Raw genomic sequence first — 115,343 nt, forward strand, 5'->3', positions numbered from 1 at the left:
CCGTCTGCTGAACGGCGAACAGACCGTCTTGTTCATCGACGAGGTCCATCGTTTCTCCAAGACCCAGCAGGACGCCTTGCTCGCCGCGGTCGAGAACCGGATCGTGCTCCTGGTCGGCGCGACCACCGAGAACCCGTCCTTCTCGGTCGTCTCCGCGCTGTTGTCGCGCTCGTTGGTCCTGCAACTGCAATCGCTCACCGCTGCGGATGTCCAGGAACTGCTCGAGCGTGCGGTCGCCGACGAGCGCGGGTTCGGGGGAGCGATCGCGATCGACGACGACGCGATGGAACACCTCGTTCGTCTGGCGGCCGGTGACGCACGCCGAGCCCTGACGGCACTCGAGGCCGCTGCCGGAGCTGCACTGGACACGGCCGGTGACTCTTCGGGCCCGGTGGTGCTCGACCTCGCGACCGTCGAGGCCAGTGTCGACAAGGCCGCGGTTCGGTACGACCGTGCCGGAGATCAGCACTACGACGTCATCAGCGCCTTCATCAAGAGCATTCGCGGCTCCGACGTCGATGCCGCCCTGCACTACCTCGCTCGGATGCTGACCGCGGGCGAAGACCCTCGTTTCATCGCGAGGCGTCTGGTGGTTCATGCCAGCGAGGACATCGGCATGGCGGACCCGATGGCGCTGCAGACTGCCACCGCCGCTGCCCAGGCAGTGCAGCTGATCGGTATGCCGGAGGCTCGTCTGGCGCTGGCACAGGCCACCATTCATCTGGCGACGGCTCCCAAATCGGGTGCGGTGATCGCCGCTCTCGGTGCAGCCATGGCCGACGTGGCCGCCGGAAAATCCGGACTGGTACCGCCGCATCTGCGTGACGGGCACTACAAGGGTGCCGAGCAATTGGGCAACGCAGTCGGATACAAGTACCCGCACGACACACGTGATGGTGTTCTGCGGCAACAGTATCCACCGGACGATCTGGTGGGTGTCGACTATTACCAGCCCACCGCACACGGCAACGAGCGAGAGATCGCCGATCGGGTGAGCAAACTCCGCCGAATCGTTCGTGGCTGACGCCTGCCAGGTTCCACCGGTCGACGCGTTAGTCTGGACACCCATAGCTCGACGCTCTTGAAGGTAAGGACCGGTTAGTGCAAACCCACGAGATCCGCAGGCGATTCCTCGACCACTTCGTCAAGGCCGGCCACACCGAGGTGCCCAGCGCCTCGCTGATTCTCGACGACCCGAACCTTCTGTTCGTCAACGCGGGCATGGTTCCGTTCGTGCCGTTCTTCCTCGGGCAGCAGACGCCGTCCTATTCGCGCGCGACGTCTGTGCAGAAGTGTGTCCGCACCCTGGACATCGAAGAGGTCGGCATCACCACCCGCCACAACACCTTCTTCCAGATGGCGGGCAACTTCTCCTTCGGTGACTACTTCAAGAAGGAAGCCATCTCCCACGCCTGGCAGTTGCTGACAGGTTCGGTCGAGGACGGCGGATACGGCATCGATCCCACGCGCTTGTGGGCAACCGTCTATCTCGACGACGACGAAGCGTTCTCGATCTGGCGCGACGAGGTCGGTGTGCCCGAAGAGCGCATCCAGCGCCGCGGCATGAAGGACAACTACTGGTCCATGGGCATTCCCGGACCGTGCGGCCCCTGCTCGGAGATCTTCTACGACCGCGGCGCCGAGTACGGCGTCGAGGGTGGCCCGGAAGCCGACGAGGATCGCTACATCGAGATCTGGAACCTCGTGTTCATGCAGAACGAGCGCGGCGAGGGCACCAACAAGGGCGACTACCCGATCCTCGGACCGCTGCCGAAGAAGAACATCGACACCGGCATGGGCGTCGAGCGCGTTGCGTTCCTCCTGCAGGGCGTCGAAAACGTCTACGAGACAGACCTTCTCCGCCCCGTCATCGACAAGGCCGCCGAACTGACCGGCAGCGTGTACGGGACCGATCACACTTCTGACGTCCGTTTCCGCGTCATCGCCGACCACGCACGCACCGCCGCGATGTTGATCGCCGACGGTGTGAACCCCGGCAACTACGGCCGCGGATACGTCCTGCGCCGGTTGCTGCGTCGTATCGTGCGCTCGGCCAAACTGCTCGGCAGCGAGCAGCCCACCATGCGCGAGTTCATGATCGTCGTCCGCGACACGATGGCGCCGTCGTACCCGGTTCTGGAAACCGACTTCACGCGCATCGAGAACGTTGCCGTCGGTGAGGAGACCGCGTTCCTCAAGACGCTGGCGTCGGGTTCGGCCCTGTTCGAGAATGCTGCCGAGACGGTCAAGTCGTCCGGAAAGTCGGTCATCGCCGGCGATCAGGCGTTTGCACTGCACGACACCTACGGCTTCCCGATCGACCTCACGCTCGAAATGGCGTCCGAGGCCGGTCTCACCGTCGACGAAGACGGTTTCCGCACGCTCATGGCCGAGCAGCGCAAGCGCGCCAAGGACGACGCTCAAGCGCGCAAGCACGCGCATGCGGACCTCACGGTCTACAAGGAACTGCTCGATCGAGGTGCCACCGAGTTCACCGGTTTCGACGAGCTCGTCTCCGAGGCTCACGTCCTCGCACTGATCGTCGACGGCGTCCGTGTCCCGGTAGCGAAGGCCGGTCAGGACGTCGAGGTAATCCTCGACCGCAGCCCGCTCTACGCCGAGTCCGGTGGACAGATCGCCGACATCGGTTCGCTCACCGCGCCGGGCCTCGAAGCCAAGGTCAACGACGTGCAGAAGATCGCCAAGAAGGTCTGGACGCACAAGGTGACGGTGCAGAAGGGCGAGATCACCGAGGGCGACGTCGTGCTCGCGCACGTCGACGCCGAGTGGCGCAAGGGTGCAACCCAGGGGCACTCCGGTACCCACATGGTGCACGCGGCGCTGCGTCAGGTGCTCGGCCCCAACGCGGTGCAGGCGGGCTCGCTCAACAAGCCGGGCTACCTCCGCTTCGACTTCTCCTGGCAGGGTGCGCTGTCCGACTCCCAGAAGCAGGACATCGAGGCACTCACCAACGAAGCCGTGGCGTCCAACTACGCGGTCAACACATTTGTCACGGATCTCGACAAGGCCAAGGCGATGGGTGCGATGGCACTCTTCGGTGAGAACTACGGCGACGAGGTTCGTGTCGTCGAAATCGGCGGTCCCTTCTCGATGGAACTGTGCGGCGGTACTCACGTCGGAAGCTCCGCCCAGATCGGTCAGGTCACGCTGCTCGGTGAGCAGTCGGTCGGCTCCGGAATCCGACGCGTCGAGGCGTACGTCGGTTTGGACTCCTACCGCTACCTCGCCAAGGAACGCGCTCTCCTCGCCGGACTCTCCTCCTCACTGAAGGTTCCTTCGGAAGAGGTACCCGCCCGCGTCGAGGCGCTCGTCGAGCGACTCAAGGTGGCCGAGAAGGAACTCGAGCAGACCAAGGCCAAGGCTGTGCTGGCGTCGGCAGGCGAGTACGTCGCCAAGGCCAAGCGCATCGGTAGCGTCCTGGTCATTGCCGAGCCTGCTCCCGCGGGAGTCGGCGGCAACGATCTGCGCAGCCTCGTCACGGACATCAAGGGCCGACTCGGCTCCGAACCCGCCGTCGTAGCTCTCCTCGGTGACGTCGACGGCAAGGTCCCGTTCGTGGTCGCATCCAGCAAGGCGGCCCAGGGTCTCGGTGTGAAGGCCGGCGAGCTTGTCGCGTCCTTCGGTCCCAAGATCGGTGGCCGCGGCGGCGGAAAGCCCGACATGGCCCAGGGCTCGGGTTCGGACTCTGCCGGAATCCCGGCGGCGCTCGATGCGATCCGGGACAGAGTCGGAGAGCTGGCGGGCGGCAGCTGACGGTGGTGGCTACGCAGCAGGGTCCCGATCGCCCCGGCATCGACGACCCTGGTCGCGGGCGGCGCATCGCCATCGACGTCGGCAGTGTTCGCATCGGCGTCGCGTCAAGCGACCCCGACGGCATCCTCGCGACACCGGTGGAAACGGTTCCACGCTCGAAGGAGCGTGGGCCCGACGCGCCGGATATCCGGCGCATTATCGCCATCGTGTCCGAATACGAGGCCGTTGAGGTTATCGTCGGACTGCCACAGACGCTGCGCGGTGAGCAAGGTAAAGCCGCCGGTATCGCGACTGCATTCGCCAAACGACTGCAGCGGGCCGTCGAACCGATCCCGGTGAGATTGTCCGACGAACGACTGACGACCGTCACGGCTGCGCGCAACCTCCGCGAAAGTGGAGTCAAGGCACGCGGCCAGCGGCCGATGATCGATCAGGCTGCGGCGGTGGAAATCCTGCAAGGCTGGCTGGACGAGCGGAGTAGAGCTGTGAAACCAGGGGAGTCGTCGAAGGACGCTGCACTGGAGGGCGATCTGTGAACGCGCGGTGGGATGAGGGCGGCGGAAGCCGGCCCACCAGTTCGTTCGACTTCGACAACGACGAGACCATGGTCATGCGTGCGTTGCCGCAGAACATCGATCCGCCACACATGTCGCGAGCGGAGGCACGCAAGCAACGCGAAGCGCGCAACAAGCGCGCCAAGCGAGGTAAGAAGGTTGGTGTTCTCGCTCTCCTGGTGTTGGTGATCGCGGTTCTCGGTGTCGGTGCCTACGGTGCCCTCTGGTACATGGATCGCAACAAGGCCGCGGAGGACTTCGCCGGCCCGGGCGGCGCACCCGTGGTCATCCAGATCAACAGTGGAGAAACCGCATCGGAGATCGGTGCGACGCTGGAGGCGAAGAACGTCGTCGCGAGTTCGGCTGCTTTCTACAACGCTGCGATCGCCAATCCGTCGGAGATCCAGAAGGTACAACCCGGCTTCTACCAGGTGCCGGTGCAGAGTAGTGCCGCGAGCGCACTCGACAGTTTGGTTGCCCCGGACTCCCGAGTCGGCAGTGTTGTCATCGCCGAAGGGCGTCAGCTGCACGACAGTTCGGACGCGCAGACGGGCTCGCTCAAGAAGGGCATCTACAACCTCATTTCCGAGGCGAGTTGTGTCGGCCCGGTTTCTGCTCAGAAGTGCGTCTCGACGGACGAATTGAACACTGCGGGAGCGTCTTCCGATCTGGCTTCGCTCGGCGTGCCGGACTGGGCGATGTCGTCGGTCAAGAGCGTGCCGGACAAGGACCGTCAGCTCGAAGGCCTGATCGCCGCCAGCAGTTGGGATTTCGATCCCACTGCGACGCCCACCGAGATCCTGCGGTCGTTGGTCGAGGGTAGCGCCGCCAAGTACGAGGCCACCGGGATTCTGACAGCCGGCAGCGGGGTCGGAATGTCGCCGTACCAGTTGTTGGTGGCAGCGTCGCTGGTCGAGCGTGAGGCATTGCCTGGCGACATGGCCAAGGTCGCGCGGGTGATCGTCAACCGACTCGCAGTCGATCAGCCTTTGCAGTTCGACTCCACGGTCAACTACTCACTCGACACCACCGAGGTCGCCACGACCGATGCCGACCGTGAGCGCGTCACCCCCTGGAACACGTACGCAATGCCCGGTCTGCCTGCGACGCCTATTGCTTCACCGAGCATCGACGCGCTGAAGGCCGTGGAATCTCCGGCGGCCGGTGACTGGTTGTACTTCGTCACGATCAACAAGGAAGGCCAGACGCTCTTCACCAAGAGTTACGAGGAGCATCTGGCCAACATCGAACTGGCACAGCAAAGTGGGATTCTCGACAGTGGACGGTAGTACCGCGACTTCGCTCGCGACGCCGCGTAAGGCGGCAGTTCTCGGAAGCCCGATCGCTCACTCGAAGTCGCCGTTGCTGCACCTTGCTGCGTACGAGGCTTTGGGTCTGAGCGATTGGACCTACGAGCGGATCGAATGCACCGGCGAGCAGTTGCCTGCCCTCGTTGACTCACTCGGCCCCGAATGGGTCGGCCTCTCCGTGACGATGCCGGGCAAGATCGCAGCACTCGACTATGCCACCGAACGCACACCGCGAGCGGTGACCATCGGCTCGGCCAACACCTTGGTTCGCATCGAGGGCGGTTGGCGTGCCGACTGCACGGACGTCGACGGAGTCAGCGGTGCGTTGATCGCCGGCGGCGTCGGCGATCTCAGCGGCACTTCGGCGGTAGTCGTCGGCGCGGGCGGCACCGCGCGGCCGGCATTGGTCGCGTTGGCCGACATGGGAGTTCGGGCAGTCACCGTGGTCGCGCGTGATCCGGGACGTGCGTCCGGGGCCGTCGAATGCGGCGGCGCGGTCGGGTTGGAAATTGATCTGGTCACCTTCGACGACGCACGACTCGGTGGGATCTGTGCCGAATCCTCGGTCTTGGTCAGCACCGTTCCCGCAGAAGCGGCCGCGCCTTTCGCCCAGCAACTGGGGAGGGCACGATTTGTCCTCGACGCGATCTACAACCCCTGGCCGACGCCACTCGCTTCGGTTGTCGAGGCGGCTGGTGGCACGGTGATCGGTGGCCTCGAGATGTTGCTCAATCAGGCCTTCGGGCAGGTAGAGCAGTTCACGGGCAAGCCCGCTCCGCGAGAGGCGATGGCAGCCGCTATCGCTTAGCTCTGTTCACAGTGTCGAGGTAGTCCACAAGGCGATTCGTAGAGTGCCGCTGGTGAACGCCAGACACCAAGCTCGAAACCATGTGGACGTTGGTGGTCTTGGCAGGCGCTGGGGTAGTCGCTGGTGCCGGTGCTCGGGCGATCGTCGACAGTTGGTTGCGACGACACGGTTATCGACCAGTCGTGGCTCTCTGTTGTGTGCCCCAGTGCGGTGTCGCCACAGGTTGGGTTGCCGTCGGCGCACTGAATACCTCGGTGGTGCAACTGATCTCAGGTCTTGCCGTGGTGTGGTGGTGCGTCGCAATCTCGACTGTCGACCTGGCCGTGCGCCGGCTGCCCAACAGTTTCACGCTGCCGGGTTACGTCGTCGTGATGGTCTACGCGGCGGCGTCGGGAACGGTGTGGGTTGCTGCAGTGGGATCGGCACTGCTCGCCGGAATCCACCTCCTGGCGCACGTGATGTCGCCTGGTTCCATGGGTCTCGGCGATGTGAAGCTCTCTCTTCCGCTGGGCGCTCTGACCGGATTGGTGGGCGCTGACGCCTGGCTGTGGTCGTTGGTGTCTGCGTCGGTGCTCACCGCAACCCTGGGTGTCGTGATCGAACTGCGAAAACTGGGCCGGCGACAGTCGGGGCCGGTAGCCCACAATTCGCCCATCGCGCACGGTCCCTCGATGTGCCTGGCAGCCTGCGGTTCGACGGCGTTTGCCTGGTTGACGTGACGAGTGCAACATCCGCGGAAAACCTTGCGTTATTGACTGTTCAACGACGGACCGTGATCTGCAGGAAAGACGTAACCGTCGGTTTCATAAAGGCGGGTATCGCAGGCGCGCAGTCCCAGCATGCGGCGAGTCGGACTTGCCGAATGTCCACTCCCTGACGTTGACTGAGGCTTCGGAAATGGGACAAAACGAATCTCGTTTCGCACTCGATTATCGGGGGAACCTATGCGCACAAGGCTTTTCGTCGCTGCGGCAGCCTGTTTGGCGGCTGTGGCTGCAGGGGCGGGCGTCGCCGGCGCCGCGCCTGCACCTTCGTCGGTGGCACTGGGCGGGGGCTCAGGAATCCTGCTGCCGGACGTGGATCATTCCGATCCGGAGCAAGTTGCGGCGTGCACGTTGACCGCGGTCGGATACGACAACGCCGGCTCGCTCGTGGCACTCACCGCCGGACACTGCGGAGTTGTCGGGGACCGGGTGTTCGCCGAATACCTGCCCGAAGCCGGCCCCATCGGTCGGTTCTCCTACTCGAGTCCGGTCTCGGATATCGCGGTGATCGATCTCGACGACGCGAAGGTAGCCCCGCTACGTACCGTCGGCGGCACGACGATCAACGGAATCGGCGCTCCGCCGGCACCGGGCACGATCGTGTGCAAGGAAGGCCGTTCGACCGGCAACACGTGCGGTATCACCTGGGGCTACGACTCCGTCTACGGTGAAATTGTCGAGCACACGTGCTCGATTCCCGGAGACTCCGGTGGACCACTCGTCGTCGGCGATCGCCTGGTGGGCTTGATCAGCAACGGCTTCGAACCGTACTGCTTCGAGCCGCTCCCGCCGCCGTTCCATGCTCCCGACAACTCGGCAGACATCAACATCGGTTTGGCTGACATCAATGCCAACGGTGGAGGATTCCGCCTGTTCTAGGCCCGCAGGAACCTCTGAGATGGCCCACACGCATCGTGCGTGTGGGCCATCTGCGTTCACCCGGAGGGCCACTGTGACAACTGAGGTCTGCGACGTGGAAAGATGGTCGGCGTGCTGCGTTGGATAACTGCCGGAGAATCCCATGGTCCCGCCCTCGTCGCGATGCTCGAGGGCATGGTCGCGGGGGTCGAAGTGACCTCTGAGGCCATCTCGTCCGAACTTGCCCGTCGTCGACTCGGTTACGGCCGTGGCGCGCGGATGAAGTTCGAGGCCGACAAGGTCACCATCATCGGTGGTGTCCGCCACGGATTTACGCTCGGTGGCCCCGTGGCCATCGAAATCGGCAACACCGAGTGGCCCAAGTGGGAAACCATCATGTCCGCCGACCCGGTCGACCCGGACCTGCTCGCCGATCAGGCTCGCAATGCCCCGCTGACGCGCCCGCGTCCCGGTCACGCCGATTACAGCGGCATGCTCAAGTACGGCTTCAACGACGCGCGTCCCGTCCTCGAGCGCGCCAGCGCTCGCGAGACCGCAGCCCGTGTAGCCGCCGGAACAGTCGCACGGTCGTTCCTGCGTCAGGTATTCGGTGCCGAGGTCGTTTCACACGTTATTTCCATCGGTGCTTCCGAGCCTTACGTCGGGCCCGTGCCGGAGGGCAAGGACCTGGACGCGATCGACGCGAGCCCGGTCCGCGCATTCGACAAGGCTGCAGAAGAGTCGATGATCGCCGAAATCGAATCGGCCAAGAAGGACGGCGACACCCTCGGTGGCGTCGTCGAGGTCGTCATCCACGGCCTGCCGGTCGGACTCGGCACCTTCGTCAGTGGCGCCGAGCGTCTCGATTCACGACTTGCCGCTGCCCTCATGGGAATTCAGGCCATCAAGGGCGTCGAGGTCGGTGACGGCTTCGAGACCGCGCGCCGTCGTGGCAGCGAAGCTCACGACGAAATCCGCCCGGGCCCCGACGGCATCGTGCGCTCCACCAACCGCGCAGGCGGTATCGAAGGTGGCATGACCAATGGTGAGGCCCTTCGAGTTCGCGCCGCGATGAAGCCGATCTCGACGGTTCCGCGCGCTCTGGCGACGGTCGACATGGAGAGCGGCGAGGAAGCGGTTGCCATCCACCAGCGCAGCGATGTGTGCGCGGTTCCGGCCGCCGGCGTCGTCGCCGAATCGATGGTTGCGCTTGTCGTGGCTCAGGCCGCACTCGAAAAGTTCGGTGGTGATTCCATTGCTGAAACCACTGCCAACTACCGTCGTTACGCCGAGGGCATCGCAGCCCGACCGCCTCGATAGGACTCATGTATCGATGAAGCCGAAGGCTGTACTCATCGGTCCGCCCGGTGCCGGCAAATCGACCATCGGTCGACGTCTCGCGCAGGCACTCGAACTCGAATTGGTCGATACCGACGCCGAGATCGAACGGACCACGGGTAGAACGATCCCGGAGATCTTCACCCATGACGGAGAGCCTCGGTTTCGTGAGATCGAGGAATCGGTGGTTCGCGACGCGTTGCAGGCCACCGACGGAATCGTCTCGCTCGGCGGTGGTGCGATCCTGTCCGATCGCACGCGCGAACTGCTCCAGGGTCACACGGTCATCTACCTGGAGATCAGTGTCGCCGAAGGGCTTCGCCGCACGGGGGCGAACAATCATCGTCCGCTGCTGGCCGGCGGAGATCCCAAGGTCAAGTACCAGGAGCTGATGAGGCGTCGTCGTCCGCTGTACCGGCGTTCGGCCACGATTCGGATTCGGACGGACGGCCGAAGCCCGGCGCGTGTCGTCGGGCAATTGGTGTCGAAACTTCAAGACAAATGAACAACCGGAGCGGAGTAGTGGAGCAGTGACCGAACCCGTACGTGTAGAGGTGAAGACCGCAAGTCCCTACCCGGTCGTGATCGGCCGCGGCCTGCTCGGTGACCTTGTTGCCGAGTTCGACGGCGCGCGCACTGTCGCGATCTTCCATCAGCCGCCGCTGGCAGAGACCGCGGAGGCTGTACGGGCTGCGTTGGCAGAGAAGGGAATCGACGCTCACCGCATCGAAATCCCCGACGCCGAGGACGGTAAGGATCTTGCCGTCGCGGGCTTCTGCTGGGACGTGCTCGGCCGGATCGGCCTGACTCGCAGCGACGCGATCATGAGCTTGGGCGGGGGAGCGGCGACCGACCTCACCGGCTTCGTCGCTGCTACGTGGATGCGTGGTGTCAAGGTTGTTCACGTCCCCACCACTTTGCTCGCGATGGTCGACGCAGCAGTGGGCGGCAAGACCGGTATCAACACCGAAGCGGGCAAGAACCTCGTCGGTTCGTTCCACGAGCCGGGAGCGGTGTTCATCGATCTCGCGACGCTCGAGACTGTGCCGCACAACGAGATCGTTGCAGGCATGGCCGAGGTCATCAAGACCGGATTCATCGCCGACCCGGTGATCCTGGACCTCATCGAAGCCGATCCCAAGGCTGCTCTCGATCCGTCGGGAACTGTTCTGCCCGAGCTGATTCGGCGCTCCGTCGAGGTCAAGGCCAAGGTCGTGGCCGCGGATCTGCGCGAGTCGGATCTGCGCGAAATCCTCAACTACGGCCACACCCTCGGCCACGCGATCGAACGTCGTGAGCGCTACAAGTGGCGCCACGGTGCCGCTGTCTCCGTCGGCCTGGTCTTCGCTGCCGAACTCGGACGGCTCGCGGGCCGACTCGACGACGCCACCGCCGATCGTCACAAGTCGATCCTCGATCTCGTCGGGCTGCCGACGTCGTACGACGGTGATGCGTTCGGCGATCTGATGAAGGGAATGCAGACCGACAAGAAGAACCGTGCCGGGTTACTCCGTTTCGTGGTCCTCGACGGCCTCGCCAAGCCGGGCCGCCTCGAAGGGCCGGATCCGAGCCTGCTGGTCGCGGCGTACTCCGCGATCGCCCGTGATCCCAGGCCGGCCGGCGGAACGGTCCTGCTGTGAGGATCAACGTCGTCAACGGACCCAATCTGGGGCGTCTGGGTAAGCGTCAGCCCGAGGTCTACGGCGCGACCACACACGACGATCTGATCGAATTGTGCGTCGCGGCAGGTGAGGACCTCGGCGTCGAGGTGATCGTCCGTCAGAGCGATCACGAAGGCGATCTGCTCGGTTGGATCCACGACGCGGCGGACGCGGGGGAACCGGTGATCCTCAATGCCGGTGGCTTGACGCACACGTCGGTGGTCCTGCGAGATGCATGCGCCGAACTGACCGCAGGTCTCGTCGAGGTGCACATCTCGAACGTTCATGCGCGAGAAGAGTTTCGGCACCATTCCTACCTGAGTCCGATTGCGACCGGCGTGATCGTCGGACTCGGCGTCGCCGCGTATCCGCTGGCGATCAGGTTCCTCGCCGAGCGAGGCTGAACGAGGGAAGTCGAAAAGCCGACCACACGAATGCGGCCCCGAGGAAAATTTCCTCGGGGCCGCATTCGATTGTGTAGACGGCGGGCGTTACTGCTCGCGCTTGCCCAGATCGATCGCTGGGAAGACCGCGGTATCGGCGTCGGATTCCTCGACGGACATGGCGGCTCCGCTGTATGCGTGCTGCTCGGTGGGCGAGTCGTAGCCCTCGCTGACGGGCACCGGTTCGTGGTGACGCTCGTGGGACGGGGTCTGCGGAGCGGTTCCATTCTTGCGCTGCTCACGACTGACGAAGAAACGTCCGACGGTGATGGCGATCATGGCAGGGACGAAGATGAGAAGGATCGTGAACGCCGCACCGGAGGTCACCTCGAAGAACAAGCCCTGCTGAGTGAGTTCGAGGGAGGGGACCAGGCTGAGTGCCCAGCTGGCAGCGCCGGCGACGAATCCGCCGACCAAAGCAGCTTTGAGCCACAGCATGGTCAGATCGGCGCCGTCCTCGGGTTCGGGGAAGTTTCGGCGGTCGCGAATGCCGTCGATACCACCCCAGATCGCGGCGAAGACGATGACGATCAACAGGGACAGCCAGCGCAGGGTGGACCCCTGAAGTGGCCACTGTGCGATTGCTGCACCGAGCAACGCACGAAACACAACATGTATCAGGGCCATGCCGAGGCCACGTACCAACCACGCATTCATGGGTACAGCCTAACTAGAACCCATTACACCTTGTGGCCTAACCCACACTTATTGCTGTAACCGTGAGTTTCGAGTTGATCGGCAGGTCTGCGAGGGCGGTAGGTTCGAGGGATGCCGGTCGACTTCAGAACACGCCGTGAATCCCTCAGACGCCTCCTCTCGGAGCGCGAACTCGACGCGATTCTCGTCACAGATCTCCTCAATATCAGGTACCTCACCGGTTTCACCGGTTCCAATGCTGCGCTCGTCGTCAGTGCGTCCGATTCGGAGTCCGACGAACGCGCGACGGTGATCTGCACCGACGGTCGTTACGTGACGCAGGTGGCGGAGCAGGTTCCGGACCTGCGCGCTGAAATCGCCCGTTCGAGTGCTGCGCACTTGATCGAGAAGTCGACGATGCCCGTTCTCGCGTTCGAGTCACACGTCGCGACGTTCGCCGAACATCGCGCATGGACCGAGGCAGCACCGAAGATCCGGTTCGAACCGGTGAGTGGACTCGTCGAACAGTTGCGCATGGTCAAGGACGAGCACGAGGTGGAGTTGTTGCGCGCCGCATGCACTTCAGCCGATGTCGCGTTGGCGCAGTTGATCGCTCGCGGCGGTCTGCGACCTGGCCGAACCGAACGAGAGGTCGGTCGTGAACTGGAAAACCTGATGCTCGACAACGGCGCAGACGGTATTTCCTTCGAGACGATCGTGGCGGCAGGCGTCAACTCGGCGATTCCGCATCACCGACCGACCGACGCGATCCTGGCGTCGGGCGACTTCGTGAAACTCGACTTCGGCGCACAGGTCGGTGGGTACCACTCGGACATGACCCGGACGTACGTGCTCGAGTCCGTTTCCGATTGGCAACGGGAGATTTACGAACTCGTCGCGCGGTCACAAGCTGCCGGTTGCGATGCCCTCGCTCCGGGTGTCGAATGTGCGGCCGTGGACGCCGCCGCCCGTTCGGTGATCGACGATGCAGGCTACGGCGAGTTGTTCCTGCACGGCCTCGGCCACGGTGTCGGCCTCGAAATCCACGAAGCACCGGGAATCGGCAAGCTCGGCACCGGTACACTTCTTTCCGGCGCGGCGGTGACCGTCGAGCCGGGCGTGTACTTCTCCGGGCGCGGAGGTGTACGGATCGAGGACACGCTCGTTGTTCGTGAGCAGGGGCCAGAGCTGCTCACACTGACCGCAAAAGACCTTACCGTCGTCTGAGACGGTTTCCCGACCCCTAGGAGACGCGAAGCAAGTGGCTTCCACCAGTGATTTCAAGAATGGTCTGGTTCTGCAGATCGAAGGCCAGCTGTGGACGATCATCGAGTTCCAGCATGTCAAGCCCGGCAAGGGCCCTGCCTTCGTGCGCACCAAGCTCAAGAACGTGCTCTCGGGCAAGGTAGTGGACAAGACGTTCAACGCCGGTGTGAAGGTCGAGACCGCCACGGTCGACCGTCGTGACATGACCTACCTGTACCACGACGGCAGCGACTACATCTTCATGGACGGCGACACCTACGACCAGGTGTCGATCAGTGAATCCACCGTCGGCGACCAGTCGCGTTTCCTGCTCGAGAACATGGCCGTCCAGGTCGCGACCCACGAAGACGTTCCCCTCTTCGTCGAGCTTCCGGTCACGGTCGAGCTCGTCGTCAAGCACACCGATCCGGGCCTGCAGGGCGACCGCTCCACCGGCGGCACCAAGCCTGCCACCCTCGAGACCGGTGCCGAGATCAACGTGCCGCTCTTCATCAACACCGGTGACAAGCTCAAGGTCGATTCCCGTGACGGCAACTACCTCGGGCGTGTGAATTCCTGAGTGTCCGGCACACATAAGAAACTCGGTGCACGCCACAAGGCGCGCAAGCGTGCCGTCGACTTCCTCTTCGAAGCCGAGGCACGTGACCTCGATCCGGTCGCGCTCGCATCGGAGCGTTCCGATCTGTCCGTCAAGGACGACGCGGTAGCACCCGTCGCGGCCTACACCGTCACGTTGGTGTCCGGCGTTGCGGAGAACCTGGACCGGATCGATCAGGTCATCTCCTCGCATCTGCAGGATTGGACGCTCGAGCGTCTGCCCGCCGTCGACCGTGCGATTCTGCGTATCGCCGTGTGGGAGCTCTTCCATGCGACGGACGTTCCGCCGGTTGTCGCCGTGGACGAGGCCGTCGAACTCGCGAAGCAGCTCTCGACGGACGACTCTCCGGGATTCGTCAACGGAATCCTCGGTCAGGTCGTTCTCGTTGCGCCGCAGGTTCGATCGGCTGCAGCTGCGACCTCGCAGCGCGCGCAGGAATCGGATTCGGGTACCGAGTAGCAAGTTCTGTTCCACCACCGCCGTGCGAGTGTCACCGTGCGCGTTGTGTGTCTGCACACAACCGGTCGGAGTCGCTGCTCGCACGGCGGGATCAGGTCTGTCGGCTGATAGGGTGGGGACCGTCAGACATCCTTTAACGATCCGTCCAGTGAGGCGGAGAAGGAGGTCGCTGTATGAGCGTGCCCGAAGGGTCTCGCCCATCCGATCTTGCAGGTCCAGGCAGCGCCAAGGCATCCGCTGGTGCCGAGGCAAGTAGTGAGACCCGTGAATTGTTGTCCGCCCAGGATGTGGGCCGGACCATCGCGCGGATCGCTCACGAGATCATCGAGAAAACCGCACTCGACGGACCCGAGGGAACAGCCCCTCGTGTGGTCCTGATCGGCATCCCGACGCGCGGAACCACCCTCGCCACGCGACTGCGCGCCAAGATCGAAGAATTCTCCGGTGTGCGTCTTCCCATCGGATCTCTCGACATCACGCTCTACCGTGATGATCTCCGCACCAAGCCGCATCGCCCGCTCGAGCGCACGTCCGTCCCCGAAGGTGGCGTCGACAATGCTCTGGTCGTCCTGGTGGACGATGTCCTCTTCTCCGGTCGCACCGTGCGCTCCGCCCTCGATGCGTTGCGCGATCTCGGTCGCCCCCGGGCCGTCCAACTCGCAGTGCTGGTCGATCGCGGTCATCGCGAACTGCCGCTGCGCGCCGACTACGTCGGCAAGAACGTCCCGACCGCGAGGTCAGAAGACGTCAAGGTTCTCCTCCAGGAACACGACGGCAGGGAAGCGGTAGTCATCTCCGGAGGTAAGAGCGCGTGAAGCACCTTCTTTCCATCGCGGACCTCGATCGTGAGTCCGCGGTAGAACTTCTCGACGAGGCAGAACGCTTCGAGCAGGCGCTGCTGGGCCGCGAAGTACGCAAACTCCCGACGCTGCGCGGACGCACGGTCATGACGGTGTTCTTCGAGAACTCGACGCGCACCCGGGTGTCCTTCGAGGTGGCCGGTAAGTGGATGAGCGCGGACGTCATCAACGTCAGCGCATCGAGTTCCTCGGTGTCCAAGGGCGAATCCCTGCGCGATACCGCGATGACCCTGCGCGCGGCCGGTGCCGACGCCCTCATCGTGCGGCATCCGGCTTCGGGTGCCGCCCATCAGATCGCCAAGTGGACCGGAGCGGCCGACGACGGTGGCCCGGCAGTCATCAACGCAGGTGACGGCACGCATGAGCATCCCACTCAGGCGCTTCTCGACGCTTTGACCCTTCGCCAGCGTCTCGGCGACATCGAGGGCAAGCGGATCGCGATCGTCGGCGACATTCTGCACAGCCGTGTGGCCCGCTCCAACGCGCTGCTGCTCTCGATGCTCGGCGCGGAGGTCGTCTTGGTGGCGCCTCCGACACTGCTGCCGATCGGTGCGCACACGTGGCCGGTCACGGTCTCGCATTCGCTCGACGCCGAACTGCCCGGACTCGACGCGGTGCTGATGCTGCGGGTTCAGGCCGAACGCATGAACGGCGGCTTCTTCCCTTCGCAGCGCGAGTACTCGATCAACTACGGCCTGTCCGAGAAGCGACTGGCGATGCTGGCCGATCACGCGGTGGTCTTGCACCCCGGTCCGATGTTGCGCGGCATGGAGATCGCATCCGCCGTCGCTGATTCCTCGAAAACTGCTGTACTGCAACAGGTTACCAACGGCGTACACATGCGCATGGCTGTCTTGTTCCGACTGCTGGTCGGGTCGGAGGACGGTGCGCTGTGACCAGAAACGAGAACGGAGAATCACCCGTGAGTGTCCTGCTCCGCGGAGTCCTGATCTACGGAGAAGGTGAGCCCACCGACGTACTCGTCGGCGACGGCACGATCCTCGAGATCGGCGTGGATCTCGATCCGGCCACGGCATCCGAGGTGATCGATGCCGGCGGGCAGATCCTGCTTCCCGGCTTCGTGGACCTGCACACCCATCTACGTGAGCCTGGTCGCGAAGACACCGAGACCATCGAAACCGGAAGCTCCGCGGCCGCTCTGGGTGGATACACCGCGGTCTTCGCGATGGCGAACACGAGCCCCGTCGCCGATTCGGTGGTCATCACCGATCACGTCTGGCGACGCGGACAGGAAGTCGGCCTCGTCGACGTCCACCCCGTCGGCGCAGTCACCGCAGGCCTGGAGGGCAAGCAGCTCGCCGAGATGGCGACCATGGCCGCAGGCGTCGGCAAGGTCAAGATGTTCTCCGACGACGGTCACTGCGTCTACGACCCACTGATCATGCGTCGCGCGCTCGAATACTCCAGCTCGTTGGGCGTCCTGATCGCGCAGCACGCGGAAGAACCGCGTTTGACGGTCGGTGCGGTCGCCCACGAGGGTCCCACGGCCGCGCGTCTCGGACTGGCCGGTTGGCCGCGAGCAGCCGAAGAATCGATCGTGGCCCGTGACGCACTGCTCGCGCGTGACGCCGGCGCCCGCGTTCACATCTGCCACGCATCCACCGCCGGAACCGTCGAACTCGTGAAGTGGGCTCGCAGCCAAGGGATTTCGATCACCGCCGAGGTCACCCCGCATCACCTGCTCCTCGATGATTCACGTCTCGAGACGTACGACGCCATCAACAAGGTCAACCCGCCACTTCGTGAGGCCAGCGATGTTGCTGCCCTGCGCAAGGGTCTGGCCGAGGGCATCATCGACTGCGTGGCCACCGATCACGCTCCGCACGCCGAGCAGGACAAGTGCTGCGAATTCGCGGCCGCCCGCCCCGGAATGCTCGGCCTCGAGACCGCGCTCTCGATCATCGTGCAGACGATGGTCCAGCCCGGCCTGTTGGACTGGCGTGGTGTTGCGCGGGTCATGAGCGAGCGCCCGGCGGCGATCGTCGGACTCGACGATCAAGGCCGTCCCATCGAGGTGGGGGAGCCCGCCAACCTGACATTGGTCGATCCGTCGGCCGAGTGGACGGTCCACGGCCCAGACCTGGCGAGTGTCGCGCATAACACTCCGTACGAGTCGATGACATTGCCCGCACGGGTCACGACCACACTGTTACGTGGCCGCATCACCGCACACGACGGGAATGTGCGGCTGCGGAGTAGCGAGGAGTAGCGCGTCATGGACAGAGCACTGTGGATCATCGGTCTGGCGATCTTCTGGGTCGCGATGATCGGCCTGATGTACGTCGGTTGGCGTGGACGCGCTCGACGCCAGAAAGACAAGATCGGCGAACTGCCGACGGTACCGGCAACCCTGGGTGAACTGCTCGTCCTGCCGACCACCGGCCTGTACGTCGGTAGCACCATCGCACCCAGTTGGCAGGACCGCATCGCCGTCGGCGACCTCGGTTTCCGCGCCACCTGCGAGATCAGCCGCTACAGCGGCGGAATTCTGGTCGAGCGTGACGGTGCGTCGGCCATCTGGATTCCGGAGAAGTCGATCCGCGCGATCCGCACGGAGAACGGTCTTGCCGGCAAGGTCATGAGCAAGGACGGCGTCCTGGTGATTCGCTGGGAATTGCCGAGCGGAACCGAGATCGACACGGGCGTGCGCGGTGACGACAAGACGGTTTATCCGGACTGGGTCAAGCCGGTAACTGCTTCGAACAAGACTGCCTCGAACAAGACGAATGACAACGAAGACGCAAGCTCTGGCGACATCGAGCAGAACGGAAAGAACGCATGAGCGGCTTTGGCAACAGCCCCGCAGTACTGGTCCTCGAAGACGGACGGGTGTTCCGCGGAACCACCTTCGGTGCGGTTGGACAGACCCTGGGCGAAGCGGTGTTCAGCACCGGCATGACCGGCTACCAGGAAACGCTCACCGATCCCAGCTACCACCGCCAGATCGTGGTCTCCACCGCGCCGCAGATCGGCAACACCGGCTGGAACGACGAAGACGACGAGTCAGTCGGACCGACCGGCGAGCGTGCCGGCGCCAAGATCTGGGTTGCCGGGTACGTCGTTCGTGACCCCTCGCGCGTCACCTCGAGCTGGCGTGCAACCGGTTCGCTGCAGGCCAAGCTCGAAGAGCAGGGCATCGTCGGAATCGCCGGGATCGACACTCGTGCCCTGGTTCGCCACCTGCGTACTCGCGGTTCGATGAAGGCAGGCGTCTTCTCCGGTGAAGCCATCGCCGCCGATGACGAACTGGTCCGACGGGTTCAGGATCAGCCGACCATGCTCGGCGCCGATCTTGCCGGTGAAGTCAGCACCACCAGCGGCTACGTCGTCGAGCCGAAGGGCGGGGAGGCGCTGTACACGGTTGCCGCGATCGATCTCGGTATCAAGACAAACACCCCGCGCATGTTCGCCGAGCGCGGTATCCGCGTCCACGTGTTGCCGTCCAATGCGAGTCTCGAACAGATCCTCGACCTCAAGGCCGACGGAGTGTTCCTCTCCAACGGTCCCGGTGACCCGGCCACCGCCGACGGCGCAGTGCACCTGACAAAAGAGGTCATCGGACAGGGCTTGCCGCTGTTCGGTATCTGCTTCGGCAACCAGATCCTGGGCCGCGCCCTGGGCCTGAGCACGTACAAGATGAAGTTCGGCCACCGCGGCATCAACATCCCGGTGATCGAGCATCAGACCGGTCGCATCGCGATCACCGCGCAGAACCACGGCTTCGCGCTCGAAGGCGAAGCCGGCCAGGAATTCGACACCCCGTTCGGTCGCGCGGTGGTCAGCCACACCTGCGCCAACGACGGAGCCGTCGAAGGTGTTCGCCTGCTCGACGATTCGGCCTTCTCGGTGCAGTACCACCCGGAGGCGGCAGCCGGCCCGCACGACGCTGCGTACCTCTTCGACCGCTTCACCAGCCTGCTCTCCGCACGGAAAGAAACCGGAGTCAAGAACTAATGCCACGCCGTACAGATCTCAAGCACATCCTGGTAATCGGCTCCGGTCCGATCGTCATCGGTCAGGCCTGCGAGTTCGACTACTCGGGCACCCAGGCTTGCCGCGTCCTCCAGGAGGAGGGCCTACGCGTCAGCCTGGTCAACTCCAACCCGGCCACCATCATGACGGACCCCGAGTTCGCCGACGCCACGTACGTCGAGCCGATCACGGCCGAGTTCCTCGAGAAGGTCATCGCCAAGGAAGCGTTGCAGGGCAACAAGATCGACGCCGTCCTCGCGACGCTCGGCGGTCAGACCGCTCTCAACGCCGCAGTGGCGCTGCACGAGCAGGGCATCCTCGAGAAGTACGACGTCGAGCTGATCGGCGCCGACTTCGACGCCATCCAGCGCGGCGAGGATCGCCAGAAGTTCAAGGACATCGTCGCCAAGGTCGGTGGCGAATCCGCGAAGTCCGCAGTTTGCTACACGATGGACGAAGTACACGCCACGGTCGCCGAACTCGGTTACCCGGTTGTCGTGCGTCCGTCCTTCACCATGGGCGGCCTCGGTTCCGGCATGGCGTACGACGTCGACGATCTCAACCGCATCGCCGGTGGCGGTCTGGCCGCGTCGCCGACGGCGAACGTCCTGATCGAGGAATCCATCCTCGGCTGGAAGGAATACGAACTCGAGCTGATGCGCGACAGTCGCGACAACGTCGTGATCGTCTGCTCCATCGAGAACGTCGACCCGGTCGGTGTCCACACCGGAGACTCGGTCACCGTCGCTCCGGCGATGACGCTGACCGACCGCGAGTACCAGGCGATGCGCGACCTCTCCATCGACATTCTGCGTGAGGTGGGCGTCGACACCGGCGGCTGCAACATCCAGTTCGCGATGGACCCGGCCGACGGCCGCCTGGTTGTCATCGAGATGAACCCGCGCGTTTCCCGCTCGTCGGCGCTGGCGTCGAAGGCGACCGGTTACCCGATCGCCAAGATGGCCGCCAAGCTTGCCATCGGCTACACGCTCGACGAGATCGTCAACGACATCACCAAGGAAACCCCGGCTTGCTTCGAGCCGACACTCGACTACGTCGTCGTCAAGGCTCCGCGGTTCGCTTTCGAGAAGTTCCCCGGTGCCGACGGAACCCTGACCACCACGATGAAGTCGGTAGGCGAGGCCATGAGCATCGGCCGCAACTTCACCGAGGCTTTCGGCAAGGTCATGCGTTCACTCGAGACCAAGCGTGCGGGTTACTGGACCGGCGCCGACATCGAGACGGAGAGCCTGGACGCCCTGCTCGCCGATCTGAGCGTTCCGCAGGACGGCCGCATGTACGGCATCGAGAAGGCATTCGCCCTCGGCGCAACTGTCGAGCAGCTCTTCGACGCCACCAAGATCGATCCGTGGTTCCTCGACCAGTTCCAGCAGATTCACGAGCTCGGTGAAAAGCTTCGCGCTGCAGAGTCTTTCGACGAGGCTGCCCTGCGTCAGGCCAAGTACCACGGCATCTCGGACCGCCAGATCGCGGCTCTGCGCCCCGAACTCGGTGGTGACACGCACGCAGGTGAGGACGCCGTTCGCGCTCTGCGTGATCAGCTTGGCGTGCGCCCCGTCTACAAGACCGTCGACACCTGCGCCGCAGAGTTCGAGGCCAAGACGCCGTACCACTACTCGACCTACGAGCTTGATCCCGAGGCCGAGTCCGAAGTGGCTCCGCAGACCGAGCGACCCAAGGTTCTGATCCTCGGATCCGGCCCCAACCGCATCGGCCAGGGCATCGAGTTCGACTACTCGTGTGTCCACGCTGCCCAGACGCTGTCCGAGGCCGGGTACGAGACCGTCATGGTCAACTGCAACCCCGAGACCGTCTCCACGGACTACGACACCGCTGATCGCCTGTACTTCGAGCCGCTGACATTCGAGGACGTCTTCGAGGTCTACCGCGCGGAGGCGCAGTCGGGCACCGTTGCCGGCGTCATCGTCCAGCTCGGCGGCCAGACCCCGCTCGGATTGGCGAAGCGCCTCGAAGCTGCCGGCGTTCCCATCGTGGGAACCAGCCCCGCAGCCATCGACCTGGCGGAGGACCGCGGCGAATTCGGTCGCGTGCTCACCGAAGCCGGTCTGCCTGCACCGAAGTTCGGTACCGCCACCACGTTCGACGGCGCCCGCGAGATCGCAGCAGGCATCGGCTACCCGGTGCTGGTGCGTCCGTCGTACGTGCTCGGTGGACGCGGCATGGAGATCGTCTACGACGAGGCTTCACTCGCCGACTACATCTCGCGTGCCACGGAGATCTCCGACGATCGTCCGGTCCTGGTCGACCGCTTCCTCGAAGACGCGGTCGAGATCGACGTCGACGCTCTGTGCGACGGCACCGAGGTGTACCTCGGCGGCGTCATGGAGCACATCGAGGAAGCCGGCATTCACTCCGGTGACTCGGCGTGTGCGCTCCCGCCCATCACTCTGGGCCGTGCGGATCTCGAGAACGTCCGCCGCTCCACCGAGGCTCTCGCAAAGGGCATCGGCGTCAAGGGCCTGCTCAACGTCCAGTACGCCCTCAAGGACGACATCCTCTACGTGCTGGAAGCAAATCCCCGCGCCAGCCGTACGGTTCCGTTCGTCTCCAAGGCGACGGCCGTCCAGCTGGCCAAGGCATGCGCCCGCGTCATGCTCGGCGAATCCATCGCCGACCTGCGCGCAAGCGGCATCCTGCCGGCGACCGGCGACGGTGGAAACACCCCGGCCGGTGCACCGATCGCGGTCAAGGAAGCTGTGTTGCCGTTCAACCGCTTCCGTCGCGCCGACGGTACCGGCGTGGATACCTTGCTCAGCCCGGAAATGAAGTCCACCGGTGAAGTCATGGGTATCGACTTCGACTTCGGTACGGCTTTCGCCAAGTCGCAGACGGCCGCCTACGGGTCGTTGCCCACCACAGGCGCGGTGTTCGTCTCGGTCGCCAACAAGGACAAGCGTTCGCTGATCTTCCCGGTCAAGCGCCTGGCAGATCTCGGATTCACCATCCTTGCCACCGAAGGAACCGCAGATGTGTTGCGGCGCAACGGTATCGAGTGCAAGCAGGTGTACAAGCAGTCGGGTGAGGATGTTCCGGCCGGTGCCGAGACCATCGTCGACCAGATCCGCAGCGGCGAGGTCGCCATGGTCATCAACACCCCGTACGGCAACAACGGTCCGCGTGTCGACGGCTACGAGATCCGAAGCGCAGCAGTCGCGTCGAACATCCCGTGCATCACGACGGTCCAGGGCGCCTCGGCCGCCGTGCAGGGCATCGAAGCGGCGATCCGCGGCGACATCGGAGTTCACTCCCTGCAGGAACTGCACGCAGGTCTTCGTCAGCCGGCACAGCAGTCGTGAGTCACAGTTGGGGGCATCGTCTCCGGTCCGCGATCGCGGACCGGGGGCGGCTGTGCGTCGGTATCGACCCGCATCCCGCGCTTCTCGACGCGTGGGGACTGCCACGTACCGCCGAAGGTCTGGAGACTTTCGCCGAGATCTGCGTCGAGGCCTTCACCGGTGAGGTTGGACTCGTCAAACCTCAGGTTGCGTTCTTCGAGGCGTACGGCAGCGCCGGCTTCGCCGTGTTGGAGCGGACCATCTCGGTTCTTCGCGATGCTGGAACGCTTGTCGTCGCGGACGCCAAGCGCGGTGACATCGGTTCGACGATGGACGCGTACGCGCAAGCCTGGTTGGGTGATTCGCCGTTGGCCTCCGACTCGGTCACCGTTTCGCCGTACCTGGGATTCGGGGCGTTGGCTCCGACACTCGAACTGGCAAGGCAGAACGCACGCGGGATCTTCGTGCTGGCACGAACCTCCAATCCGGAAGGCGGCGTACTTCAACAGTCGTCGGCTGACGGTGTGAGCGTGGCTCAGTCGATCGTCAACGCTGCGGTCGACGCGAACGCCGACGGACGCGACACCGTCGGACTGGTGGTCGGTGCAACTCGGGACCACGGTCTGGACCTGTCGCAGTTCAACGGCCCGATTCTCGCTCCGGGGCTCGGCGCGCAGGGTGCGACGGCAGCGGATCTCGCAGACATCTTCGCGGGATCGACCGAGCTCCTGCTCCCGAACACTTCCCGTGGGGTGCTCAAGCATGGTCCTTCGGTATCGGCACTTCGGGAGGCAGCAATGCGTGACCGAGACGAGATCGAAGCCGCATTGGCGCACTGATCCGTGAGTGACCTCGAGGCTCGTTCGAGCGGTGGAACCCGGTGGTACCGTCCGTCGGTGAATCGTTGGTGGCAGATCGGACTTCTCGTCGCGGCGTGCGCGCTGCTCGCCACCGGGTTCCAATCCGTCACCGGCGTACACGGCGACGATCTCGCCGTGTACCGGACGGCAGGTCAAGCCGTCCTCGACGGCTCGAACCTGTACGACGAGTCGTTCAACGCGAGACTGCCGTTCACTTATCCGCCCTTCGCTGCGCTCGTCGCCGTTCCGGTCGCCTTGGGTTCCTGGGGTGCGGTCCAGTGGGGATGGAGTTTCGTCAGCCTCCTGATGCTGGCCGCGATCATCGTGCTCAGCTATCGCGAGGTCCCGTTCACACGTAGGCGGCCCGTCGTCGTCTACGTGGGTTTCCTGGTCCTGTGGACGGCGGCATCGCCGATCTCCGATCACCTCGGGTACGGGCAGGTCGGGTTGTTCCTGACACTCCTGTGCCTGATCGACGTGCTGGCTCGACCACGGTGGATTCCCGAGGGTGTGCTGGTGGGGATCGCCGGGGCCGTCAAACTGGTGCCTCTCGTCTACATCGGTTACTACGTGATCACCGGGCGTTGGAAAGCGGTTGCGGGCGCCCTCGCCGGCTTCCTCGGCGCCACGGCACTCGGCTTTGCCGTTCTCCCGCGCCAGACGATCGACTACTTCGGTGACATCGCCTCACTCTCGGGGCGCGTCGCGGTCGGTGACCCGTCTGTGTTCGGTAACCAGTCCGTGCGTGGAATGGCCTTACGGCTACTCCCCGAGGGCCTGGTGGGTCCGGCATGGCTCGTCGCCTGTGCAGTGTTGGGTGTCCTCGGAATTGTCGCGACGCGGCGCGCTCAGCGCCTGCGAGGTGATCTTGCCGGTTTCACGGTGGTGGCTCTGCTGGCGGCAATCGTGACTCCCATTGCCTGGACCCACCACTTCGTGTGGTTGGTGCCGGCGGTGGGTGTGCTCCTCGTTCCGATCAAGTCGGGCGTGGGGGAAGACACCCGATCGGTACCCGCGTGGTCCTGGATCGCGATCGGCCTCACCGCTGCGGTCGTGCTGTTTCGGCTTCCTCGGGTCGGCGCGGACATGGATATCCCGGTCGTCGGCTTCGTCCTGGAGAATTCATTGCTCTGGGCGAGCCTCGCGGTAGTGCTCGCTCTTGCCGCCCCCGGCGTGAGCCGCACCGAACCGGACACGGTCGATGCCGACGATCCGAAATCGTCGATGCCGACCTGAAAACAGGCCGCGACACGCGCATGGGCGTCGAAAATGCTCGAAATTTTTGGATGTGTCGGCGACCACGTTCATTCCCGCAGGTAACGATTTCGCACACACGCATGGGGACGTCGCACCCGATGTATCGAAATGCTTTGTGTTACAGTCTATTTCGGTACTGTACGCACGTTCGTGTTGCGTCGAATCCGTCTCGATCCAGCCGAAAACGGCGACGATGTGTGACATCGATTCGACGCGCATAACCCACCGCGATCTGCATCGGACCGCGGGGGGTGGGTTAGCAATTCGCGCCAGGCGTGAGTACGGTCGCTATCGCTGCTGGTTATCAGCGGAATAGACAAAATTTGCACACGACGAGACGGAGGAACCGTGGCCCTTCCCCAGTTGACTGATGAGCAGCGCGCTGCTGCTTTGGAGAAGGCAGCTGCTGCCCGCAAGGCCAGGGCTGAGCTCAAGGAGCGCCTGAAGCGTGGCGGCACCGACCTCAAGCAGGTCCTCAAGGACGCCGAAGACAACGAAATCTTGGGCAAGATGAAGGTTTCGGCACTGCTCGAGGCGCTGCCCAAGGTGGGCAAGGTCAAGGCTCAGGAGATCATGACCGAGCTGGAGATTGCACCGACCCGTCGCCTTCGTGGCCTCGGTGATCGGCAGCGCAAGGCTCTGCTCACCAAGTTTGACTTCGAGGCCTGAGCCGACAAGTGATGATTGCTGACGCGGCAGTGTCTGATGATTGCTGACGCAACAGTGTCAGAGAGCAAGACCGCAGTGCGGAGGGGTCGGCTGGTTGTACTGGCCGGCCCTTCGGCTGTCGGTAAGTCCAGCGTCGTTCGCGAGCTGAGAACTCGGTTGCCTGAACTCGTTTTCAGCGTTTCGGCGACCACTCGCGATCCCCGTCCCGGTGAAGTGGACGGCAAGGACTACCGATTCACCTCCCGTGAAGAATTTCAACGGATGATCGACTCCGGTGAACTTCTCGAATGGGCGGAAATCCACGGCGGTCTACAGCGCTCCGGCACCCCCGCAGCTCCGATCGAAGAAGCGCTCGAAGCTGGAAAGCCCGTACTCGTCGAGGTCGATCTCGCCGGAGCACGAGCTGTCCGCCAGGCGATGCCCGAAGCTCTGTTGGTGTTCATGGCTCCACCGAGCTGGGACGTTCTGGTGCAACGGCTGACCGGACGGGGAACCGAAACGGAAGACGTCGTGGCACGCCGACTCGAGACGGCCCGAGTGGAATTGGCCGCACAGGACGAGTTCGACACGGTCATCGTGAACGAGGATGTAAGCCGTGCTTGCGATGAGTTGGTATCCTTGTTGGTTGGGAACTGATTCCGTACCCTTCGGGAACCGATTTCCGCCCCGTTTCTCAGATATCCGGATCGATAAAACTAGTTCTTCAATGAAGATCTAATTCAGGAGACACAAGAGTGAGCAGCACTTCAGCCGCGTCCGCAGCAGGTCAGGGCGCTCTGCCTGCCTACGACACCCCGCTCGGCATCACCAACCCGCCGATCGACGAGTTGCTCGAACGCACCTCTTCCAAGTACGCCCTGGTCATCTACTCGGCCAAGCGTGCGCGCCAGATCAACGACTACTACAACCAGCTCGGTGACGGCATCCTCGAGTACGTCGGACCTCTGGTCGAGCCCGGTCTGCAGGAAAAGCCGCTGTCCATCGCGTTGCGTGAAATCCACGCTGATCTCCTCGAGCACACCGAAGGCGAGTGAGCACCACGTCTGCCGCACCCGAACCTCGTTCGGGTGTCGGGGGAGTGTCCGACGCGCCCACATCGATACGTAAGCGCATTGTCGTCGGTGTCGGTGGGGGTATCGCCGCGTACAAAGCGTGCTCGATCATCCGCAGCTTCACCGAGAGCGGTCATCACGTCCGCGTGATTCCGACCGAATCCGCTCTGGAGTTCGTCGGCCGCGCCACGTTCGAAGCACTCTCCGGCAACCCGGTTCACACCGGCGTCTTCAACGACGTCCCGCAGGTTCCGCATGTCCGCCTCGGACAGGAAGCCGATCTCGTTGTCATCGCGCCGGCAACCGCTGATCTGATGGCGCGAGCTGTCATGGGCCGCGCAGACGACCTGTTGACAGCCACCTTGTTGACCGCACGCTGTCCGGTCGTCTTCGCCCCCGCAATGCACACCGAGATGTGGGAGCACCCCGCAACGGTGTCCAACGTGGCGACACTGCGCTCGCGCGGCGTCCACGTGATCGAACCTGCCTCCGGGCGTTTGACCGGAAAAGACACCGGGGCCGGTCGACTTCCCGAACCCGACGAGATCGTCGGGTTGGCATCGTTGCTCCTCGAGCGCTCGGACGCGTTGCCGCGCGACCTGGAAGGTCGCCGCATTCTGGTCACCGCCGGCGGTACTCGCGAGCCGCTCGATCCGGTGCGCTTTCTCGGTAATCGCAGCTCCGGCAAACAGGGCTACGCGCTCGCCCGTCTGGCCGCCCAACGCGGCGCTCACGTCACGCTGATCGCCGGTTACACGGCCGATCTTGCCGACCCCGCCGCTGTCGACGTCGTGCACATCAAGACGGCCGAAGATCTCCGGTTGGCAGTGGAGAAGCACGCACCGGGACACGACGGAGTCGTCATGGCTGCAGCTGTCGCGGACTTCCGCCCCACCACCGTCGAAGGCAGCAAGATCAAGAAGGGCGCAAACGAACCCGACTCGATCAGCCTCACCAGAAACGCCGACATCCTCGCCGGTCTCGTCGAAGCGCGTCGTGACGGCGATCTGGACGCTCGAACGGTGATCGTCGGATTCGCCGCAGAGACCGGTGACGCCCATGGTGACGTTCTCAGTTACGCCCGCTCCAAGCTTGCCCGCAAAGGTTGCGACCTCCTCGTGGTCAATGCGGTCGGCGAGGGCAAGGCGTTCGAGGTCGATCACAACGACGGTTGGCTGCTCGGTTCCGACGGCTCGGAGTCCGCGCTCGAGCACGGATCCAAGGCTTTGATGGCCAGTCGAGTACTCGACGCCCTGGTCAAGCTCTTCCCCGAGTAGCGACACGCGCCCGGTGGTGAGAGTTACCCCACGATAATCGGGTGAGCACAAGGGTGTTGCGCAGGCGGTCCAACCGTTATCGTCGGCTCAGCCCCCAGCTAACAAAGCATGACAAAACGGTCACCGAACGGTGATTCGGATACTTCAATAAGCTGTAGTCAAGAACTCAGTCGTCGAGAGGGAGATCTGTGAGCAAGTCCGGCAGTCGGCTATTCACCAGCGAGTCCGTCACCGAGGGGCACCCGGACAAGATCTGTGACGCGATCAGCGACTCGATCCTCGACGCGCTGCTCACCCAGGACCCGCGCGCCCGCGTGGCCGTCGAAACTCTGGTCACCACCGGCCAGGTTCACGTAGCCGGCGAGGTCACGACCACTGCGTACGCAGACATTCCGAAGATCGTGCGCGACACGGTCCTCGAGATCGGCTACGACAGCTCGGCAAAGGGCTTCGACGGTAACTCCTGTGGCGTCAACGTCGCGATCGGCGCTCAGTCGCCCGAGATCGCGCAGGGTGTCGATCACTCGCACGAGGCTCGCGTCGACGGAATCAGCGACGACGAGATCGACCGTCAGGGTGCGGGCGACCAGGGCCTGATGTTCGGCTACGCCACCACCGACACGCCGGAACTGATGCCGCTGCCCATCGCGTTGGCTCATCGTCTCTCTCGCCGGTTGACCGAGGTCCGTAAGTCCGGCGTGCTGCCGTACCTGCGCCCGGACGGCAAGACCCAGGTCACCATCGAGTACGACGGTGACAAGGCTGTCCGTCTCGACACCGTGGTCATCTCCACCCAGCATGCCGCTGACATCGACCTCGACAACCTGTTGACGCCCGATCTTCGCGAGAAGGTGCTTCACTCGGTGCTGACCGACGTGAACCTCACCGATCTCGACACCTCCGATGTTCGTCTGCTGGTGAACCCGACGGGCAAGTTCGTCCTCGGTGGCCCGATGGGTGACGCCGGTTTGACCGGCCGCAAGATCATCGTCGACACCTACGGCGGAATGGCTCGCCACGGCGGCGGCGCGTTCTCCGGCAAGGACCCGTCAAAGGTCGACCGAAGCGCTGCCTACGCCATGCGTTGGGTGGCCAAGAACGCTGTTGCCGCAGGTCTGGCCGACCGCATCGAGGTTCAGGTCGCCTACGCCATCGGCAAGGCAGCTCCGGTCGGACTCTTCGTCGAAACCTTCGGCACCGAGAAGACCGATCCGGCACGGATCCAGAAGGCGATCACCGAGATCTTCGACCTGCGTCCGGGAGCGATCATCCGCGACCTCGACCTGCTGCGTCCGATCTACGCGCAGACGGCGGCATACGGTCACTTCGGTCGCACCGACATCGACCTCCCGTGGGAGAGCACCGATCGTGCCGACAAGCTGCGTAGCGCAGCTGGTCTCTGATCACTGACGTACAGACGGGGCGCGGGTGGGCGCGGAAAGAGTAGCGGCAGAAGTCGATCCGGTCGCCCGGGTGCTGCCGATGCTCCCGCTCGCTCACCTCGACCGTGAATTCGACTACCTCGTTCCTCGTGAACTCGAAGCGGATGCGCAGCCCGGAGTCCGGGTGCGCATCCGCTTCGCTGGTCGTCTGGTGGACGGTTTCATCGTCTCGCGCGAGGCCACCAGTGACCATCAGGGGAAGTTCGGCTGGCTCGAACGCGTCATCTCGTCCGAGCGGGTCCTGACGGCCGAAATCGCGCAAGTCGTCGATCGTGTGGCGGAGCGTTATGCCGGAACCCGCGCCGATGTTCTCCGTTTGGCGGTACCGCCGCGCCACGCGAAGGTCGAGGCGGAACCGTGGGAACCCGCCGAGCCGCCGTCCGCTCCTGAACCGATCGAAAATGGTTGGCATCTCTACAGATTCGGTGACGCCTTTCTGTCCGCGATTCGCGAGTCGAAAAGCCCGCGTGCGGTCTGGCAGGCGTTGCCTGGTGAAAACTGGCCACTGCGCCTGGCCGAACTGGCCGGGGCTGTAGCGGCAAGTGGTAAATCCGCGATCCTGGTTGTGCCCGATCAACGCGACCTGGACCGCGTCGTCGCCGCATGTACCGAACTCTCCGGAGCGGATGCAGTGGTGGGTCTGTCCGCAGGCCTGGGGCCGGCCATGCGATACCGAAGGTGGCTCGCTGCACTGCACGGGACCGCCCGGATCGTCGTCGGCACGCGCAGTGCAGTTTTTGCGCCGACGCCCGAGACCGGTCTTGTCGTCGTCTGGGACGACGGCGACGACAACTTGTCCGAGCCGCGGTCGCCGTATCCACATGCCCGCGAAGTTGCCGTCCTGCGTGGCTACGTCGCCGGGTGCGCCGTCGTGATCGGTGGGTTCTCCCGTACGGCAGAAGCGCAGGTACTCGTCGACTCGGGATGGGCGCACGATCTGGTCGCTACGCGGGACGTCGTTCGTGCTCACGCACCCAAGATCACCGCGCTCGCCGACAGCGATCAAGCCTTGGCCCGCGATCCGGGAGCCAGAGCGGCTCGTTTGCCCGCTATTGCATTCGCGGCCGCCCGGCGCGCTCTGGGTGAGGGCAACGGAGTCCTGGTGCAGGTGCCTCGGCGGGGGTACGTACCGACCCTGGCCTGCGGAAAGTGCCGTGCCCCGGCACGGTGCCGTCGGTGCAACGGCCCACTGGCTCTTCCCGCTGCGGCAGGTCCCGACGGCGCCGGGACACCGGCGTGCCGCTGGTGCGGGGTTGCCGATGCCGCCTACCGATGTCACGCGTGCGGGGCGAAAGCGTTGCGCGCGGTGGTGGTCGGTGCCGGCCGGACCGCCGAAGAACTCGGGCGGGCGTTTCCCGGTGTGAAAGTTGTTCTGTCCGGGGGCGGTGATGTGGTCAAGGAACTGCCACACGGGCCCGCGTTGGTGGTCTCGACAGTGGGTGCGGAGCCGGTGATGACCGGCGGCTACGGCGCCGCGCTCTTGCTCGACGGTTGGGCACTGCTCGGCCGGCCCGATCTGCGCGCCGCCGAGGAAACACTCAGACGCTGGATGTCGGCTGCTGCCATGGTGATTCCGCTGTCCGAAGGCGGTGAAGTTGTGGTTGTCGCAGACTCGGGTATCCCGACGGTGCAGGCGTTGGTCCGATGGGATCCAGTGGGGCACGCACAATCTCAATTCGAGGAACGGGACGAGGTCGGCTTTCCTCCGGCCGTTCACATGGCTGCGATCGACGGTGGATCCGCAGCAATTGCGGAGTTGGTGGACTCAGCTGATCTGCCGGCAAGTGCTGTACTACTCGGACCAGTGGAATTGCCTGCGGGGGAGAGGCTTCCGTATTCCGGTGAGGACGAGAGCGGTGTCGCGCCGGAGCGAATGCTGGTCCGCGTTCCACGCAAGGACGGTCGCGGCCTTGCGGACGCTCTGGCACATGCGAGGGCCGCGCGCAGTGCGCGGAAGTCATCGGGTCCGGTCCGCATTCAGATCGACCCACGCCGCATCGGCTGATTTTCGAGTTCTCCAAGGCCTGCTTGTGTGCAGCAAAAAATGTTGCGCAACCCGATATGGCGATATATCGTCGAACTATCAACGATAGTGATGGAGGTTCGACGATGGATGCAAGTTTCGCGAACGAGGGGATGTTCGGCCGACGCGGTTTCTTCGGCGGTTTCGGCCGTGAGCAACGGCCACCATTTGTGATGTGGGTGCCGACGGACGACGGCGCGCCGGGCGATGGTCCCGGCGATCGAGACGGTGGACGACGCGGTCGACCGCACGAGCGGCCGGGCTTCGGTGACATGCCACGCAGAGGCCATCGGCGGGGGCGTTTCGGTCCAGACGGCGGACCCGGCCCCGGCTTCGGTCCGGGCGCTCAGTTCGGTCGCGGGCGAGGACGTGGCGGACGCGGTCGTCGTGGAGATGTGCGCGCTGCGATTCTGTTGTTGATCGCGGAAGAGCCGATGCACGGCTACGAATTGATTCAACAGATCGTCGAGCGCAGCGGCGGCGTCTGGAAGCCGAGTCCGGGTTCCATTTATCCCGCGCTGTCCCAACTCGAGGACGAGGGACTGGTCATCATCGAAAAGGTCGCCGGCCGCAAGACCGCCAAGCTGACCGAGGAAGGCCTCGCGTACGTCGAGGAGCATCGCGCCGATCTCGGGGCACCGTGGGATGACGTTCGTCTCAGCGTAGGGGAGCCGGAGCAGGACCTTCGTGAACTGATCGGCCAGCTGATGGGCGCGGCCGGTCAAGTGGCTGCTGTAGGCACACCAGCGCAGGTCAAGGCCGCAGCCGACGTGCTTGTCGAGGCGCGCAAGTCGCTCTACCGAGTGCTTGCCGGTGATGACGCCGATGAAGGCGGCAATTGAGACGTCGGATACCTACTGTTCGGTAGGGTATGCGCCCCGAAGTTTCTGGTGTTACGGTCAGCTCCCTCGTAGGATCAGAGCAGGAGCAGGAACAATGGCTGGCGTCAAACGGTCTGTGGGACTGACATTTTCGGTAGCAGTGGCGCTGCTGATCGGAGCACCGCCGGCGATATCGGCTGCCGCACCGACGCTCCCGTCTGCGAGTGCCGACGCGATGGACGTTCCTCTCGACATCGGTCCGGGTCAGGCGACTCGTTCCGTTGCCACGGCATATGCGCATGCTCATCCAGGATCCGCACCTGCCGGGTCGAACGATTTCGCCTGTGAGCCTTCCGCCACGCATCCCCGACCAGTTGTACTCGCCCACGGAACCGACACCGAGGCGTACGCGGATTGGGCGGCCCTGTCGCCGGCACTGGCAGCTGACGGCTATTGCGTCTTCGCCCTCAATTACGGCGGTGCGATCAAAGAAGAAGACGGGGACGTCGCACACGAGACTTACGGCGTCGGTGACATAGTCGGTAGTGCCACCGCGTTCGGTTCTTTCGTCGATCAGGTGCTGACCGCGACCGGAGCGGACAAGGTCGACGTGATCGGCTACTCCCAAGGCGCGACGGTGACGCGGTACTACGTCAACAAAATGGGCGGCGACGCCTACGTCGATCATTGGGTCGGCTTGGCTTCGCCGACCTACGGAGGGGTGATGTTCGGGTTGGTTCCCATCGTCCGTGCAATCCCCGGCGGAGAAGACTTTGTCGAAGATGTCTTTTCGCGAGCTGTCCGCGAGCAGATGCAGGGGTCGGATACGTTGAACTCCCTCAACGACGGCGGCGACACCGTACCCGGAGTGCGCTACACGACTATCGGGTCCACTGTCGACGAGATGATCCAGCCGTCCTCGAACATCGCGCTCCGCGACGCCGGTGCCGAAAACATCGTCCTCCAGGATCTGTGCCCGTCGAACCTGACCGGCCACTTCCGCATGCCGTACGACCCCTACGTGATCGACGTCATCCGGACGGTCCTCGACCCCGATGCCGAGCGGCACGCTTCGTGCAGCGCGGTGCCGCTCGGCACGGATATTCCGCAAGTGGTCATCGATGCAAATTCGTGAGCTGCAAATTCGTGAGCTGCTAACTCGTGAGCACCGAGATCACGTGGGTCGGGATTTTTACTCGGCGAGCTTGGCAGTGGCCTGCGCCCACAGGAAGAACTTGTTCGTTCCGAGGTCGCGGACGGTCTTGATGTTGAACGCTGCCTTCAAATGTTCTGCGTCCGAATCGCTTACGCCGTTGAGTGCCGCGACCGGGGCGTCCGCCAATTCTTCGACGGACTTTCCTGCGTAGGCCTTGTCGAACTTACTGTCGATGCCTGCCATCTAAGTTCCTCCGTGTGATCGGTGTATCCCGTATCAGCCTCCGCCGAGTGGCGACGACAGAGACAGTCAATACCGAGGACCGGTGAATCTGCAGGGTTCTGATCAAAGAAATTGCTGAGAAAGTGGTTCGGTGTGGCGCGAGGTAGGTCGTAGCTCCCGCAGTCCTTAGACTGACAGTTCCACCCACCGACACATCCGGGAGCATTTTCGTGAGTTGCAGTCCACCGCGTTCGACAGGCCGATCGGCTGATCAGAGTCCGAAGAGCCCAACGAAACGGGAGAGCTGACATGCGCGTCGTGTTCGCCGGAACGCCCGAACCCGCGGTTCCTTCGCTGCGGCGTCTCATCGAGTCTGCCAACCACGAAGTGGTAGCCGTCGTCACGCGTCCGGACGCTGTGGCGGGCCGCGGTCGCAAAGTCACCCGCTCGCCGATCGGTCTGCTTGCCGACGAGTACGGCATCCCGGTCCTGACACCGGTCAAGGCGTCCGATCCCGACTTCGCGGCCGAACTCGCCCGCCTGGAACCGGACTGCGCACCCGTCGTCGCCTACGGAAACCTGTTGCCGCAGAACGTCCTCGACATTCCGAAATACGGTTGGGTCAATCTGCATTTCTCGCTGCTTCCGGCGTGGCGCGGCGCCGCGCCGGTGCAGGCTGCGATCAGTGCCGGTGACGAGGTGACGGGCGCCAGTGCGTTCCGTTTGGAAGCCGGCATGGATACCGGCCCCGTGTACGGAGTGATGACCGAGCGGATTCGCGACACCGATACGGCAGGCGACCTGCTCGGGCGTCTGGCGGAAAACGGCGCTGCCCTGCTCGAATCGGTACTCGACGGCCTGGAGGCCGGAGAGATCAACGCGGTTCCGCAGTCTGCCGACGGCGTCTCGTACGCCCCCAAGGTGACTGTGGACGCGGCCCGCGTGCGGTGGGAATTGCCCGCTCGCACGGTGGACCGGCACATCCGAGCAGTCACACCCGCGCCTGGGGCATGGACGATGATCGGTGATCTTCGAGTCAAGGTCGGCCCGGTCACCGTTACGGACGAGACCCTGGCAGTCGGTGAGATCTCGGTACGCAAGGATGGTCTGTACATCGGTACCGCGACCACCGCGGTACGACTCGGGCAGATTCAGCCCCCGGGCAAGAAATTGATGTCGGCAGGGGACTGGGCACGCGGTGCCCGACTCGACGCGGAGGTACGAGCACAGTGACCGAATCACGACGACCGGCACGGCGGACACAGGGTCCCGGAGCCAAGAATGCAACCGGTGGCAAGAACACCAAGCCGAAGCAGGCCAAGCGGCCGGATCCGGCAACCGCCGGGCTCGATCAGCCGCGCCTGGCTGCGCGCGACGTCCTGCGCGCGGTCCGTGAACGTGACGCATACGCGAACCTGGTTCTGCCCGGGCTCCTGCGTGACCGCAAACTCGACGCACGCGATGCGGCGCTGGCAACCGAACTCGCGTACGGCGCGGCACGTGCTCAGGGCCTCCTGGATGCGGTGATCGCGCATGCGGCGGGTCGGCCGATCGAAGAGATCGACGGAACCCTGCTCGATGTACTCCGACTCGGCTCGTACCAACTACTGCGTACTCGTGTCGCACCGCACGCTGCTGTTGCCACCTCGGTCGACCTCGTTCGCGCCGAAAACGGCCAGGGCCGAGCAGGATTCGTCAACGCGGTCCTGCGCCGTGTTTCCGAACGCACCCAGGACGAGTGGGTCGAGCTGCTAGCCCCGAAGGACCCGGTCGGCCGACTCGCCTTCGAGCACGCGCATCCCCTGTGGATCGCGCAGGTATTTGCCGACTCGCTCGGCGCTGCAGCCGGAGAGCTCGAAGACGTCCTGATCGCCGACGACGCCCGCCCCGCCGTGCACCTCGTCGCCCGCCCCGGTGAGATCTCCGCCGAGGAGCTCGCACTGGTGACCGGCGGCGAGATCGGGCCGTACTCGCCGTACGCCGTGCATCTCGACGGCGGTGACCCCGGACAACTCGAGGCGGTCCGCCAAGGCCTGGCAGGAGTGCAGGACGAGGGCAGTCAGCTGGTTGCCCGCGCCCTCAGCATTGCTCCTCTCGAAGGTGAGGACTCCGGACGCTGGCTCGACCTCTGTGCAGGTCCAGGAGGAAAAGCGGCACTTCTCGGTGCTCTTGCCGGCATCGAAGGTGGTCGACTCGACGCCGTCGAGCCGGTCGAACACCGTGCCGAGTTGATTCGCAAGACCACTCGCGAGCTTCCCGTGGACGTACACGTGGCGGACGGCCGCGAATCCGGGCTCGAACCCGGATACGACCGCATCCTCGTCGACGCTCCCTGCACCGGGTTGGGTGCGCTGCGTCGGCGCCCGGAGGCACGTTGGCGTCGCCAGCCGTCCGATGTGGCTCCGCTCGTGAAGTTGCAGCGTGAATTGCTCGCTGCTGCAATCGAACTGGTTCGCCCCGGCGGAGTGGTGCTGTACTCCACGTGCTCGCCGCACTTGTCGGAAACGCTGGCAGTGGTCGCCGATGCGGTGCGGCGTCATGGCGTCGTGGAACTCGACACCAAGGAATTGGTGCCAGGTGTCCCGGACGTCGGCGACGGATCGTCGGTTCAGTTGTGGCCGCATCGACACGGCACGGACGCTATGTTCATGGCCGCTTTGCGCAAGCCGCTGGCCTGATCGGATGACTTCTGGGCATCGGTAGTCGTATGGTGCCTACATGGTTACGTGGGAACAGGTTGTAGTACTGGGTTCGGCTCTTCCCTCCGTGGAAGAGTCGACCTCGTACAACACCCCGGCACTCAAGGTGGCAGGTAAAACTTTTGCGCGGCTCCGCACCGAAGCGGAGGGCGCTTTGGTCGTGATGTGCGGTCTGGACGAGAAGGAGGCGCTACTCGCCAGTGGCGAGGCGGCTTTCTTCACCACAGATCACTATCACGGGCACGGATCGATCCTCGTGCACCTCGAACTGATCGACGAGGTGCAGTTGGGCGAGATGCTCGAAGATGCGTGGCGGATCAAGGCGCCCGCCAAGGTGCGAAAGCTCCGCACCGTCGTCAAGAACTGATCGGATTTCACCGGCTCCGATGTGCATGCACGGTCGGCGATGAGTCACAGCTAAACTCGGCGGCGTGGCTTCCCCGATGATTGCACCGTCCATTTTGTCCGCAGATTTTGCTCGACTCGCCGATGAAGCGACTGCCGTGTCCGGCTCCGACTGGCTTCACGTCGACGTGATGGACGCGCATTTTGTTCCCAATCTCACGCTGGGTCTGCCGGTGGTCGAGAGTCTGCTGAAGGCGACGGACATTCCTCTCGACTGCCATCTCATGATCGAGAATCCGGAGCGCTGGGCGCCGCCGTACGCCGAGGCCGGTGCGTACAACGTCACGTTCCACGCCGAGGCCACCGACGACCCGCGTTCGGTTGCCCGCGATATTCGTGCAGCTGGTGCCAAGGCGGGGCTGAGCATCAAGCCTGGAACCCCGATCGACGACTACCTGGAAATCCTCAAGGACTTCGACACCCTCCTGATCATGAGCGTCGAACCCGGATTCGGTGGTCAGTCCTTCATGCCTCAGGTGCTCGACAAGGCACGCGCAGTTCGCAAGCTCGTCGACTCGGGTGAGCTGACGCTCCTCGTCGAAATCGACGGCGGCATCAACGCTTCCACGATCGAGCAGGCCGCTGAAGCAGGGATCGACTGCTTCGTCGCCGGTTCGGCGGTGTACGGGGCGAGTGATCCCGGTGAGGCGGTGCGCAAGCTACGCGCGCAGGCCGCCTCGGCGTCGCCGCACCTGACGCTGTCGGTCTGAGCCGCTCGATGGCAAAGGGTGGACAGGCGTCGACGGCTGATCTTGACGCCGCGATGCAGATCGCGCTGGCCGCAGCCGATTCTGCGCGCGGATTCACCAGCCCCAACCCGCCGGTCGGCGCTGTCATCCTCGCCGCCGACGGCACCATCGCGGGCGTCGGTATGACACAACCGCCCGGTGGACCGCACGCGGAGGTCGTGGCTCTCGACGAGGCCGGCGATGCGGCACGTGGTGGAACGGCCGTGGTGACACTGGAACCGTGCAATCACCAGGGGCGAACCGGCCCTTGCTCGCAGGCATTGATCGACGCCGGGGTCTCGGCGGTCGTCTACGCAGTCGGTGATCCCAATCCCGAGGCTTCCGGCGGCGCAGCGACGCTCATGCGCGCTGGAATCAGCGTCACGGCCGGACTGAGAGCACCCGAGGTGGAAGCTGGTCCACTGCGAGCCTGGCTGCACAAACAGCGCACCGGTCGCCCGCACATCACGTGGAAGTACGCGGCCAGTCTGGACGGACGCAGCGCTGCCGAGGACGGAACGAGTCAGTGGATCACCGGTCCGCAGGCGAGGGCGCGCGTGCATGCTCAGCGGGCGCAGATCGATGCGATCGTGGTCGGCACCGGCACCGTGTTCGCCGATGATCCGTGGCTGACGGCGCGTCAGCCCACCGGTGAACTCGCGGCGCATCAGCCCGTACGCGTCGTCGTCGGAAAGCGTGAAATACCTTCGACGGCAAGCGTTCTCGATGACACCGCACCGACTTTGGTGCTCAACACCGACAACATCGACGAAGTAGTCGAGGCGTTGGGGGAGTACACAGACGTACTTCTCGAGGGTGGGCCCCGTCTGGCCGGAGCATTCCTCGCCGCCGGATATGTCGACGTCATCGAGGCGTACATCGCTCCGATACTGCTCGGCGCGGGCGCTTCCGCGCTCGTCGATGCCGGAGTGCACACCATCACCGACGCCCACCGATTCCGTTTGGAGTCCGCGGTAACGATCGGCCCCGATATTTTGTTGAGTCTGGTTCCGGAGAGTTCTGCTCCGGGGAACGAGGAGTAGGGCGCGTGTTCACAGGAATTGTGGAAGAACTCGGCGAAATTGTCGCCAAGGAAGAACTGGTCGATGCTGCACGCTTCACGGTGCGCGGGCCACTGGTCACCTCCGACGCCGGTCACGGCGATTCGATCGCGGTCAACGGCGTGTGCCTGACGGTCGTCGATGTGCTTGCCGACGGTTCGTTCACCGCAGACGTCATGCAGGAAACGCTGAACCGCTCGAGCCTGGCGAAGTTGGATGTCGGCTCTCGCGTCAACCTCGAGCGTGCCGCGGCGCTGAACAGTCGACTCGGCGGCCACCTGGTCCAAGGGCACGTCGACGGAACTGGCCACGTCATTTCCCGCTCGCCTTCCGAGAACTGGGAGGTAGTGCGGATCGCACTGCCGGACTCCATTTCCCGATACGTGGTGGAGAAGGGTTCGATCACTGTCGACGGAGTCTCGCTGACGGTCTCCGCGCTGGGCGGCGACCGCGGGTTCGAGTACTTCGAGATCTCGCTGATCCCGACAACGCTCGAGTTGACGACGCTCGGAACCGCTGTGGTCGGTACGCCGGTCAACCTCGAGGTGGACGTGATCGCCAAGTACGTCGAGCGGCTTCACTCTGCCGGTCGGTAGGACCAGGCTGATCGGACCCGTCCGATTGGTCGTAGGGTTGTCAGTGCATCCGTCGGATGCACTTGTTGTATTCGATGATGTTAAAAGTCAAGACTTTGGAGTGCGAGCACGTGACCAGGTTCGACAGTATCGAGCGCGCAGTAGCAGATATCGCTGCAGGTAAAGCTGTTGTCGTCGTGGACGACGAGGATCGCGAGAACGAGGGCGACCTCATCTTCGCCGCCGAGAAAGCCACCCCGGAACTGGTGGCGTTCATGGTCAGGTACACCTCCGGCTACCTGTGCGTGCCGCTCGACGGTGACGATTGCGATCGGCTGGGCCTGCCCCCGATGTACGCCACCAACCAGGACAAGCACGGCACCGCCTACACCGTGACCGTCGACGCCCGTGAGGGAATCGGTACCGGCATCTCGGCGTCGGACCGCGCTGCGACGATGCGTCTGCTCGCCAACCCCGAATCCGGTGCCAACGATTTCACTCGTCCCGGCCACGTCGTTCCGCTCCGCGCGAAGGAAGGCGGAGTGCTGCGTCGTCCGGGCCACACGGAAGCTGCAGTCGACCTCGCCCGCATGGCGGACCTGCGTCCCGCCGGCGTCATCTGCGAAATCGTCAGCCAGAAGGACGAAGGCGCGATGGCTCAGACCGACGAGTTGCGAGTCTTCGCCGACGAACACAACCTTGCTCTGATCTCGATCGCGGACCTCATCGCGTGGCGTCGCAAGCACGAGAAGCACGTACTGCGCATCGCCGAGGCGCGCATCCCCACCCGCCACGGTGAGTTCACCGCTGTCGGCTACACCAGCATCTACGACGAGGTCGAGCACGTTGCGCTGGTGCGCGGCGACATCGCAGGCCCCGACGGAGACGGTAGCGACGTACTCGTCCGCGTTCACTCCGAGTGCCTCACCGGCGACGTCTTCGGTTCGCTGCGGTGCGATTGCGGCCCGCAGCTCGACGCCGCACTGGACATGGTCGCCCAGGAAGGCCGCGGCGTTGTCCTGTACATGCGCGGACACGAGGGTCGTGGCATCGGCCTCATGCACAAGCTGCAGGCCTACCAGCTCCAGGACGCCGGTTCCGACACAGTCGACGCCAATCTCGAACTCGGGCTACCGGCGGACGCCCGCGACTACGGCATCGGTGCGCAGATCCTCGTCGATCTGGGGATCTCGTCGATGCGTCTGCTGACCAACAACCCGGCCAAGCGTGTGGGTCTGGACGGCTACGGCCTGCAGATCACCGATCGCGTTCCGATGCCGCTGCGCGCGAATGCGGAGAACCTCACCTACCTGCGCACCAAGCGCGATCGGATGGGTCACGATCTGATCGGACTGGACGAGTACGAGGCGAACCAGAACACCGCACAGCCGGGAACCGCACTGTGAGCGGCGAAGGTCAGCCGAAGCTCGCGATCGCCGAGGCCAAGGATCTGAAGCTGGCGATCGTTGCCGGGCAGTGGCACGCGACGATCTCCGAGGCTCTGATCGCCGGCGCGCAGCGCGTCGCGCAGGAGGCACAGATCAAGGACGTGACACTGGTCCGTGTCGCCGGTGCGATCGAACTGCCGGTCGTTGCGCAGGCATTGGCTCGCACGCACGACGCCGTCGTCGCTCTCGGTGTTGTCATCCGCGGCGGCACGCCGCACTTCGAGTACGTGTGCGACGCGGTCACCGCGGGCCTTACACGCGTCTCGCTTGACGAAAGCACTCCCGTGGGGAACGGTGTCCTGACCACCGACACCGAGCAGCAGGCTCTTGACCGTTCGGGGCTGCCGGGTAGCGTCGAGGACAAGGGCGCACAGGCCTGCGCCGCCGCACTGGACACCGCAGTGACCCTGCGCCATCTCCGAGCACCATGGACCGAGGATTCGTTTCGATGAGTACACCCGGCGACAACGAGAACTGGGAACTGATTGCGTCACCGCGTAAGTCGACGCGATACGCGATCGGAGTTGCTGTCCTCCTGGTGATCGTTCACGTCACACTTGCACTCCTGCTCCGCCAGGGGTCCACCGGCGTGTACTTCCGAGCCGCGGACCAACTTGCGATGGCAGGCATCGGCACCATTCTGGCTCTCGGTGTACTGATGTTGACGCGGCCCCGGGTCAAGGTGGGCAAGCAGGGAATCGCCGTACGAAACATCTTGGGCGAGAAGATCGTCGACTGGGATCTGTTCGAGGGACTCTCGTTCCCCGACGGCGCCGCCTGGGCACGCATCGAATTGCCCGACGACGAGTACATGGCAGTGATGGCGATCCAGTCCAACGACCGTGAGTACGCCGTCGACACGGTCGGCAAGTTCCGCGAACTGGCCGACCGCTACGCACCGGTCGCGCACAAGAGCAACTGACGTCTTCCGACCGGTTCGGTGCCCGCATCCTGCGCGTTTCCGAGTCGGTCGGTGGCGGCGACTAACCTGAAACCGTGCCGGATCCCTCGACTTACCGCCCCGCTACCGGAACCATTCCGGCTGCGCCGGGCGTCTACAAATTTCGCGATCCGCATGGTCGGGTCATTTACGTCGGAAAGGCGAAAAGCCTCCGTTCACGTTTGAACTCGTACTTCGCGGACGTCACGACACTTCATCCCCGTACTCGGCAGATGGTGACCACCGCCGGCAGCGTTGAGTGGACCGTCGTCAGTACCGAAGTCGAAGCGCTTCAGCTCGAGTACAACTGGATCAAGGAATTCGATCCGCGGTTCAACGTGCGGTACCGCGACGACAAGACGTATCCGGTTCTCGCCGTGACGCTCAACGAAGAGTTCCCGCGGCTGTTCGTCTACCGCGGTCCGCGGCGCAAGGGCGTCCGCTACTTCGGTCCCTACTCCCATGCCTGGGCCATCCGCGAAACACTCGATCTGCTGCTGCGAGTGTTTCCCGCACGAACGTGCTCGTCCGGAGTCTTCAAACGACACAACCAGATCGGCCGGCCGTGTCTGCTCGGCTACATCGACAAGTGCTCGGCGCCCTGCGTCGGGCGAGTCAGCGCCGAGGAGCATCGTCAGATCGTCGAAGATTTCTGCGACTTCCTCGCCGGCCGCACGGACAAGCTGGTCAAAGATCTCGAAAAGCGCATGCAGCAGGCTTCCGAGGACCTCGACTTCGAGACCGCGGCCCGTCTGCGTGACGATATCGGCGCTTTGCGCAAGGCGCTCGAGAAGCAGGCCGTCGTACTCGGTGACGGCACCGACGCCGATCTCGTCGCCTTTGCAACCGATGATCTCGAAGCCGCCGTTCAGGTGTTCCACGTGCGCGGCGGACGCGTGCGGGGTCAGCGTGGATGGGTCGTGGAGAAGGCAGGCGATGCCATCGACTGGGCCGCACTCGACGCCGAGTCCGATCTGCCGATCCTGGTCGAGCAGTTCCTCACCCAGTTCTACGGTGAGCAGGCGGCACTCGACCCGGGAGCGGGCTCCGAGGCCGGGATCAGCGCCGTTCCCAAGGAAGTTCTCGTGCCGGTACTGCCTGCCAACGCGACCGAGATCCAGGCGTGGCTGAGCAAGCTTCGGGGATCGCAAGTGCAACTGCGGGTTCCGCAACGCGGCGACAAGAAGGACCTCGCCGAAACGGTCCAGCGAAACGCGAAAGAGGCTCTGGCGCAGCACAAGCTCAAGCGCGCCGGCGATTTCACCTCGCGTTCTGCGGCGCTTCAGGGCATCCAGGAAGCACTGGACCTGGACTCGGCTCCGCTACGAATCGAATGCATCGACATCAGTCACGTCCAGGGAACCGACGTCGTGGCGTCACTGGTCGTGTTCGAAGACGGGCTCCCGCGTAAGTCGGACTACCGCCATTACGCGATCAAGGAAGCTGCCGGCGACGGTCATTCCGACGACGTGGCGAGTATCGCAGAGATCACTCGCAGGCGGTTCCTCCGACACAACCGCGACCTGGGCATTCTCGCTGCGTCGGCGTCGACCATGGACGCGGACGGTGGGGATCTGGCTCCCGAAGCGGCGATCGACCCGGCGACGGGCCGGCCTCGGCGGTTCGCCTATCCACCCAATCTGTTCGTCGTGGACGGCGGCGCCCCTCAGGTCACGGCCGCAGCGGCGGTCCTCGACGAGCTGGGGGTCACCGACGTCGCGGTAGTCGGCTTGGCCAAGCGACTCGAAGAGGTATGGGTACCGGGGGAAGAAGATCCGGTCATCCTTCCCCGAACGAGCGAGTCGTTGTACCTCCTGCAACGCATCCGAGACGAAGCCCACCGCTTCGCGATCACGTTCCATCGCAGCAAGCGCTCGAGGCGGATGACGGCTTCGGCTCTGGACTCGGTCAAGGGGCTCGGTGAAACTCGCCGTACTGCTCTGGTGGCTCACTTCGGTTCCGTGGCGAAGCTGAAAACGGCAACTGTCGAGGAGATCATGCAGGTCCCCGGTATCGGTGAGACCACAGCCACAGCAGTTCTGGCCGCACTCGGCACGGATTCGGCTGCAACCGATGCGGGTGCTGAAGCTCGAGCGCTGCCAGCCGCGGTAGGGGATGATGAGCTGGACAAGGAATCCGAATCGTCTGTTACCTCTGCTGACGCGCCAAGCGCCGAATCCGGTAGCGGTGACGAGGGCTCCGAGTCGCGAGAATTGTCCATGCCGACGACGGGGCCGAGTGCACAGTGACTACCGACAGCGCCAAAGACAGTCGAACGATGGATTTCCTGCTGGTGACGGGATTGTCCGGAGCCGGTTTGAGTACCGCTGCCAAGGTGCTCGAAGACCTCGGCTGGTATGTCGCGGACAATTTGCCACCTGAGCTCATTTCCCGGATGGTCGGTCTGAGCTTGACCTCCGATCCGCCGGTCGATCGTCTCGCCGTCGTGATCGACGTGCGGAGTCGACTCTTCACCGGCGATCTCGGGTGGGTGCTCACCGAACTCGAGGCGGAGCCGATCCACACTCGGGTGCTGTACCTCGAAGCGTCCGACGACGTGTTGATCCGACGGTTCGAACAGGTGCGCCGCAGTCATCCGTTGCAGAACGACGGCATCGACGGCACGTTGTCCGAAGGGATCGCAGCCGAGCGTCGGCAGTTGGCCGTGGTGAAGGCGGCCGCCGATCTGGTCATCGACACGTCGGCGCTGAAGGCACATCAGTTGCGTCAGAAGATCGAAACGGCGTTCGGGAACGATGCCAACCGCACGATGAAGGTGACGGTCCAGTCGTTCGGATTCAAGTACGGCCTGCCGATGGACGCCGATCTCGTCTGTGACGTTCGATTCCTGCCCAATCCCCACTGGATCCCGGAACTTCGCCCGCACACCGGTCAGGATGCCGACGTCCGCGACTACGTGTTGTCCCGCGAGGGTGCGGAAGACTACCTAGACACCTACCGACATCTGGTCGATTTGACGATCGCCGGATATCGGCGAGAAGGAAAGCGCTACATGACAATTGCGGTCGGGTGCACCGGCGGTAAGCACCGAAGCGTGGCCATGTCCGAAGCTCTCGCGAGGCGTTTGGGTTCCGAGGACGACATCTCGGTCAGCATCGTGCACCGGGATCTGGGGCGCGAATGAGTGAACCGACACATAGCTCGCGGGAGACGCCAGATGGGCCGGCCATCGTCGCGCTCGGCGGCGGGCACGGATTGTTCGCCACGCTCCAGGCCGTCAGACGCCTGACGGTCGACGTCACCGCAGTGGTCACGGTCGCCGACGACGGTGGTTCGTCGGGCCGGCTGCGCGCCGAACTCGGCGTCATCCCGCCCGGTGACCTCCGGATGGCGCTCGCGGCTCTCGCGTCGGACGAACCCGAGATAGTCGACTGGACTCGGACCATTCAGCATCGCTTCGGCGGTGTCGGCGCACTTGCCGGGCACTCGGTGGGCAATCTCATCCTGGCCGGACTCACCGAGGTGCTCGGCGATCCGGTCGTCGCGCTCGACGAGATGGCGCGACTGCTGCGAATCCGTGGCCGCGTGCTGCCGATGTCGCCGATCGCGCTCGAGATCGAAGCCGACGTTCAAGGACTCGAAGAGGACCCACGCGTCAGCCGCTGCATTCGTGGACAGGTCGCCGTCGCGACCACGCCGGGCAAGGTTCGGCGTGTGAGACTGCTCCCGTCCAATCCGCCCGCGTGTCCCGAGGCTGTGACTGCGATCGATCGTGCCGATCTCGTGGTTCTCGGCCCGGGATCGTGGTTCTCGAGCGTGATCCCGCACGTACTGGTACCCGAACTTGTCGAATCACTGTCGTCGACGAATGCTCGAAAGGTGCTGGTGCTCAATCTCGCACCTGAGCCGGGGGAGACCGCCGGATTCTCCGCAGAGCGTCACCTGCACGTACTCTCCCAACACGTGCCCGATTTTCGGGTCGACTACGTGGTGGTCGACTCGGCGTCGGTACCGGCCGGGCGTGAACGTGAACATCTGCAGCGTGCGGCGGATCAATTTTCAGCCGAAGTCAGGTACGCGGATGTCGCGGACACCTCACCGGGCGCAGCGCATGTACACGATCCGGCAAAACTGGCCGATGTACTGGCTGAACTGTCGAGCAGTGCGGCAGTAGGGGATTCGACACAGTCTTCCCTGCAAGAACAGCAATCCGAAGAACAGAGGGAGAACGCTTCGTGGCAATGACAGCGGAGGTCAAGGACGAACTGAGCCGGTTAGTGGTGACTCAGGTCAGCTGCCGCAAGGCAGAGGTCTCCGCGTTGCTGCGCTTTGCCGGTGGGCTCCACATCGTCGGCGGCCGGGTGGTCGTCGAAGCAGAGGTGGATCTGGGCTCCACGGCGCGACGTCTGCGCCGGGAGATATTCGACCTGTTCACCTACAGTGCCGATGTTCACGTACTCAGTGCGGGCGGGCTTCGAAAATCCGCTCGCTACATCGTGCGTGTGGCGAAGGAGGGTGAGGCCCTCGCGCGCCAGACGGGACTGCTCGATCTTCGCGGGCGCCCGGTTCGCGGCTTGCCTGCGCAGGTCGTCGGCGGAAGCGTCGGCGACGCCGAAGCAGCTTGGCGCGGTGCGTTCCTCGCGCACGGTTCCCTGACCGAACCCGGCCGTTCGTCGGCGCTCGAAGTGAGCTGCCCCGGCCCGGAAGCTGCACTGGCATTGGTCGGAGCTGCGCGGCGTCTGGGGATCTCGGCGAAGGCACGTGAGGTTCGCGGAACGGATCGTGTGGTGATCCGCGACGGTGAGGCCATCGGCGATCTCCTGACCCGAATGGGAGCCCAGGACACACGCCTGGTGTGGGAGGAGCGACGGATGCGACGCGAGGTCCGCGCCACCGCCAATCGTCTCGCCAATTTCGACGACGCAAACCTGCGACGCTCTGCTCGCGCTGCCGTTGCGGCTGCTGCGCGCGTCGAGCGTGCGTTGGAGATCCTCGGCGAGGACGTGCCCGATCACCTCGCGGCGGCGGGCGCACTGCGCGTTGAGCATCGGCAGGCGTCCCTCGAAGAACTCGGCCAGTTGGCCGACCCGCCGATGACCAAGGACGCCGTTGCCGGACGTATCCGTCGCCTGCTGTCCATGGCTGATCGCAAGGCGAAGGAAACGGGCATACCCGACACCGAATCCGCAGTGAATGTGGAGCTACTCGAAGAGGGGTGACCTGCCCTCCGTCAGGGTGGGCTGCGCACGTTCGGGCCACGCGCATTAGGGTATGAGTCACATCGACCGATGAACCCCACGTCCGCGTCGTGCACACACGGATTCGGAGTATGCGTGGGTCAAGTTGCACACCAGAATCATGGTCAAAGGAGCGAATTGTGACTGTCCGGGTTGGCGTAAACGGTTTCGGCCGTATCGGACGTAACTTCTTCAGGGCGGTGGATGCGCAGAAGGCGCTCGGAACCACCGATATCGAGATCGTGGCAGTCAACGACCTGACTGACAACGCGACGCTCGCTCACCTGCTGAAGTACGACTCCATCCTCGGCCGTTTGCCGTACGACGTGTCGCTCGACGGTGACGACACGATCGTCGTCGGCGATCAGCGCATCAAGGCCCTCGCACACCGCGGCCCGTTGAACGAGCTTCCCTGGGGCGAGCTGGGCGTCGACGTCGTCGTCGAGTCCACCGGCATCTTCACCGACGCCGCAAAGGCCAAGGGACACCTCGAAGCCGGCGCCAAGAAGGTCATCATCTCGGCTCCGGCCAAGGGTGAAGACATCACCATCGTGATGGGCGTCAACGACGACAAGTACGACGGCAGCCAGAACATCATCTCCAACGCCTCGTGCACCACCAACTGCCTCGGCCCCATCGCCAAGGTTCTCGACGACGAGTTCGGCATCGTCAAGGGTCTGATGACCACGATCCACGCGTACACCCAGGATCAGAACCTGCAGGACGCTCCGCACGCAGACCTCCGTCGCGCCCGCGCAGCTGCCCTCAACATCGTTCCCACCGGCACCGGTGCAGCCAAGGCAATCGGCCTGGTTCTCCCGCAGCTGCTCGGCAAGCTCGACGGCTACGCACTGCGCGTGCCGATCCCCACGGGCTCGGTCACCGACCTCACCGCGAACCTGAAGAAGTCGGCTACCGCCGACGAGATCAACGCCGCGATGAAGGCCGCTGCCGAAGGACCCCTCAAGGGCATCCTGAAGTACACCGACGCACCGATCGTCTCCTCGGACATCGTCACCGACCCGCACTCGTCGATCTTCGACTCGGGTCTGACGAAGGTCATCGACGACCAGGTCAAGATCGTTTCCTGGTACGACAACGAGTGGGGCTACTCCAACCGCCTCGCCGACCTCATCGGCCTCGTCGCCAAGTCTCTCTGAGCGGAGTTTCGATAACAGTGGCAGTTCAGACGCTGAAGGATCTGCTGGACGCTGGGGTCGAGGGGCGCACCGTACTGGTGCGTTCCGACCTCAACGTCCCGTTGGATGGCGGAGAAATCACGGACCCGGGCCGCATCGTCGCGTCCGCTCCCACCCTGCGGGCACTTGCCGAGGGTGGAGCGAAGGTCATCGTGACCGCGCACCTCGGGCGCCCCGACGGTCAGCCCGATCCCAAGTTCTCCCTCGCACCGGTTGCCGCGAAGTTGGCCGAAATCCTCGGTCGCAACGTGCAACTCGCCGGTGACGTCGTGGGACAGGACGCGCTGGCTCGTTCCGAAGGACTCACCGATGGTGACGTCCTGATGCTCGAGAACATCCGTTTCGACCCTCGCGAGACCAGCAAGGACGAAGCCGAGCGGGTCAAGCTCGCCAAGGCTCTCGTCGAGCTGGTCGGTGACGACGGCGCATTCGTCTCCGACGGATTCGGTGTTGTTCACCGTAAGCAGGCGTCGGTCTTCGACGTCGCGAAGCTGCTCCCGCATTACGCCGGTTACCTGGTCGGAGCCGAGGTCGAGGTGCTCGCCAAGCTCACGCAGGACGCTGCGCGTCCGTACGCGGTGGTGCTCGGTGGCTCCAAGGTCTCGGACAAGCTGGCCGTCATCGAGGCACTGGCACCGAAGGTCGACACTCTGGTGATCGGCGGCGGAATGTTCTACACGTTCCTCGCGGCTCAGGGTGTCTCCGTGGGCAATTCGCTGTGCGAAGAGTCCATGATCGAGACCTGCAAGGGTCTCCTCGACCGGTACGCCGACGTCATCCACATCCCTCAGGATGTTGTCGTCGCGGACTCCTTCTCGGCCGATGCCGAGTCGAAGATCGTTCCGTTCGACAAGATTCCCGACGGTTGGATGGGGCTGGACATCGGACCGGAGTCGGTCAAGCGCTTTGCCGCGATCCTGACCGGAGCCAAGACGGTGTTCTGGAACGGCCCGATGGGCGTGTTCGAGTTCCCGAAGTTCGAGGCAGGCACCCGCGGTGTCGCCGAAGCGATCGTGGAGGCAACCGAGAAGGGCGCCTTCAGCGTCGTCGGCGGCGGCGACTCTGCAGCAGCCGTTCGTCAGCTCGGTATCCCGGACGAGGGCTTCTCGCACATTTCCACCGGTGGTGGCGCTTCCCTCGAGTACCTCGAGGGCAAAGAGCTGCCTGGCATCGCAGTACTGGAAGGCTGATCCGACATGGCACGTAAGCCGTTGATCGCCGGCAACTGGAAGATGAATCTGAACCACCTCGAGGCTATCGCCCTGGTGCAGAAGATCGCTTTCTCCTTGCCTGCGAAGTACTTCGACAAAGTGGACGTCACGGTCATCCCGCCGTTCACCGACATCCGTAGCGTCCAGACGCTGATCGAGGGCGACAAGCTCCTCCTCACGTACGGCGCGCAGGATGTCTCGGCTCAGGACTCGGGTGCGTTCACGGGCGAGATCAGCGGCTCCATGCTGGCCAAGCTCGGATGCACCTTCGTCGTGGTCGGCCACTCGGAGCGTCGCACCCTTCACGGTGAGACCAACGAGACCGTCCTCGCCAAGACCAAGGCCGCTCTCAAGAACGGCCTCACGCCGATCGTGTGCATCGGTGAAGGCCTCGAGATCCGCGAAGCGGGCGATCACGTTGCCTACAACGTCGACCAGCTCAAGGGTTCATTGGCGGGCCTGAGCGCGGAGGAGATCTCCAAGATCGTCATCGCGTACGAACCTGTCTGGGCCATCGGCACCGGCCGGGTCGCTTCTGCCGCCGATGCACAGGAAGTGTGCGCTGCGGTACGAGCAACAGTTGCCGAACTTGCCGACGCCGAGGTCGCAGCCGGCGTTCGCGTTCTGTACGGCGGCAGCGTCAGCTCCAAGAACGTCGGAGAGATCGTCGGCCAGACCGACGTCGACGGCGCTCTGGTCGGCGGCGCGTCGCTCAAGGCTGACGAGTTCGCGACACTGTCTGCGATCGCTGCAGGCGGTCCACTCCCGTGATGTGATCGGGTAGTGAGCTGGAAACTGCAGGACACTGTCACTGCATGACACTGAGCTGTATGACACTGAACTGCGGGCGTGTGACCGAGTAGGTCACACGCCCGCAGTTTTTTGATTCGCCGGATTCAGCTCACGAGTTTGGTTTCCAAAGCGCCGACGAGTTCGGGAGCAAGGTCCAACCCGGTGGTCAGATAGTTCTCGACGGTCCCGTAGTGGTGCTCCACCTGCTCGAAGGCAGCGCCCAGGTAACTTGCGTCGACGGACAGCAGCAACCGGATCACCTCGCCCTTGTCTGCATCTGTGGCGGCGGCGATCGTTGCGACCGTCGCATCGATGTACTCGGCCGAGTACGTATTCGTGAGCAGGTAGTCCGCCATGATCGTTTCGCGCGGTACACCTGCGAGTGTCTGCAGTAGTGCTGCTGCCCAGCCTGTTCGGTCCTTGCCTGCCGTGCAGTGGAAGAGTTGCGGCCCGGCGGTAGTGGCCAGGGCGGCGAACAACTGCGAGAATCCGCTGCGAGTGACGGGGTCTGCGACAAAGCTGCGATTGATGTTCTGCATGAAAGCTGTTGCAGCGTCCGCTGTTCGGAGAGCCATCGCTTCGGCGTGGATGTTGCCGGACAGGATGGGAATGTGGGCGTACATCGCCGGCGTAGGCACGGTGTCGGGAGTTTCGTTCGCTTCGGTTTCGGAGCGCACGTCGTAGACGGCGGTCAGCCCCAGCGATTCCACGATTGCAAGATCCTCAGGCGAGGGCGTCAGCACGTTTGCGCGGTAGAAAACTCCGCGGCTCATCGCCTGTCCGCTGGTCGTGACGTACCCGGGGCCGGCCACGTCGCGGAAGTTGTGAATCGAAGCCAGACGTGGTGTGTCAGGCAAGGGTATGTCGGGCAGGGCAGTGTCGGGCAGGGCAGTGTCGGAAAGCATGGAGCCGGCCTTTCGGAGGTAGAGTCGCGTCAACTGAAAAACTACTGAATCGGTATCTCGACAGTGTGATCGATGCCACTGACCAAGAGTCGTGCCTGGCCGGGTGCAAAGTCATGTGCGAGGCGGGTATGTGGTCAGGCTATCTGTGCGCGCCTGTATGGTGTTATCGGTTGTAGTTGTCCCTATTGGATTGGTGGACGTAGACAGACATGAAACTGTTCCTGGATATCCTGCTGGTCATCACCAGCTTGCTCCTCATCGCCTTGGTGCTCCTGCACCGCGGTAAGGGCGGCGGTTTGTCGAGTCTGTTCGGTGGCGGTGTCCAGTCCAGCCTGTCCGGATCGACTGTTGTCGAGAAGAACCTCGACCGGTTGACGGTCTTCACCGCGTTGATCTGGCTCATTTCGATCGTCGGCATCGGCCTGGAGATCAAGTTCGCCTGATTCTCGGCTCATGACTTGCAGCCGGTAGTTTTTCACACACGAATTTCAGACACGGAACCCCGCCTATCGAGCGGGGTTCTTTGTTTCGGTCGATAATTGAGTGATGACTGAAACCGCGTCGCATCGAGAAACACCGCGAGAGGCCACCGAGCCGCTGCGCGAAGACATCCGGCTTCTCGGCGGAATACTCGGACAAATAGTGCGAGAGCAAGCCGGCGACAATGTTTTCGATCTGGTCGAGCGAGCCCGTGTCGAGTCGTTCCGAGTCCGTCGGTCGGAGATCGACCGCGCCGAACTGGTGTCGCTGTTCGCCGAAATCAGTACGGACGACGCCATTCCCGTCATTCGTGCGTTCAGTCACTTCGCGCTGCTCGCCAACCTGGCCGAGGACATCCACCGCGAGCGTCGACGGGCCATCCACGTCAACGCGGGTGAACCGCCCCGCGACAGCACTCTCGCCGCCACGTACACCAAACTCGATGCAGCCGATATCGATTCGGCTACCGTCGAAGAAGCGCTGCGGGGCGCCCTGGTCTCGCCCGTCATCACCGCTCACCCGACGGAGACTCGACGCCGCACGGTGTTCGAGACGCAGAGTCGGATCACCGAGTTGATGCGATACCGCGAGCGCACGGCGCTGAGCGTCGCAGAAACCGCTGATGTCGATCTGCAATTGCGCCGTCAGATTCTGACCCTGTGGCAGACGGCTCTGATCCGGCTCAGCCGCCTCCGTATCCAGGATGAAATCGAGGTAGGCCTGCGCTACTACGACGCGGCGTTGTTCGAGGTGATTCCGAAGATCAATGCCGAGGTCCGCAAAGCTCTGCGCACGCGTTGGCCGGACGCCGGGCTCCTGCCGGAACCGATCCTGAGGCCGGGTTCGTGGATTGGCGGTGACCGGGACGGCAATCCGTACGTGACCGGCGAAATCGTCCAGCGCGCCACGTCGCGCGCTGCGGCGACTGCTCTCGAGCATCATCTCGAGGAACTCGAACATCTAGAGCGTGAACTGTCGATGTCGGCGCGGCTGGTGTCCGTCACGCCCGAACTCGATCTGCTGGCGTCTACCTCTGGCGACGATTCTGCATTCCGGGCCGACGAGCCGTACCGTCGTGCGATTCGCGGTATCCGCGGGCGATTGAGCGCAACCGCACTGACGGTACTGGGGGAGTTGCCCGCCCACGGTGCTGATGAAGGTCTCGAGGCGTACACCGACCCGGCACAACTGCAGCGGGATCTCGGAATCATCGACACCTCGTTGCGTCGTTTCGGCGACGAGACCATCGCCGACGATCGACTCGATCGGCTCCGAGAAGCGGTGGAGGTGTTCGGCTTTCACCTGTCCGGTCTGGACATGCGGCAGAACTCCGAGGTACACGAAAGCGTCGTCGCAGAACTTCTGGCGTGGGCCGGAGTTCACCCGGACTACACGTCCTTGCCGGAAGCCGATCGAGTCGAACTGCTGTCGGCCGAGTTGACGACGCGGCGACCACTGACTTCGCCGGACGCCGAGTTCAGCGAATTGACCACCAAGGAACTGGCCATCATGGCGGCCGGCGCCAAGGCAGTGCGGGTTCTCGGAGCGGGCGCAGTACCCAACTACATCATCAGCATGTGTACCTCGGTCAGCGACATGCTCGAAGCTGCGGTGCTGCTCAAAGAGGTTGGAGTGCTCGATCCGGGCGTCGATAGCGAGCCCTCCTGCCCGATCGGAATCGTCCCGTTGTTCGAGACGATCGAGGATCTGCAGGGCGGCGCCGACACATTGCTGGCGACGCTCGACATCCCGATCTATCGTGCGATCGTCCGTTCTCGTGGTGACAGTCAGGAAGTGATGCTCGGGTACTCCGACTCGAACAAGGACGGCGGGTACTTGGCCGCCAACTGGGCGCTGTACCGTGCCGAACTCGACCTCGTCGATGCCGCGCGTAAGAGCGGAATCAGGTTGAGGCTCTTCCACGGCCGCGGCGGAACCGTCGGACGTGGCGGCGGACCGAGCTACGAAGCGATTCTCGCGCAGCCCCCCGGCGCAGTCGCTGGTTCTCTGCGAATCACCGAGCAGGGTGAGGTGATTGCGGCCAAGTACGCCGAACCGCGTCTGGCGCACCGCAACCTCGAAACACTCATCGCCGCGACTATCGAGTCGACGTTGCTCGACGTCGAAGGTCTTGGCAGCGACGCAGATGCGGCCTACGCGGTGTTGGACGAGTTGGCGGCACTCGCCCGCACCGCGTACAGCGAATTGGTGCACGACACACCAGGATTCGTGCAATACTTCGAAGCGTCGACACCGGTCGCCGAGATCGGAGCACTCAACATCGGCTCTCGTCCGGCCTCTCGCAAGCAGACCAAGGCGATTTCCGATCTGCGTGCCATTCCCTGGGTGCTCTCGTGGAGTCAGTCTCGCGTGATGCTTCCGGGTTGGTACGGAACCGGCGCCGCGTTCGAAAGATGGATAGACGGAGACGACACTCGGCTTGCCACGTTGACGGCCCTGTACGAGAAGTGGCCGTTCTTCCGAACCGTGCTCTCGAACATGGCCATGGTGATGTCGAAGTCTGATCTCGGTTTGGCGGCCCGCTACGCGGACCTCGTGCCCGACGCCGAACTGCGCGATCGAGTCTTCGGAATGATCACCGACGAGCACGAACGCACAATTCGCATGTACAAGGCAATCACAGGCAACGAGAACCTCTTTGCCGACAACTCGGGCCTCGAGCGTTCGGTTCACAACCGGTTCCCGTACCTCGAACCACTCAACCATCTACAGGTCGAGCTGATCCGTCGGTACCGTTCCGGCGACGAGAGCGATCAGGTGCGTCGGGGTATCCAGCTGACGATGAACGGCCTGGCCACTGCGCTTCGTAACAGTGGCTAGGTAACAGCGGCTGGTTCTGCAGGTTTACCAGGGTGTGCGTGCGGCGACTCTAGAGCTGTCGCACGCACACCCAACGCTGCGCACCGGACCGAACGGGGACCGCAGTGGATCTGCAATTGGACGGACGAACTGCCGTGGTTACCGGCGCGGGAAAAGGTATCGGGTTGGCGATCACTCGGGCCTTGGTGGCCGAGGGAGTCCACGTCGTCGCGGGCTCGCGGACGCTCTCGCCGGAACTCGAATCGCTGCAGTCCGGCGGCGCCGTCACCTTTGTCGGCGTCGACCTCGCGAGTGTCGAAGGATCTACCCGACTGCTCGAGGTTGCAGCAGCGAGGGGCGGCGTCGACATCTTGGTCAACAACGTCGGCGCCGTCACTCCGAGAACGAGCGGCTTCGCGGCTATCACGGACGAAGAGTGGGCGTCGTCGTTCAGTCTGACGTTCTTGTCGGCTGTACGCACTGTTCGCGCTGCGCTGCCGGAGTTGATCCGCCGAGGTGGCGGGAGCATCGTGACGATCAGTTCGGTCAACGCATTCTTGCCTGACCCCACGGTGATCGACTACAGCGCCGCCAAAGCGGCGTTGACCAACTTCTCGAAGTCGTTGTCGAAAGAACTGGGCGGGAAGGGGATCCGCGTCAATACCGTCAGCCCTGGTCCGGTGCAGACGGAGTTGTGGCTCGGCAAGCACGGAGTGGCCTCGACGCTGGCGAAGGCGAATGGTTCAGCCGCCGACGATATCGTCGAAAGTGCGGCCGCCGGCGCCGAGACTGGCCGCTTCACCTTTCCCGAAGAGGTGGCGGACCTGGTGTTGTTCCTCGCCAGCGATCGCGCGGGGAACGTGACGGGCGCGGATTTCGTGATCGACGGCGGTCTGATCAAGACCTTGTGATCATTGCTGCCTGAAACCTGATCATGTGCGCGACGGACGACGACATGATGCACAGGATCACTGCGGACGCGATGACCACCCACAGTCCCCACCCGATGGACGGTCCGGCGGTGTGCCCTGCGACCTCAGTACTACGTCGCACAATGGACGCGGCGTTTCCGACGGCAACGATCAAGACGGCGATTCCCACCAGCGGTCCCGTGCAGTGATTCTTCATCTCGGGCGTGACGTCCCGAACCATGAGGGTGATCAGCGCGGTTACCGCGCCCAGAGCGAGGACGAGTGTGATCACTCCGCATTCGTCGGTACCACTGTGGTCGAGGGCGGAGGACGACGTCCACGGGCCGAGGCTTCCGGCGACGATCCCGGCGCACGCCCACAGCGATCCGATGAGGCTAGGTCCGAAACGGTCGGGCATGAGGGAGGGAATCGTGCGGGTCGACGGCGGCTGAAACCCGAAGGCGCGTTGGTGATCCGGCTGATTGGGTGTGAACGTCACGCGACGGACCACCTTTCCTCCGCGCCGTCGTGGCGCCCAATCCAATGCTATTTTCGGAGTCTAGGGCCGCCCACTTCACTTTTTGCCGAATCGAGCGAAATTGATCGAACCGGCAGTACCAGTCAGTGCACGAAGTCCAGAGCTTCCTTGATCCACGCATTGAACTCGACGTTCGAACTCGTCCCGGTTCGGTCGACGACGATCCATCCCTTGCTCATCGGCTTACCCCGCATCTCGGGCCAACTTGCACCCTTGTGCGTCAGGAGTTCGTCAACTCGATCGGGGTCACACCGAACCATGATGTTGCCGTGTGAGTTCGCACTGGCGGCCAGCTTCCCGTTCACCATGAAGCTCAGCCCACCGAACATTTTTACTTCTTCGACGTCGCTCTCGCCCGAGAGCGCATCGCGGATACGCTCAGCCAGCGCCTTGTCGTATGCCATGGAGGCCTCCTGGGGTGGAGTTCCAGGTTAGATCAGGTGGCGCAGGTACGTCTGCGGGTCGTGAAGGAACCGCTGCCAGTTCGAGACCAGATCGAGGTCCTCCCAGCTCGCGGCTCGGATTCCCCATTCGCCGATCTCGAGCAGATTGGCGTTCGGCAGTGCCGCGATGATCGGCGAGTGCGTCGCGATCACCGCCTGCGCGCCGGATTCCACCAGCTCACCGAGCAGCGCGACCAGCGTCAAGGTCCCTTGGAAGGAGAGTGCGGCATCGGGTTCGTCGATCAGATAGAAGCCGCCGTCGGAGGTCCTCGACGACAAGATCTCGAGCAGCGCCTCACCGTGTGAAAGGTGATGGTAAAGCGGTTCAGGTCGCCTGGGATTGGGGTTGTCCTCCAAATACGTGTACAACCCGTGCAAGGTTTCGTCTCGGAGGTAGTACGCCCACTTCGACGCGCCGGGGCTCCGCTCGACCACAAGGTCGAGGCCGCTCGGTTCACTCGATCTGGTCTGATGTCGCGTATTGGTAGACCCGCCTTCGGCATTGAGACCTAGAACGGCGGCAAGAATTTCGATGACGGTCGACTTCCCCGCTCCGTTTTCGCCGACCAGAATGGTGACACCCGGTGGAAGTTCAAGACCGTCCCGAACGATCTGCGCAACCGCGGGCACCGTCATCGGCCAGCTGCCTACGTCAGCGCCCGACGATGTCCCGGCCTTGATGCGTCGGATGGGCTGTCTCTGCACGGCCATACGCTCTCACAAGGCTCCGACGGGAACTGAGGTTAGTGACGCTGCGCGAGCAATTCGACGATTCGAGCCACGAGATCGAGGGGGATCGGTTTGTTCAACGGGAACTTCACGGTTGATTTCGCAGCCCGGTACGGGTCGACGGACTTCTCGAACTCTGCGTCACCTGCCGGGAGTGGGTACATCGAGATGTGATGTTTCCAGCCTGCGAAGTGAACCAGGTTCTTCCCATTCACCGTCATGGTCGGCATCTGATAGCTGATGGTTTCATCGAGGCCGGGCACAGTGCTGTGGATCGTCTCGCGGATGCTCCCGAGGGCTCGCTGCACGTCGGTGGGAAACGACGCGATGTATTCGTCGATCGTCGCGAATTCGGCCATGAAACGGATCTTAATCACTGTCGGATTCAGTTGGCTCGCCAAAAATCGGGGCGGCTGCCGTCGGTGTCCGTGAACCCATATTCCATTCCGAGTTCGCCTGAACTGACCGAACGCTGATTCCATCGCTTCCGATTCGAATCGGCGGCGAGGGCGGCGATCGCACGTCCTGTGAATCTTGGTGACTCGGAGCGGGCAAAATCCGGAGGTGCAGTCGGCCCATCCCGCTCCGGCGACAAAGCGTCACGCCAATTCGATTCGCCGACACCAAAATTGTCGAGCATGATCTCCGATCGCAGGAACCCCGGAGTGATGGCGACGGCCGTACAGCCGAACGGGGCAAGTTCGTGGCCTTGCGAAAATGCAAGCCTGTTCACGGACACCTTCGCCAGGTCGTAGAACACCGAGATGCGATAGTTCGATGCGTTGTATTCGGTAGTGCCGTCGGTTATTTCGGCGACCAGTCCGCCTGGCCGATCGATCATCAGCGGCAGGAGGTGGTGCGACGTGGTGATGTGGGTGTCGATCGCCAGGCGCAGAATGTGAAAGCCCTTGTCCAGATCGTGTTCCCATACCGGCGTGTTCCACTCCGCCGGCCCACCCTTGAGTAGTTCCGCGCCCCAGATGTCATTGACCAAGATGTCGATATGTTGATAGTCGGCGCGCAAGCGTTCGGCGAGATCAGCCACTTGTTTGCTCTTGAGATGATCGACGGCAATCGGCACGCCGACGCCGCCCAGTTCGGTGACAAGCTCTGCCGTCTCCTCGATGGTTTCGCCGCGCGGATAGTCCGACTGAAGTATTCCGGCAGATGTGCTCCGGCCAGTGCAGATGACGGTTGCACCGGCCTCACCCAGGGCTGCGGCGATTCCGCGTCCGGCGCCCCTCGTCGCCCCGGCAACAACAGCCACTCGCCCGCGAAGTGCATCCGGATTCGGTGTCCACGACATTGTTCGATTGTTCTCGCCTGGATTGATTCGTTCAAGAGTGAAAGCGATCTACGGAACCGAACCCTACTTCGCGGCGTCCAAGGTAGTAATCGCTCGAAAGAACGAGACAGGGGGAGAGATGAATCGTTGTGCAGGGCAGAGTGCCCGTTGGAGACAAGGGATATCGGGATTGAGTTCCGTTCCGTCAAAAGGAAATTCGCATCGGATCCGGACTCGGCGGGTAGTCATGACTCGCCACTGTGAAAATGTCCTCGATGTACCACCGGGCCGGGAATCGCCTGAAGACGATTCCCGGCCCGGTGTGAAATCAGATCCGTGAAATCAGATCAGAGCTGCGAGGCAGCGTCGGTATCGAGGAACCAACGCGTCGCCACCAAACCGGTGGCGCCGGCGGACGGCCAGTCCTCGGACGAAGCACCTCCGACGGCTTCGGCAACGGCCTCGGCCTTTGCAGCACCCGAGACGAGCAGCCAGACCTCTTTGGCACGCCGAACAGCAGGCAGCGTCAGGGTGATCCGTACCGGTGGCGGCTTGGGGGAGTCCGTCACCGCGACAACGAAACGAGCTTCTTCGCGAACGGCGTCGGTGTGCGGGAACAACGAGTTGACGTGTCCTTCTCCACCCATACCGAGCAGGTGCACGTCGAACGTCGGAACCTGATTGCCGTGTGCCTGAGCGCCCAGCAGTTGTTCGTATGCCGTCGCCGCCCCGTGCGGATCACCGTCGTAGATACCGTCGGAGGCGGCCATCGCATGCACCCTGTCGGGATCGACAGGCACGTGATCGAGAAGCGCCTCACGAGCCTGGACTTCGTTCCGCTCGGGATCGCCGGACGGCAGGAACCGCTCGTCGCCCCAGTACAGATCGATCTGCGACCAGTCGATATCGCCGGGAGCGTCACGCAACTTCTCGAGAAGTGCGATCCCGGTTCCGCCACCCGTCAGAACGATGGATGCGAACCCGCGAGCCCTCTGGGCATCAACGATTGTCGTGACCAGGCGTGCGGCAGCGGCATCGACCAGTTGGCCGGCGTCGGAAAACTTCTCTACGACAACATCACTCATAGGTCACCTTCTCCAATCCAGCCAGCGCTTCTTCGTAGATCTCGTCCGGATCGAGCCGACGCAATTCCTCGGCGAGGCAATCGCGCGTCTCTCGACGACCGAGCGAGACCAGCGAGTCGGGCTGACCGGTGCGGATCAGGGTTGCGGTCGTACCCTCCTGTGGGCGGCTGATGGAGATGCTGCGAGTCTCCAGCTTCAGCTCGACGGTGAGCTCACCCGTACGTCGGATGACCGGACCGTCGATCTTGGCAGCCAACCAACCGGCGAGAATATCCAGTGCCGGTTCGGTTTTGAGACCGGAGACCACCGCTGAGGTGATCTTCTCGTGCGGCGGCTGATCGAGAGCCGACGCGAGCAGTGCGCGCCAGTAGGTGACGCGACTCCAGGCGAGATCGGTGTCACCAGCGGTGTACGACGCGAGTCGTCCCTTGATGGTGGCAGTCGGATCCGGGGCACCGGTGGCGTCGGTGATACGACGGATCGCAAGCTTTCCGACGGGGTCCTTCGCCGGAATCTCGGGTGCCTCGAGGGGCCACCACGCGACTACCGGTGTGTCGGGGAGCAGGAACGGGATGACGACGCTGCTCTCGTGGTCCGCCAGGGGACCGTAGAGGCGCAGCACCACGACCTCAGAGGCGCCGGCATCCCCACCGACGCGGATCTGAGCATCGAGCCGAGGCTCGCTCTGCTCGTCGCCACGCAGAAGCACGATGACGCGGCAGGGGTGCTCGCGGCTTGCTTCGTTGGCGGCCTCGATTGCGGCCTCGGCGTTCCCGGTGTCCCTGGTGCAGACGACAAGCGTGAGCACACGTCCCAGGGTGACAGCGCCGCCGGTCTTACGTACCTCGACCAGTTTCTTGCTGACCTGGACCGTGGTGGTGGAGGGCAAATCGAGAATCACTAGGGTCGCCTCCATTCGCGTCCGGTGCGTTGCATCATTTCGTCCGCAGACGGTGGTCCCCACGTTCCAGCCTCGTAGGGTTCCGGCTTGCCGCCGGCTGCCCAGTGTTCGAGGACGGGATCGAGGATTTCCCAAGACAATTCGACTTCGGCATTGACGGGGAAGAGAGACGGCTCGCCGAGCAACACGTCGAGGATGAGTCGCTCGTACGCCTCCGGTGACGACTCGGTGAAAGCCTGACCGTACGAGAAGTCCATGTTGACGTCACGGACTTCCATGCTCGATCCGGGAACCTTCGAGCCGAACCGCATGGTGACGCCCTCGTCAGGCTGCACGCGGATCACGAGTGCGTTCTGGCCGAGATCTTCGGTCATGGTCTTGTCGAACGGCAGGTGTGGTGCGCGCTTGAAGACCACCGCGATCTCGGTGACGCGGCGGCCGAGACGCTTGCCCGTGCGCAGGTAGAACGGCACGCCCGCCCAGCGACGGGTGTCGACCTCGAGGGTGATGGCGGCAAAGGTCTCCGTTGTGGAGTCCGCTGCGAAGCCCTCTTCTTCGAGGAGTCCGACTACCGGCAACCCGCCCTGCCAACCACCTTCGTATTGTCCGCGGGCAGTGGTCTCGTCGAGTGGTTCGGCCAGACGCGTTGCCGAAAGAACCTTGATCTTCTCCGCCTGCAGATTGAGCGGTTCGAAGCTGATGGGTTCTTCCATCGCCGTGAACGCGAGCAATTGGAGCAGGTGGTTCTGGATCACGTCACGGGCCGCGCCGATGCCGTCGTAGTACCCGGCACGGCCACCTAGGCCGATGTCCTCGGCCATCGTGATCTGGACGTGGTCGACGTAGTGCGCGTTCCAGATCGGATCGAACAACTGGTTCGCGAAGCGCAGAGCCAGGATGTTCTGGACCGTTTCCTTGCCGAGGTAGTGGTCGATACGGAAGACCGTGTCCTCGGGGAACACCTTGTTGACGACGGCGTTCAGTTCGCGAGCGCTCTCGAGGTCGTGACCGAACGGCTTCTCGATGACAACTCGTCGCCACTGACCGTCCTCGGCCTGCGCGAGGCCCGACGCCGACAGTTGCTCGAGCACCTGAGGAAACGCGTTGGGCGGAATCGCAAGGTAGAAACCGTGATTGCCGCCGATACCACGTTCGTTGTCGAGGGTGGCCAACGTCTCGGACAGGTTCTGGAAGGCCTCGGCCTCGTCGAAACTGCCCTCCACGAACCGGATACCTTCGGCGAGCCTCTCCCAGACGTCCTGACGGAACTTGGTGCGAGCACCGTCCTTGACTGCTTCGAGGACGACGTTCGCGAAGTCCTCGTCCGTCCATTCACGCCGGGCGAACCCGACCAGAGCGAATCCGGGCGGCAACAGTCCACGGTTGGCGAGGTCGTAGATGGCTGGCATGAGCTTGCGCCTGGCGAGGTCGCCGGTAACACCGAAGATCACCAGGGCGCAGGGCCCCGCAATGTGCGGAAGCCGTTTGTCGGTGCTGTCCCGAAGGGGATTCACCCAATCTGATGCCGCCGCGGAATCGCTCACAGGCTCAGCTCTTCTGGGTTGCTGCGCGAAGCTGCTCGGCAGTTGCGTCGAGCAACTCGTTCCAGGACACCTCGAACTTGTCGACGCCCTCGGTCTCGAGGACCTTGAACACGTCCGCAAGATCGATGCCGACAGCTGCGAGCTGATCGAAGACGACCTGCGAGTCCTGAGCGGTGCCCGAAATCGTGTCGCCCGTGATCTCACCGTGGTCGGCGAGAGCGTCGAGCGTCTTCTCCGGCATGGTGTTGACCGTGTTGGGCGCAACCAGCTCGGTGACGTAGAGCGTGTCCGGGTAATCCGGGTTCTTCACGCCGGTCGACGCCCACAGCGGGCGCTGAGCCTTGGCGCCATCGGCCAGGAGAGCCTGGAAGCGCGGCTGCACCTCGAAGATCTGCTGGTACGCGTTGTACGCCAGACGAGCGTTTGCGAGTGCAGCCTTGCCACGAAGCTCGAGAGCTTCCGGCGTGCCGATCGCCGTGAGGCGGTTGTCGATCTCGGAATCCACACGGGAGACGAAGAACGAGGCGACCGACTCGATGGACGAGATGTCGCGGCCGGCAGCCTTGGCGGTGTCCAGACCGTCGAGGTACGCGCCCATGACAGCTTCGTAGCGCTCGACCGAGAAGATCAAAGTGACGTTGACGCTGATGCCTTCACCGATCACCTTGGCGATGGCGGGGATACCGGCCAGCGTCGCGGGGATCTTGATGAGGACGTTCGGGCGGTCGACGATCTTGTGCAGCTCGATCGCCTGCGCGACAGTCGCGTCGGTGTCGTGCGCCAGACGAGGATCGACCTCGATGGACACGCGGCCGTCGACGCCGTTCGAGGCCTCGAACTGCGGGGCCAAGATGTCGCACGCAGCGCGCACGTCGTCGGTGGTGACGGCCGTGATGGTGGCGTCGACATCGGCGCCGCGCTCGGCCAACTCGCGAACCTGAGCGTCGTAGGCCGAGCCCTTGGACAGTGCCGCCTGGAAGATCGACGGGTTGGTCGTGACACCCACGATCGACTTCGTGTCGATCAGGTTCTGCAGGTTGCCGGACTGGATGCGATCTCGCGAGAGGTCGTCAAGCCAGATGGAAACGCCTGCAGCGGAGAGCTTTTCGGTATTCACGTTCTGTGTCATCGAGATCATCCCTTCACAGATGCGAGGGAGCGCTGCGCGGCTTCGACAGTCGCGTCGGCGGTGATGCCGAACTCCCGGTACAAGGTCTTGTAATCGGCGGAAGCGCCGTAATGCTCGAGCGAGACGGCCTGGCCGGCGTCGCCGAGGATGCGCCACCACGGCATTGCGATACCGGCTTCGACGGACACGCGTGCGCGGACGGCGGGCGGAATGACCTCGTCGCGGTACGCCTGATCCTGCTCGAGGAACCAGTCGAGGCACGGCACGGAAACGACGCGGGTTGCGACGCCCTGAGCTTCGAGGGTCTCGCGAGCCTCGGTGGCCAGATGCAGTTCGGAACCGGTCGCAAGCAAGATGACCTCGGGCGAACCGTTGGCAGCGTCGACGAGGACGTAAGCGCCGCGCTTGACGCCTTCGGCAGCCTTCTCCTTGGTGCCTTCGAGAACCGGGATGTCCTGGCGGGTGAGCGCCAGAGCCGTCGGGCCCGTCTTGTTCTCGAGTGCTGCCTGCCATGCGAACGAGGTCTCGTTGGCGTCACCCGGGCGGACGACGGCGAGGTTCGGGATCGCTCGAAGAGCAGCGAGGTGCTCGACCGGCTGGTGAGTCGGGCCGTCTTCGCCGAGACCGATGGAGTCGTGGGTCCAGACGTAGGTGACGGCAGTCTTCATCAGTGCAGCCAGGCGAACCGCCGGACGCATGTAGTCGGAGAAGACCATGAAGGTTCCGCCGTACGGGCGGGTCGGGCCGTGCAGCGCGATGCCGTTGAGGATCGAGCCCATCGCGTGCTCACGGATACCGAAGTGAAGCGTGCGGCCGTAAGGCTGCGCAGTCCAGTCGCTCGTGGAGATGGAGAAGGGGCCGAACGAATCTGCGCCCTTGATGGTGGTGTTGTTGCTGCCGGCGAGGTCGGCGGAACCGCCCCACAGTTCGGGCAGGATCGGTCCGAGCGCGTTGAGTGCCGAACCGGAGGCCTTGCGAGTCGCAACGCCCTTGGCGTCGGCCTCGTAGGTCGGGAGAGCGTCGGCCCAGCCGGCAGGGAACTCACCGGCGAACAGGCGGTCGAAGAGTTCCTTGCGCTCGGACTCACGTGCGGCCCACGCGTCGAACTCGACCTGCCATGCCTTGTGTGCGTCGGCTCCGCGCGAGACGACCTCACGGGCGTGAGCCAGAGCGTCGGCGTCGACGTCGAAGGACTTGCTCGGATCGAAGCCGAGGGCTTCCTTGACCGCAGCGACCTCGTCGGCACCGAGTGCGGAGCCGTGAACGTCGCCGGTGTTCATCTTCTTCGGCGCCGGGAAACCGATGATGGTGCGGAGCAAGATGATGGACGGACGATCGACGACGGCCTTGGCAGCGGCAACCGCGTCGAGGATGCCGGAGACGTTCTCGCCACCCTCGACGTGCTGAACGTGCCAGCCGTATGCCTCGTAGCGCTTTCCGACATCTTCGCCGAGAGCGATGGCGGTGTCGTGCTCGATGGAGATCTTGTTGTCGTCGTAGAAGACGATCAGGTTGCCCAGTTCCTGGACACCGGCGAGAGACGACGCCTCGGAGGTGACGCCTTCCTCGATGTCACCGTCGGACGCGATCACGTAGATGTGATGGTCGAAGGGAGAGGAGCCGACCGGGGTCTCCGGATCGAACAGCCCGCGCTCACGACGCGCAGCCATGGCCATGCCGACTGCGGACGCAAGGCCCTGGCCGAGCGGACCGGTGGTCATCTCGACGCCGACGGTGTGGCCGACCTCGGGGTGACCGGGGGTCAGTGCGCCCCATGTGCGGAGAGCTTCGAGGTCAGCAAGCTCGAGACCGTAGCCCGACAGGTAGAGCTGGGTGTACAGCGTCAAGGACGAATGGCCACAGGAAAGAACGAAGCGGTCACGGCCGACCCATTCTGCATCCGAAGGATCGTGGCGCATGATGCGCTGAAAGAGGGTGTATGCCAACGGCGCCAAGCTCATTGCAGTTCCGGGATGGCCGTTGCCGACCTTCTGAACCGCGTCGGCGGCGAGCACGCGGGCGGTATCGACAGCCTTGGTGTCCAGGTCGGTCCAGTCCGAGGGGTGGACGGGTTGCGTGAGGACGTGGATCTCGTCTGTGATCGACACTGGCAGATGTCTCCTGACATGGTGTACGTGGATTGCGAGGGTGGGGTGTCCCTCCACTGCGTAACCCAGCCTAATGGTCCTGGCTGTCCGGGTCGATTCGGTTCCTCAATGGCTGCGGTCTACCATCGTTCGTAGTAGAGGACAGTGTCAGCAGTGTGTCGTGAACAGTTAGTGCGGTAACGCGTGGTGCAAGGAGAGAACGTGCGGACAGGGCAACAGCCGAGCGGACATGGCTTCGGCAGCCCAGGTGCCGCCCCGCGGGCGACCAATACCGATACGGTGTGGGGTCGCGCAACGGGCAAGGTTCTGGCTTATATCGCGCTCACGAAGCCGCGAGTTATCGAATTGTTGTTGGTGGCAACCATTCCGGCAATGCTGCTGGCCGATCGCGGAACGGTCGACATCGTTCTGATCCTCAGCACCCTCTTCGGTGGCTGGATGGGCGCAGCGAGTGCGAACTCGCTCAACTGCGTCGTCGACGCCGACATCGACAAGGTCATGAAGCGCACCGCGAAGCGTCCGTTGGCCCGCGAGGCGGTGCCGACCCGTAACGCACTCGTCTTCGGACTTCTTCTCGGACTCGCGTCGTTCCTGTGGCTGTGGTGGCGAGCCAACCTCCTGGCCGGCATCCTCGTCGTGATCACGATCGCGTTCTACGTCCTCATCTACACGATGGTTCTCAAGCGTCGTACCTGGCAGAACGTCATCTGGGGTGGCGCAGCCGGATGTATGCCCGTCCTCGTAGGCTGGGCCGCTGTCACCGGGTCGCTGAGCTGGCAGCCCGTCGTGCTGTTCCTGATCATCTTCTTCTGGACGCCGCCGCACACCTGGGCGCTCGCGATGCGATACAAAGAGGATTACAAGGCGGCAGGTGTTCCCATGCTTCCGGTGATCGCCACCGAGGAGCACGTGACCAAGCAGATCCTGTTCTACAGCTGGGCGATGGTCGTCACGACGCTTGTCCTCGTCCCTGCGTCGGGCGTCATCTACGCCGCAATCACCATCGTCGCCGGTGCGTGGTTCCTGCTCATGGCTCATCAGCTGTACCGCAGCGTTCGCGGCGGTGCTCAGGTCAAGCCGCTGCGCCTGTTCCTGCAGTCGAACAACTATCTTGCGATCGTTTTCGTCGGCCTCGCTGTCGACTCGGTTCTCGGACTCCAGACGATCAGCGACATGCTCAGCTGATTCTGCTGTGCGCCTTTATTAACCGCGGGCGGTTAATAAAGGCGCACAGCACTTTGCTAGGGGATCAGAACGATCGACCCGGTCGTTGCTCTACCTTCCAGATCCCGATGGGCTGTTGCCGCGTCGGCGAGGGGATACTCGGCGCCGACGCGAATATCGAGCTTCCCGGCCGCAATGGCGTCGAAGACATCGCCGGCCCGCCAGGTCAGTTCCTCACGAGTGCGAATGTGATGCGCGAGCGTCGGACGCGTCAGGAACAGCGAACCCGATGAATTTAGCCGCTGCGGATCGACGGGCGGAACGGGTCCACTGGCCGCACCGAACAATGCGACAGTGCCGCGAATACGGACGGAAGCCAGGCTCGAATCAAACGTTGTCGCGCCGACGCCGTCGTATGCCGCCGCGACTCCTTCGCCGCCGGTCAACTCCCGGACTCGCGCTGCTATGTCCTCGTCGTACCGCAGGACCTCCGAGGCACCGGCGCCGCGCGAGAGTTCTTCCTTCGCATCCGACGACACAGTCGTGATGACCTTCGCCCCGAGGCTGACGGCCATCTGCGTCAGGATCAACCCGACGCCGCCCGCGCCTGCGTGCACGAGCACGGTGTCGCCGCTCTGGATCGGATACGTCGACTTCGCGAGGTAGTGCGCCGTCATCCCCTGCAGGAGCGCCGACGCTGCGGCCGATGCCGGGACACCGTCAGGCACTTTCACGGCGACTGCGGCGGGAACAGCCACCTTCTCGGCGTAGCTGCCCGTGGCGGCCGCCCACGCGACACGGTCACCAACGGCGAATTCGGTGACGTCGGAACCGACAGCTTCGACGACGCCGCTGCCCTCGTCGCCGGGAATGTAGGGGAGCGGACGCTTGTACTGGCCCATTCGGAAATACGTGTCGATGAAATTGATGCCGATCGCTTCGGTCCTGACGAGTAGATCGCCTGGGCCGGGTGTCGGTTCGGGTTGTTCGGTCAGAGTCAGAACCTCTGGTCCGCCGGTCTCGGTCACGTAGATGGCTCGCATGGTTTCTGTTCTACACCCGAGACGGCCGACGCTCAGTCCATGCCTGGTGTCGCTTCCGGGCTACCGACCAGTATTGTCGAGTCATGAGCACCGATACCGAGAAGTCGGACGCCACCCCGTCCGCGCCGGAACTGCCGAAGTCCACGGTGAACGCCATCACCAAGTTCGTCGCCGAGCACGGCGGCACCGCCAGCGCCGTCATTCAGCCGGTCGGCCTGGCCGGCGTTCGCATCACTCTCGTGGGTGCCGACGGCATCCTCGGTGATCAGGTCGTCGAGGACCTCGCCACGGCCAATGCCGTCGTTGCGTCCTTCGACACCGTCACCGTTGCCGAGTGGGAGCGTGAGCTGACGAGCATCGTCACCCCCCAGGAAGGCCACTTCAAGAAGATGGCCGGTTGGGTCGCCAACCAGACTCGGTTCCCGAAAGCACGCAACGAAGCCTGAAATGACGTGTGGGGCGTAGGAACACTTCTTGGTGTTCCTACGCCCCACACGTGTCTTGAAGCGTCAGAGAGCCGGTATCGGCGAATCGGTCGGCGTGTACTGGCGGGTCTTACCCGCAGCCCAAACTGCTGCGGTCGCAGCCGTGCACAGTCCCGCACCGGCGACGTGCATGATCACCAGAACTTCCGGCACATCGGTGAAGTACTGCACGACCCCGATGAGCGCTTGGGCGAGGATCAGTCCGAGCAGGACCTTCAGACGGATCTTCACGGCCGCAGATGTCCCGACCGCATATAGACCGAATGTCAGACCCACGACCAGCGCAAGATATCCGACCAGCAGCTGTGAGTGCAGATGAACAAGCGTCACGATCTCGACCTCCAGGCGCGGAACCGTGCGGTCCAGGCCCTTGTCGCCCGCGTGGGGACCTGCACCCGTCACGAGAGTTCCGGCGACCAATACGCCGGCCAGCGCGACTCCGGACAGCGCGGTCAGCCAGCGAAGCGGCTTCGGCATCACGACCAGAGTTGTTGCCTCGTCGGGTTCCGCGATCTTCGCGTACATCACCGTGGCAACCCAGACCATCAGCATCGACGCAACCAAGTGAATGGCGACCGTCCACCACAGGAGACCTGTGAGGACGGTGATACCGCCGATCACTGCCTGAACGACAGTGCCGAGCGGCATCATCCAGGCGTAGACAAGCACCTCTTTGCGGCGGCGAGCGCGAGTCACCGCGAGCACGATTGCGGCAGCGACGATGACGACCAGGAACGTGAGTAGGCGGTTGCCGAACTCGACGGCTTGGTGAATCACCGCGACCTGTCCGTGGCCGACCGGGACGAAGCTACCGGGGAAGCACTGCGGCCACGTCGGGCAACCGAGTCCCGAGTCCGTCACGCGCACCACAGCGCCGGTGACAGCGATGCCGCCCTGCGTCAGGATCACGATGAACGCGATGATTTTCTGCGTTTTCAGCGAGGGGAGAGGTAGTCGATCCACCAAGCGTAAAAATCCGGCATACACACGATTCACCACGCCAACGATCGTAGTTCCCCATCAACTACACAGTGTCGTTGGGGGCAGGCGCGAAGCGAGCTGCCCCGCGTCGTCGGGACCAGCTTGCGTCAGTTCGCGCGAACGCGCACGATTCCCGAGATCGTTCCCTGGAAGTACTCGCCCGACTCGGTGATGAGTGCCGACATCTGCAGGGTGTCGTTGAGGATCGTCGACGGCAGCGGAGTCGAACCGATCTGTGACCCGTCCTTCGAGTCGATCACCGCGAACGAGTACCCGTCGAGCGGAGAGGTGCTCGGATTACCGTCCCGCGTGACGGTGTAGATCGAGCCGTCCGCCGTCGAGAGGTGCGGTACCGCGGAGCTACGAATCGTGTTGTCCCACACGACATGGCAGCCGACCGGATCTATGTCGACCCGGGTCATTCCGCCGTTGAAGGGTGCCGTGGCGGGGACCGCTGGACCGGCACCTTCAGGAGTCGTGGGGTACGGGTATCCGTAAGTGCCGGCCACGTAGACCGAATGACCGATGCCGACGGGGGAGTTCTCGCTGCCACTCGGTGAGCCGTCCTTGCTGGCCGCGGACAACACCGGCTGCGTGCACACCTCGGCGCCCGTGTCAGCGCGATAGACGTGCAAGCTCACTGTCGGGTGGGCGTTGTCGACGATGGTCAAGAAATCGCTGCCCGTCGACGGGCCGAAGTACGTCGGAGTCGATCCGGTTCCCCAGCTGAGCTGACCCGGATTGCGGGCCGGCCCTCGGTCGTACGGCTGACGCCAGTCGATGACGACTTCGTCGCCACTTCGCTTCAGTTGGTAAAGCGCGTGGGTCGTTGCGACGGCAGTGCCAGTCGGGGAGGTGGAGATGCTGTTCTGCACCTGCTCACCCTCGGGGAGCGCAATGCTGTGCGCGATTCGATCCGCGCCGACGTACCCGACGGTGCCGTGCCCCGTGGCGAACCAGACATTGCCGTCCCAATCCGGAGCGAGGCCGGTGACGTTGTCGTCGGCGGCAACCGCACCACTGAGATCGATGACATCCGCGAGTTCCAGCCGCCAACTGCCGTCCGGATTCTGCGCATGGGAAATGCGGACCAGTTGACGGTTTCCGTCGACGGCTACGAGACGGTTCTCGTTGTCGAGGTAGGCGTAGACGCCGCCGAGCAGGCTGCCCTTCGCGAGCGGCAGTTGCGCGACCGACCGTCCCAAGGGTGTGGCGTCGGCTTTCGGATCGATCAAATGGATGGTCGGGATCTGGCCGATCATCGTCGTGCAGAGCGAGACGATCATGCCGTCGGAACCCTGGAGGACCGTCGGGCAGGCGGCCATCATCGGGAAAGCTGTCACCTCGTGTGGGCCGGTTCCTGGACCAGGCAGCGGCGTGACGTCGGACGAGCCCGCGTCACCGTGCATGGTGGAAGTACCGACGGGACCGAGGTGCGGATTTGCAGGTGCGAGTGGACCGGACACCGAGGGGGTCGCCGTTGCGGGTCCGGCACACAACATCACTGTTGCGGCCACACAGCCGACGATCTGAGCTGTCCGTCGTGTACTCACGTGAACTTGAACCACCTTGCTGCGCAGACTCCGGCCACTGCGGCCCAGACGAGAAGTACGAGAATCGAGAACCAGTCCATCGAGGTGTCGAGGGCCGCTTCGAGTGCGTGTGCGAGAGCGCCGGAGGGAACAATGCGCACCAGCGTGTGAACAGCGGTCGGGAGTTCACCGCTGGCGAAGACCACACTGCCGATGCCCACCATGATGAACCACAGGACGTTGGCGAGCGCGAGAACGATTTCTGCTCGCAATGTACCGCCGAGCAGGAGGCCAAGCGCGGCAAATGTGACAGTACCGATGGCAATGACCACTGCGCCGAGTACAAGTTCGACGAACGACGGGCGCCACCCCAACGCCAAACCGATAGCGCCGAGCAACAGCGACTGCAGCGCCACGACGATGATGACGGCAGCGCTCTTGCCTGCGATGATTCCCCAGCGCGGTAGCGGAGTTGCACCGAGTCGTTTGAGCGCGCCGTATCGGCGATCGAATCCGACGGCGATGGCCTGTCCGGTGAACGCCGTCGACATCACGGCAACCATCATGACACCAGGGAGCACGGTATCGACCCGAGAATCGCCCAAATCGCCGATCGGAAGTAGACACAGTCCGATGAGCAGGGTGATCGGGATGAACATGGTGAGCAGCAATTGCTCACCGTTGCGGAGCAGAAGAGTCAGCTCCAGTTTGGTCTGCGCCGCCAGCATCTTGGCCGCCGAATTGGGGCGGGGATCCGGCGAGAAGGTGCCTGGCTCGAAGCGGTTCTCGGCGAGCCGTCGGTCTCTGGCAACGCTGATGGGACTGCTCTGGCCGTTCGACGCTGTTTCGTTCATGACCTTGATCTCCGTCATCCCCTCAGTTCCCGGCCCGTCAATTCGAGGAAGACGTCTTCCAGACTCCGTTGATCGACGCGAATGTCGTTGATCAGCACGTCCTGATCGGCACACCACGTCGCAACTGTTGCCACGGTTGCCGGATCGATTGCACCTTCGACGACGTAGGTGCCTGGGTTGGATTCCTCGATGCGGAACCCGGCGAGTGAACCGGCCAGCGAATCGAGGCTCAAACCGGGAACCGTCGTCAGACGGAGTTGTCCTTCGGCGCCCTTGCTGGTGACCTCGGCCGGCGTTCCCGATGCGACGATCTTGCCGTGGTCGATGATGACCAGTTCGTCGGCGAGTGCTTCGGCCTCGTCCATGAGGTGTGTGGTGAGCAGGACGCTCACGCCGTCGCGTCGCAGAGCGTCGATGAGTTCCCACACGAGCAGGCGCGCCTGAGCGTCGAGCCCAGCGGTGGGTTCGTCCAGAAATACCAATTCGGGGCGGCCGACCAGCGCGCACGCCAGGGACAGTCGTTGCTGCTGGCCTCCGGAGAGACGGCGGTACGGGGTCTTGCGCGCATCGGTGAGGCCGAGTTTGGAAAGGAGCCAGGCGGGATCGAGCGGGTCGGCCGAGTATGCGGCCACGAGGTCGAGCATTTCCCCGGCCTTGGACCCGGGGTACGCGCCGCCGCCCTGCAACATGACGCCGATTCGTGAGCGGACTTCACCGGAGTCGGCGATGGGGTCGAGACCGAGCACTCGAACCGTGCCGGCATCGGGGGTGACAAACCCTTCGCACATCTCGACGGTGGTTGTCTTACCGGCTCCGTTGGGGCCGAGCAGGGCAACGACCTGGGCCGTCTCGACAGTGAGATCGATACCGTCGACGGCTCGAACACCGTCGAAGGACTTGACGACACCCTGGATCTGTACCGCCGGCGTCGACGATCTGGAGGCTCTCGAGGTCACGGGGAATCAGCGTAAGCCCCCGCCGAGTTGTCTTCGTCTACCGGTCCGCCTTTCGTGATCTCCGCTACTGGCTTGTCGCTACGCCAGGGGAGTGAATTGCGGGTGAAGACGATGAGCGTTCCGGCGGTGAGGATGGTCGCGATGACGGCCTGCACGATCATGAACGGAAGGTATTCGGCGCCGTTGGACATCAACATGACGCTGACGATCGAGGTGAAGACGACGGCAGGGATGCGGAAAATCGGTGCGGTGGCCCACGCCGCCAACGGAAGGATCGCCCACAGCAGGTACCACGGCTGAACGACGGGGAACAGGAGAACGATCGCTCCGAGTGCGATGCCGAGTCCACCGACCGGGTGTATGCGGCCCATGTACACCGAGATCATCATCCGTGCGGTGACGAGCATGGCGACGAGAGTTGCGATGGGCCGCGTGATCGTGAGGATCGCCGTCGTGTGATCGCCGAGTCCGAGTAGTACACCGGCCAATCCCGTGCCGACGCCCAGGAGCGTCGGGATGGACATCCAACTCCGCACTGCCGTGGCGGTGTCGAGGGTGTTGATCCAACCCATACCGAGCCCACTGGCCACGCTGATGACAAACGTGACGACAGCGGCCACGACGCCCAGGAGAATCGCGGCTCCCGCCAGGGCTTTCCAGGTTCCACCCCAACACCGAGCCAAGGCCATGCCGACAAATCCCAGCGCAAGCAAGGACGGAATTTTGACCGTCGACGACAACGCGATCAATCCAGATCCCGCAATGAGATAGAACAGCGCTCGCCCACGGATCGGCCCGGACCCTTCGACTGCGCGGAGGGCGATCTCGATTCCGGCGAGCATCAACCCGAGCATGAGCGCTTCGTTGTGGATGCCGGCCACCAAGTGGAAGAGCAACAGCGGGTTCGCGGCACCGAGCCAGAGCGAACTGACGGCAGAGACACCGCATCGCTTGGCCAGTCGAGGTATCGCCCACACGATGAGCGCGACGCCGGCCAATGCGAGCAAGCGGTGCAAGAAGATTCCGGCCACGATGTTGTCGCCGGTCAGTGAGCTGATCCCGCGTCCCAGCCACAGGAAGAACGGACCGTACGGAGCTGGGGTGTCGCGCCAGATCGTCGGAACCGTGCGGGTGAGAACGTGGTCGACACCCAGTGCCGCCTTGGGACCGATGGCGTACGGATCGAGTCCACGGGCCGCGATTTCGCTTTGTGCCAGATACGAGTAGACGTCGCGGCTGAACATCGGCGGTGCGACCGAGAGCGGCAGGATCCACAGCAGGAGTGTGCGGTCCAACTGGGAACGGGTCATGCGCCGCGGTGCGCCGGAACGGCTGCGTATGTCCCCGACTGCAAATCGGCCCATCATCAGCCAGGCGAGAACGACGAGCACGGTTCCGGTCATCGTCATGGTGAGTGAGACCGTCGGCATACGTCCGGGAAGGCTGAGGACTCGAAGTCCTGCGGTCGGATTCTGCAGGACGGGTTGTGCGCCGGCGCCGAGCGCTCCGACTGCCATCAAGACCGCGCCGGTCGCGCCGAATCGGCGGATCCCTCGCAGTTGTGCGGTTTCCTTCGCGTTCAGGCCCGGGCGCTCGTCCTCGTCGCCGTGCAGCACTGCGGCCATACTCTGCCGGGGAGCGGATCCGAAAGGTCGAACGCCGATTGTGGAAAGCGCGAGTGCCTTGGGTTTTTCCAGCAGGATCGCGCGCGCCGATCGCGCGGTCGTCGTCTTCTCGGGGGTCTGCGGCACACCAGGCAGCGTAGCGGCTCCATCCAGCCGGACAGACAAGCACAAACAACGTAGGTTGTCCGGATATTCCCGAATGTAATGCAGGTTGCCCTTAGTAGACCTGCGAAAAGAATTCCGTCACACTTGTGTTGTGAAAAGAAATGCGTCAGACCCACGAAGCAAGGAAGTTGCAGGTCAGCCCACTGTAGCGGCCTCGCCGAGTGCTGCCGCAAATCCGGTGACGGTGAGCGTCGAAGGTCAGACGCGGGCGGCAGTGGTCAAGCTGCTACTCGAAGAAGGCCCCATTACCGCCTCCGAAATCGGCACACGCCTCGGTTTGAGTGCCGCAGGTGTCCGACGTCACTTGGATGCGTTGATCGAGTCGGGCGAAGCCCGTACCGCTTCGGCGTCGTCGCTGCGTCAGCGCGGACGAGGTCGTCCCGCCAAGCAGTTCCAGATCACCGCGACCGGTCGCGGCCGCCTCGGCCACACCTACGACGATCTGGCGGGAGCCGCGATGCGGCAACTCCGTGAAATCGGCGGAGACGCGGCAATCGAGGAGTTCGCCAAGCGTCGGGTCCAGGCGATCGTCGGAGACGTCGAACCGGCTGATCCGACAGATGTCGACAACGTCGAGGCGACAGCGGACGCAATCGCCGAAGCCTTCAACGCGGTGGGGTTCGCAGCGTCGACCCGGCCGGTCGGCAACGGCGTGCAGATCTGCCAACACCATTGCCCGGTTTCCCATGTGGCAGAAGAGTTTCCGGAACTGTGCGAGGCAGAGCAGCAAGCATTCCGGCAATTGCTCGGGACTCATGTCCAGCGTCTGGCGACCATCGCCAACGGTGACTGCGCCTGCACGACGCACGTGCCCCTCGTGTCCACCGGGAGTAGATGACCGGACCACAGTGTTCTACCGAGCGTTGCCACCGTGCAGCGTTCGAATAGAGATTTTTCAGCTAGTTCTTCAAAGTCAGAACTGCTCGACCACAGCGACCAGCCCTCGCTGAACCCGAGCAGCCGTCAAGAAACAAGACTCCGGAAGGAGCTCGCATGACCGTCACATCAGACCAGGCGACTACCACTGCGGCAGCAGGCACCGAGCCGCTCACGCAGGAAGAGACCATCGCGTCCCTCGGTCATTACGGCTACGGCTGGTCCGATTCCGACGAAGCCGGAGCCAGCGCGCAGCGCGGGTTGTCCGAGGCTGTCGTGCGGGACATCTCCGCCAAGAAGAGCGAGCCCGAGTGGATGCTCGACATCCGCCTCAAGGCGCTGCGCACCTTCGACAAGAAGCCGATGCCGAACTGGGGCAGCGACCTCGAAGGTATTCACTTCGACAACATCAAGTACTTCGTCCGGTCCAGCGAGAAGCAGGCCGAGTCGTGGGAAGATCTGCCCGAGGACATCAAGAACACGTACGACAAGCTCGGCATCCCCGAGGCGGAGAAGCAGCGCCTCGTTGCCGGCGTCGCAGCTCAGTACGAGTCCGAGGTCGTCTACCACTCGATCCGTGAGGACCTCGAGGAGCAGGGCGTCATCTTCCTCGACACGGACACCGGTCTCAAGCAGCACCCGGAGCTGTTCAAGGAGTACTTCGGATCGGTCATCCCGGCCGGCGACAACAAGTTCTCCGCGCTGAACACCGCCGTGTGGTCCGGTGGCTCGTTCATCTACGTTCCGCCGGGAGTCCACGTGGACATCCCGTTGCAGGCGTACTTCCGCATCAACACCGAGAACATGGGTCAGTTCGAGCGCACCCTGATCATCGTCGACGAAGATGCCTCCGTGCACTACGTCGAGGGTTGCACCGCGCCGATCTACAAGTCCGATTCACTGCACTCGGCCGTCGTCGAGATCATCGTGAAGAAGGGCGGCCACTGCCGCTACACGACCATCCAGAACTGGTCCAACAACGTCTACAACCTGGTGACCAAGCGCACCAAGGTCGAGGCAGGCGGATCCATGGAGTGGGTCGACGGCAACATCGGCTCCAAGGTCACCATGAAGTACCCGGCCGTGTGGCTGATGGGCGAGTACGCCCGCGGTGAGGTTCTCTCCGTTGCGTTCTCCGGCGAGGGCCAGCACCAGGACACCGGCGCAAAGATGCTCCACCTCGCACCGCACACGTCCTCGACCATCATCAGCAAGTCTGTCGCCCGTGGTGGTGGACGTGCGTCGTACCGCGGTCTGGTGCAGGTCAACAAGGGTGCCCACGGCTCCAAGTCGACCGTCAAGTGTGACGCTCTGCTGGTCGACCAGATCAGCCGAAGCGACACCTACCCGTACGTCGACATCCGCGAGGACGACGTCACCATGGGTCACGAGGCCACCGTCTCCAAGGTCAGTGACGATCAGCTCTTCTACCTGATGAGCCGCGGACTGACCGAGGACGAGGCGATGGCCACCATCGTGCGTGGATTCGTCGAGCCCATCGCGAAGGAACTCCCGATGGAGTACGCGCTCGAGCTCAACCGCCTTATCGAACTTCAGATGGAAGGGGCTGTGGGTTAGTGACCACGCCAGAGACCGGAGTCATCGGAGCTGTTGCCGGGGAGAACCCGACCGCTCCTGTAAAGGGTGCAGCCACAGGCTCACCTATCACGAACAAGGGCGAGCAGTTCTCCTCGTTCGACGTCAATGCATTCGAGGTTCCCGGCGGACGTGACGAGATCTGGCGGTTCACCCCGCTGCGTCGTCTCCGGGGACTGCATGACGGCAGCGCCGTCGCCAACGGACAGGTCACCGTCGAGGTCGACGGGGGAAGCGACATCACCGTCGAGACCGTCGGCCGTGACGACGCGCGTCTGGGCAAAGCCGGCGTTCCCGCTGATCGCATTGCAGCGCAGGCGTATTCGAGCTTCGAGACTGCAACGGTCATCTCGGTGGGCGCCGAGGTCGAGGTCGAGAAGCCAGTCGTGGTCACCATGACCGGCCCCGGAGTCGACAACGTCGCCTACGGACACACCCAGATTCACCTGGCACAGTTCGCCAAGGCGACGTTCGTGATCGACCAGCGCGGCAGCGGAACCTTCGCGGAGAACATCGAATTCGTTCTCGGTGACAGTTCGCAGCTGACCGTGGTGGCCATCCAGGACTGGGCGGACGACGCAGTTCACGTGACGTCACACCACGCTCGCCTGAACCGCGACGCAGTGCTTCGATACACCTCGATCAGCCTGGGCGGCGACCTGGTTCGCCTGTCCGCCACCGTCAAGTACGACGGACCGGGCGGCGACGCCGAACTGCTCGGCCTGTACTTCGCCGACGCCGGCCAGCATCTGGAACAGCGTCTGCTGGTGGATCATTCGCAGCCCAACTGCAAGTCCAACGTGGTCTACAAGGGTGCGCTTCAGGGCGATCCCGGATCCGGCAAGCCCGACGCGCACACCGTGTGGATCGGCGACGTTCTCATCCGCGCCGCAGCGGAGGGCACCGACACGTTCGAGCTCAACCGCAACCTGGTTCTGACCGACGGCGCCCGCGCCGACTCGGTTCCGAACCTCGAAATCGAGACCGGTGAGATCGTCGGTGCCGGCCACGCAAGTGCAACGGGACGTTTCGACGACGAACAGCTGTTCTACCTGCGTGCTCGTGGTATCCCGGAGGATCAGGCTCGTCGTCTGGTCGTACGTGGGTTCTTCCACGAAATCATCAACAAGATCGCTGTTCCCGAGGTGCGCGATCGCCTCGAAGCCGCAGTCGAAGCCGAACTCGCAGCCGTCGGCTCCTGACCGCCCCGCCTGCGACACCACCCCGTCGCTACGCTCGCCCGCCTCATCTTGAAGGAATTTCATGTCTACCAGTGACAACACCACCACCTCGGTCCTCGAGGTTCGTGACCTGCACGTCGAGGTCGCCAACTCCGATGCCAACGCCGAGCCCATCCAGATCCTCAAGGGCGTCGACCTGACGGTCCGCTCGGGGGAGACCCACGCGATCATGGGCCCCAACGGCTCCGGCAAGTCGACTCTGTCGTACGCCATCGCCGGTCACCCCAAGTACCAGGTCACGTCCGGCTCCATCACCCTCAACGGTGAAGACGTCCTCGCAATGAGCGTCGACGAGCGTGCACGTGCCGGGCTCTTCCTGGCAATGCAGTACCCCGTCGAGGTTCCCGGCGTTTCCATGTCCAACTTCCTGCGCACCGCAGCTACGGCCGTGCGAGGCGAGGCTCCCAAGCTGCGCCACTGGGTCAAGGAAGTCAAGGAAGCCCTCAGCGAGCTCGAGATCGATCCCTCGTTCATCGAGCGCTCGGTCAACGAAGGCTTCTCCGGTGGCGAGAAGAAGCGCCACGAGATCCTGCAGTTGGGCATGCTCAAGCCGAAGATCGCGATCCTCGACGAGACCGACTCCGGCCTCGACGTCGACGCTCTGCGCACCGTCTCCGAAGGCGTCAACCGCTACAAGGAGCGCGAGAACGGCGGCGTTCTGCTGATCACGCACTACACGCGCATTCTGCGCTACATCAACCCCGACTTCGTTCACGTGTTCGTCGGTGGCCGCATCGTCGAGTCCGGTGGACCGGAGCTGGCCGACGAGCTCGAGACCAACGGCTACGTTCGTTTCACCGCGGACACCGCAGCTACCCAGGGAGCGTAATCACGATGACCACCTCGGTGCGCGAGCTCGACGTCACAGCGGTTCGGGCCGACTTCCCGATCCTGGCGCGAACCGTGCGCGACGGAAAACCTTTGGTGTACTTGGATTCCGGCGCTACCTCGCAGCGTCCGGTCCAGGTTCTCGATGCCGAACGGGACTTCCTGACCACGTGTAACGCGGCAGTACACCGGGGTGCTCATCAGCTCGCAGAAGAGGCGACGGACGCGTACGAGAATGCTCGCGCCACCATCGCTTCCTTCGTGGGCGCGGATTCGGACGAGTTGGTGTTCACCAAGAACGCCACCGAGGCTCTCAACCTGGTGACCTACGTTCTCGGTGACGATCGCTTCGACCGCCATGTCGGTCCTGGCGACGAAATCGTCATCACCGAACTCGAACACCACGCCAACCTCGTTCCCTGGCAGGAACTTGCGCGCCGAACCGGTGCGACGCTCAAGTGGTACGGCGTCACCGACGACGGCCGGATCGATCTCGATTCGCTGGAGCTGACAGACGCGGTGAAGGTCGTTTCGTTCACCCACCAGTCCAACGTGACCGGCGCGATCGCGCCCGTCGAGGAATTGGTGCGACGAGCACGCGCCGTCGGTGCACTCGTCGTGCTCGACGCGTGCCAGTCGGTGCCTCACATGGCCGTCGACTTCCACGAACTGGGAGTGGACTACGCGGCGTTCTCGGGTCACAAGATGCTCGGCCCTTCGGGGGTCGGAGTTCTCTACGGCCGTCGTGAACTGCTGGCAGCGATGCCTCCGTTCATCACCGGCGGATCGATGATCGAGACGGTCACCATGGAGGTCAGCACCTACGCGCCGCCGCCTCAGCGTTTCGAAGCCGGCGTCCCGATGACCTCACAGGTGGTCGGGTTGGGCGCTGCCGTGGATTACCTGAACACCTTCGGGATGGACGCCGTCGCCGCGCACGAGCACGTGTTGGTGGAGGCTGCTCTCGAAAAGTTGTCGGCGATCGAAGGTCTGCGCATCATCGGACCGCAGACGTCCGAGAACCGCGGCGGAGCGATTTCATTTGTCGTGGACGGTATTCACGCCCACGACCTCGGACAGATCCTCGACGACGAGGGCGTCGCGATCCGCGTCGGACACCATTGCGCGTGGCCGCTGCATCGTAAGTTCGGTGTCGCTGCGACGGCCCGTGCGTCATTTGCGCTCTACAACACCACCGCGGAAATCGATGTTCTCGTTGCAGCGATCAAGCGTGCGCAGGAATTTTTCGGTGTCGCAGGGGAGTTGAACTGAATCATGCGCATGGAGCAGATGTATCAGGAAGTGATCCTCGATCACTACAAACATCCGCACGGCCGCGGACTCCGTGAGCCGTTCGGCGCCGAGGTGCACCACGTCAACCCGACGTGTGGCGACGAGGTGACGTTGCGCGTCCAGATCTCCGAGGACGGAACGGTCTCCGACGTCTCGTACGACGGTCAGGGTTGTTCGATCAGCCAGGCGTCGACGTCGGTGCTGAACGACCTCGTCATCGGGATGCAGGTCACCGACGCACTGAAGACGGTGACGGCGTTCAACGAGATGGTGAGCAGTCGGGGCACCGTCGAGGGGGACGAGGACGTTCTCGGCGACGGCATCGCGTTCGTCGGTGTCTCGAAGTACCCGGCACGCGTGAAGTGCGCCTTGCTCGGATGGATGGCATTCAAGGATGCTGTAGTCCAGATTGTCGACGGCAGTGCTGTGACGACGGCGGACAGCAGCAGTGAATTGGTCGACACGACTGAAGGACAGGGATCATGACCGAGACACAACCAGTGCAGGACGCCGAGGTCGGCGCTCCGGTGAATCCGAATCCCGATTCCACTGCGGAATTCGGTGGCGCACAGGGCGGTGGCACTGTCCCGTCGCCTGAGCGACTCGACGAACTCGAAGAAGCGATGCGCGACGTCGTCGACCCCGAACTGGGAATCAACGTCGTCGATCTCGGCTTGGTCTACGGACTCTTCGAAGACGACGGTGTCGTCACGATCGACATGACTTTGACGTCGGCGGCGTGCCCGTTGACCGACGTGATCGAGGACCAGGCGCGCGGCGCACTTGTGCGTAGCGATCTGTGTACCGACATGAAGATCAACTGGGTGTGGTTGCCGCCGTGGGGACCGGACAAGATCACCGAAGACGGACGCGAGCAACTGCGCGCACTCGGCTTCACGGTCTGACAAGCAACCTCGGCACGATCAACTGAATACATTTCACCGGAGCGTCGGTGCCCGTTCGTCGGGTACCGGCGCTTCGGTTTGTTATATAGGGCCGTTTTAGCCATGATATTCAGGACAATAGTCCCAAATGGTTGTTTGATGAATATTTGCTGGAAGCTGACTGATCGGTAACATCGCAGCTGATTGTCACGATGTGATCTCCGGCGGGCGATTTGCCAGTTTCCACCCGAGCTTTCCAATGTATTCGTCTCATTTCGAAGTGCCCCGATCAGTTCGAAGCGTCCAGCGGACGCATATACCTGTTTGCATCATGATCAAGTTGTAAGAGGGAGATTCGTGTGGATGGCAGTCCCGACCGAGGAATCGTTTCCGCAGCTCGTCCGGACGACGAACTCACCTTCCCTCTTTCTGCCGCGCAACTTTCCCTGCTTGTCGCACAACAGCTTCGACCCGAGATTCCCGTCAGCATCGCTCAGTACGTCGACGTGGACGGCCCGCTCGACATCGAGCTGCTGACCGCTGCCAGTAAACAGACCGGCCGTGAGATCGGCTCCGGATACCTGCGCCTGGTCGAGGTGGACGGGGTTGCGCGTCAGTGGCTCGATCTCGACATGGACGACTCCCTCGACGTGGTCGACCTGCGCGCCGAATCCGATCCGGAATCGGCGGCGCGAGAATGGATGCGCAAAGAGCACACTGCTGCCATCGATCCGTTCACCGATCGCCTGGTCAGGCTGGCAGTCCTGGTGCTTCGCGACGACCATTACTACTGGTACAGCCGTATTCATCATGTGGCGCTCGACGGTTTCGGCGCGATGTCGATGATGAACCGCACAGCCGAGATCTACACCGCCGCGGTGCGGGATCTGCCAGTTCCCCCAGCGGTAACTGCCCCCCTCCAATCGTTGGTGAAGGCAGAGGCCGACTATCTGGGCTCTTCCCGGTGGGAACGCGATCGCGACTACTGGAACACCAAGATGGCCGACAAGCCGGGCGGAACCTCGCTCGCGTCCTCGACTGCTCCGTCGCAGGCATGGTCACGCCTACGGTCGGCGACGGTACCTACGGAACTGCGAAGCTCCCTCGAAAGGCTTGCCGTCGCTCACGACGTGACTACGTCGTCAGTGGTGATCGGTGCACTGGCGGCTTACCTCGCCCGGGCCACCGGGACCCGCGACGTGGTCCTCAGCCTGCCGGTCTCGGGGCGGACGACGAAAGCTGCTCGCAGGTCCGGCGGAATGATGTCGAACGTCGTCCCGATACGTGCGAGTGTCGATCCGCACTTCGCGGTGGGAGACTTGCTGCACGAGGTGAAGATCGAACTCACCGGCGCACTGCGTCATCAGAAGTACCGCCACGAGGACCTACGACGCGACCTCAACGCCGGTGATCACAGCATCGCCGACGGACGCGGCTTCCACGGGCCGTTGATCAACCTCATGCTGTTCCACTCGGGAATCACTCTCGGGGACGCGCACGGCGAACTGAACGTGATCTCGACCGGGCCGATCGAAGACCTCTCGGTCAACGTCTATCAGACTTCCGCAGCCGAAGAGATCCAGATCGACTTCGCCGCGAACCCAGACCTCTACACCAACGAGGACATCACGCGTCACCACCGACGTTTCCTCGAATTCCTCGAATTGTTCTGCGCTGCGGAATCGGGAACTCGATTGATGGACATCGACCCGGACGCCGCGGGGAAGTGGATCGCCGAAGTTCAACACGCCCGCAACGTCGAGTACTGGTCTTCGACATTGTCGAACCCCGCCGAGGATCTGGGTTTGCCGGTCGTCGCCGGATCCGGTCGGACGTCCACGCCCCTCGAGATCGAGGCAGACCTCTGCCGCCGCCTCGAGACGATGGCGACGACGATGAACACGAGTCTGTTCGTGCTGTTCCAGTCTGCGATGGCCGGACTGCTGCGCCGCGTCGGTTCGGCTGACGAGGTGTCGATCGGCGTCTCGGTCCGCGGGTACGGCGCCTCGAACCCGGACGATTTCGTCTCGATGTTCGCCAACCAGTTGGTGCTTCGCTCGACGGTGTCGAACACCATGACGCTCAACGACCTGGTCGGTGCGGTGGACACCGTCGCAATCGAAGCTTTCGAACACGCAGACATTCTTCTGTCTTCGGTGACCGCCGCACTCGGTGACGGCCGCTGGGTGGAGACGGGCCCGTTGTTCCGGGCGATGGTCTGCTTCGAGGAGCCGCTGGATGCTCACCCGAGATTTCCGGGGCTCATGGTCGGTGCGCCTATCGGATCGGATCTGGCCACCGTGCCGGAACTGTTTGTCTCCCTGGCGATTCCGACTGGTGAGCATGCCGATTTCGATCAGCCGATCTCCGGTGTTCTGGATTGGCTCGGCACGAAGGAGCAAGCCGAGGACCTCGCCGACCGTTATCTACGAATCTTGACCGCGATGGTCGGTGCTCCGCACTCGGCGCTCGGCTCAGTGGATCTGCTCCGCCCGGACGCGCGCCAGGCGCTGGTGCCGCCCGTTCTCCCGATTACCCCGGTCCGAACGCTCTCCGACATCCTTTCCGATCGCATTCGGGCGACCCCGGAAGCGATCGCCGTTGTCGCAGGTAGCGAGCGCGTGTCGTACCGCGAACTCGATCGACGATCGAATCAGTTGGCGCGCAAGCTCGTCGAGCATGGCGTGCAATCCGAGTCGTTGGTCGGAATCATGCTGCCGAAATCCGTGGACATGATCGTTGCCGCTGTCGCGGTAGTGAAGGCCGGCGGCGGATACCTCCCACTCGATCGTGCGCACCCCGCCGAGCGTTTGGCATACGTGGTCGAGGATGCGCAACCGGTGTGCGTCATCTCCGATTCCACTTTCCCGAACTCCGCCTTCCCGAATTCTGACGTGGTGGTCGTCGGGGTCGACTCCGACGAGTACTCCGGTGAGGGTCTGGAAACCGATGAGTGCCCGCGCGGGCACGGAGTCGACAATCTGGCATACGTGATCTACACCTCGGGGTCGACGGGCCGACCCAAGGGCGTCTCGGTTACTCACGCCACCGTGGTGCGATTGTTCGAGAACACGCAGGTCGAATTCGGATTCGACGGCAACGACGTGTGGACGATGTTCCACTCGTTCGCCTTCGACTTCTCGGTGTGGGAAATGTGGGGCGCGCTGCTCCACGGTGGAACGCTGGTTCTGGTCGATCACGAAGTCTCACGCGACCCCGATGCCTTCCGCGCGCTCGTCGCCGCAGAAGGCGTCACCGTGCTCAATCAGACGCCCTCGGCCTTCTACCAGTACATCGAAGCCGACCTTCGGGCCGATTCGGCGACCCGGCTCCGGTACGTGATCTTCGGTGGCGAAGCCTTGGATCTTCGTCGCCTCGGGCGCTGGTATGACAATCACGCGGGCTACGACGATCACACGGAATCCGGGCCCGCACTCGTCAACATGTACGGCATCACCGAGACGACGGTGCATGTCACCCATCTCGAAATCGACCGGGCGAGCGCGAGTGCGGTTACCGGCAGCCGGATCGGTGACGCGATCGACGGACTTCGTGTGTACCTGCTCGACGAGCATCTCTCCCCGGTCCCGGTGGGGATTGCGGGGGAGATCTATGTCGCCGGCGGTCAACTCGCCCGTGGCTATCTGGGCCGACCAGACCTCACCGCGGGCCGGTTCGTCGCCGATCCATTCAACGCGGGCGGCCGGCGGTTGTACCGGTCCGGTGACCGCGCACGATGGATTGCGCCTGGACAACTCGAGTACCTCGGACGCGGCGACGCGCAGGTCAAGATCCGCGGATTCCGGATCGAACTCGGCGAAATCGACTCCGTCATCCTCGGCGCGCCGGGAATCGACGACGCCGTGACCGTCGTGGCTCCGACGCCGGCCGGCGGCGCTCTCGTGACCTATGTGACCGCTTCGGACGCCGTGGACGCCGAAGCCCTTCGCGCGCACGCCGCCGAAGCCCTCCCCACCTACATGGTTCCCGATGCCTTCATGGTCATCGATTCGATTCCGTTGACCACCAACGGAAAACTCGACCGGCGTGCGCTGCCGTCGCCGATCCTCGCCTCCACCAAGGTCTTCCGGCCCCCGACGACTCCGACCGAGGGCAAGGTAGCCGCGGTTCTGGCTGACATCCTGGGTAGTGGACCGCTCGGGCTCGACGATAATTTCTTTCATTTGGGCGGAAACTCGCTGGTAGCGACGACGGCTGTGGCGCGCTTGACCGAAGCCACCGGAGTTCGTATGCCACTGCGTGCGCTCTTCGACCATCCCACGGTGTCCGGGATCGCGGCGACGATCGAGCGTGCCGCCCAGACCCCGGACGCCGACGGTATCCAGGTCGTGGCCCGGCCGGCGGTACTACCTCTCGCTCCCGCGCAGCAGCGACTGTGGTTCCTGAACCGCGTCGCACCGGAATCAGGTGCATACAACATTCCGTTGGCGGTGTCGTTGCGCGGCGCCGTCGATCCCGACGCACTGAGTGCCGCGATCGTGGACGTCGTGACACGTCACGAGTCACTACGCACCGTGTTTCCTCAAATCGGGGACAACGCAACGCAGAAGGTTCTGGGCCTGGGCGAGGGTATCGCGGGGCTCGAGTCGATCGAAGTGGAACGCGAGAATCTCGAAAGTGTGATCTTCGAATTCTCCTCGGCGGGTTTCGATCTGGTCCGCGAACGCCCGGTCCGCTACCTGCTGATCACTGTCGCCGACGATGAGGAAGGCGATGGCAAGGACGGCGATGACGAGCAAGCAGTCCTCGTCGTAGTTCTGCACCACATGGTGGCCGACGGCTGGTCGCTCGCGCCGTTGGCTGCTGATCTCACCGGCGCTTACGCCGCCCGCGTCGGCGGCAACAGCCCGCAGTGGGCGCCCCTTCCGGTGCAGTACGCCGACTACACGCTCTGGCACCGAGAACACCTCGGCGACGCGGCATCCACCGATTCGCTTGCCCACTCACAGATCGCGTTCTGGAAGCAGCAGCTGGCGGGAGCGCCCGAGCAACTCCACCTGCCGACGGACCGTCCGCGCCCACTCGACCCGACCATGCGCGGGGCCGGAGTCGACATCAGAATTGGCGCTTCCACTCATCAGAAGCTCGTTGTACTTGCCGGCGATCACGACGCCACGCCGTTCATCGCCCTGCACGCGTGCTTCGCCCTGCTTCTGGCCAGGTACAGCGGCACGGACGACGTCGTCATCGGAACACCGGTGGCAGGACGAGGGGACAGATCTCTCGATCTGCTCGTCGGCATGTTCGTCAACACTCTGGCCTTGCGGACCGTCGTCGATCGGGACGCGACGTTCGCCGCACACCTGTCGCAGGTCAGGGCCGTCGACGTGGATGCCTTCGACAATGCGGACGTGCCTTTCGACGTCGTCGTGGACGCGCTCGAACTGGACCGCTCGCCTGCGCACCATCCGGTCTTTCAAGCTGCCATCACCTCTCGGATAACCACGGCTCACACAGCCGAACTGGCCGGGGTGTCGATGACGGCGCGGGCAGTCGAGACGGGGCTGACCAAGTTCGACCTCGAGCTCACCGTCACCGAACGTCACGAGTCCGGGGCCGCAGCTGGAATCGATGCCACGTTCACCTATTCCACCGACCTGTTCGACAACGCGACCGTCGAAGCGTTGGCGCGAAACTTCGTGACCCTCGTGGAATCGGCAGTGTCGGAACCGACTGCACCGGTTGGTGACCTTCGTGTACTCGGATCGCGGGAGAGTGCCGCGATATTGCCGCGACGCGGCGTGGCTTCGGTGGGCGAATCGACGCTGGCGCAGATCCTCGGGGATACCGCGAGGACGTATCCCGACGCGATCGCCCTCGAAGACTCCGAGCGCTCACTCTCGTACGGGGAGCTGGAGCGTCGATCGAATCGGATCGCTCGATACCTCATGGACCTGGGCGTCGGCCCCGAGACACCGGTCGCACTGGCCGTCGCCCGATCGGTCGACTCCGTGCTCGCAGTCTGGTCGGTCACCAAAGCCGGTGGCGTTTTCGTCCCGGTCGATCCCCGTTATCCCGCAGATCGAGTTGCGCACATGCTCCAGGATTCGGGTGTGCGGATCGGAATTCGGTCCGCCGAGGTTGCGGCCGGTCCGGCAACCGGCGGGAACGTCGCAGTCTGGATCGACCTCGGCGACGCGGACACGGTTGCAGAATGTGCCGCCTACTCCGACGCTGCCATCGACGACGCTGCCATCGACGACGCGGACAGAACAGCGTCGATCACTGCGGCGTCGGCTGCGTACGTCATCTACACCTCCGGCTCGACCGGAGTGCCGAAGGGCACCGTCGTCACTCACGCGGGTTTGGCCAATCTTGCTCGCGAACAACAGGATCGGTACCGGATCACCGCCGGGTCGCGAACTCTGCATTTTGCGTCACCGAGCTTCGACGGCGCCGTACTCGAGCTACTGCTCGCCGGTTCGACCGGCGCGACGATGGTGATCGCCCCTCCCGACATCTACGGAGGGGAGGCGTTGAGCGAGTTCCTCCGAAGCCGCGAGGTCACTCATGCCTTCATCACTCCGGCTGCTCTGGCGACCGTCGATCCGGCGGGCGTGACGGCACTGGAATGCGTAGTCGTCGGCGGCGACGTGTGCACCCCGGAATTGGTCTCGAGCTGGGGCAACGGGCGCAGACTGCACAACGGATACGGTCCGACCGAAACCACTGTCATGGTTGCCATCAGCGACCCACTCTCACCGGGCGATCCGATCACCATCGGCGGTCCCATCCGCGGAATCGACGCCGTGGTGCTCGACGCTCGGCTGCAACCGGTCCCGATCGGCGGCGTCGGCGAGCTGTACATCGGTGGGCCGGGGCTTGCACGTGGTTACCACCTTCGTCCAGCGCTGACGTCGGATCGTTTTGTCGCGCATCCGTCCTCGACGTCCGGTGCGCGGATGTACCGAACCGGTGACCTGGTCCGTTGGACCAAGGACCTGACCCTCCGCTACGTGGGCCGCAGCGATCATCAGCTCAAGATCCGCGGGTTCCGCATCGAACTCGGCGAGATCGACGCTGCTCTGATGGATTCCCCTCTCGTTCACTTCGCCACGACGATTCCCGTCGAATCCGCCGCAGGCACCACTCTGGCGTCGTACGTGTTGCTCAGCGGCGACGCTGATATCGAGTCGCTCTTTGCGGCACTCGCCGACACGCTGCCGCGGTACATGATTCCGTCGTCGATCACCCCGATCGACGCGATTCCGTTGACTCCGGTCGGCAAACTCGATCGGAGAGCATTGCCGACGCCGATACCGCGCGAAGTCCTCGGTACGGGTCGTGAACCCGAGGCCGGGCTCGAACGCACCGTCGCCGACGTGTTCGCTTCACTGCTCGACGTACCCGAGGTCCGGGCCGGAGACAGTTTCTTCGATCTCGGGGGCAACTCGCTCGTCGCGACGCAGGTGTCCGCGCGGTTGAGCGCAGCGACGGGACTCGCTGTGGACGTGCGCTCGATCTTCGAAGCGCCGACCGTCGAAGCGCTCGCTGCACGTCTGGCGGCGAGCGCCGAAGAATCAGACGATCGACCTGCTCTGAGCGCCGGTGCTCGCCCGGACCGACTACCGCTCTCCGCTGCGCAACAGCGGCTGTGGTTCGTCAATCGCTTCGACCCGCAGTCCGCGGTCTACAACATTCCGTTCGCGATCCGGATCACCGGAGACATCCACGGCGATGCACTCGAGGAGGCGCTTGCGGACGTCATTGCACGCCATGAGGTGCTTCGAACGATCTACGTCGACAGCGCCGACGGCCCGAGCCAGGTCATCCGAGCAATTTCCGACGTGCAGTTCTCCGTCGAGCGCTATTGCGGATCCGAAGGTATCGAATCCGCGACGACGGAGTTCGCGGCGCGTGGGTTCGATCTCGGTTCGGATCTGCCGATTCGGGCCATGCTGGTGCGCGAGGACACTTTCGCTCACGTACTGGTCGTCGTCATCCATCACATCGCCTTCGACGGTTGGTCCCTGACTCCCTTCGCGACAGATTTCGTCGCGGCGTACTCCGCACGCGTCGTCGGAGACGCCCCGGTTTTCACACCGCTCGACGTGCAGTACGCCGACTACGCGGTGTGGCAGCAAGACTCGCTCGGGCAGATCGACGACCAGAAGTCTCTGGTTGCCCGCGAGCTGACCTTCTGGACCGCTGCCATGGCTGGTGCCCCGGACGAGGTACTGCTACCGGTGGATCGCCCACGCGGATCTGTCACCACGACCGCCGTCGGATCGGTGCCGATCGTCATCGACGCGGCGACCGGGGAGCGGCTCGCCGCCTTGGCAAGGCGCAGTGGCACGACGCAATTCATGGTCGTACACGCGATCTTGACGGTTGTTCTGGCGCGTCTCGGTGCTACCGACGACGTGGTGGTCGGTACTCCGGTCGCAGGCCGCGGCCGACCCGAACTGGATTCCCTGATCGGGATGTTCGTCAATTCGCTACCGCTTCGCACACCGGTCGATCACCGAGCGTCGTTCACTTCCCTGCTCGAGGTCGTCCGTGAACGCGACCTTGCCGCCTTCGCGCACCCCGAGTTGCCATTCGAGGTGCTGGTCGACGCCCTCGATCTCGACCGGTCAACTACGCGACACCCGCTGTTTCAGGTCATGCTGTCGTACCACCAGAATGTGGTCTCGCCGCAGGTAACCGTCCACGACGCCCATCTCGAGGCGCAAGCGCTCGAACCGTCCGTCGCTAAGTTCGACCTCGAGTTCACCCTGCTGGCAGGCGATTCCGAGAACGCGGAGATCACCGGGTCGCTCAGGTTTGCCGAGGCGCTCTTCGACATTTCCACCGCGGAAACGATCGCCGCACGTGTGCAGTCGGTGGCCCGCGCCGTCGCCGCAGACCCGGACACCGCGATCGACGACATGGAATTCCTCAGCACCCTCGAGCGTGCGTCGCTGATGCCGGTACGAGGTCCGGCGTGGACCAGTTCGCGCACCTTGGCCGAAATATTGACGCGGACCGCCAACCGTTCAGGCGATTCGGTGGCCCTTCGATCTGGTGGCACCACCGTGCTCTACCGAGATCTCTTCGCCCGTGCATCGGCGCTTGCCCACCGTTTGACCACGGAAGGTATCGGCGCCGAAGACATTGTGGCGATAGCGATTCCGCGTTCGATCGACTCGATCGTCGCGTTGTGGGGCGTTTCCTTGACCGGCGCCGCGTTCGTTCCGGTCGATCCGCGATACCCAGCCGATCGCATTCTGCACATGCTCACCGACTCCGGAGCCACTCGCGGAGTGACAACGGAAGCGGTGATCGAATCACTGCCCCGTCCGGTTCCGTGGATGACGATGGACGACATCCACGGCGACGGTGTCTGGCAGCCGGTTCCTGCCGCGCCGATCCGAATCGACAACCTCGCCTACATCATCTACACCTCCGGATCGACGGGAAAGCCCAAGGGTGTCAGCGTCACTCACCGTGGCCTGAGCGCATTGGCCGCCGAGCAGACGGCGCGCTACGGCATCTCGGCGCAGTCGAGGACGCTGCACTTCTCCTCACCGAGCTTCGACGCATCCATCCTCGAACTGCTGCTCGCCGTCGGTGAGGGCGCGACGATGGTGATCGCATCTCCCGATGTGTACGGCGGCGAGGACCTCGCAAAACTGATCACCGATCATCAGGTGAGCCACGCGTTCATCACGCCGGCAGCGCTGGCCTCGGTCGATCCCACCGGGCTGGACGTCTTGCAGTCGATCGTTGTCGGCGGCGAGGCCTGTTCACCCGAACTGGTCCGCAAGTGGGCACCGGGTCGCCGGTTGTTCAACGGTTACGGGCCGACGGAAACCACGGTCATGGTGTGCATCAGCGATGCTCTGACGGTGGGGGAGACCGTGACCATCGGCGGGCCCGTCCGGGGCGTGTCCGCGGTAATTCTCGACGGCTCGGCTCAGCCGGTACCCGTCGGGGTCACCGGTGAGCTCTACATCGCCGGCCTCGGACTTGCCCGCGGCTACCTCGACCAACCCGCGTTGACGGCGACGCGATTCGTGGCAGCGCCGTTCGGCCCGGCCGGCGCCCGCATGTACCGGACCGGTGACCTGGTTCGGTGGACGCCGCTCGAGACGATCGAATACGTCGGACGCTCTGATCACCAGGTGAAAGTACGCGGATTCCGCATCGAACTGGGCGAGATCGACTCCGTGCTCAGCGATTACCCCGGCGTCGAGTTCGCGGTCACCGTGGGCATCGACGCAGCTTCCGGTGAGACGATGTTGGCGTCGTACGTAGTACTCGGCGCCGATGCGGTCGAGATGGACGAATTGCTGATCCATGCGCGCCGCTCACTGCCCGCCTTCATGGTGCCGTCGGCGATCACCCCGATCGAGCACGTTCCGCTGACCCCCGTCGGGAAACTCGACCGATCGGCGCTGCCGGCGCCGACACTGCGTTCGTCCGAGCGGAGTGTCGAGCCGCTGACCACCGCGACCGAACTCCAGGTTGCCGGCGTCGTGGCGGAACTGCTGGGTATCGAACAGATCAGTGCGTCGGACAGTTTCTTCGAACTCGGCGGCAACTCACTGCTCGCCACCAGACTTGCCCAGCGACTGGGCGAATCGTTGGGCAGGCAGGTACCTGTCCGAATGCTGTTCGAGCACCCCGAAATTCGGGAACTTGCCACCGTGCTCGACACATCCGCCGGGGCGAAGGCGCTACCACCGATCACCGCCGTCGACCGCCCCGAGCAAGTTCCGCTGTCCTACGCGCAGGCCCGCATCTGGTTCCTCAACCAGATGGATCCCGGCTCACCCGCGTACAACGTCCCTGCCGCGATCTCCCTCGACGGTGCACTCGACGTCCCAGCCCTCGAAGCTGCGGTCCTCGACGTGATCGAAAGGCACGAAATCCTGCGCACGGTGTTCCCCGACTCCGACACCGGCCCACACCAGGTGATCCAGGATGCATTCACCTCGCTGGAGTACGCAAATGCGGACACCCGTGAACCGGCAGAGCTCGCCAGAGAATTCGCGTCGCGTGGATTCGACATCACGACCCAAGCTCCCGTTCGCGCGCTCCTGCTCGAGTCGACGCCGCAGCACCACACGCTTGTCATCGTGATCCACCACATCGCGGCGGACGGATGGTCGATCGCGCCGTTGATGAAGGACGTGCTCACCGCCTACGTCGCGAGAAGTTCGGGACGCGCTCCCGAGTTCACCCCGCTCGAGGTGCATTTCGCGGACTTCGCCATCTGGCAGCGGGAAGCGCTGGGCTCTGTGAACGAATCCGAGAGCGTGCTCGGGGCACAGGCGTCGTACTGGCGGGAGACGTTGCGGGGAGCACCTGAGCTGATCGACCTTCCGAGCGATCGAGCGCGCCCGCTCACCCAGTCGTTGAGCGGCGGCCACACCGCGGTCTCGCTTCCGGCGCACACCCGGATCGCGGTCGAGGCGGTCGCCGGCTCGAATGCGGCGACGCCGTTCATGGTGTTGCACGCTGCCTATGCCGTGCTGCTGTCCAGGCTGAGTCGAAGCACGGACATCGTGATCGGATCTCCGGTCGCCGGGCGAGGACACCGAGTTCTCGACGACCTCGTGGGAATGTTCGTGGGCACGGTCGGACTGCGCACGACGGTCGATCCCGGGTCGACGTTCGTCGACGTTCTGCGTACTGTCCGCTCCGTCGATCTCGACGCCTTCGCCCACGCGGACATTCCGTTCGAGCAGGTCGTGGACGTTGTGGCGCCGACCCGGACCACCGACCGTCATCCGGTGTTCCAGACGATGATCTCGTTCCACGGCGCCCACCCGACGACGTGGGACCTGCCTGGACTTGCCGTTCGTGCCCACGAGATCACACCGGACATCGCCAAGTACGACCTGCAGTTCACCGTTGTCGAACAGACCGCGGAGGAAGGCGGCGGCTACGAGGCCTCCCTCACCTACGCGAAGGACCTCTTCGACACCGATACGGCGGAGTCGTTTGCGGTGATGCTGGAAACGGTCATCGAGACACTGACTGCCCAGCCCTCCGCCGTCGTCGGTGACGTGGATCTTGCGGGACGTGGCCTGCGTGCGTTGCCCGGACGTCCGGCCGGCGATGCTTTGACCTTGCCGGAGTTGCTGCTTCGCGGCGCGGCCGATCCGCATGCTCCGGCAATCGTCGACGTCGCGGCTTCCGCCACGCTCACGTACGGCGAACTCGACCGACGCTCCGACGCAATGGCGTTTGCGTTGATCGCTCGCGGGATTGCGCCGGAAATGATTGTGGCACTCGCGCTTCCGAGGTCGGCCGACTATGTGATCGCGCTCTGGGCCGTAGCGAAAGCCGGCGGAGTGTTTCTTCCCGTGGACCCGGCGTACCCCGCCGAGCGGATCGAGCACATGCTCACCGACAGTGGGGCGGTACTCGGTATCACCAGGGGCGAGTATGCGGCCGGCCTTCCGGGCGTCACGTCGTGGATCGAGCTCGACGCGGTCGAATTCACCACCGAAATCGAGGCAGTCCATTCCGAGACACTGCCGGACGCTCCACTCGAGTTCGACAACCCGGCCTACCTGATCTACACCTCGGGCTCGACCGGAAAACCCAAGGGCGTATTGGTCACTCACGCGGGATTGGCCGCGTTTGCCGACGAACAGCGGGAACGTTTCGGCGTCACCGCGCACTCTCGCGCTCTGAGCTTCGCCTCGACGAGCTTCGACGCGTCGGTTCTCGAGCTCCTTCTGGCATTCGGCGCCGGCGCAACGATGGTGATTGCGCCTCCGACGGTTCTCGGCGGTGTCGAATTGCACGAACTGCTCGACGAGCAGACGATCACCCATGCATTCGTGACTCCGGCCGCCCTGGCGACTGTCGATCCCGCCGGTCTCGACCATCTCGAGGCCGTCGTTGTCGGTGGCGACGCCTGCACCGCCGACCTCGTATCTCGGTGGGCGCCGAGGCGCCGAATGTTCAACGCGTACGGCCCGACCGAGGCCACCGTCGCAGTCACCATCAGCGATTCACTCGTCGCGGGGCAGACCGTGACGATCGGCGGTCCGATCCGAGGCGTGGATGCGATGGTTCTCGATTCCCGACTGCACTCGGTCCCCGGGCAGGTCGTCGGCGAGCTCTACGTCAGCGGCGACGGTCTCGCCCGCGGGTACCTCGGCAACCCCGCGCTCACGGCAGCGCGGTTCGTCGCCGACCCGCACGGACCCGAAGGCTCTCGGATGTACCGCACCGGAGATCTTGTGCGTGAAGATCGCGCACGGTCGCTTGTCTATCTCGGACGCGCGGACCACCAGGTCAAGGTCCGAGGGTTCCGGATCGAACTCGGTGAAATCGACGCGGTGCTGGCGTCGGAGGCGTCCGTGCATTCGGCTGTGAGCGTGGTCGTCGGCAACGGCGTCGACGCTCGGATAGTCGCGTACGTCGTCCCGGCACACGGGGACGTCGACGTCACCGCACTACGACGCCACGCAGGCACATCCCTGCCTGCGCACATGATCCCGTCCGCTTTTGTCACGATCGGTGCAGTCCCGACCACGCCGGCGGGCAAGCTGGATCGCGCAGCTCTGCCTGCGCCCCTCTGGGAGTCGCCGAGTGGACGCAGTCCGGAAGGCAGCGACGAGATTGCGATCTGCGCTGCTTTCGCGGAGGTCCTCGATCTCGCCGACGCAGACACGTACGCCGATTCGAGCTTCTTCGAACTCGGCGGAAACTCGCTCATGGCAACGCGTTTGGTCGCTGCCATCAAGGAACGCACCAGCATGACCGTCCCCGTCGCGTGGATATTCTCCGACCCGACGCCGGAGGCATTGGCGCGCAGACTCTTCGAACTCGAGGCAACAGTTGTGACAAGTGACGCGGATACCTCCGCACTTGCAGTAGTCCTGCCACTACGCCCGGAAGGCCGCGCCGAGCCACTGTTCTGCATCCATCCGGCCATCGGAGTGGCCTGGTGCTACGGGGCACTCGATCGGTACGTCGATTCCAGCCGGCCGCTCTACGGCCTGCAGTCGCCGATTCTGACGGACCCCGAATTCCGGGCGGAGCTGATCGAGGATTTCGCGGCGCGGTACGTCGAGGAAATTCGCGGAGTTCAGCCGCACGGTCCGTATCACCTGCTGGGGTGGTCGATCGGGGGATTGATCGCTCACGCGGCGGCGGTGCAGTTGCAAGCAGCGGGTGAGAGCGTCGCCGACCTGATTCTGCTCGACAGCTTCGTTCTCGAAGACCCGACGATGGCGGGCGCGCAGCCTTCTCTCGCCGAACTGATCGGCGGGTTGGGGATCTCGGTCCCGGACGCCGACGAGCGTGATCTGACACCGGAGGACGCCGAAGCGCTCTTGCATGAGGCCATCGGCGATCACCCTTTGGTCTCGAGCGATCGGATCGAGCGACTGTTCGAGGAATACTCCGCAGGCGCGGAGCTTGCCCACCGGTACCGCCCGGGCAAGTTCGTGGGCGATCTGCTGTTCTTCTCGGCACAGACCGACACCTTCGACCCGCTGCGAACGGCGTCGGCGTGGCGACCGTTCGTGTCCGGGGTGATCATCGACCGTCCGGTGCCCACGTCACACGCCGAAATGTTCACCGAGGCAGGTCTGGAGGCGATCGGGCCCGTGATCAACCTGGCGGTCGGAACCGGTCGTCACGCGGCCCCGGACGTCGACGCCGAGTTGGACGCTCTGATCGAGATCCAAGACGTGCGCGGCTGACTCAGGCTCGTTTCTTCCTCGGCGTCGTCGACTTCGACGAGCCGGCCTTGGAGGCGTTCGACTTCGCTTCGTCCACACTGCGCTGCAGTGCGGCAACGAGGTCGACCACCTCTGCATCGGTGCCCTCTTGGTCGACCTCGGCGGCGGGGATGACCTTCTTGCCGCCGTTCTCGATCATCTCGTCGAGCAACTGCCGCAGTTGGAGCTGGTAGTCGTCGGTGAACTCGGTCGGATCGAAATCGCCCGCCATGCTCTCGACGAGCGTCTGCGCCATCTTCAGTTCCTTGGCCTTCGGCTTCTCCACGTCGTCGAGTGAAGGGAACTCTGCTGCGCGAACTTCGTCGGGCCACAGCAACGTCTGGATCACGAGGACGCCGTCGCGAGCGCGCATCGCGGCCAGGCGCGTCTTCTGTCGCAGAGTGAAATGCACCAGTGCCGTTCGATCACTCTCGGTGAGCACAGTCGAAAGCAGGACGTACGCCTTCGGCGACGCCGAATCGGGTTCGAGGAAGTAACTCTTCTCGAACAAGATCGGATCGATCTGATCGTTCGGCACGAATTCCAGCACCGGAATCTCGTGCTTCTCCGCGGCCGGGAGTTTGTTGAAGTCCTCGTCGCTCAAGATGACGCGCGATCCGTCTTCCGAGTCGTACGCCTTGTCGATGTCCGCGAACTGAACCGTGTTTCCGCACTCGGAACACACACGGTTGTACTTGATGCGGCCACCGTCTTTTGCATGGACCTGGTGAAATCGGATGTCGTGGTCCTCGGTCGCCGAGTACACCTTGACCGGAACGTTGACCAGACCGAAGGCTATCGAGCCTTTCCAAATCGAGCGCATGCCTCCCATGATGGTCGCCCCCAGCCGATTGCGCGAGGCAAACGCTCACGGTTGATCCCGAACCGTTGCGTCCGGGTGGGCCGGTTCGAGGCGCGGCGAGCGGGTATCCGCTCCGAGAATCCGACTCGCACACCTGGGGGCATACTCCGATGAGTATCCGAACCTACCGTCGACGCGTAGCAGCAGCGCTGGCAATTTCACTGGTTCCACTGCTGTTTGCGCCTTGGCCCGCGAACGCAGATCCGGCACGCACCGTAACCATCAGCGTCCACTCTGATGCGATGGGCCGCGACATTCCACTCGAGGTGATCCTCCCCGCCGACACGAGCGCCCCACGGCCCACGTTGTATCTGCTCAACGGCGCCGGTGGTGGCGAGGACAGTGCAACGTGGGAAGGACGGACCGATGTCCTGGACTTCTTCGCCGACAAGAACGTCAACGTCGTGACGCCGCTGGAAGGAGCGTTCAGCTACTACACCGACTGGCAGAAGGACGATCCCGTACTCGGACGCAACAAGTGGCAGACGTTCCTCACTCGCGAACTGCCGCCAGTCATCGATGCGCAGTTCGGTACCAACGGGGTCAACTCCATCGCGGCGATCTCGATGACCGCGACCTCGGTACTCAATCTCGCGATCTCAGCCCCAGGGCTGTATCGGAGTGTCGGGGCCTACAGCGGGTGCGCGGAGACTTCCACCCAGCCGGGTCAGGACTACGTGCGACTGGTGGTCGGTGCGCGGGGTGGCGCTGATCCGACAAACATGTGGGGACCGTTCGACGGTCCGGGATGGCGCGAGAACGATCCCGTCGTGAACGCGGAGAAGTTGCGGGGGACCGAACTGTACGTCTCCACCGGATCCGGGCTGCCAGGTCCGCACGACAACCTTCAGGCGCCCGATGTGAACGGAAATCCCGGAGCACTCCTGAATCAGATCATCGTCGGCGGCATCATCGAATCCGCGGTCAACGGGTGCACACACGGATTGGCGGACCGACTGAACGCACTGGGCATCCCCGCGACCTTCGACTTCAAGCCGAGCGGAACCCACTCGTGGGGTTACTGGCAGGACGACCTCCACAATTCGTGGCCGATGATCGCCAGCTCGATGGCAGCGCAGTAGTCGGTGCGGATCTAGTCGGTGCGGATCTAGTCACCGGAGAAACGGCGCGCGCATCAACGTCTTTCTCACGTGCCACGGTGACGATCGGAACAGTGTTGCCATCACCTTCGCCGTCGCGGCCGCGTCCCGCCGATCGGAAAGGTATGACCGCTGAGCCTCGACCGGTAGATCGAAGAACTTGTCGAAGAATGTGGTGACTTCGCCCGAGTCGAGGGTGAGAAGTGCGTTCAGACCAACGCGGCGGAGAGCGGATATCGCCTTGGCCGAGCGAGGCCAGAGTGCCGCGTTCGGATCCTCACCGTCGGCGATTGCTTTCGCGACAGTGTCGGCCTCGGCGAGTGAGGAGGCAACGCTGTATCCGGTTCCCGGATGCATCAGACCGCCTCGCCCGCCGAACCGGAGGACACCGTCCGGGGACGAGTCTTTCGGGCCTTCGACCGCAAAACGGACTCGCTCGACCGGCGCGTCGTCGGGGACTTCGCAGCCCCGATTGTGAAGTCGGGTGCGCAGACGTGTTTCGAGTTCGCGCAACCCCAACGCCGGCCGGCCGACGAGGCAGGTCTCCTCGAGGAGGACTCGCTCGTCGTCGAGCGGGACCGCGTAGAGAAATGAGGGAGTGTCGGCGTCGGAGGTGCCGTTGTCTGTTCGCCAGTCCATGAACCAGGCCTCGCTGCCGCCCAGAATCGGATCGGCCAGAGCTCGGTCCACGATCATTCCGAAGGCCGTCTGCTGCGCGGTTGTCACTGCCAGATCGGTGCCTCGGGCGTCGACGACGACGGATCCCGTCAGCTGCGATCCGTCCACGCACACGACGGTGGTGGTGGACAGTGTTTGAGCGCGTAAGCCTCTGACCTTTGTGGATGTGTCGGAGAGAAATGATTGCAGTAAAGGTGTATTCAATACGCAATAGATGCGATCAAGCGTTTTCTGCCCGCTGGTCCACACGCTCGGGCGTTCGATTCGGCTCGCGATCACCTCGTCCGGCAGCCACGACGGCAGCTCGTCTGCCCACGCCGAGTACGTCGGCGTCCACACCCGATGAGGATTCGGATCGACAACGACAACGGTGAGTTGCCGGGCGATACAGCGCGTCGCGAGTGCCCGCCCCGCCGGCCCTCCGCCCACGATCACCACGTCGGCGGAGGAGTCGAGTGTGCTCATGATCGGCGCACTACATCGATCCCGTTGCGAGCAGACCGCCGTCGACCCGGACCGTTTCGCCGGTGATCCATGCCGCCGCGTCGGAGACGAGGAAGCCGACCAAGCCGGCAACGTCCTCGGGGGTGCCGAGCCGCTTCATCGGGTAGCCCGCCGACGCCTTGTCCTCGCCGGCAGCGACCAGGGCTGCCGCGAACTGCGTCTTGACGATCCCGGGTGCTACGGCATTCACACGAATCTTCGGTCCCAGTTGCCAGGCCAGTTCTTCCGTCAACCGGATGAGCGCAGCCTTCGACGCGCCGTACGCCGCGATGACGCCCGTCGACCGGATCCCGGCCACACTTGCCAGGTTGACGACGGCTCCACCGTGTTCGCCCATCCACGCCCGATGTGCTTGTTGGACGTAACCGAGGGCGGCAACCACGTTCACGTCGAAGATCTTGCGCACGGCGTCGAGGTCCGCCTCCATGAGCGAACCGAAGACGGGATTGATTCCGGTGTTGTTGACCAGAATGTCGAGCGAACCGAACTCGGCGACGGCGCGGTCGACGGCACCGGATCGGGCCTCGGCATCGGCTGCGTTGCCCGCGAATGCGACGACCTTGCCGCCGTGCCCCAGATCGGACAGTTCGGATGCAGCAGCCTCGAGGGGCTCCGGCTTGCGGGCTGTGATCAAGACGTCGGCGCCGCGAGCGAGGAGTTCGGCGGCGACAGCTTTGCCGATTCCGCGACTTGCGCCGGTGACGATGGCGGCGCGGCCTTCGAGGTCGCGAGGACGAGTGCTGTTTTCGCTAGTCATGTCCCGAACGTTAGCGGACTCACACGCTCCTGGTCGGAACGACCGTCAGGTCACGGTAAAATCGATAGTTCTTGTGTCTGTAGTCAGGCATTGTTTACCCGTATTCGTCGTTTTTCCTGAGGAGTTTGCTTGATTACCGCCACTGACCTCGAAGTTCGTGCCGGTGTCCGCACCCTTCTCACAGCTCCCGGGCCTTCGCTGCGCATCCAGCCGGGCGACCGGATCGGACTCGTCGGACGTAACGGTGCCGGAAAGACGACCACTCTGCGCATCCTCGCCGGTGAAGGTGAGGCATATGCGGGAAGCGTCGTACGCACCGGTGAACTCGGATACCTCCCGCAGGACCCCAAAGAGGGCGACCTGAGCATCCTCGCCAAGGACCGGGTTCTCTCTGCCCGCGGCCTCGACACGATGCTCCGCGAGATGGAGAAGCAGCAGATCCTGATGGGCGAGGTGCTCGATCAGGAATCTCAGGACCGCGCGGTCAAGAAGTACGGCCAGCTCGAGGATCGATTCTCGGCCCTCGGCGGCTACGAAGCCGAGAGCGAAGCCGCACGTATCACCAGCAGCCTCGGCCTCGAAGACCGTATTCTCGGGCAGCCGCTCAGCACGCTGTCCGGCGGTCAGCGTCGTCGTGTCGAATTGGCGCGAATCCTCTTTGCCGCCTCCGACGGCAGCGGCGCCCGCTCGGACACGACTCTGCTGCTCGACGAGCCCACCAACCACCTCGACGCCGACTCCATCACCTGGCTGCGTGGATTCCTCCAGAACCACGAGGGCGGACTGGTGGTCATCAGTCACGACGTCGACCTGCTCAACGACGTCGTCAACCGTGTGTGGTTCCTCGATGCCGTCCGCGGTGAGGCCGACGTCTACAACATGAACTGGAAGAAGTACCTCGACGCTCGTGCCACGGACGAGCAGCGTCGTCGCCGCGAGCGCGCGAACGCCGAGAAGAAGGCCGGTGCGCTGCGGATTCAGGCTGCGAAGATGGGTGCAAAGGCAACCAAGGCCGTCGCGGCTCAGAACATGGCCAAGCGAGCCGACAAGTTGATGGCGAACCTCGATGCCGAACGTGTCTCGGACAAGGTTGCGCGGATTCGTTTCCCCGAGCCCGCCGCTTGTGGCAAGACTCCGCTGATGGGCAAGAACCTCACCAAGGTGTACGGCTCGCTCGAGATCTTCACCGGTGTCGATCTCGCGATCGATCGTGGGTCTCGTGTGGTTATCCTCGGACTCAACGGTGCAGGTAAGACCACGCTGCTCCGCATCCTCGCGGGCGCGGAGAAGGCGGACGCGGGTGAGCTGATCGCCGGCCACGGACTCAAGGTCGGCTACTTCGCTCAGGAGCACGACACCCTCGACGACGATGCGTCCGTGTGGGAGAACATCCGCCACGCCGCGCCGGATACAGGGGAGCAGGAACTGCGTTCTCTGCTCGGTGCCTTCATGTTCACCGGCCCACAGCTCGAACAGCCGGCCGGAACGCTCTCGGGTGGTGAAAAGACGCGTCTGGCTCTGGCCGGTCTGGTGTCGTCCGCTGCCAACGTTCTGCTTCTCGACGAGCCCACCAACAACCTGGACCCGATCTCACGCGAGCAGGTGCTCGACGCGCTCCGCAGCTACACCGGTGCCGTCGTCCTGGTCACCCACGATCCGGGCGCTGCCGAGGCACTCAACCCCGAGCGGGTCATCCTCCTGCCCGACGGCAACGAGGACCACTGGTCGCAGGAATACCTCGAGCTGATCCAGCTCGCCTAACCCCCTGTGCGCCTTTTTGGTAGTGGGAACTACCAAAAAGGCGCACAGGGGCGAAGCCCCTCAATCTCGCCGCCGCACCGATTCCTCGACCAGATCGAGAACTGCCGAAAGGTTGTCGACGCCGTGGCCGGAGGCGATTCTCGCGACCAGGCCGTCCATCACCAGATCCAGGTATCCGATCAGAATTTCGGTGGGAACGTCGTCACGGAGTCTGCCGGCCGATTTCTGTCTGGCGAGGCGCGCACTGGTCGCTTCCGTCAGTTCTACGGAGCGCTGTGACCACTTCTCGCGGAAGTCGGCGTCATTGCGCAGTCGACGCGCTATCTCCAGTCGCGTTCCCAGCCAATCGAATTGATCGGGCTGCGCGAGCATGTCCCGCATGACCTGGACGAGGCCCTCTTCGGCGACGACATCTGCCATCCGGCTCGCATCCTCGCTTGCGAGAGCGAGGAACAGGCCGTCCTTGTCCTTGAAGTGATGAAAGATCGCTCCTCGGGACAAACCGGTGACTTCTTCGAGACGGCGAACTGTGGCGCCGTCGTAGCCGTATTCCGCAAAGCAGCGGCGGGCGCCGTCAAGGATCTGACTGCGCCGTGCCGCGAGATGGTCTTCACTGACCTTGGGCACGTTGTTGTCCTCGTCTCGCGCTTTCTTTGTGCTCTGAACGCACGTGGCGGACTCAGCACCTCGCTGAGTCCGCCACGTGGGTTAGAGCAGGGCTCGGTTGACTAGCCCCGGATCATGTTGCGAAGCACGTACTGCAGGATGCCACCGTTGCGGTAGTAATCCGCTTCGCCGGGGGTATCGATGCGTACGACTGCGTCGAACACGACCTTCTCGCCGTTCTCGCGCGTCGCCGTGACCTTCATGGTCTTCGGGGTGACGCCCTCGTTGAGCTTCTCGACGCCTTCGATGTCGAAGGTCTCGGTGCCGTCGAGCTTGAGCGAACCTGCGGACTCGCCGACCGGGAACTGCAGCGGGACAACGCCCATGCCGATGAGGTTGGAGCGGTGGATGCGCTCGAACGACTCGGTGATGACGGCCTTGACGCCGAGCAGGCTGGTGCCCTTGGCTGCCCAGTCACGCGAGGATCCGGAGCCGTACTCCTTGCCGCCCAGGACGACCAGCGGGATGCCGGCTGCCTGGTAGTTCTGCGACGCGTCGTAGATGAATGCCTGCGGTGCGCCTTCCTGCGTGAAGTCGCGGGTGTAACCACCGGAGACGTCGTCGAGGAGTTGGTTACGCAGACGGATGTTCGCGAACGTTCCGCGAATCATGACCTCGTGGTTACCGCGACGCGAGCCGAGGGAGTTGTAATCCGCACGCTCGACGCCGTGGGAGTCGAGGTACTGCGCAGCGGGGGTACCGACCTTGATCGGACCTGCCGGGCTGATGTGGTCGGTGGTGACCGAGTCGCCGAGCAGTGCGAGGACGCGAGCGCCCTTGATGTCCTTGACCGGAGCCGGATCCATCGTCATGCCGTCGAAGTAAGGTGGCTTCCGCACGTAGGTGGAGTTCACGTCCCACTCGAAGGTGTCACCCTTCGGGGTTTCGAGGTTCTGCCAGCGGCTGTCGCCCGCAAAGATGGTTGCGTACGACTTGCGGAACATGTCCTGGTCGATCGAGGACTTGATCGTCTCTTCGATTTCCTGCGTGGACGGCCAGATGTCCTTGAGGTAGACGGGGTTTCCGTCGGTGTCGTTACCGAGCGAATCGGTCTCGAAGTCGAAGTCCATGGTTCCGGCGAGGCCGTATGCAATCACGAGCGGCGGGGAAGCCAGGTAGTTCATCTTGACGTCGGGGGAGATACGTCCCTCGAAGTTACGGTTACCCGAGAGCACCGCGGTGACCGAGAGGTCGTTGTCGTTGATGGCCTTCGAGACTGCCTCGGGCAGGGGTCCGGTGTTACCGATGCACGTGGTGCAGCCGTAACCGCCGAGGTAGTAACCGAGCTTCTCGAGGTACGGCCACAGGCCGGCCTTCTCGTAGTAATCGGTGACGACCTGCGAACCGGGAGCCATGTTGGTCTTGACCCACGGCTTGGTGGCGAGGCCCTTTTCGACGGCGTTGCGTGCGAGCAGTGCAGCACCGAGCATGACCGACGGGTTGGACGTGTTGGTGCAGGAGGTGATACCTGCAACAACGACGGCGCCGTGGTCGAGAACGAACTCACCGGCGTCGGACTTGACGACGACCGGCTTGCTCGGACGGCCTTCTGCACCGTTGGCAGCAGAGAGAACGTCGACCGCTCCGTCGTCGGCAAACGACAGAACCGCGGGATCGGAAGCCGGGAAGGACTCTTCGACGGCCTCGTCGAGCTGGGTGTGCTCGGTCGGGTAGTTCTCTTCCACGTAGTTGTGGATGTCCTTGCGGAACGCAGTCTTGGACTCCGACAACAGGATTCGGTCCTGCGGGCGCTTCGGGCCGGCGATCGAGGGAACAACGGTTCCCAGATCCAGCTCGATGTACTCCGAGAAGACGGGTTCCTTGTCGGGGTTGTGCCACAGGCCCTGTTCCTTGGCGTACGCCTCGACGAGAGCGAGCTGCTCGTCGCTGCGGCCGGTGAGGCGCAGGTACTCGATGGTCTCGGCGTCGATCGGGAAGATCGCTGCGGTGGAACCGAATTCGGGGCTCATGTTGCCCAGCGTTGCGCGGTTCGCGAGCGGAACCTCGGCAACACCGTTGCCGTAGAACTCGACGAACTTGCCGACGACGCCGTGCTTACGGAGCATCTCGGTGGCGGTGAGCACGACGTCGGTTGCGGTGACGCCGGGCTTGATCTCACCGGAGAGCTTGAAGCCGACAACGCGGGGGATCAGCATGGAGACGGGCTGGCCGAGCATTGCTGCCTCGGCCTCGATGCCGCCGACGCCCCAGCCGAGCACGCCGAGGCCGTTGACCATCGTGGTGTGCGAGTCGGTGCCGACACAGGTGTCGGGGTATGCCTGTCCGTTACGGGACATGACGGTGGGTGCCAGGTACTCGATGTTGACCTGGTGAACGATGCCCATTCCCGGGGGGACGACCTTGAAGTCGTCGAATGCGCCCTGGCCCCAACGGAGGAACTGGTAACGCTCGCCGTTGCGCTCGTATTCGAGGTCGACGTTGCGCTCGAGTGCGTCGGCCTGGCCGAAGACGTCGAGGATGACCGAGTGGTCGATGACCATGTCGGCGGGGGAGAGCGGGTTGACCTTGTTCGGGTCGCCGCCGAGGGTGGTGACGGCCTCACGCATGGTGGCGAGGTCGACGATGCAAGGAACGCCGGTGAAGTCCTGCATGATCACGCGGGCAGGCGTGAACTGGATTTCGATGCTCGGCTCGGCTGAGGGATCCCAGCTCGCGATTGCGCGGATGTGATCCGCGGTGATGTTGGCACCGTCTTCGGTGCGGAGAAGGTTCTCGGCGAGAACCTTCAAGGAATAGGGCAATTTCTCGGTGCCGGGGACGGCCGAGAGGCGGAAGATCTCGTAAGAGTTCTCACCGACCTCGAGGGTTCCCTTGGCTCCGAATGAATCGATACTGGTGCTCACGTCTGCTCCACTCGTCTATGAGGGTCGCTACCGACGGGGCTGTGTCGGCAGCTGAAGCGAGGTACTTCGGCCGGGAAGATCCTCCGTAGCTCACGCCAATCGCACAGTTCGCGTGAGAACTGTCCGAACATCGGAGCTGCAGTAGAACCTGTCCTGACCGGTGGTACCTCTTGGTCCAAGTCTAACAGTACGCTTGTCCTGTGAGAATTCAGGGCAAGTTGACCGAAACAATCTTCATGCAGACTGCGGGCCTGCGCAACGCAGGCTTGGCTGGGTGACCACACCCACAGTTACCGCTCGGGCGGCACGCGCGGCGGTTGCGTGTGACGCCTGGTGGCAGTCGACCTGAAGTAGGCTGCATGCAGGCCCGTCGCGGGTCGGCCGCCGAAAAACGACCTCGGAAGAACTCCCCGCATCTCAGCGGTGGACGGAATCCGAACAGCACCCGGATGAGAGATGTCTGCTCCTACCAATCACGCTTTTGCGCCTGTGCACGTGAAGTCCCCGTTGCACGTCGCTGTTCCGTCGGATGTCGATCTCGACGACGTGCTCGCGGACCTTTCGACGGACGGCGTCTCCGCCCCGGAGTCCGATGTTGTGGGGCTGACTGCGGTGGTGACCGACGCCCGTGAACGTGGTGTCGACTTGAGCGTCGTGGTGGTCGACGCAAATCCGGGCCGGCCGTCCGATCTTCGCGACCTGGCCACGACGGTCGGCAAAACCGAAGGCGGCACGGTTCTCGTTCTGAGCCCAGACTGGATGGGTAGCTACAGCGACTCGATCAGTCGCGTGCAGCTCGAAACCGCGCAGGACCGATCTTTCGGAGAAAGCGCGAGCGTGACCGCGGACCGCTTCTCGCACGAGATCGTGGCGCCGGGTCCGCCGTGGACGCTTTACACGGTCCTTGTCATCGCACTGGTTGCGGTTATTGCCGGAATTACCTTTGCCGTCAAGTGGCGGCGAGAGCCGGAAAACGCGCAAACCAGACATGTCGCGTCGACTTCAGAAACGGCGACATCTTCCGACCACCGGGCCGATTCCGTCTGACCTTGGTCCTTTTGCGAGATTTTCAGTAACTCGTCGAAAACAGGTACTCACCGCTGTTTGCGGTGAGTACCTGCCCTTTTTGGTACCTGCATGCCATTCGACCAGCTCAAATACCGTTTGTGTTATTTGTGGCTAAAGTTTCCAAAGAACGCTTGAGTGTCGTACGGTACAACTGGCACTTTTTGGGGAAGAAGTGTCGCAGACAGGCTGATGTTGTTCGACGCGTACTTGTCGGTTGCCTTGTTCTCGAGGTGTCGACGGTGGCGTTCGTACGGCACGTCCAGGTCGACGAGCAGCTCTCGGGCTGTGGGCGACCGGTGCTTGGTCTGCGCATTCCCTCCCCGCACGGATCGGCGACCCAGCGGGCCGTGGCGTTACACGCGAGGGAGAGTTATTTGTGAGGCAAGTAACACGTGGCGGCGAGTCCCGTCGTGGTCCTTCCCGTAAGTCGATGCGCCTGGCGCAACTGGTCATCGGATTCGGCGTTGTCGGGTCCCTGATCGTCGGTACGCCCGCCATGTCCTCGGCCGTACCACCGCCGCCGCCGAATCCGAGTGACTCGGACATCGCTGCGGCCGATTCGCAGGTCTCGTCGAGCGTCGGCACCGTCAGCGCGCTCATCAATCAAGTCGCATCGGCCAACGAACAGTTGTCGGCACTCGACAACGAAGTTGCGATCAAGCGTGAAGACGTCAACAAGACGCTCGTGGATCTGCAGAACGCTCGCGGCGCCGCAGACACCGCAGCGCAGGCCGTCGGCGTCACCAAACAAGCTCTTAAGGACGCGTCGGCGCAGATCGAGGTCGCTCAGACGGACTTCGACAAGTACGCACGCTCGAGCTACGTCAAGGGCACCAACACCGCGTCCATCTCGTCGTTCCTCGACGCCAAGGGCCCGGGCGACGTCCTCGACCGCGCGCAGGTCCTCAAACTGCTCGCCAATACGCAGAGCGCAGTGCTTGACGGTCTCCAACGAGCACGTACCGAGCAGGCGAACAAGGACTCCGCGACCCGCCAGGCAAAGCAGCAGGCCGACGCTGCCGCCGAGGTCGCGGCACAACTGAAGGATCTGGCCGAGCAGGCGATTCAGATCGCGCGCAACGCTCTCGATCAGCAGGTTGCCAAGAAGGCCGCGATCGAAGCCGAGCGGAACTCCGCTCAGGCTCAGCTCGACGCCGCCCGCAATGCAGTCGCAAGTTTGCAGGGCCAACGCCAGGCGTATGCGACGTGGGACGAGCAGCGTCGCGCCGAGGAAGCTCATCAGAAGGCTCTCGAAGCTGCCGCCAAGGAAGCTGCCGCACAGGCTGCTGCCCGCGCAGCTGCCGACCAGGCCGCCAAGGATCGAGCTGCAGCACTGGCAGCGGCTCAGCGTCCGCACACCGCTGTGGAAGACCCGACTCCGACCGTCATCCCGGACGACGACGACACCTGGACTGACGAGGAAACCGGGACCGACGAGGAAACAGGCACGGACGAAGAGACCGGCACCGAAGAGGAAACGGTCACGACGCCCAAGCCCACCACCCCCAAGCCGACGACGCCGAAGCCCAGCACGCCGAAGCCTTCCGTTACCGGAAGCGCTGCAATCGAATCCGTCATCGACCGCGGAATGTCTCAGCTCGGCGTGCAGTACGCCTGGGGCGGAGGCGACGAAAACGGTCCGACGCGAGGCATCCGTGACGGCGGCGTCGCCGACAGTTACGGCGACTTCAACAAGGTCGGTTTCGACTGCTCCGGCTTGATGATCTACGCCTTCGCCGGCATCGGAATCTCGCTGCCGCACTACACCGGCTATCAGTACACCGCGGGCACGCAGGTTCCGTCTTCGGAGATGAAACGCGGCGACATGATCTTCTACGGTCCCAACGCCAGCCAGCACGTGGCGCTCTACCTCGGTAACGGGCAGATGCTCGAGGCACCACAATCCGGTTCGAGTGTCATGGTCTCCCCGGTTCGCTGGGGCGGAATGACGCCGTACGCCGTCCGACTGGTGTCCTGACCGTCAGAGGAAATGCCGCTGACACCCGCATTGTCAGGGAACTATCAAGTTCCCGACGTGGTGTTACGGCATCGAGCGCAACTACCTGGAATAGTTGACGGGGAACACGTTACTGTCGGTACTTTTCTAGGTGAAAGCGATGGATTCTTGGTGACCTCACGTGAAGATTCGGTCGGAACGGTCGACGTAAGCAAGGCGAGCGGAAGTGCGGACGGAGCAGCACCTTCCCTGGCAGCCGACGTTCAGACCTTGGAACGAGCGATCTACGAGGTCAAGCGAGTCATCGTCGGGCAGGACCGGCTTGTCGAGCGCATTCTCGTCGGACTTCTCGCCAAGGGGCACGTCCTCCTCGAAGGCGTACCCGGTGTCGCCAAGACGCTGGCCGTCGAGACTTTCGCGAAGGTCGTCGGCGGTTCGTTCTCCCGCGTCCAGTTCACCCCCGACCTGGTGCCAACCGACCTCATCGGCACGCGCATCTACCGTCAGGGCCGCGAGGAGTTCGACACCGAACTCGGACCCGTCGTCGCCAACTTCGTGTTGGCCGACGAGATCAACCGTGCCCCGGCCAAGGTGCAGTCCGCGCTCCTCGAGGTGATGGCAGAACGCCACGTCTCGATCGGTGGCAAGCGGTACCACATGCCCGATCCGTTCCTGGTGATGGCGACACAGAACCCCATCGAGAACGAGGGTGTCTATCCGCTCCCCGAGGCGCAGCGCGACCGCTTCCTGTTCAAGATCCTCGTCGACTACCCGACAGTCGAGGAAGAACGCGAAATCGTCTACCGGATGGGTGTGGCAGCCCCGGAGCCGCACCAGATCCTCGGTCCGGAGGAGTTGGTCAGGCTCCAACGCGTCGCCAGCAACGTCTTCGTCCACCACGCGCTCGTCGACTACGTGGTCAGGGTCATCGCCGCTACGCGTACGCCGCGTGAGGTCGGACTCGAGGACGTCGCGGGCTGGATCGCGTACGGCGCCTCACCCCGCGCGACGCTCGGCATCATCGCCGCGTCGCGGGCTCTCGCTCTCGTCCGCGGCCGCGACTACGTCGTGCCGCAAGACGTCATCGAGGTGATCCCGGACGTGTTGCGCCACCGCCTCGTTCTTTCCTACGACGCCATGGCCGACGAGGTGACTCCCGACGCGGTCATCGCCCGGGTGCTGCAGACCGTCGGACTGCCGCAGATCGCCGCGCGGCCTGTTCCTACCGTTCCCGGTCCGCCTCAGCAGGGCGCACCGCAGGCACCTCAGTTCAACGCACAGGGCACCGCGAATCCACAGGGCACAGTCAATCCACAGGGAAACGGCGCGCCGATCGCGACCGCTGAGACGATGAGTCGCCCGCAGTGACCGAAGGCCGCGACGGTGGCCAGGCGACACCCGCCGGATCCACCGGTTCGCCGCCGTCGTTCCGATCCGGCGAGCTCAGCGATCCCAAACTCACCGCTGCGCTGCGCACCCTCGAGCTGACGGTTCGTCGTCGCCTCGACGGTGTGCTGCACGGCGATCACCTCGGCCTGATTCCCGGCCCGGGTTCGGAACCGGGTGACGCCCGCGAGTATCAGCCGGGCGACGACGTGCGGCAGATGGATTGGTCCGTGACCGCGCGGACGACGCACCCACACGTGCGCCAGTCGGTCGCGGATCGTGAGCTCGAGACGTGGCTTGTCATCGACCTGTCTGCGAGTCTCGACTTCGGGACCGCCGGATGCGAGAAGCGCGACCTGGTTGTCGCCGCAGCCGCGGCGATCACTCACCTGACCAGCTCGGGCGGTAACCGCGTCGGCGCCATCATCTCGACGGGCGCCCAGACAACTCGAATTCCGGCCCGTGGTGGGCGCATTCACGCACAGGCGATGCTCCGCAAGATCGCGACGACTCCGCACGCTCCGGACGGGGTACGCGGTGATCTGGTCGGCGCGATCGAAGCGCTCAGACGCCCACAGCGTCGGCGCGGACTCGCGGTCGTCATCAGCGACTTCCTCGGGCCGATCGACTGGGAACGCTCGCTGCGCGCCATTTCGGGACGTCACGACGTGCTCGGCGTCGAGGTGGTAGATCCGCGCGACCTCGAACTTCCGGACGTCGGCGACGTGGTGCTCCACGATCCCGAGTCCGGCCGGACCAGAGAATTCACCACGACGCCGCAACTGCGCGCCGACTTCGCCAGAGTCGCCGCCGAGCACCGCGTCGAGGTCAGGCAAGCTCTACGTCGTTGCGGCGCACCGCTCATGTCCCTGCACACCGATCGGGACTGGATCGCCGACGTCGTGAGATTCATCTCGGCACGCCGACACAGTTATGGTGCCGGCGCCGGAACTGGGGGCGTTCGTTCGTGAGTCTTTCTCAATTCACCGCACCGTGGTGGCTGCTGTTCCTCGCTGTCATCGCCGCGTTGGTGGTCGGTTACGTACTCGTGCAGAAGCAGCGGGCCAAGCACACACTTCGGTTCACGAACTTCGCGCTACTGGAGAAGGTCGCGCCTTCGCGGCCCGGGCGGTGGCGTCATATTCCGGCGATTCTGATGGTCATCGCATTGGTGTTCTTCACCGTCGCCCTTGCCGGTCCGACGGCAGACAAGAAGGTCCCGCGAAACCGTGCCACGGTGATCCTCGTGATCGACGTGTCGCTGTCGATGCAGGCCACCGACGTCGAGCCGACGCGATTGGCAGCAGCGCAGGAAGCTGCGAAGTCGTTCGCCGACGGTCTGACTCCCGGCATCAACCTCGGGTTGGTCGCATTTGCCGGAACGGCTTCGGTTCTGGTGTCGCCCACCACGAATCGTGACGCGACGAAGGTCGCCATCGACAACCTCAAGCTCAGTGAGCGGACGGCGACGGGCGAAGCGATCTTCACCTCGTTGCAGTCGATCGACACGCTGTCGGCTGTTCTCGGCGGCAGCGATCAGGCGCCACCGGCGCGCATCGTGTTGCTGTCAGACGGTAAGCAGACCGTTCCCGAGAACTCGGACGATCCGCGGGGCGGATTCACCGCTGCCCGTCAGGCCAAGGACAAGGGCGTTCCGATCTCGACCATTTCCTTCGGAACGACATACGGGCGAGTCGAGATCGAAGGAGACCGAATCCCCGTCCCGGTCGACGATGCGTCACTGAAGGAGATCGCCAACCTGTCCGGCGGAAGTTTCTTCACGGCATCGAGCCTCGAAGAACTGCGCCAGGTGTACGACACGCTCGAAGAGCAGATCGGTTTCGAGACGACACGAGGCGATGCGAGTCGACCGTGGTTGGTCCTCGGCGTCGTGTTCGCGACCGCTGGTCTGACGATTGCCCTGGTACGCAGGCAGCGTCTGCCCTGATCGAGAGCAGTTCCGAATTGTCCAAATACCGCTGGTACGCGGCCCGCAGAGAATTGATAGGTTGATCGCCATGTCTACCCCTCCCACGACAGTGGTTTCCGAACGGACCGTCACCACACCGCGCTCGGTGCTCGTCACCGGCGGTAACCGCGGAATCGGCTTGGCCGTCGCTCAGCGGCTCGCCGCAGACGGCCACAAGGTAGCCGTCACGCACCGCGGTTCCGGTGTCCCCGAAGGGTTGTTCGGCGTCGTTTGCGACGTCACCGACACCGAGTCGATCGACCGTGCATTCAAAGAGGTCGAAGCGCACCAGGGGCCGGTCGAGGTCATCGTCGCCAATGCCGGCGTCACCGACGACACACTGATCATGCGAATGAGCGAAGAGCAGTTCACGAGCGTCGTCGACGCGAACCTCACCGGTACGTTCCGCCTCTCGAAGCGTGCGACCCGGTCGATGCTGCGCGCGCGTTTCGGACGCTTCATCTTCCTCGGTTCGGTGGTGGGTCTGGCGGGACAAGCCGGCCAGGTCAACTACGCCGCGTCCAAGGCAGGCATCGTCGGTATCGCTCGTTCCCTGACAAGGGAACTCGGCTCGCGTTCGATCACCGCCAACGTCGTCGCACCGGGTTTCATCGAGACCGACATGACGGCAGCACTGGGCGACGACGTGAAGGACAAGGCCACCGAGTTCATCCCGTTGCAGCGGACCGGAAAGCCGGAAGATGTTGCAGCAGTTGTCAGTTTCCTCGCCTCCGACGATTCGGCATACGTCTCGGGTGCAGTCATCCCCGTCGACGGCGGACTCGGCATGGGGCACTGACCCGCTTTTCGCACACACACCTTTCTCGTACGTCTGAAATCAGGAGGACATCTCATGGGCGGTTTGCTCGAGGGTAAGACCATTCTTGTCACCGGCATCATCACCGATTCGTCGATCGCGTTCCACGTGGCCAAGGTCGCGCAGGAGCAGGGTGCGAAGGTGCTGATCACCGGATTCGATCGTCTGCGCCTCATCGATCGCATCGCCCAGCGACTGCCGCAGCCCGTGCCGCCGGCAATCTCGCTCAACGTCCAGAGCTCGGAGGATCTCGCATCTCTCGCCGAGCGTGTGCGCGAGCTGGCTCCCGAGGGTATCGACGGCGTGGTCCACTCGATCGGCTTCGCTCCCCGCTCCTGCCTGGGAAGCCCGTTCATGGACGCGCCGTGGGAAGACGTGGCGGTCGCACTCGAGGTGTCCGCATACTCGTACAGCGCACTGGCCAAGGCCTTGCTGCCGGTGCTCAACGACAACGCGTCCATCGTCGGAATGGACTTCGATCCGGCACGCGCAATGCCCTTCTACAACTGGATGGGTGTCTCCAAGGCAACCCTCGAGGCCGTCAACCGTTACGTGGCCAAAGAGGTGGGCGTCCGCGGCATCCGCTCGAACCTGGTGTCCTCCGGCCCGATCAAGACCCTGGCCGCCAAGGCCATTGCCGGCGACAGCACCGGTCCGGGCGCGGAGTTGGACAAGCTGAACACCGCATGGGACGGTGCTGCGCCCATCGGCTGGGACGTCGACGATCGCGAGCCGGTCGCCAAAACGGTCTGCACCGTTCTCTCGGATTGGTTGCCCGGCACGACCGCGTCGATCATCTACGTCGACGGCGGCTTCCACGCGATGGTCGGCTAGTAGCACCCCTTCTACTACACAGGTGAGTACCCGGGTGACCCCCGCCGAACGGCATCACGCAAGATTGAACTCATGACCGCAAGTATGGACATGCAGTTCGATGCTCTTCTCGTTTTGTCGTTCGGCGGTCCCGAAAAACCCGCAGACGTACGGCCGTTCCTCGAAAACGTCACGCGCGGTAGGGGAGTGCCACCGGAGCGGCTCGACGCCGTTGTCGAGCACTACATGCATTTCGGTGGAGTTTCGCCCATCAACGCGCTCAACCGAGACCTGATCGAACGGGTCGAAGGTGAGTTGGCAGCAGCCGGCGTGGACCTGCCCGTGTACTTCGGCAACCGCAACTGGCACCCGATGGTCGAAGACACCGTCGCCAAGATGCGCGAGGACGGTGTCCGCAATGCCGCCGTGTTCGCCACGTCGGCGTGGGGCGGTTACTCGGGATGTCGGCAGTACCACGAGGACATCGTCCGTGCCCGTGAAGCCGTCGGTGACGGCGCACCGACGCTGACAAAACTTCGCCAGTACTACGACCATCCGCTCGTCGTCGGCGCGTTCGCCGACGGTGTGCGCGCGGCCCGCGCAGAGTTGCCCGAAGCGACTCGCGATACCGCGCGCCTGGTGTTCACGGCGCATTCGGTCCCGAGTGCCGCAGACCGCAATGCAGGGCCGCCGGCAGAGGGCGGAAACCTCTACAGCCGACAGGTTGCCGAGGCTGCGAAGTTGGTTGCCGAGGCCGTCGGCGTCGAAGATTTTGATCTGGTGTGGCAGTCGCGATCAGGCCCGCCGCAGGTTCCGTGGCTCGACCCCGACATCTGTGATCACCTGGATACGCTGTCCGCCAAGGACGTTCGCGCCGTGATCGTGTGTCCTGTCGGTTTCGTCTCCGATCACCTCGAAGTGGTGTGGGACCTGGACACCGAGGCCAAGGACAAGGCGGCCGAACTCGGTATGGATTTCGTGCGCGCCGCGACACCCGGCCGCGATCAGCGTTTTGCGCAGCTGGTGCCCACGCTCGTTCGGGAACTGGCCGACGCCGAGCAGCCACTGCGATTGGGGGTCGAGCCGCTGCTCGGCTCGACCACCAACGGTCTCTCGTGTGCGGTGAACTGCTGCGCGGCCGTTCAGCGCCCCCGCTGACGGAAGCTTTCCGACGCTCAGGAGTTCGGCTGCTTCAGCTTTCCGCAGGGTCCCGGAACGGTGGACGTGCTGCGTGAGGTGAGGAGCGTCTCGACGATCTGTCGATCCTCGGGGCTCAGTGACGGGTCGATGAAGTTGAGCTTGGGCGCCCCCAGTTCGCGGACTCGCCCGGCGAGGGTCGCTACAAATGACACTCGTTCTTCGTCATCGTCGTTGACGTCGTGGATCTGCAGCACCGACACCGGAAACTTGCGCAGCGTCACAGGCAGGAAGCGGGCGCTGAGCACATGGTCGACGTTGAATCCCGCCCACTGCCCCTGGTTGGCTTCCACGCATTCGGCGTCGGAGTGAATTGCGCTCTCGCCGATGTACTTACGGGCGGGGAGCATCTTCTTCGGTGCTAGTTCGGATGCACCTTGCTGCAGCACGGGAAAGTCGCCGTCCGAGTACAACCAGGGTTGGTTGGCCATCGAGATCAACCGGCCGGCGTCCAGATCCGGGAGATAGCGAGACTTGAGGAGAAACGCAACGCTGTCGACCGAGATGCCCAGCAGTTCGGCGGCCTTCTGTCGGCTCATCGCAAACGTCGGGGCATTCTTCGGGGCGATCTGGATCAAATTGACCATGCGAACTCCTGTAAGTGTTCAATTTTTGCGGGTTTGGTACAGCTGACATGACAATTCGCCGATTATCAACCTCTAGCTGATTTCCGACTTGTAGATGAGTCGGTTGTCACCATCCGAGTTCACGCAACCGGGGATCTCCGATCCCGAAGTGGTGGCCGATTTCGTGGATCACGGTTCGGCGAACTTGCTCGATCACCTCGTCTTCGGTGCTGCAGATCGCACAGATGGCCCTGCGATAGATCGTGATGCGGTCGGGGAGGACGCCGGCGTACGTGGTGGTTCTCTTGGTCAGCGGGATGCCCTGATACAACCCGAGCAGCCCCGGTCGTCCACCTTCGAGTTGTACGGTCACCGCGACGTTGGCCATCTCCGCACCCAACTTCGGGGGCAGACTGTCGAGCGCCCGCTTGACCATGTCCTCGAACTGACTGTCGTCCACGTCGATCATCTGCCCATTGTGCGTGCGAGGGCGGGATCCGGGTGTGTCCATGTGGAAACAGTGCAGCTTACGGCTATGTTCATTGCGTGGCCGAAGACCTCTATCACCGTTACGAATTCACATTCATCGTTCAGATGCTGACAGTCTCGCAAGAGCAGGCGATCGAAGAGAGCTTGGGCGGAAAGGTCGAGGACCGGCGTGGACTGCAGTTGCTGACGCTCACCTCGGAAGGTATGCGAGCGGCGACGACAGCTATCACCGTGGTCGACCAGTTGGTGGCTGCAGGCGTGCGTCCCCAGCGGACGCATCCCGATTTGGTGTCACGTCAGGACATTGCCGACCGTGCGGGAGTGACGAGGCAGGCTGTCGGACAATGGGTGCGAGGGGTCCGGCAGGCGGCCACTCCCTTCCCGATTCCGTACAACTCGGTCGCCGGGGGGATCTGGTTCTGGGGCGATGTCCTGGATTGGTTGCGCCGTCAGGGGTACAGCCAGGACACCGGTTTGCGCTACCCGACGTTGGACGAACATATTCGCATCGACCGCCATATTGCGATCAATCACAAGACTGCGGGTTGACCGATCAAGCGGTTTGCCTGAAAATAGCTATTGAAACAAACCGACGGTAGGTATAAAGTCCCTAAATACCTCAATCAATCTATCGGTGCGTCGGCCCTGCTCTGGGGGGAGTTCGGTCTGCGCTGCAGATACCCGAGCATGCGAGCAGGAATCCATGGTTTCGACCCCCGAAGTTAGACCGATGCCCAAATCGGCCGCACTCACGACTTCTGTGGCTATTTCCAGCGTTGGAGCAACGACGAAGCTACGCGAAGCTGCACCGGGCAGGGGCCGTCTGCGAGCGGCGACGGCGGCGCTGTTCCGGCGCTCACGCCCACGCGCGGCTTCCGCGCCACCGTTGAGCGTGCTTCTTCTCGTCACCTCCGACAATGGTCTCTCGCAGCGGGCTGGTCTTGTTCTTCGCGAGGCGGGGCACCAAGTCCGCACCGCCGTCGTCGCCGACGCGGACGCAGTGCTGGCCGCGACGTCTGCGGGAGATTTTGATCTCATCATCTGCCCGTTTCTGAAAGCCTATGTACCGGAATCTATTTGGCAGCAGTGGACAACGATCATCATCCATCCCGGCCCGCCCG

General features: G+C 63.8%; 97 protein-coding genes (2 of these 97 cut by a window edge). 71 read left to right on the plus strand and 26 right to left on the minus strand.

All coding sequences use genetic code 11. The features are described 5' to 3' along the window. The 11 genes from RE4_RS10310 to aroQ all read left to right on the plus strand — a co-directional run. Positions 1 to 1,024: the 3' portion of a replication-associated recombination protein A gene (locus RE4_RS10310; protein ID WP_024487254.1), read on the plus strand. It extends 389 nt beyond the left edge of the window; 1,024 of the gene's 1,413 nt are visible here — the last part of the coding sequence; the start codon falls outside the window, past its left edge; it ends in the stop codon at positions 1,022 to 1,024. A gap of 77 nt (positions 1,025 to 1,101) precedes the next feature. Next, positions 1,102 to 3,774 (plus strand): alanine--tRNA ligase, encoded by a 2,673-nt coding sequence (gene alaS, locus RE4_RS10315; protein ID WP_019748361.1) that lies wholly within the window; start codon positions 1,102 to 1,104, stop codon positions 3,772 to 3,774. Between the two features lie 2 nt (positions 3,775 to 3,776). Continuing rightward, positions 3,777 to 4,310: a Holliday junction resolvase RuvX gene (gene ruvX / locus RE4_RS10320; protein ID WP_003944838.1), complete on the plus strand. Its 534-nt coding sequence runs from the start codon at positions 3,777 to 3,779 to the stop codon at positions 4,308 to 4,310. Then, positions 4,307 to 5,617 carry an endolytic transglycosylase MltG gene (gene mltG, locus RE4_RS10325; RefSeq protein ID WP_019748362.1) on the plus strand — a complete coding sequence of 437 codons (1,311 nt, stop codon included), beginning with the start codon at positions 4,307 to 4,309 and terminating at the stop codon, positions 5,615 to 5,617. The genes ruvX and mltG overlap by 4 nt, the downstream gene beginning before the upstream one ends. Next, positions 5,607 to 6,446 carry a shikimate dehydrogenase gene (locus RE4_RS10330; protein ID WP_019748363.1) on the plus strand — a complete coding sequence of 280 codons (840 nt, stop codon included), beginning with the start codon at positions 5,607 to 5,609 and terminating at the stop codon, positions 6,444 to 6,446. Before mltG ends, RE4_RS10330 begins: the two co-directional genes overlap by 11 nt. An 80-nt stretch (positions 6,447 to 6,526) precedes the next feature. Next, a complete protein-coding gene (locus tag RE4_RS10335) occupies positions 6,527 to 7,165 on the plus strand; it encodes a prepilin peptidase (RefSeq protein WP_060938541.1) in 639 nt (212 codons plus the stop codon). Between the two features lie 225 nt (positions 7,166 to 7,390). Then, on the plus strand, positions 7,391 to 8,089 hold the full coding sequence (locus RE4_RS10340; protein ID WP_020907692.1) for a S1 family peptidase: 699 nt from the start codon (positions 7,391 to 7,393) through the stop codon (positions 8,087 to 8,089). A 111-nt stretch (positions 8,090 to 8,200) separates the two neighbouring features. Continuing rightward, positions 8,201 to 9,388 carry a chorismate synthase gene (gene aroC, locus RE4_RS10345; RefSeq protein ID WP_003944974.1) on the plus strand — a complete coding sequence of 396 codons (1,188 nt, stop codon included), beginning with the start codon at positions 8,201 to 8,203 and terminating at the stop codon, positions 9,386 to 9,388. 13 nt (positions 9,389 to 9,401) lie between these two features. Beyond that, positions 9,402 to 9,911, plus strand: coding sequence for a shikimate kinase (locus tag RE4_RS10350; protein ID WP_020907693.1), 510 nt, complete (start codon positions 9,402 to 9,404; stop codon positions 9,909 to 9,911). Between the two features lie 25 nt (positions 9,912 to 9,936). Further along, positions 9,937 to 11,046: a 3-dehydroquinate synthase gene (aroB, locus tag RE4_RS10355; RefSeq protein WP_020907694.1), complete on the plus strand. Its 1,110-nt coding sequence runs from the start codon at positions 9,937 to 9,939 to the stop codon at positions 11,044 to 11,046. Further along, positions 11,043 to 11,471 (plus strand): type II 3-dehydroquinate dehydratase, encoded by a 429-nt coding sequence (aroQ, locus tag RE4_RS10360; protein WP_020969578.1) that lies wholly within the window; start codon positions 11,043 to 11,045, stop codon positions 11,469 to 11,471. The genes aroB and aroQ overlap by 4 nt, the downstream gene beginning before the upstream one ends. Before the next feature lie 87 nt (positions 11,472 to 11,558). On the opposite strand, the gene RE4_RS10365 is transcribed toward aroQ, so the two are convergent. Further along, the gene (locus tag RE4_RS10365; RefSeq protein WP_019748369.1) at positions 11,559 to 12,167 is read right to left on the minus strand and encodes a B-4DMT family transporter; all 609 of its coding nucleotides are present in this window, start codon (positions 12,165 to 12,167) and stop codon (positions 11,559 to 11,561) included. A 111-nt stretch (positions 12,168 to 12,278) separates the two neighbouring features. On the opposite strand from RE4_RS10365, the gene RE4_RS10370 reads away from it, so the two are divergent. The 19 genes from RE4_RS10370 (at position 12,279) to RE4_RS10460 (ending at position 33,175) form a co-directional block, all read left to right on the plus strand. Continuing rightward, positions 12,279 to 13,373, plus strand: coding sequence for a M24 family metallopeptidase (locus RE4_RS10370; RefSeq protein ID WP_020969579.1), 1,095 nt, complete (start codon positions 12,279 to 12,281; stop codon positions 13,371 to 13,373). 34 nt (positions 13,374 to 13,407) lie between these two features. Next, entirely contained in the window at positions 13,408 to 13,971 is a 564-nt protein-coding gene (gene efp / locus RE4_RS10375) for an elongation factor P (RefSeq protein WP_003944958.1), read from the plus strand. Further along, complete coding sequence (gene nusB, locus RE4_RS10380; RefSeq protein ID WP_007728014.1) at positions 13,972 to 14,469, plus strand: transcription antitermination factor NusB; 498 nt, start codon at positions 13,972 to 13,974, stop codon at positions 14,467 to 14,469. It begins immediately after the preceding gene. A gap of 173 nt (positions 14,470 to 14,642) precedes the next feature. Continuing rightward, a complete protein-coding gene (pyrR, locus tag RE4_RS10385) occupies positions 14,643 to 15,284 on the plus strand; it encodes a bifunctional pyr operon transcriptional regulator/uracil phosphoribosyltransferase PyrR (protein ID WP_020907698.1) in 642 nt (213 codons plus the stop codon). Continuing rightward, positions 15,281 to 16,225, plus strand: coding sequence for an aspartate carbamoyltransferase catalytic subunit (locus tag RE4_RS10390; RefSeq protein ID WP_046378533.1), 945 nt, complete (start codon positions 15,281 to 15,283; stop codon positions 16,223 to 16,225). Before pyrR ends, RE4_RS10390 begins: the two co-directional genes overlap by 4 nt. After that, positions 16,222 to 17,559 (plus strand): dihydroorotase, encoded by a 1,338-nt coding sequence (locus RE4_RS10395; protein ID WP_007728012.1) that lies wholly within the window; start codon positions 16,222 to 16,224, stop codon positions 17,557 to 17,559. The genes RE4_RS10390 and RE4_RS10395 overlap by 4 nt, the downstream gene beginning before the upstream one ends. Before the next feature lie 6 nt (positions 17,560 to 17,565). Beyond that, positions 17,566 to 18,132, plus strand: coding sequence for a PH-like domain-containing protein (locus RE4_RS10400; protein ID WP_003944773.1), 567 nt, complete (start codon positions 17,566 to 17,568; stop codon positions 18,130 to 18,132). After that, a complete protein-coding gene (gene carA, locus RE4_RS10405) occupies positions 18,129 to 19,304 on the plus strand; it encodes a glutamine-hydrolyzing carbamoyl-phosphate synthase small subunit (RefSeq protein ID WP_060938542.1) in 1,176 nt (391 codons plus the stop codon). Before RE4_RS10400 ends, carA begins: the two co-directional genes overlap by 4 nt. Then, a complete protein-coding gene (carB, locus tag RE4_RS10410) occupies positions 19,304 to 22,660 on the plus strand; it encodes a carbamoyl-phosphate synthase large subunit (RefSeq protein WP_047888353.1) in 3,357 nt (1,118 codons plus the stop codon). Before carA ends, carB begins: the two co-directional genes overlap by 1 nt. After that, positions 22,657 to 23,478, plus strand: a complete 822-nt coding sequence (gene pyrF, locus RE4_RS10415) for an orotidine-5'-phosphate decarboxylase (RefSeq protein WP_021332968.1) — start codon at positions 22,657 to 22,659, stop codon at positions 23,476 to 23,478. The genes carB and pyrF overlap by 4 nt, the downstream gene beginning before the upstream one ends. A gap of 57 nt (positions 23,479 to 23,535) precedes the next feature. Beyond that, a complete protein-coding gene (locus RE4_RS10420; protein WP_232816752.1) occupies positions 23,536 to 24,735 on the plus strand; it encodes a glycosyltransferase 87 family protein in 1,200 nt (399 codons plus the stop codon). A 369-nt stretch (positions 24,736 to 25,104) separates the two neighbouring features. Then, a complete protein-coding gene (gene mihF / locus RE4_RS10425) occupies positions 25,105 to 25,425 on the plus strand; it encodes an integration host factor, actinobacterial type (protein ID WP_003944825.1) in 321 nt (106 codons plus the stop codon). 36 nt (positions 25,426 to 25,461) lie between these two features. Beyond that, positions 25,462 to 26,061: a guanylate kinase gene (gmk, locus tag RE4_RS10430; protein ID WP_029255329.1), complete on the plus strand. Its 600-nt coding sequence runs from the start codon at positions 25,462 to 25,464 to the stop codon at positions 26,059 to 26,061. 98 nt (positions 26,062 to 26,159) lie between these two features. Continuing rightward, positions 26,160 to 26,459: a DNA-directed RNA polymerase subunit omega gene (rpoZ, locus tag RE4_RS10435; RefSeq protein WP_003944996.1), complete on the plus strand. Its 300-nt coding sequence runs from the start codon at positions 26,160 to 26,162 to the stop codon at positions 26,457 to 26,459. Continuing rightward, positions 26,456 to 27,754, plus strand: a complete 1,299-nt coding sequence (coaBC, locus tag RE4_RS10440; protein WP_020969581.1) for a bifunctional phosphopantothenoylcysteine decarboxylase/phosphopantothenate--cysteine ligase CoaBC — start codon at positions 26,456 to 26,458, stop codon at positions 27,752 to 27,754. The genes rpoZ and coaBC overlap by 4 nt, the downstream gene beginning before the upstream one ends. 188 nt (positions 27,755 to 27,942) lie before the next feature. Further along, the gene (metK, locus tag RE4_RS10445; RefSeq protein WP_003944827.1) at positions 27,943 to 29,157 is read left to right on the plus strand and encodes a methionine adenosyltransferase; all 1,215 of its coding nucleotides are present in this window, start codon (positions 27,943 to 27,945) and stop codon (positions 29,155 to 29,157) included. Positions 29,158 to 29,182: 25 nt separating this feature from the next. After that, positions 29,183 to 31,201 carry a primosomal protein N' gene (locus tag RE4_RS10450; RefSeq protein WP_081098339.1) on the plus strand — a complete coding sequence of 673 codons (2,019 nt, stop codon included), beginning with the start codon at positions 29,183 to 29,185 and terminating at the stop codon, positions 31,199 to 31,201. A 191-nt stretch (positions 31,202 to 31,392) separates the two neighbouring features. After that, positions 31,393 to 32,061, plus strand: coding sequence for a PadR family transcriptional regulator (locus RE4_RS31570; protein ID WP_370671296.1), 669 nt, complete (start codon positions 31,393 to 31,395; stop codon positions 32,059 to 32,061). A 94-nt stretch (positions 32,062 to 32,155) separates the two neighbouring features. After that, complete coding sequence (locus RE4_RS10460; RefSeq protein ID WP_060938545.1) at positions 32,156 to 33,175, plus strand: esterase/lipase family protein; 1,020 nt, start codon at positions 32,156 to 32,158, stop codon at positions 33,173 to 33,175. 57 nt (positions 33,176 to 33,232) lie between these two features. Here the strand turns inward: RE4_RS10460 and RE4_RS10465 are convergent, their stop codons facing one another. Continuing rightward, positions 33,233 to 33,439: a hypothetical protein gene (locus tag RE4_RS10465; protein WP_003944900.1), complete on the minus strand. Its 207-nt coding sequence runs from the start codon at positions 33,437 to 33,439 to the stop codon at positions 33,233 to 33,235. A 288-nt stretch (positions 33,440 to 33,727) separates the two neighbouring features. Here RE4_RS10465 and fmt point away from each other — a divergent pair, with 288 nt between their 5' ends. The 16 genes from fmt (at position 33,728) to tpiA (ending at position 49,653) form a co-directional block, all read left to right on the plus strand. Continuing rightward, positions 33,728 to 34,651, plus strand: coding sequence for a methionyl-tRNA formyltransferase (fmt, locus tag RE4_RS10470; protein WP_047888348.1), 924 nt, complete (start codon positions 33,728 to 33,730; stop codon positions 34,649 to 34,651). Next, positions 34,648 to 36,096 (plus strand): RsmB/NOP family class I SAM-dependent RNA methyltransferase, encoded by a 1,449-nt coding sequence (locus tag RE4_RS10475; RefSeq protein WP_019748382.1) that lies wholly within the window; start codon positions 34,648 to 34,650, stop codon positions 36,094 to 36,096. The genes fmt and RE4_RS10475 overlap by 4 nt, the downstream gene beginning before the upstream one ends. Before the next feature lie 40 nt (positions 36,097 to 36,136). Next, a complete protein-coding gene (locus tag RE4_RS10480) occupies positions 36,137 to 36,484 on the plus strand; it encodes an MmcQ/YjbR family DNA-binding protein (protein WP_019748383.1) in 348 nt (115 codons plus the stop codon). A 64-nt stretch (positions 36,485 to 36,548) separates the two neighbouring features. Continuing rightward, positions 36,549 to 37,232 carry a ribulose-phosphate 3-epimerase gene (rpe, locus tag RE4_RS10485; RefSeq protein WP_019748384.1) on the plus strand — a complete coding sequence of 228 codons (684 nt, stop codon included), beginning with the start codon at positions 36,549 to 36,551 and terminating at the stop codon, positions 37,230 to 37,232. 8 nt (positions 37,233 to 37,240) lie between these two features. Then, positions 37,241 to 38,293, plus strand: coding sequence for a bifunctional diaminohydroxyphosphoribosylaminopyrimidine deaminase/5-amino-6-(5-phosphoribosylamino)uracil reductase RibD (ribD, locus tag RE4_RS10490; protein WP_019748385.1), 1,053 nt, complete (start codon positions 37,241 to 37,243; stop codon positions 38,291 to 38,293). A 5-nt stretch (positions 38,294 to 38,298) separates the two neighbouring features. After that, on the plus strand, positions 38,299 to 38,907 hold the full coding sequence (locus RE4_RS10495) for a riboflavin synthase (RefSeq protein ID WP_003944892.1): 609 nt from the start codon (positions 38,299 to 38,301) through the stop codon (positions 38,905 to 38,907). Between the two features lie 110 nt (positions 38,908 to 39,017). Then, on the plus strand, positions 39,018 to 40,292 hold the full coding sequence (locus RE4_RS10500; protein ID WP_003944833.1) for a bifunctional 3,4-dihydroxy-2-butanone-4-phosphate synthase/GTP cyclohydrolase II: 1,275 nt from the start codon (positions 39,018 to 39,020) through the stop codon (positions 40,290 to 40,292). Beyond that, the gene (gene ribH, locus RE4_RS10505; protein WP_020907710.1) at positions 40,289 to 40,786 is read left to right on the plus strand and encodes a 6,7-dimethyl-8-ribityllumazine synthase; all 498 of its coding nucleotides are present in this window, start codon (positions 40,289 to 40,291) and stop codon (positions 40,784 to 40,786) included. Before RE4_RS10500 ends, ribH begins: the two co-directional genes overlap by 4 nt. Beyond that, on the plus strand, positions 40,783 to 41,256 hold the full coding sequence (locus RE4_RS10510) for a PH domain-containing protein (protein WP_007727982.1): 474 nt from the start codon (positions 40,783 to 40,785) through the stop codon (positions 41,254 to 41,256). Before ribH ends, RE4_RS10510 begins: the two co-directional genes overlap by 4 nt. Before the next feature lie 74 nt (positions 41,257 to 41,330). Then, positions 41,331 to 43,523 carry an excinuclease ABC subunit UvrC gene (gene uvrC / locus RE4_RS10515; RefSeq protein ID WP_060938546.1) on the plus strand — a complete coding sequence of 731 codons (2,193 nt, stop codon included), beginning with the start codon at positions 41,331 to 41,333 and terminating at the stop codon, positions 43,521 to 43,523. Then, positions 43,520 to 44,419 (plus strand): RNase adapter RapZ, encoded by a 900-nt coding sequence (gene rapZ / locus RE4_RS10520; RefSeq protein ID WP_003944872.1) that lies wholly within the window; start codon positions 43,520 to 43,522, stop codon positions 44,417 to 44,419. The genes uvrC and rapZ overlap by 4 nt, the downstream gene beginning before the upstream one ends. Next, entirely contained in the window at positions 44,416 to 45,480 is a 1,065-nt protein-coding gene (locus RE4_RS10525; protein WP_060938547.1) for a gluconeogenesis factor YvcK family protein, read from the plus strand. The genes rapZ and RE4_RS10525 overlap by 4 nt, the downstream gene beginning before the upstream one ends. After that, on the plus strand, positions 45,477 to 46,454 hold the full coding sequence (gene whiA / locus RE4_RS10530; protein WP_021344225.1) for a DNA-binding protein WhiA: 978 nt from the start codon (positions 45,477 to 45,479) through the stop codon (positions 46,452 to 46,454). Before RE4_RS10525 ends, whiA begins: the two co-directional genes overlap by 4 nt. 158 nt (positions 46,455 to 46,612) lie before the next feature. Continuing rightward, positions 46,613 to 47,632, plus strand: coding sequence for a type I glyceraldehyde-3-phosphate dehydrogenase (gene gap, locus RE4_RS10535; RefSeq protein ID WP_003944851.1), 1,020 nt, complete (start codon positions 46,613 to 46,615; stop codon positions 47,630 to 47,632). 17 nt (positions 47,633 to 47,649) lie between these two features. Further along, positions 47,650 to 48,861 (plus strand): phosphoglycerate kinase, encoded by a 1,212-nt coding sequence (locus RE4_RS10540; RefSeq protein WP_019748389.1) that lies wholly within the window; start codon positions 47,650 to 47,652, stop codon positions 48,859 to 48,861. A 6-nt stretch (positions 48,862 to 48,867) separates the two neighbouring features. Beyond that, a complete protein-coding gene (tpiA, locus tag RE4_RS10545) occupies positions 48,868 to 49,653 on the plus strand; it encodes a triose-phosphate isomerase (protein ID WP_019748390.1) in 786 nt (261 codons plus the stop codon). Positions 49,654 to 49,778: 125 nt separating this feature from the next. Here tpiA and RE4_RS10550 read toward each other — a convergent pair whose 3' ends face one another. Then, the gene (locus tag RE4_RS10550; RefSeq protein ID WP_060938592.1) at positions 49,779 to 50,579 is read right to left on the minus strand and encodes a tyrosine-protein phosphatase; all 801 of its coding nucleotides are present in this window, start codon (positions 50,577 to 50,579) and stop codon (positions 49,779 to 49,781) included. 209 nt (positions 50,580 to 50,788) lie between these two features. Between RE4_RS10550 and secG the strand changes: the two genes are divergently transcribed. The 3 genes from secG (at position 50,789) to RE4_RS10565 (ending at position 54,790) form a co-directional block, all read left to right on the plus strand. Continuing rightward, positions 50,789 to 51,022 carry a preprotein translocase subunit SecG gene (secG, locus tag RE4_RS10555; RefSeq protein ID WP_003944946.1) on the plus strand — a complete coding sequence of 78 codons (234 nt, stop codon included), beginning with the start codon at positions 50,789 to 50,791 and terminating at the stop codon, positions 51,020 to 51,022. A 103-nt stretch (positions 51,023 to 51,125) separates the two neighbouring features. Next, positions 51,126 to 53,900, plus strand: coding sequence for a phosphoenolpyruvate carboxylase (gene ppc, locus RE4_RS10560; protein WP_060938548.1), 2,775 nt, complete (start codon positions 51,126 to 51,128; stop codon positions 53,898 to 53,900). Between the two features lie 104 nt (positions 53,901 to 54,004). Then, on the plus strand, positions 54,005 to 54,790 hold the full coding sequence (locus RE4_RS10565) for an oxidoreductase (RefSeq protein ID WP_060938549.1): 786 nt from the start codon (positions 54,005 to 54,007) through the stop codon (positions 54,788 to 54,790). Here RE4_RS10565 and RE4_RS10570 read toward each other — a convergent pair. The 10 genes from RE4_RS10570 to tkt form a co-directional block, all read right to left on the minus strand. Then, positions 54,777 to 55,289, minus strand: coding sequence for a hypothetical protein (locus tag RE4_RS10570; RefSeq protein WP_238076711.1), 513 nt, complete (start codon positions 55,287 to 55,289; stop codon positions 54,777 to 54,779). The two genes, RE4_RS10565 and RE4_RS10570, sit on opposite strands and share 14 nt — an antisense overlap. A gap of 122 nt (positions 55,290 to 55,411) precedes the next feature. Further along, complete coding sequence (locus tag RE4_RS10575) at positions 55,412 to 55,732, minus strand: TfoX/Sxy family protein (protein ID WP_019748395.1); 321 nt, start codon at positions 55,730 to 55,732, stop codon at positions 55,412 to 55,414. A gap of 27 nt (positions 55,733 to 55,759) precedes the next feature. Then, the gene (locus RE4_RS10580) at positions 55,760 to 56,482 is read right to left on the minus strand and encodes an AAA family ATPase (protein WP_021332980.1); all 723 of its coding nucleotides are present in this window, start codon (positions 56,480 to 56,482) and stop codon (positions 55,760 to 55,762) included. A gap of 32 nt (positions 56,483 to 56,514) precedes the next feature. Next, entirely contained in the window at positions 56,515 to 56,859 is a 345-nt protein-coding gene (locus RE4_RS10585) for an iron chaperone (protein ID WP_029255338.1), read from the minus strand. Positions 56,860 to 56,885: 26 nt separating this feature from the next. After that, positions 56,886 to 57,806 carry an SDR family oxidoreductase gene (locus RE4_RS10590; RefSeq protein WP_060938551.1) on the minus strand — a complete coding sequence of 307 codons (921 nt, stop codon included), beginning with the start codon at positions 57,804 to 57,806 and terminating at the stop codon, positions 56,886 to 56,888. A gap of 326 nt (positions 57,807 to 58,132) precedes the next feature. Beyond that, entirely contained in the window at positions 58,133 to 58,870 is a 738-nt protein-coding gene (gene pgl / locus RE4_RS10595; RefSeq protein ID WP_020907720.1) for a 6-phosphogluconolactonase, read from the minus strand. Further along, positions 58,863 to 59,771: a glucose-6-phosphate dehydrogenase assembly protein OpcA gene (gene opcA / locus RE4_RS10600; protein WP_019748400.1), complete on the minus strand. Its 909-nt coding sequence runs from the start codon at positions 59,769 to 59,771 to the stop codon at positions 58,863 to 58,865. Before opcA ends, pgl begins: the two co-directional genes overlap by 8 nt. Continuing rightward, positions 59,771 to 61,315: a glucose-6-phosphate dehydrogenase gene (gene zwf, locus RE4_RS10605; protein ID WP_020907722.1), complete on the minus strand. Its 1,545-nt coding sequence runs from the start codon at positions 61,313 to 61,315 to the stop codon at positions 59,771 to 59,773. Before zwf ends, opcA begins: the two co-directional genes overlap by 1 nt. A gap of 4 nt (positions 61,316 to 61,319) precedes the next feature. Next, on the minus strand, positions 61,320 to 62,444 hold the full coding sequence (gene tal / locus RE4_RS10610; RefSeq protein WP_029255341.1) for a transaldolase: 1,125 nt from the start codon (positions 62,442 to 62,444) through the stop codon (positions 61,320 to 61,322). Positions 62,445 to 62,449: 5 nt separating this feature from the next. Continuing rightward, positions 62,450 to 64,552, minus strand: coding sequence for a transketolase (tkt, locus tag RE4_RS10615; protein ID WP_047888340.1), 2,103 nt, complete (start codon positions 64,550 to 64,552; stop codon positions 62,450 to 62,452). A gap of 201 nt (positions 64,553 to 64,753) precedes the next feature. Between tkt and RE4_RS10620 the strand changes: the two genes are divergently transcribed. Further along, positions 64,754 to 65,737, plus strand: coding sequence for a heme o synthase (locus tag RE4_RS10620; RefSeq protein ID WP_003944994.1), 984 nt, complete (start codon positions 64,754 to 64,756; stop codon positions 65,735 to 65,737). Between the two features lie 56 nt (positions 65,738 to 65,793). Here RE4_RS10620 and RE4_RS10625 read toward each other — a convergent pair whose 3' ends face one another. Then, positions 65,794 to 66,759: a quinone oxidoreductase family protein gene (locus RE4_RS10625; RefSeq protein WP_019748405.1), complete on the minus strand. Its 966-nt coding sequence runs from the start codon at positions 66,757 to 66,759 to the stop codon at positions 65,794 to 65,796. 83 nt (positions 66,760 to 66,842) lie between these two features. On the opposite strand from RE4_RS10625, the gene RE4_RS10630 reads away from it, so the two are divergent. Then, a complete protein-coding gene (locus RE4_RS10630) occupies positions 66,843 to 67,205 on the plus strand; it encodes a hypothetical protein (RefSeq protein WP_020969598.1) in 363 nt (120 codons plus the stop codon). Between the two features lie 63 nt (positions 67,206 to 67,268). On the opposite strand, the gene RE4_RS10635 is transcribed toward RE4_RS10630, so the two are convergent. The 5 genes from RE4_RS10635 to mptB all read right to left on the minus strand — a co-directional run bounded on the left by RE4_RS10635 (position 67,269) and on the right by mptB (position 73,318). Continuing rightward, positions 67,269 to 68,243: a COX15/CtaA family protein gene (locus RE4_RS10635; RefSeq protein WP_019748407.1), complete on the minus strand. Its 975-nt coding sequence runs from the start codon at positions 68,241 to 68,243 to the stop codon at positions 67,269 to 67,271. Positions 68,244 to 68,332: 89 nt separating this feature from the next. Continuing rightward, positions 68,333 to 69,727: a hypothetical protein gene (locus tag RE4_RS10640; RefSeq protein ID WP_021344236.1), complete on the minus strand. Its 1,395-nt coding sequence runs from the start codon at positions 69,725 to 69,727 to the stop codon at positions 68,333 to 68,335. A 47-nt stretch (positions 69,728 to 69,774) separates the two neighbouring features. Beyond that, positions 69,775 to 70,611, minus strand: coding sequence for an ABC transporter permease (locus RE4_RS10645; protein ID WP_370333988.1), 837 nt, complete (start codon positions 70,609 to 70,611; stop codon positions 69,775 to 69,777). 14 nt (positions 70,612 to 70,625) lie between these two features. Then, positions 70,626 to 71,567 (minus strand): ABC transporter ATP-binding protein, encoded by a 942-nt coding sequence (locus RE4_RS10650; RefSeq protein ID WP_007727917.1) that lies wholly within the window; start codon positions 71,565 to 71,567, stop codon positions 70,626 to 70,628. Then, complete coding sequence (mptB, locus tag RE4_RS10655) at positions 71,564 to 73,318, minus strand: polyprenol phosphomannose-dependent alpha 1,6 mannosyltransferase MptB (RefSeq protein ID WP_081098341.1); 1,755 nt, start codon at positions 73,316 to 73,318, stop codon at positions 71,564 to 71,566. Before mptB ends, RE4_RS10650 begins: the two co-directional genes overlap by 4 nt. Before the next feature lie 130 nt (positions 73,319 to 73,448). Between mptB and RE4_RS10660 the strand changes: the two genes are divergently transcribed. The 8 genes from RE4_RS10660 to RE4_RS10695 all read left to right on the plus strand — a co-directional run bounded on the left by RE4_RS10660 (position 73,449) and on the right by RE4_RS10695 (position 94,750). Then, entirely contained in the window at positions 73,449 to 74,195 is a 747-nt protein-coding gene (locus RE4_RS10660) for a helix-turn-helix transcriptional regulator (RefSeq protein ID WP_269455348.1), read from the plus strand. Between the two features lie 155 nt (positions 74,196 to 74,350). Continuing rightward, complete coding sequence (sufB, locus tag RE4_RS10665) at positions 74,351 to 75,811, plus strand: Fe-S cluster assembly protein SufB (RefSeq protein WP_003944799.1); 1,461 nt, start codon at positions 74,351 to 74,353, stop codon at positions 75,809 to 75,811. Beyond that, positions 75,811 to 77,031, plus strand: a complete 1,221-nt coding sequence (gene sufD / locus RE4_RS10670; protein ID WP_020907733.1) for a Fe-S cluster assembly protein SufD — start codon at positions 75,811 to 75,813, stop codon at positions 77,029 to 77,031. The genes sufB and sufD overlap by 1 nt, the downstream gene beginning before the upstream one ends. 61 nt (positions 77,032 to 77,092) lie before the next feature. Then, positions 77,093 to 77,899, plus strand: a complete 807-nt coding sequence (gene sufC / locus RE4_RS10675; protein WP_003944795.1) for a Fe-S cluster assembly ATPase SufC — start codon at positions 77,093 to 77,095, stop codon at positions 77,897 to 77,899. Between the two features lie 5 nt (positions 77,900 to 77,904). Continuing rightward, positions 77,905 to 79,170 (plus strand): cysteine desulfurase, encoded by a 1,266-nt coding sequence (locus RE4_RS10680; RefSeq protein ID WP_003944865.1) that lies wholly within the window; start codon positions 77,905 to 77,907, stop codon positions 79,168 to 79,170. Positions 79,171 to 79,173: 3 nt separating this feature from the next. Next, complete coding sequence (sufU, locus tag RE4_RS10685; RefSeq protein WP_003944894.1) at positions 79,174 to 79,677, plus strand: Fe-S cluster assembly sulfur transfer protein SufU; 504 nt, start codon at positions 79,174 to 79,176, stop codon at positions 79,675 to 79,677. Beyond that, positions 79,674 to 80,096 carry a metal-sulfur cluster assembly factor gene (locus RE4_RS10690; protein WP_060938552.1) on the plus strand — a complete coding sequence of 141 codons (423 nt, stop codon included), beginning with the start codon at positions 79,674 to 79,676 and terminating at the stop codon, positions 80,094 to 80,096. Before sufU ends, RE4_RS10690 begins: the two co-directional genes overlap by 4 nt. 338 nt (positions 80,097 to 80,434) lie before the next feature. Then, a complete protein-coding gene (locus tag RE4_RS10695; protein ID WP_060938553.1) occupies positions 80,435 to 94,750 on the plus strand; it encodes a non-ribosomal peptide synthetase in 14,316 nt (4,771 codons plus the stop codon). Between the two features lies 1 nt (position 94,751). On the opposite strand, the gene ku is transcribed toward RE4_RS10695, so the two are convergent. Further along, complete coding sequence (gene ku, locus RE4_RS10700; protein WP_172932851.1) at positions 94,752 to 95,591, minus strand: non-homologous end joining protein Ku; 840 nt, start codon at positions 95,589 to 95,591, stop codon at positions 94,752 to 94,754. A 149-nt stretch (positions 95,592 to 95,740) separates the two neighbouring features. Between ku and RE4_RS10705 the strand changes: the two genes are divergently transcribed. Further along, the gene (locus RE4_RS10705) at positions 95,741 to 96,712 is read left to right on the plus strand and encodes an alpha/beta hydrolase (RefSeq protein WP_020969603.1); all 972 of its coding nucleotides are present in this window, start codon (positions 95,741 to 95,743) and stop codon (positions 96,710 to 96,712) included. Positions 96,713 to 96,742: 30 nt separating this feature from the next. On the opposite strand, the gene RE4_RS10710 is transcribed toward RE4_RS10705, so the two are convergent. Beyond that, positions 96,743 to 97,873 (minus strand): lycopene cyclase family protein, encoded by a 1,131-nt coding sequence (locus RE4_RS10710; protein ID WP_060938554.1) that lies wholly within the window; start codon positions 97,871 to 97,873, stop codon positions 96,743 to 96,745. A 10-nt stretch (positions 97,874 to 97,883) separates the two neighbouring features. Further along, complete coding sequence (locus RE4_RS10715) at positions 97,884 to 98,669, minus strand: SDR family oxidoreductase (protein ID WP_019748418.1); 786 nt, start codon at positions 98,667 to 98,669, stop codon at positions 97,884 to 97,886. 129 nt (positions 98,670 to 98,798) lie between these two features. Between RE4_RS10715 and RE4_RS10720 the strand changes: the two genes are divergently transcribed. Further along, positions 98,799 to 100,430, plus strand: coding sequence for an ABC-F family ATP-binding cassette domain-containing protein (locus tag RE4_RS10720; RefSeq protein ID WP_020907739.1), 1,632 nt, complete (start codon positions 98,799 to 98,801; stop codon positions 100,428 to 100,430). Positions 100,431 to 100,490: 60 nt separating this feature from the next. On the opposite strand, the gene RE4_RS10725 is transcribed toward RE4_RS10720, so the two are convergent. Further along, positions 100,491 to 101,057 carry a TetR/AcrR family transcriptional regulator gene (locus RE4_RS10725; protein WP_003944970.1) on the minus strand — a complete coding sequence of 189 codons (567 nt, stop codon included), beginning with the start codon at positions 101,055 to 101,057 and terminating at the stop codon, positions 100,491 to 100,493. 101 nt (positions 101,058 to 101,158) lie between these two features. Beyond that, positions 101,159 to 103,960, minus strand: a complete 2,802-nt coding sequence (gene acnA / locus RE4_RS10730; protein ID WP_019748421.1) for an aconitate hydratase AcnA — start codon at positions 103,958 to 103,960, stop codon at positions 101,159 to 101,161. Positions 103,961 to 104,416: 456 nt separating this feature from the next. Here acnA and RE4_RS10735 point away from each other — a divergent pair, with 456 nt between their 5' ends. From RE4_RS10735 to RE4_RS10770, 8 genes are all read left to right on the plus strand, one after another. Then, entirely contained in the window at positions 104,417 to 105,007 is a 591-nt protein-coding gene (locus RE4_RS10735; protein WP_019748422.1) for an Rv1476 family membrane protein, read from the plus strand. Positions 105,008 to 105,458: 451 nt separating this feature from the next. After that, on the plus strand, positions 105,459 to 107,006 hold the full coding sequence (locus RE4_RS10740; RefSeq protein ID WP_060938555.1) for an NlpC/P60 family protein: 1,548 nt from the start codon (positions 105,459 to 105,461) through the stop codon (positions 107,004 to 107,006). Between the two features lie 150 nt (positions 107,007 to 107,156). Continuing rightward, positions 107,157 to 108,353, plus strand: coding sequence for an AAA family ATPase (locus RE4_RS10745; protein ID WP_019748425.1), 1,197 nt, complete (start codon positions 107,157 to 107,159; stop codon positions 108,351 to 108,353). Then, entirely contained in the window at positions 108,350 to 109,342 is a 993-nt protein-coding gene (locus RE4_RS10750; RefSeq protein ID WP_003944991.1) for a DUF58 domain-containing protein, read from the plus strand. Before RE4_RS10745 ends, RE4_RS10750 begins: the two co-directional genes overlap by 4 nt. Continuing rightward, a complete protein-coding gene (locus RE4_RS10755; protein WP_003944878.1) occupies positions 109,339 to 110,319 on the plus strand; it encodes a VWA domain-containing protein in 981 nt (326 codons plus the stop codon). The genes RE4_RS10750 and RE4_RS10755 overlap by 4 nt, the downstream gene beginning before the upstream one ends. 70 nt (positions 110,320 to 110,389) lie before the next feature. Then, positions 110,390 to 111,139: a 3-oxoacyl-ACP reductase FabG1 gene (fabG1, locus tag RE4_RS10760; RefSeq protein WP_007727875.1), complete on the plus strand. Its 750-nt coding sequence runs from the start codon at positions 110,390 to 110,392 to the stop codon at positions 111,137 to 111,139. Between the two features lie 54 nt (positions 111,140 to 111,193). Next, positions 111,194 to 111,991 carry an NADH-dependent enoyl-ACP reductase InhA gene (gene inhA / locus RE4_RS10765; RefSeq protein ID WP_003944803.1) on the plus strand — a complete coding sequence of 266 codons (798 nt, stop codon included), beginning with the start codon at positions 111,194 to 111,196 and terminating at the stop codon, positions 111,989 to 111,991. Between the two features lie 84 nt (positions 111,992 to 112,075). Beyond that, complete coding sequence (locus tag RE4_RS10770; protein ID WP_060938556.1) at positions 112,076 to 113,128, plus strand: ferrochelatase; 1,053 nt, start codon at positions 112,076 to 112,078, stop codon at positions 113,126 to 113,128. 17 nt (positions 113,129 to 113,145) lie between these two features. Here the strand turns inward: RE4_RS10770 and RE4_RS10775 are convergent, their stop codons facing one another. Together RE4_RS10775 and RE4_RS10780 are read right to left on the minus strand one after the other, a co-directional pair. Beyond that, positions 113,146 to 113,754 carry a hypothetical protein gene (locus RE4_RS10775; protein ID WP_060938557.1) on the minus strand — a complete coding sequence of 203 codons (609 nt, stop codon included), beginning with the start codon at positions 113,752 to 113,754 and terminating at the stop codon, positions 113,146 to 113,148. A gap of 106 nt (positions 113,755 to 113,860) precedes the next feature. Beyond that, on the minus strand, positions 113,861 to 114,202 hold the full coding sequence (locus RE4_RS10780) for a metallopeptidase family protein (protein ID WP_003944783.1): 342 nt from the start codon (positions 114,200 to 114,202) through the stop codon (positions 113,861 to 113,863). A gap of 77 nt (positions 114,203 to 114,279) precedes the next feature. Between RE4_RS10780 and RE4_RS10785 the strand changes: the two genes are divergently transcribed. Together RE4_RS10785 and RE4_RS10790 are read left to right on the plus strand one after the other, a co-directional pair. Next, positions 114,280 to 114,771 carry a hypothetical protein gene (locus RE4_RS10785; protein WP_019748429.1) on the plus strand — a complete coding sequence of 164 codons (492 nt, stop codon included), beginning with the start codon at positions 114,280 to 114,282 and terminating at the stop codon, positions 114,769 to 114,771. A gap of 181 nt (positions 114,772 to 114,952) precedes the next feature. Beyond that, positions 114,953 to 115,343, plus strand: the beginning of a protein-coding gene (locus RE4_RS10790) for an enoyl-CoA hydratase-related protein (RefSeq protein ID WP_238076708.1). The gene runs 1,376 nt beyond the window's last position; the window shows 391 of its 1,767 coding nt (coding positions 1-391); it begins with the start codon at positions 114,953 to 114,955; the stop codon falls past the right edge of the window.

The sequence above is a fragment of the Rhodococcus erythropolis NBRC 15567 genome (genome assembly GCF_001552595.1).
GTDB lineage: Bacteria > Actinomycetota > Actinomycetes > Mycobacteriales > Mycobacteriaceae > Rhodococcus_F > Rhodococcus_F erythropolis.

Coding starts and splice junctions, on each gene's coding strand:
- RE4_RS10625 (WP_019748405.1), bottom strand. CDS start 66,759: ATGCGAGCCATCTACGTGACCGAGACCGGCGGACCAGAGGTTCTGACT.
- RE4_RS10630 (WP_020969598.1), top strand. CDS start 66,843: ATGAGCACCGATACCGAGAAGTCGGACGCCACCCCGTCCGCGCCGGAA.
- secG (WP_003944946.1), top strand. CDS start 50,789: ATGAAACTGTTCCTGGATATCCTGCTGGTCATCACCAGCTTGCTCCTC.
- RE4_RS10780 (WP_003944783.1), bottom strand. CDS start 114,202: ATGATCGACGTGGACGACAGTCAGTTCGAGGACATGGTCAAGCGGGCG.
- RE4_RS10680 (WP_003944865.1), top strand. CDS start 77,905: ATGACCACCTCGGTGCGCGAGCTCGACGTCACAGCGGTTCGGGCCGAC.
- RE4_RS10590 (WP_060938551.1), bottom strand. CDS start 57,806: ATGTCGTGGACACCGAATCCGGATGCACTTCGCGGGCGAGTGGCTGTT.
- RE4_RS10480 (WP_019748383.1), top strand. CDS start 36,137: ATGGTTACGTGGGAACAGGTTGTAGTACTGGGTTCGGCTCTTCCCTCC.
- ribD (WP_019748385.1), top strand. CDS start 37,241: ATGGCAAAGGGTGGACAGGCGTCGACGGCTGATCTTGACGCCGCGATG.
- RE4_RS10580 (WP_021332980.1), bottom strand. CDS start 56,482: ATGGCCGTGCAGAGACAGCCCATCCGACGCATCAAGGCCGGGACATCG.
- sufC (WP_003944795.1), top strand. CDS start 77,093: ATGTCTACCAGTGACAACACCACCACCTCGGTCCTCGAGGTTCGTGAC.
- RE4_RS10550 (WP_060938592.1), bottom strand. CDS start 50,579: ATGCTTTCCGACACTGCCCTGCCCGACACTGCCCTGCCCGACATACCC.
- pgl (WP_020907720.1), bottom strand. CDS start 58,870: ATGAGTGATGTTGTCGTAGAGAAGTTTTCCGACGCCGGCCAACTGGTC.
- RE4_RS10715 (WP_019748418.1), bottom strand. CDS start 98,669: ATGACTAGCGAAAACAGCACTCGTCCTCGCGACCTCGAAGGCCGCGCC.
- RE4_RS10710 (WP_060938554.1), bottom strand. CDS start 97,873: ATGAGCACACTCGACTCCTCCGCCGACGTGGTGATCGTGGGCGGAGGG.
- RE4_RS10690 (WP_060938552.1), top strand. CDS start 79,674: ATGACCGAGACACAACCAGTGCAGGACGCCGAGGTCGGCGCTCCGGTG.
- RE4_RS10525 (WP_060938547.1), top strand. CDS start 44,416: ATGAGTGAACCGACACATAGCTCGCGGGAGACGCCAGATGGGCCGGCC.
- RE4_RS10705 (WP_020969603.1), top strand. CDS start 95,741: ATGAGTATCCGAACCTACCGTCGACGCGTAGCAGCAGCGCTGGCAATT.
- RE4_RS10575 (WP_019748395.1), bottom strand. CDS start 55,732: ATGGCATACGACAAGGCGCTGGCTGAGCGTATCCGCGATGCGCTCTCG.
- RE4_RS10365 (WP_019748369.1), bottom strand. CDS start 12,167: ATGAATGCGTGGTTGGTACGTGGCCTCGGCATGGCCCTGATACATGTT.
- sufB (WP_003944799.1), top strand. CDS start 74,351: ATGACCGTCACATCAGACCAGGCGACTACCACTGCGGCAGCAGGCACC.
- pyrR (WP_020907698.1), top strand. CDS start 14,643: ATGAGCGTGCCCGAAGGGTCTCGCCCATCCGATCTTGCAGGTCCAGGC.
- RE4_RS10370 (WP_020969579.1), top strand. CDS start 12,279: ATGCCGGTCGACTTCAGAACACGCCGTGAATCCCTCAGACGCCTCCTC.
- fmt (WP_047888348.1), top strand. CDS start 33,728: ATGCGCGTCGTGTTCGCCGGAACGCCCGAACCCGCGGTTCCTTCGCTG.
- RE4_RS10350 (WP_020907693.1), top strand. CDS start 9,402: ATGAAGCCGAAGGCTGTACTCATCGGTCCGCCCGGTGCCGGCAAATCG.
- inhA (WP_003944803.1), top strand. CDS start 111,194: ATGGGCGGTTTGCTCGAGGGTAAGACCATTCTTGTCACCGGCATCATC.
- RE4_RS10645 (WP_370333988.1), bottom strand. CDS start 70,611: ATGAACGAAACAGCGTCGAACGGCCAGAGCAGTCCCATCAGCGTTGCC.
- RE4_RS31570 (WP_370671296.1), top strand. CDS start 31,393: ATGTGGGTGCCGACGGACGACGGCGCGCCGGGCGATGGTCCCGGCGAT.
- tpiA (WP_019748390.1), top strand. CDS start 48,868: ATGGCACGTAAGCCGTTGATCGCCGGCAACTGGAAGATGAATCTGAAC.
- whiA (WP_021344225.1), top strand. CDS start 45,477: ATGACAGCGGAGGTCAAGGACGAACTGAGCCGGTTAGTGGTGACTCAG.
- RE4_RS10775 (WP_060938557.1), bottom strand. CDS start 113,754: ATGGTCAATTTGATCCAGATCGCCCCGAAGAATGCCCCGACGTTTGCG.
- RE4_RS10460 (WP_060938545.1), top strand. CDS start 32,156: ATGGCTGGCGTCAAACGGTCTGTGGGACTGACATTTTCGGTAGCAGTG.
- ppc (WP_060938548.1), top strand. CDS start 51,126: ATGACTGAAACCGCGTCGCATCGAGAAACACCGCGAGAGGCCACCGAG.
- RE4_RS10335 (WP_060938541.1), top strand. CDS start 6,527: ATGTGGACGTTGGTGGTCTTGGCAGGCGCTGGGGTAGTCGCTGGTGCC.
- tal (WP_029255341.1), bottom strand. CDS start 62,444: ATGACACAGAACGTGAATACCGAAAAGCTCTCCGCTGCAGGCGTTTCC.
- ku (WP_172932851.1), bottom strand. CDS start 95,591: ATGCGCTCGATTTGGAAAGGCTCGATAGCCTTCGGTCTGGTCAACGTT.
- carA (WP_060938542.1), top strand. CDS start 18,129: ATGAGCGGCTTTGGCAACAGCCCCGCAGTACTGGTCCTCGAAGACGGA.
- RE4_RS10735 (WP_019748422.1), top strand. CDS start 104,417: ATGTCTGCTCCTACCAATCACGCTTTTGCGCCTGTGCACGTGAAGTCC.
- RE4_RS10340 (WP_020907692.1), top strand. CDS start 7,391: ATGCGCACAAGGCTTTTCGTCGCTGCGGCAGCCTGTTTGGCGGCTGTG.
- gmk (WP_029255329.1), top strand. CDS start 25,462: ATGATTGCTGACGCAACAGTGTCAGAGAGCAAGACCGCAGTGCGGAGG.
- RE4_RS10640 (WP_021344236.1), bottom strand. CDS start 69,727: ATGTTGTGTGCCGGACCCGCAACGGCGACCCCCTCGGTGTCCGGTCCA.
- carB (WP_047888353.1), top strand. CDS start 19,304: ATGCCACGCCGTACAGATCTCAAGCACATCCTGGTAATCGGCTCCGGT.
- RE4_RS10770 (WP_060938556.1), top strand. CDS start 112,076: ATGGACATGCAGTTCGATGCTCTTCTCGTTTTGTCGTTCGGCGGTCCC.
- RE4_RS10740 (WP_060938555.1), top strand. CDS start 105,459: ATGCGCCTGGCGCAACTGGTCATCGGATTCGGCGTTGTCGGGTCCCTG.
- RE4_RS10585 (WP_029255338.1), bottom strand. CDS start 56,859: ATGGCCGAATTCGCGACGATCGACGAATACATCGCGTCGTTTCCCACC.
- sufU (WP_003944894.1), top strand. CDS start 79,174: ATGCGCATGGAGCAGATGTATCAGGAAGTGATCCTCGATCACTACAAA.
- fabG1 (WP_007727875.1), top strand. CDS start 110,390: ATGTCTACCCCTCCCACGACAGTGGTTTCCGAACGGACCGTCACCACA.
- RE4_RS10400 (WP_003944773.1), top strand. CDS start 17,566: ATGGACAGAGCACTGTGGATCATCGGTCTGGCGATCTTCTGGGTCGCG.
- RE4_RS10510 (WP_007727982.1), top strand. CDS start 40,783: ATGAGTACACCCGGCGACAACGAGAACTGGGAACTGATTGCGTCACCG.
- RE4_RS10465 (WP_003944900.1), bottom strand. CDS start 33,439: ATGGCAGGCATCGACAGTAAGTTCGACAAGGCCTACGCAGGAAAGTCC.